This is a genomic window from Nonomuraea aurantiaca, from assembly GCF_020215705.1.
In the GTDB taxonomy this organism is placed as follows: domain Bacteria; phylum Actinomycetota; class Actinomycetes; order Streptosporangiales; family Streptosporangiaceae; genus Nonomuraea; species Nonomuraea aurantiaca.
The window spans coordinates 967,884-1,083,226 of record NZ_JAIWNB010000001.1 but is presented as its reverse complement, the minus strand read 5'-3'; the positions used below and the strand labels follow the sequence as shown (position 1 = coordinate 1,083,226).

Here is a 115,343-nt window from a genome sequence, read left to right as displayed (position 1 = left end):
CCCGACTCCGTGCCGTCCGCGAGGACCTGAGTGAGGGCGCCCAGCCACGCCGATTCGAGCTCCAGCATGATCTCGCTGACCGCCGGCTCGCGGAGCGCGGTGTTCCAGGCGTCGATCCACAGCAGCCAGCTCTGGTCGGAACGGGACTCCGGGATGTAGTAGCGCAGGACCCGGTCCAGGCGCTCGATCGCGGTGCCGGGACCGGCCACCAGCTCCCCCAGGCGGGCGCCCTCGATGTCGAGGGTGGCCCGCAGCATGGCGGTGATCAGCTCGTCCTTGGTGGCGAAGTGGTAGTGGATGAGGCCGCCGCTGACGTTGACCGACTTGGCGATGTCGGCGATCCGGGTGTGGGCCAGGCCGCGCTCCAGGACCACCTTGCGGGTGGCCTCCAGGAGCTCGGCCCTGCGCTGGTCTGCCTGCTCGGCCCGGTTCGTACTCCGCACCGGGTCAGCCTATCGGCCCTCAGCAGCCCGCCTTGTAGAGGATCTTCTGGATCTCGGGGCTGTTCAGGTTCTGCTTGGTGACGATCGTGGCGTCGGTCGGGATCGAGGCGGTGACCGGCTGGCCCTTCACCGCGGCGACGGCCTGCTCGACGCCCTTGGCGCCGATCTCGCCGGGCAACTGGGCGATCAGGGCGGACACGACGCCGTCCTGGAGCTGCTTGACCTGTGCGGGACCGGCGTCGAAACCGACCATCTTCACCTTGTCCAGCTTGCCCGCCTGCTGGAGCGCGGAGCCCGCGCCGGTGGCCGAGTTGAGGTTCGTGGCGAAGATCCCGGCCAGGTCCGGGTCCTTGGCCAGCGCGGCGTTGACGATCTTGGAGGCTTCGCTGACGTCATTGTGCGAGTACTGGACGCCGAGATAGGAGATCCCCGGGTGGCTCGCCTTGATCTCCTGCTCGAACCCCTTGATCCGGGCGTCCACCGAGCTGACGCCCGGGTCGGTGGAGATGACCAGCGCCTTGCCCTTGTCGCCGATCTGCTCGGCCAGCGCCTTCGCGGCGGCGGCGCCGCCCTTGACGTTGTCGGTACTGATCCGGGACAGGCCGATGCTCGGGTCCTCGACCACCGTGTCCACCAGGATGATCTTGATGTCCTGCTGCTTGGCCTGGGTGAGCGGCGCGATCAGCGCCTTCACGTCGGTCGGCGCGATCAGCATGGCGTTGGGCTTGCTCGCGATGACCGAGTTGACGATCGGCGTCTGCAGCGTCGGATCGAACTTCTGCGGCCCTTGTACGTCGAGCTGCACGCCCAACTCCTTGGCCTTGGCCTTCGCGCCACAGGCCATGGTCTCGTAGAACTCCTCGCCGGCCAGCCCTTGGATGAGCGTTATCTTGGTGGGCCCGCTCTGGGCTGTCGTCCCCCCACCACCACAGGCCGCGACGGTGAGCAACAGCGTCGCGAGTGCCAGAGCCTCACGCATGGTCGTCTCCTTACTGGTCGCGCCTGCCGCGCTGCCACTGGTCGACATAGACGGCGGCGACGAGCACGGCGCCCACCACCACCTGCTGCCAGAACGGCCGCACCCCGAGAATCTGGAACCCGTTCTGCAGCACCACCGGGATGAACACCCCGATGACCGTCCCGACCACGGTCCCCACGCCGCCGAACAGCGAGGTGCCGCCGATCACCACGGCCGCGATGGCCTGCAGGTTGTCGGTGGAGTGGGCGGAGACGCCGGTGATCCCGTACTTGGCGAGCGACAGGTACCCGGCCAGGCCCGCCAGCAGCCCCGCCAGGCCGTACACCTTGATCAAGTGCCTGTTCACGGCCACGCCGCCACGGCGGGCCGCCTTGGCGTTGGAGCCGATCGCGTACGTGTGACGGCCGAAGCGAGTGCGTGCCAGCGTGACGCCGAGTACGGCGGTGATCGCGGCGCAGATCCACGCGATCACCGGCACGCCGAGCCAGCGCGCCAGCCCCAGGCCGAGGTTGAGGTCGCCGGGCGCGCGCAGATCCACGCCGCCGGTCAGCAGCAGCGCGCCGCCGAGCGACATGCCCAGCGTGCCGAGCGTCACGATAAGCGCCGGGATGCGGCCCTTGGCGATCAGAAAGCCGTTCAGCAACCCCCAGGCCAGACCGGTCAGTACGGCGGTCGCGGCGCCGAGCAGGAGTGAGCCGGTGGCGTCCATGAGCTTGGTGGCCGCGACCGCGCTGAACACCAGCACGCCGCCGACGGAGAGGTCGATGCCCGCGGTGATGATCACGTAGGTCATGCCGGTGGCGAGCAGGAGCAGGATGGCCGCGTCGCTGACGAGGTTGAGGAGATTGAAGGAGGTGGCGAAGCTGGTGGGGCGCAGGATCGAGAAGACGGCCAGGAGAGCGGCCAGGACGGCGGCGATCCAGACGACTTGGCGGTCGCGCAGGCGGGTCTTCTCGGGGGCGCTCGTTTCGGGCGGCGTTTCAATTACGCTCACTTCAGCCTCCGCACGACGACGCTCACCTGGGTATCTCCGGCTGGCCGGTGGCTTGCTCAGCGGCTTGGCCTTCGGCTTGCTCAATTGCTTGACCGGAGGCTTGCTCAGCGCCTTGACCGGAGACTGCTTCCTCAGTGGCCTGTTCGATGGCGCCCGTCATGGCGCCGACCAGATCCTCCATCGAGACCCTCGCCGTCTCGAACCTCGCCACCCGCCGCCCCAATCGCAGCACCTCGACCCGGTCGGACACCGCCTTGACGTCCTGCATGTTGTGACTGACCAGCACCACCGCCACCCCGGAGTCCCGTACCCTGCGGATGAGCTCCAGCACCTGCTGCGTCTGCACGACCCCGAGCGCGGCGGTCGGCTCGTCCATGAACACCACCCTGCGCGCCCACGTCACCGCCCGCGCGACCGCAACGCCCTGCCGCTGCCCGCCCGACAACGTGGAAACAGGCGCGCTCTGCGACTTGAGCCGGACCCCGAGCGTTTCGCAGGCTTCTCTGGTACGGGCCCGCATGGCCGCGTTGTCGAGCAGCCCGAGCCGACCGCGCAGACCCTTGTGAAGCAGTTCCCTGCCGAGAAAGAAATTGGCCGCCGGGCTCAGATCAGCACACAGCGCGAGATCCTGATAGACCGTCTCGATCCCGGTATCCCTGGCCTCCTCGACCGACCCGAACTCCACCGGCTCGCCGTCCACGACGATCTCGCCGGCGTCCGGCCTTTCGGCGCCCGAAAGTATGTTGACCAGCGTCGACTTCCCGGCGCCGTTGTCGCCGATCAACGCGACGACCTCGCCGGGGAGCAGCGCGAAGTCCGCGCCGCGCAGCGCCTCCACGTGGCCGTAACTCTTGACGATCCCGCGGGCTTCCAGCAGCGGTGCGGACATAGGACTATCAAGTGCTGCTAATGACATCGTTGTCAACCCAGATCTTCACACGGCTTGGTATGGCCGCCTGAAGCCTCGCACGAAGCGCGAAACCGGGCAGGGCGCTGACGAGCGACCTTCGAGAAGATCATCACCCGGGCGCTCATCTCCCAGCTCCGTCTGCCAGGATTCGAGCTATCCGATCTATTCGATCTAGAAGGAGGAAGTCTTGACATGGCAGTGACCGACACCGGGATACGGCGATTACTCGCGGACTCGGGAGAACAGCGCGGCTGGGTGTCACCCAGAACGGACCTGGTCACCGCGCTGCTGGGCGTCTGGTTCGGCATCGGACTGATGATCGACGCGTGGGCGCACTCGAACCTGACGCAGTTGGAGACGTTCTTCACGCCTTGGCACGCGGCGTTCTATTCGGGGTTCGCCGTGGTCTCCGGCTGGATCATCTGGCAGGTGTGGCGCAACGTCCGGACCGGCCGCCAGGGGGTCGCGGCGGTGCCCACGGGCTACCTGGCCGGGCTGCTCGCGGTGCCCGCGTTCGCCGTCTTCGGGCTCCTGGACATGATGTGGCACACCTTCCTCGGCATCGAGACCACGATCAACATCCTGTTCAGCCCCTCGCACCTCGGGCTGATCGTGACGATGCTCCTCATCATCACCACACCGCTCCGCTCCATTTGGAACGCCCCGGACGTGGGCCCTCGACCCTCGCTCGGCCGGCTGCTCCCGGCGCTGATCGGGCTCGCGTTCGCCACCACGCTGGTGTCGCTGTTCCTGGGGTACGCCGACGCCCTGCAGTGGAGCCCGCAGGGCATCGTCAGGGCCTTCTCCGAGATGCACGACCAGGGCGCCGACCGGCTGGCCAGCGGCATGGTCATCAGCAACATCGTCACGCTCGCCCCCGTACTGCTGCTGGCGCGTCGCTGGCGCCTTCCCTTCGGCAGCGTGACCATCCTGCACGCGGTGGGCATCCTGATGTCGGGTGCGCAGACGGCGTTCGGGAACCTGCCGGTCCTGCTGACGTTCGTCGTCGCCGGCCTCGTGAGCGACCTGCTGATCCTCTGGCTGAAGCCCTCGGGCGAGCGACGGGGCGCTTATTGGGCGTTCGCCGGGTTGTCGGGCTTCCTCACCTGGTCGCTGTACATGGGGGCCGCGTCGGTGGCGGCCGGCGGGCTGCCCACCGTCCCTGAGCTGTGGACCGGCGCGCCGGTCGTGGCCGGACTGGTCGGGCTCGCGCTCGGGGCGCTGTTCCTGCCCAACGCGGTCACTGCCGAGCCGGTTCGGCCCAGCGCGGCCGACTCCGAGCCGGTTCCGCCCAGCGCGGCCGACACCGAGCCGGTTCCGTCCACTGCGATCGACGCCGAGCCGGCTCCGCCCAGCGCGGTCACTGCCATGCCGGTTCGGCCCAGCGCGGCCGACACCGAGCCCGTTCCGCCCAGCGCGGCCGACGCCGACCGGGCATGATCCGAGTCCTCCGGGTCCTCTGTCTGGCCGCCGTTCTGATGCTGGCGGGCGCCGCTCCGGCCGCCGCGCACAATGTCACGGTCGGAGCGGATCTGCGAATCGCCCAGACGATCGCGGGCACGGAGCTCACCATCGTAATCAAGGGGACGAAGCGGGTGCCCGGGCCCTTGCAGATCGGTGTCATCGCCTTCCAGCCGGTGACCGACCTGCCGGTCGCCCTGGAGCTGCGCTCGGTCGCGGACGGCCGTACGGTGACGGGCGTGGCGCGAGCCGCGTACGAACCTCAGTACACGCAGCTCACGGTGGACCGGACGGGCCCGCACGAGCTCACGCTGCGGGCGGGGAACGAGACCGCCGTGGTGCCGTTCCGTGTCCTGGTGGATCGCGGGTCGCCGATAGAGCTGCTGATCTACGGTGGCCTGCTCGTGGCGGCCTTGCTGATGATCGGCGGCCTGCTCACCGGAGCACTGGCCCGTCGCAATCAGGCGATGCTGCTGACCGGCGGCGCCGCGATCGGTTTGACGGTCGCCGCCATGGTCGTCATCTTCGAGCCCCTACTCCCCGCCGCCCCACCCGACGGCGCCCCACCCACGGTGGCGCCGACGGTGGGAGCGGGGGCGGGAGCTGGGGCGGCGTCGGGGGCGCAGACCGGCGGACGCCCGTTCGCGCAGGGCCGGATGGCCACGCTCCCGGCCCGCCCGGCCGCCGGAGAGGAGTTCACGTTGCGGCTCGACCTGGTCGACGGCTCCACCGGCCGGCCCGTGGACGACCTCGTCCTGCACCACGAGGCCCTCGCTCACGTGATCCTGACCAGCGAGGACGGGCGCTACTTCCGCCACATACATCCGCTGCGCACGGCACCGGGCCGGTTGGAGGTCAAGATGCGAGCCGACCGGCCGGGCCGGTATCTGGCGTACGCAGAACTGGAGCGCGGGGACTCCGGCGGGCAACTGATCACCGGCGAGTTCAGCGTAAACGGTGACGCGTCTGACGTTTCGGTTGGAGCAGAGACACCCATTGAGGCCGTCACGCCGCTCCTGAACCCCGCCGCTCCCGTCGCGGGCCGCCCGACGACGATCGAACTCAGCACATCCAGCACCCCACGCCCCTGGCTGGGCATGACCGGCCACCTGATCGTCCGCAGCCAGGACGGCACCTTCCTCGGCCACGTACACGAGATGGGAACGCCGGGCCCCCGGCTCCGCTTCACCTTCAGCTTCCCGTCGCCGGGCCGCTACCTCGCGTGGACCCAGTACGCGACCGGCGACCACATCGTGACCGCGCCTTTCACCATCAACGTCACGGCATCGGGGGCCTCGCAGTGAAGCGGGCTGCGGTGGCCGTCGCCGTCCTCGCGGTGGCAGTGGTGACGTTCCTCATCGTAGGAAGAAACTCGGCCCCTGATCCGCTCCGGGTGACCGCCAGAAGAACGCACTACGCCGCCACTGTCTCGATCGACCGACCGACCACGGGACGCGTCGTCGTGGACGTGCGGCTGACCTCGGGTGACGCGGACAGCGCGGCCCTGTCCACCGTGATGCCTGCCATGGGTCACGCCATGCCGGAGATCACCGCCCGGGAGCCGGAACCCGGCCACTTCGTCGCAGAGGGCGAGTTCTTCCCGATGACCGGCGTCTGGGAGCTCTCGATCCGGCTGAACGGGCCTGCGGGCGAGGAGGTGCTGACCGTGAACGCGCCGATCACCGGCTGACTGGTGCGTGATCGGTCAGGGTAACGCGAGGCTGGAAGACGGTCTCGATCCCGGCGCTTTTCTTTCCGGCTCTCCCTCGGCAGACTGGCAGGGGTTGTTGGGTTGTACTCCACGTAGCGCCAGGCCACAGCGTTGCTGATCGCGAATCGTGGAGATATGCGGAGGGAAGGTCCGAGTCGATGACCCACACTGGCACGATCGGTTCGCGTCTCCGGGCGGTTCGACGCGATCGGGGATTCACGCAGGAGGAGCTTGCCGAGCGTTCGGGCCTGTCTCGTGACCTGATCGCCAAGCTGGAGCAGGGACAGCGCAGCTCGGCCCGCCTCACTTCCCTCATGAAACTGGCCAACGCTCTGGACGTCGAACTGAGCCAGTTGGTCGGCAAGCGCGACCAACTCGGGACCGGCCGCGACGGAGCGAGCGTCCTGGATCTTCGCAATGCTCTGCTGTCGCCATCGCTCCTGCCCGGCCTGGACGACGGCCACGATGGTGAACCGACCCCGCTACGCGATATCGCCGAAGCGGTTGACCACGCGTGCCGCTCCTACTGGACGGGCGACTTCGCCACCTTGATCAGCCGTCTGCCCGATCTGATCCTGGAAGCCAGGCTAACCCACTCGGTTATGGGTGAAGCAGCCGTCTACCCATTGGCGATGGCCTACGACCTGGCCGCCAGCGTCATGGTCCATCTCGGCCGCGAAGATCTGGCCGCGATCGGCGCCGAACGTGCCATCAGGGTCGCGCGCAAAGGGACCGACGAACTGCTTTGGGCCACCCTGCATGCCACCTACGCCTGGGTGCTGCTGCATCAGGCACGCTTGGAGGAGGCCGAACGGCTCGCCGTCACCATGGCACAACGCATCGAGCCCGCCTTCTCAGCACCACCTCACCACGTGGCGGCCTGGGGCAACCTGGTGATGACCGCTCTGGCACCCACGGCGGCGGCCGGTCGAGACGTGGCTGACTACATCCACCTGGCGACGGCCGGTGCCCAACGGCTTGGCCACCGAGTCGCCCTCTACAACACCTCTTTCGGACCTGCCGCCGTGGCGACACAGGAGACCCACGCCTACACGGTGCTGCGGGAGCCAGCCAAGGCGCTACGAGCCGCCCGGCGCATCAGACCCGGAGATCTGACCGGCATTGCCTACGGTCGGCACCTGCTGGACGTCGGACAGGCGCACCTTGACAACAGGCACCTGGCCACAGCTACCGAACGGCTGATGGAGGCCCGCTCTCAATCGGTGGGGTGGTTCCGCCACCAGACAGTTGCCCGCCAGCTAGTGGAGAGCATCCGAGAAAGGGAGATGCGCCCTTCGGCGGCCATTCGGTCACTGGCCAGCACCCTCGACATCTGAAGTAGGACACGACGTCCTGGTCATATGAGGCTGTCAGCACAGGTAGGACACACCGTCCATGGAGAATGGTCACTCAGAGTCATAGCTTCACTACATGGCTTTCCGGGACCTGCTCTCGCTGCTGGCCGCGATCCGCTGGCGCGTCGAGCCCTCGCCACGCTCCCTCTGTACACCGCAGGGATACCTCCTTGGGGACGGTGACGGCTTCTATGCCTGGGGCATCACGAATGGGAGTAGACGCGGAGCGTGTGGCGTCACCAGGGAGTACCAGCGCGCTACCGCCAGGCTGCTTGAGGCACTGCTGGCATCTGCGCCGGGGGCAAGGGGCACGATCTGGTGTGTCCGCCTTGACCTCGCAGCGCGACACCCGAGCTATCAGTACGGGCCTGCCTTGATGCACGTACGCCGAGACAACGTGAGCGGCGAGCTTGTGTTCGAGCGCGACGGATGAAATTTACGCCACCGTGACGCGCCATGAGAAACCGTACGTCCGAGAGGTCATATCCGCGTGACAGAAATGTCCTGGCGCGGGACATATGAGCGGACGTGACAGTCACACACGGTCACGGCATTTCGTTCACGCAGAGCGATCAAACGACAGCACCACCCAGTCAAACGAGAAAACCCATTCAACCGAAAAACGAAAATCGCACAGGGCTAGAATAACATGGCGACCGGTATCGTATCGCGAACCTCGAAATCAATCTCTCTACACTCAGCCGCACATTATACGCACCAGCTTGTCTCCAAGCTCTTGCGGAAGGGATCTGGTAATGAATTTTTTCTGGATAAACAAATCTTTTTGCTTACGTCGAGCACTTTTCAGTAGAACTTCAAGGCAACTTTCAGCTTCAACGCGAAAGGTGCCAAACGGCCAGCTCTGCACTTCGTCCCACGCTCCACCAAGTGAAGCCAATGCGTTTCGAATCAGCAGAAAATCCGGTCCACCAGGCAGTCGCTGATCATCAAGTTCGATACCCCCTCGAAAAGCGACATCATCAAAGGAGGCAGCTGAAAAATCGTTGCCTCGGTACTCGTAGGCGATCTTGCCGCCTTCGACAGGCTCGCCCCAAGGGTCCGCATCAAACACCACGCCTTGAAGCTTGCCCGTGAAAACACAGTCAACAAGCTCCGCCCGAAGAAACCTAACGTCGCGCATTTTGGTGTTGCGAAAAGTGCATGAAACGAATCTTGCCCGACCCGGAGAGACTCTATGAATTATAGAGTCGTCGAAGGTGCAATCGTTGTATACCGTTACCGCTCGACCACCCCCCATGCTTCCAGAAGTTAGCTTGATTCCCTGGAAGTTGCATCGAGTAAAACTGCTGGCCGTTATGGCGAGGTAAGATATTTTGCGGTGTGAAAAATCGGCGTTTTCCATTTCGACACTACGAAGCTCCAGTTCGTCGACCTGCGGACTGAAGCGCCCGCGTGCGCGACTAGCCTTTATCTCGATGGAATCCCCATCCTCGTGATTCACGCCCAGCCCCTTTCCCTCGAAAAGACTATTTTAGCATAGCGTAATTAGAACAGGAGCAATGCCACCTATTCTTCGTGACCGGCCCCCCGACCCGTCAACTCGTCCGCAATGCGGCGGGACGGAAGTGTGCCGATCCTGTAGAGAACATAAGCAGCGAATCGATAATTCGTATTCGTCCTATTTAGATGACTATCGAAAGCCCTGAACGTAGTGATTTCTATCCTGATATTCTTTGCCCTATCCAGTAAGTCCACTTCACCCGAAGCGAAGTACTGGAAACGACCTGGTTTCATCAGATCCAATTCTGCCGCTATTGCCTCATGCAGCGCCGTTCCAAAAAACCTGCGAGCGCCGTTAAATTTCTTCAGGCCTATGAGTCTCGCGTATTCGTTGTACTCCGCGTCGCTTAGCGTGCGCAACACATAGTCGGGCCCTTTATCCATAACCCGTCGAGCGGCCCAAATAACCATCCGGGCCGAGTCTCTTGCCTTTCTATCCTTTGGGTCAACATTACCTATGACAACGGCGATGTTGGTCGTTAGTAAGGCTACATAAGAGAATGGTTTAACACAGTCTCCCCCGACTATCTGACAAAACCTCTCATCGATCCTCTCGAGGAAAATATCCCGCAAAAGCCCATCTTTGCTTGCGAGAGCATTATGAATTTTATCATAACCGTACTTCTTGCTCATGTCTTGAATGGCTTGAAGGTAGGCTTTCCTCCATTTCTTCTCGTCGTCGACACGCTTGATGCAGTAGCTCGTTGAGTGCATCTTTTCACATGCCGCGATTTCTTCGGTCGGGTCATCATCGTCGGGTAGATTTGATCCGGCAGCAGCCTTTGTGCTCAATTTCGCTATTTTTGCAAGAGCCTTGATGCTTCCTGCTGGATCGCGCAAGATTTGATGGACGAGCCGTATAATCCCAAGCGGGTCACCCACACTCTCGAGCAACCATAAAACTGCAACGTGCCTTTTATCTTCGTCTGATGACTCAGACGAAACGATGGCACCAGCGCACCCCCAGATGTCGCAGGCGATGGGGCCGCTGCCTCCGCCGATTCCGCAGCTCCCGATACATTGACCACCGCTTCCTGCGAGAGGTGGGCCGTCGTAGCTGGGGTTGTCGCTGCCCCAGCTGTCCATCTGGGTGGTGTAGTGGCCGGTGGGGTCGGTGCCGGTGAGAGGAGAGGCGTTGGCGTAGGTGTAGCGGTTGGCCTGCACCGACGGGTTCGGATTCAGCGTCGCGGTATCGCGGCTGGTGAAGTTGCCGGTGCCGGGCTGGTACCAGCGGGCGTGCATGTTGACCTTGCCGGTGTCCGGGTCGGTGTATTCGCCCTGGTAGCCGAGGGTGGTCTTGACGCCTGTTTGGGCAGTGACGGTGCCGAACGGGTCATATGCGGTGGTGGTGGCCAGCGCGGTGGTGCTGTAGGTGGCGACCAGGTCGCCGTGCAGGTCGGGCAGTGTGGCCAGGGCGGGGTTGGTGCCCTCTTGCTGGCCGAGGAGCGTGCCTCCTGCATCGCGGCCGTACTTGGCCTGGACGGCGCCGCTGCTGTCGGTGATGGCGGCCAGGTCGTTGCTCAGTCCGGCGTAGGCGAAATTCTGCTTGGCCGCCCCCTTGATGCGCGAGTTGACCCGGTCGAGGGCGTCGTAGCTGTACAGCGAGTCGCCGTCGGCGATGAGGCGGTCGAAGGCGTCGAAGGTGTAGTTGGTGGTGGCGCCGGCTTTGGTTTCCGTGGCCAGGGTGCCGCGCGGGGTGTAGGTGTAGCCGGTGCCGTCGCCTGAGGTTAGGCGGTTGCGTTCGTCGTAGGTGTAGGCCTTGGTGCGGTTGCCGGACTTGTCCCACTCGTAGGCGGTGGTGGCGCCGCCGGGGGCGGTCCAGGAGGTGAGGCGGCCGGCGTGGTCGTAGCCGTAGGTGTTGGTGCCCGCTCCGGCCAGGCCTGCGGTGGTTTTGGTGGTGAGGTTGTCGTCCTTGTCCCAGCCGTAGGTGATCTTGGCGAGTTGGATGCCGGTGCTGCTGCCCTTGCGCAGCGTCTGGGTTTCCAGCCGGTCGGCGTAGTCGTAGGTGAAGATCTGGGTGTCGACGGGGGTGGTGCCGGTGGTGGCGGTCAGCGAGGACAGGTTGTCGGCCGCGTCGTAGCCGTAGGTGAGTTTGCGGCCGGTAACCGGGTCGGTGGCGGTGGCCGGGCGGTTGTTGGCGTCCCAGGTGAAGGTGGCGGTACCAGCGGCGTCCACGCGTTGGGTGGGTTGGCCGAGGCCGTCGTAGGCGTAGCCGGTCAGCTGGGTTGTGCCGCGCTTGATCGACAGGGGCAGCGTGCGGTCGTTGTAGTCGACGGTCAAATCGCCGATGGTGGTGGGACGGTCGGCCAGGTCGTAGCCGAAGGTGCGCTCCGCAGTGGCGGCGCCGCCGCCCGCGCCACTTTCCTTGGTGAGCCGTCCGAGGTGGTCGAAGGTGCGGTCGATGCGCACCCCGCCGGGCTGGATGACGGAGGTCGGATTGCCGGCCGCGTCATAGCCGGTGGTCCAGGTACGGTCGGCGGCGTCCGGGTGGGCGGTGGTGGCCGGTTCGGTGACCGTTTCGGCCAGTGCGAGGCTGTTGTAGGTGGTCCAGGTGGCGTTGCCGCGGCCGTCGGTGAGCCGGGTGCGGGCGCCGGTGGCGTCGTAGCCGAAGCTGGTGGTGATCGAGTCGGTGGCCGAGGTCGGCTCGATCAGCGAGGTGGCGCGGTTGAGGGCGTCGAAGGTCTGCTTGGTGGTGTGGCCCTCGCCGGAAGTAACGCTGGTCTGGTTGCCGGCCGGGTCGTAGCCGGCGCTGGTGGTGCGCCGGATCGTCGTGCCTTCCAGGTCCTTGGCGGCGATCTTGCGGCCGGCCAGGTCGTACTCTGTGGTGGTGGAGTTGCCTCGCCCGTCGGCGGTCTTGATCAGGCGGCCGGCCAGGTCGTACTGCATCGTGGTGGTGATCGCCGTGGCCGTGCCCTTGGCGACGATCTGCGTCTCGACTTCACCGGCCGCGTTCGGCGAGTAGTCGATGGTCTTGGTGCCGGGCGCCTCTGTTTTGTAGAGGAAGCCAGCCTGGTTATAGAACAGCTTGGTGGTGTAAACGGCCGCGGCCGGCTTGCGTTCGATCTGCGTCTGGGTGACCTGACGGCCCAGACCGTCGTAGGTGGCCTCGCTGCGCGCGCCAGTGAGATCGACGGTCGCCTTCTTCGAGCCGTCCATGTAGTACTCGATGATCGACCGGCCGGGGGTCTGGCCGTCCGGGGCGGGGTCGGTGATGCGGACCTGGCGGCCGAGCTTGTCGTACTCGAACGTCGTGACGTAGCCGCGCGGGTCGGTGGTGGTGATCAGCTGACCGGCCAGGTCGTAGGTGTGCGCGGTGGTGGGGGTGATGGCGGTGCCGCCGGGCGGAGTGTAGCTGGGGGCGCTCTGGCTGGTCAGTCGTCCGGCCTTGTCGAAGACCGAGGTGACCGTGCGGCCTTCGGCGTCGGTCTCGTGTGTCTTGGCGCCGAACGCGTCGTAGCCGAAGTGAGCGGTGGGGTGCGCGTCGCTGGATGTGCCGGCCTTTTCTACCTTCACCTTCGGACCGCTCGCCTCGATCAGCCGGCCCAGCGCGTCATAGCGCATGGTGGTGGTGAAGTCGGCTGCATTCGCGTCGGTGGCGTTACCGCGCGGGTCGATGCTGGCGACGGCCAGACCGCGCTCGTCGTACGTGGTGGTGGAGACCAGGTCTTGGTCGCCGTTCTCCACGGTGGTCTTGTTGGGCTGGTTGACCTTGTTGTAGGCGTACTCGGTAACCTCGGCACGAGTGGAGCCGGCGCCGGTGCGGGTGGACTTGAGCACATTGCCGTTGGCGTCATAAACGAAGGCCGTCTTGCGGGCCAGGCTTGAGGGATCGAAAGTCTGTGAGGTCAGTCGGCTGGCGGCGTCATAGACATACTCAGTGGTGATCGACTTATCCCCGCCGGTGACCAGTTTGATCTGGTTGCCTGCCGCGTCATAGGTGTGATTCTCCAGCACCACATCGCTGGTGGTGGTCGTGGAGTCATTCAGCAGGGCGCCTACGGCAGTCTTCTTCTCCAGCAGGTCGTCCTTGAAGTAGCTGAAGGAGGTCGTGCGGCGCATCGCGTCCGTCTGAGTTTCAAGGCGGCCGCCTGGGTCGTAGGTGAACGACTCCAGAACCTCGTCCTTGGCCGGTTGCGGATTGACCGGGCTGCCGGTCCAGCCCTTCAACGTGCGCGAGGTGAGTAAACCGCGCGGGTCGTAGCCGTACTCCACCACCGCGCCGCGGGCGTCGGTGATCGTGGCCAGCTGACCGATGGCGTTCCAAGTCTGCCGGACGACACCGCCCTCGGGGTCGGTGGTCGTTTCCAGCTTGCCGTGGGTGTCGTAGGTGTAGACGATGGCACGCTCGGCATCTCCGCCGGTCAGGTCGGTGATGGTGTCCCTGAGCTTGTTGCTGTCCGGGTCGTAGCCGAACGTGGTGCGCTTGGTGTGCGTGACCTGGGAGACCTCGTTCTTCACGCCGGGCTCGGTCTGTGTCGCGGGGCGACCCAGTCCGTCATAGGTGAAGGCGGTCTTCACTCCGTCCGGATGAGCTGGTGATACCTCTGACTTCTCGCGTAGCCGCCCCAGGGCGTCGTAGCTCAGCTTGACCAGCAGACCGGCGGGATTGCTCTGCTCGGCGAGATCTCCGGCGGCGGTGTAACGATAGGTCCAGGTGTTGCCCCGGGCGTCGGTTTGCGAGGCGATCAGACCGGCCGGGGTGGAGCCGCCCCCGATCGCCGCCTCGCTGCCGTCTGTGTAGATGACGCTGGCCGAACGGCCGTTGGGGAAGTCCGGAGTGGCCGGGGACGTCTCCTTGAGCTGCTCACCGTACTGGTTGAACTCCCACTTGGTGACGTAGGTGTCGTCGGTTGCTCCCCACGAGCGTGCGTCGCGATAGGTGAGCTGCCGGCCGTTGCGCGGGTCGAATTCGTCGTTCTTGTTCAAGTAGTACGTCGCATGGGTCCGCTGACAGTCATCCGCCTTGCGGCAGGATTCGCCACTGATCGGTTGCCGCGTTCGTCGTTGTACAGCCTGAAGACGTTCCCGTTGCGGTCAGTGATCTTGGCCAGGAAGCCGCTGCTGTCGTACTCGTGCTTTATCACCTTGCCGAGCTGGTCAGTCACCGAAATGGGACGGTAGTCACGGTCGCCCTCGTTGACATAGGTCAACGTGCCATTTCGGGGGTCGGTGACTGCGGTTGTCACCGCGATACCGTCTTCTGCGACGACGTCCCCGTTGTACTGCAGGCTGCCCAGCTTCCAGGTGCCGCCGTTGTTGTCGGTATGTGTCAGCAGGCGGCCGCCGTCGGCATCGTAGGTGTTGATCGACCAGACTCGCCCGGACGGCAGGGTGACCTTGGTCAGTTGCGGCTGCGCCAGCCGGGCCGCGAAGTGAGTTCGGACCTCGGCCAGACCGAGTGGCTTTCCGTAGACCGCGACCTCGTCGATGTCACCCGCGAACGGGAAAGCACTGCTGGTGGTGACGGTCGACGGCCAGGAGGCGGAGGCATATCCGTAGCCGATCTGCGCATCGCTTCGGTCGAGATTGGTGATGGTGCCGTCGAGGGTGCCAACGGTTTGCCCGTCGAGGTAAAGGGTTTGGGTGTTCTCCGCTCCAGACAGCACGACGTGATGCCACTTGTCGTCGTTGACGATGGTGGCCGAGGTGATCGGGCTGGCTGTGCCGGTGTTGAACTGGCCGCGAAGTTTGCCATCCTTGCCCACATAGATGGCCGGGATTGCAGCGCCACCCGAGAGGGTGTCGTAGCCGATCACCGTGCCGGAGGCAGTCGTCTTGAACCAAGCCTCGAGTGAGAGAAAACCGCCGTTGCGGCTGATCGCAGCATGCGGTAGCTGCACGTAGGTGGAGTTCGAGGTGCCCTTGAAGCGCATCGCCTTGTCGCTGGTCCCGGCAAGAGCTCCGGCGATCCCAACGGTGGCGTCGAAAGTACCGCCGTCGAGAACGGCCTCGTTCGGGTCGACGTCCCATTCAGCAGAGTCTGCGATTTTAGAACCCAAGGCGACTTGCGTGTCGCCCAGGCGCCAGTAGCCGGTCGGCCTGGTGTCCACCGCTACGGTGCGGTAGCGCGAGTTTCCGGTGTAGGCGTAGGTGGTGCACTCCGTCCCGGCGGTCGGCGGGCACACCGCGGTGAGCGTGTCCCCGTCGTAGCTGTACGTCCAGGTCAGCGCCTTCCCGTCGACCGGGTCGGTGGACACACCGGTGACATGGTTGCCCGTCCAGACCAACGTCAGCGACCGGCCTCCCGCCGTCGTGGTGATCTTCGCGAGTTTTCCATCGGTGCCGTAGGTCAACTGCTGCGCCCGGTTGCGAGCGTCACTGATCTTGGTCAGACGACCCTGGGCGTCGAACCAGAAAGAGGTGGACGTCTGATCCATCAGCCGCCAGCCACCGCCTGCGACTGTGGCCAGCTTGGCCAGCACGCCCAGCGGAGCCGCGTAGCTGCCGTCTGCCTTGGCGGCGAACCGATACTGGCGTCCGTTGGGATAGGTGACCAGGACCGTCTTGGTTTGCGGTTCGTCCTGGATCCGCGTGTCCCACTGCGTCGTCCATCCCGCGCCGAACGGGGCGTCGGACCGCGGGTCGAGGCTGTTGTAGGTCCGGGTGATCGACAGCGGCGCCCCCACGGTGGCCACTGAAGCGTCGGTGGCCGTCTGGGTGTAGTTGCCGGTCACATGGTTGAACTCGCGTCCGTCGGTGCCGGAAGCCAGTAGCGCGTTGATCGTCCCCTGCCCCGGGGTGACTGTGAAGGTCCGCCACGGCGAGATCTCTTTCACGCCGCTGGCGGCGGCTTGCACCTGCCACCAGTAGGTACGGCCCCATTTCAGCTTCCCGGCGGGTACATCCCAGCCATTGGACAGCCCCCAGTTGTTCGAGCTCTCGCACCACGTCCAGTTGCCCGGCGTCCCCTCACAGACCTGGAACCAGTACGTGACGTCCGCCGACTCATCGCCGGGCGTGGCAGAGGCGGACAACGTCGGCGTCAGCGAGTTGACCTGTGAGTTGTCAACCGGCGAGACCCAGTCCACTGTCACCGGCGCGACCTTCAAGGATTGCCACTCCGACCACGGTCCGGCAACCGAATCCGTCGACGCTGCCCATCCCTGCACGCGCCACTGCACCGACCAGCCATTGGACAACTTGCCGTCAGGCATGAGGATGGAGATACGCGAGCCAGACGGTGACGTCGCAGCGGTGCTCTCGGAGTAGATCAGGCCCGTCCCTTGAGACGGGACGCCCGGATCATGCCGCACCTCTAGATTGACGCCAACATTGCGGTTATCTGGATCCTTCACCACCGCCGTCAGCAGCGGCCTCAACGACGAGGTGACCCACGTCTTCGCGTCCAGCCTCGCAGGGGACGGCAACAATGACGACACCGACGGCTTCGACCGGTCAACCCGCAGTGACTGCCACGCTGACCAGACACCGTACGTGCCCGACGCACTGGGGCGAATGCGCCACTGCACTGACCAGCCGTCGAACAGTTTCCTCGTGGGAACATCCACCGATATGAGGGATCCTGAAGCGGAAGAGGAGCCGGTATCGGTCGACCAGATCAGCCCTGATCCCTGCGCTGGCACAGCTGGATCGTGCTGAATCTCCACCTGCGCACCGACCTTGCGATTATCCGGATCCGTCACAACCGCCGACAGCAACGGCGTCAGCGACGGCGTCACCCAACCGTTCGCCGACGACGTCCCCGGAGACACCAACAACGACGACGCCACCGGCGTGGACGCATTGGGAGCGAACGTCACTTCCGCATGCGGTTCCTGGCCGGGCTGGATCCCGTCCAATGACCGCTTGTCCGCCTTGCTTTTGCGGTCAGCAAGCGGCGGAGGAGTCCTCAACCCCTTCTCAGCCTGGCGGAGAGCACATGACGCTTCTCCAACGGAAGTGCACCCTTGGGGGGCTTCGGATCCTGCTTCGGCCTCTTGGCCGAAGTTTCGCCCACCCTGGAGGGCACCTGCGCCGCTGTGCTGAAGCCCGTGCCGTACTGCTGCTGGGGAGTGAGCAACGACCCCTGAGCCACAGTCTCCGCAATCGATGCCGCAGCCGCGCCAGCAGGCCCAACAGGAAGCAACAAGAGCCCCGGCAGCAGGGTCACAGCCAGAACCGCTACCAACCACTTATGAACAAGCGAAAGCACACTAAACAGGCTGCGGCGCATACGCCGTCACACTCCGAAGCACGCGGGCCGCCTTGCGGCGCCGGACGAAGCTCCACCCACCCGGTACGAACCCGAAGATTCTTGACCCATGCGGCTCGGAGCAAGATTGCCAAACGGGCAAAGCGTAAGCTGCGCATAAAAGGGACACAAGATCGATTTTTGCGATCAAGGGTCACGGAATGCGACTTACCACAGGATCAGTCCCGCATGACGACATGTATGCGCATGACATGCTAAGGAGTGGTATATCGCTCAGGTTCGCTGGACAGAGAGGGCGTTCACTAGAGGCCGGATCAAGTGCAGGCCATCATCGGCCTGCTGAATGAAGCGCGTGTACTCCAGGCCTTGGACGTCCTGTCCATTCTGAGCCCGGCCGTACTGGCCGTTCTGAACCTGGCCGTCCTGCGCATACTGGCCGTTCTTGCCCTGGCCGTTCGGTGGGGTCATGGGGGGCTGGCCGTTCTGGCCGGGGCGCATCATGCTGCGGAAGCCGCAGCCCGGGGCCGAAGCCTGCGCTGCCCGACGGTCCCGCCGTCGGGTTCAAGCCGTTGACCTGGGGCTGGAGCGGCGTCACCGCGTACGCGGCCGGGCCGGCGAGCCCGGCGATCACCGCCGACGCCAGCCTGATCGCGGCCAGCCGGACCGCGACCTCACGACGGAACATGGCCAGGACCAGCCCCACCACTGCGACAACCGTCGCGGTGAGCATCACCCAGGCCAGCCACGGTACGAAGTGGGGCGTACGGCGCAGGACCATGAACGACCACGCGCTCGCGGGGGCTAGTCGGTGCCGAGGATGCGCAGATCGTGGTGGGTCTTGAAGTCCTCGTAGTCCTTGAGGTTGAGCGTGGCCAGCGGTAGGTCGTAGGTGAGACAGCAGGCGGCGATCCACATGTCGTTGATCGGGCGGGGGCGTCCACGCTGGATGCCGGCGGCCGACAGCCGGCCCCACATCGCCGCGACCGGCTCGTCACCGGGCAGGATCGGGAGAGCGCCAGTCGGCCAGCTCCTGGCGGCTGTGGGTGCCCCAGCGGCGGATCTCGGCCCACTTGGTCAGCTCGCCGAAGGTCACGAAAGTGATCAGCGGCTTACGGCCGATCAGACGGGTGGCCAACGGGCCGGTGAGTTTGCGCTTGTGGATCAGCGAGGCGACCTCGGTGTCGTAGATGACAGGTTGCGCAGCGTTGGTTCAGGCTACGTCGTGATGGCGCTCGGCGTAGGTGGAGGCCAGGAACTCCTCCAGTTCCTCGTCCGACTCGAAGGTGTCGGCGGCGAGGTCGTCCACGGAGCGGATCGGCTGGGTGTTCTTGGCCGCGAGCAACTCCTCGACCGACAAGCGGGGCCTGATCGGCGGGTAGGCGGGGTGGTCCGCTTCGGGTGTGCTCATGAGGACCTCCTCCGGAGCGCTGCTAGCTGGCAGAACTCAGCATTCGATGCCCAGCCGTCGTGGATACTGGGCTTTCACTCTTCGTTTCTTCTATCGCCGCCATGTTCGCATCCGGTCCGTTTGACGTGCGACGCCGTATTGCTGTTCGAGGTGGGTGGCGCTGGTGAGCCTTTGCCGGGGCCTCCATTCGCCCTGTTCGATGCGAGCTCGCAGCAGCAACGCAATCTGCTCATACACCGGGGAGCCGGCTTCGTAGGCAACCACGTACCGACAATAGAGAGGCTCCGCTGTTTGAAGGTCCGCTCTGGGGCGCCCCGTCGCCATTGATCGCGGCGCCCCTTGCCTCGGATCATGCGGTGCAGTCGTACAGGCCGTCCTGACCGGTTACGGCCTTGCAGTTGGCCTGGACCCAGGTGGTGACCTCGTTGTTGCCCCTGCCGGGGCCGCCTCGGTCGTCGCCGCCAGCCAGCACGTAGCGGAGCTCGCCGGACGCCACCAACTCCTTGAGGCGGGTGACGGTCATGGCGGGGTCACTGCCGGTAAAGCCGCCCATGGCCATGACCGGCTTGCCGGTGGACAGGATGGTCGATGACGCCTGCATGGCGCTGCTCACGGCCACAAGCCACTCCGCCTTGCCCTGGTTGGCCTCTAGGTAGGAGATCATCGAGCTGCTGATGCCGCCGCCGAAACTGCCCATTCGTCCGAACCGGCTGTCCGCGCCCTGCCCGTCCTGCCCGTCCTGAGCCCGGTCGTACTGGCTGTCCTGCACATCCTGGCCGTTCTGGCTCTGGCCGTCCTGGCCGTTGGATGGGGTCATGGGGGGCTGGCCGTTCTGACCGGGGCGCATCATGCCGCGGAAGCCGCCGCCAGGGCCGAAGCCCGCGCTGCCCGACGGTCCTGCCGTCGGGTTCGAGCCGTTGACCTGCGACTGGAGAGGCGTGACTGCGTACGCGGCCGGCCCGGCGAGTCCGGCGATCACTGCCGCTGCCAGCCCGATCGCGGCCAGCCGGACCGCGACCTTGCGACGGAACGTGGCCAGGACCAGCCCCACCACCGCTACAACGGTCGCGGTGAGCACCACCCAAGCCAGCCACGGTACGAAGTCGGGCGTACGGCGCAGGACCGTGAACGACCAGGCGCCCGTGACGGCGATGCCCAGGGGCAGGACCCACGCCCACGCCCGCGAGTGCCGGTAGGCGTCCCACATGGCCAGTCCGCCGAAAGCGGTGACGGCGGCGACGGCAGGTGCCATGGCGGTCGTGTAGTACGGGTGGAAGGTGCCGCTGGCGAAGCTGAACACCATGAAGTGCACGACGAGCCAGCCACCCCAGACCAGCCACGCGGCGAGGCTCGCTCCAGGCTGAGCAGCAACCCCTGAAGCGCCGGCGAGTATGGGCGAGGCAGTGACTTCGGACGCGGCACCACCCTTAGGCGCGGTGCCAACCACGGACGCGGTGCCGACTTCGGATGCGGCGCCAATCTCGGGCGTGACCAGGCTGACCCAAGGCGTGGTCGCCTCAGGCTTGGCGACGCCGCTCGCGTCCGCAGCGCCCCCATGCCTAGCGGCGGCGCTGGTGTCCGTGTCGGCCCCAGGCAAGGCAGTGAGCTTGGCGCGCCGCCACCGAGCGGTCAACGCGAAGATCAGGGCCAGCCCGCAGAACGGCAGCAGCCACGAGATCTGGCCCGCCATCGTGTCGTTGAACAGCCGGTCCGCCCCCGCCGCCCCGCCGAACGAGGCGCCACCGCCACCGCCGCCACCCGGACCGCCACCGCTCTGGCCGAAGACACGGCCCAAACCGTTGTAGCCGATGACCAGGTTCCAGACGGTGTTGTCGGTCGAGCCGCCGATGTACGGACGGGAGTCGGCGGGCCAGAGGTCCACGATCACCATCCACCAAGCGCTCGACACCACCATCACAGCGCCCGCCGCCAGCAGATGCCCGACACGCTTCACCCACGAGACCCGTGCACACAGCAGGTACGCCAGGGCGAGAGCGGGCACGACCACGTACGCCTGGAGCATCTTGACGTTGAACGCCAGTCCCACGAACAGCGAGCACACCAGCAGCGAGCCCAGCCGCCCGGTGCGCAGTGACTCCAGGCAGAACCAGGCGGCCAGGACGAGCAGCAGCACCAGGATCGTGTCGGGGTTGTTGTCGCGGTTGATCGCCACGGTGATCGGGGTGAGGGTCATGACCACGGCCGCGATCAGGCCCGCCACGTGTGCCTGCCGTACCTCCGAGTGGGCAGACACGACGACGGGGTAAGCCCGTCGGACGGCGGAGAAGACCAGGCCGACGGAGGCCACGCCGGCCAGCGCCTGTGGGATCAGCATGCTCCAGGTCGAGAAGCCGAAGATGCGCGCTGACAGGCCCATCACCCACAGGGCCAGCGGGGGCTTGTCGACGGTGATGTACGAGCTGGAGTCGATCGCGCCGAAGAAGAACGCCTTCCAGCTCTTGGTGCCCGAGAGGATGGCGGCGGAGTAGTACTCGTTGGCATTGCCGCTCAGCGCCCAGGTGTAGAGGACGAGGGCGACAGCCAGGACCGCCCAGAGCGCGGGACGGGACCAGCGGGGGTCCTCCGGGGCGCCACGCCAGATCTGGGCTGGACGGGACATACGGCGGTGACTCGGACGGGCGAGGGTCGTGGTCACGAGGTCCTCCGGCGAAGGTTGGCGAACGCGATGCGCATCGGTCATGACGTTCTCCGGCGCAGATGGAAGATCCGGACGCGCATCCGTCATGACGTCCTCCGGCGAGGGTTGAAGACCCAGACGCGCAGCAGCAAAAAGCGGACCAGCGTGGCCAGCGCGTTCGCCACCACGACCGCCACCAGCTCCACCCCATGAGAGGCCCCGTCCGGCAGCAGCGCCAACACGCCGCTGGTCAGCGCCAGCCCCACGAGGAACGCGATCAGCCCCTCGAACTGGTGCCGCATGGCCCCCGCCGACCCCGTCACCCCGAAGGTGAAGCGTCGGTTGGCGGCCGTGTTGGCCACGGCCGTCACCAGCAGCGCGATCGCGTTGGCCGCGAGCACCGGGATCGCCTGCCGCAGCCCCGAGAACAGCAGCAGGTACGCCAGCGTGCTCACCATGCCCACGACCGCGAACCTGGGCAACTGCGCCGCCATCCCGCGCGGCAACCGCGCCTGCGACACGCGGGCGGGCACCGGGATCCGGGCTGCCCCGGACAGCGTCTTGCGGGCCACCCTGACCAGGCCGCGCAGGTCGTCCATGGCGGTCTGGAAGACGTCCACCCGGCTGTCGGGGTCGTCCACCCAGTCGACGGGCACCTCGTGGATGCGCAGCCCGTGCCGCTCGGCCAGCAGCAGCAGCTCGGTGTCGAAGAACCACTGTTCGTCCTCGACGGCGGGCAGCAGCGCCTGCGCGATCTCGGTGCGCACGGCCTTGAAGCCGCACTGGGCGTCAGAGAATTTGGCGCCCATGACGGAGTGGAGCAGCAGGTTGTACGAGCGGGAGATGAACTCGCGCTTCGGCCCGCGCACCACCCGCGACGTCCTGGCCAGCCGGGTGCCGATGGCCAGGTCGCTGTGGCCCGACAGCAGCGGGGCCACCAGCGGCAGGAACGCGTCCAGGTCGGTGGACAGGTCGACGTCCATGTAGCTGACGACGTCCGCGTCGCTGTCCGACCACACCTGGCGCAGCGCCCGCCCGCGTCCCTTGCCGTCCAGGTGTACGGCCCGTACGTGCGGCAGTTCGGCGGCCAGCTCTATGGCCAGCTGCCAGGTGTTGTCCGTGCTGGCGTTGTCGGCGATCGTGATGCGGTAGTCGTAGGGGAAGGTGCCCGAGAGGTAGGCGTGCAGCCGGCCGATGCTGTCGCGCAGGGCCCGCTGCTCGTTGTAGACCGGGACGACCACCTCGACCAGCCGGGTCTTGACTGTTGTGTGCATGCCCCAGATCCCATCGCGGGGGTCTTTAACGGGACTTAGCCGATTATGAGTGAGGGGTGAGATTCCCGGGCAGTTCGACGATCGCGATCGCGCCGCCGCCGGGCGCGTTCTCCAGGCGTACCTTTCCGCCCGCCTCGGCCACGGCCTGCGCGACGATCGCCAGGCCGAGCCCGGAGCCGGGCAGGCCGCGCGCGGCCGGGGAACGCCAGAAGCGTTCGAAGACGTGCGGCAGGTCCTCTTCGGGGATGCCGGGCCCGTGATCGCGTACGGTCACCTCGCCCTGCCGCAGGCTGACCTGGACCTCGCCGTCCGGGCTGAACTTGGCGGCGTTGTCGATGAGGTTGAGTACGGCACGTTCCAAGGAGGCGGCGTTGCCGACGACGTACCAGGGCTGGAGGTCGAGCGTGACGTCGGCGCCGCGCAGCCTGGCCCGTTCGACGGCGGCGGTGACGACCTGGTGCAGGCCCAGCTCGACATGCGGCTCGTGGTCGGTGTCGCCGCGGGCGAGCTGGAGCAGGTCGCCGACGAGCGCGGTGAGCTCGGCGAACTGGGCCTTCACGTTGACCAGCAGGCGTTCCTTGGCACCGGGGTCCAGGCTGCGGCCCGTCTGCTCGCTGCGCAGCAGCAGGTCGATGTTGGTACGCAGGGTGGTCAGCGGGGTGCGCAGCTCGTGCCCGGCGTCGGCGACGAGTTGCTGCTGGCGCTCGCGCGACGCGGCCAGAGCGGTGATCACGGCGTTGAACGCCAGGCTCAGCCGGGCGATCTCGTCGCTGCCCTTGACGGGAATGGGGGTGTCGAGGTCCTCTGTCCGGGCGATGTGCTCAACGGCCTTGGTGAGGCGGCCGACGGGCGCCAGCGCCGTACGGGAGATGGCCAGGCCCGCCCATCCGGCGCCGAGCACGCCCAGAGCGGCGACGGCCGCCAGTGCGAACGCGGTGTTGCGCAACGTGTCCTGGAGGTGGAACAGCGGCCTGGCCTCCAGGACGGCCGCACCTGGCGCGAAGTTCACCGTCACGACGCGCACCGGCATGCCGTCCTTGGTGACGCCGTAGCGGTAGATCGGCCGGCCGGGGTGGGGGATGGCCGGCTTGTCCTCCTCGGTCACCACGATCGGCGAGCCCAGCGAGCAGGTCGTACCGTCCGCGTACAGCAACGTCACCAGGCCGGCGGCATATTCGGCGGGGGTTCCCTCCACCGAGCAATGGTCCCTCAGCCACCTCTGGTCCCCTTTGCCCTCGGGGTCCATGATGGTCTGGTCGAGCTGGCGGACCATCTGCTCGCGCACGATGAACCACGACAGTCCCGCGCAGGCCGCGATGGCCAGGGCCACGGCGACCGTGACGAGGAGGGTGAGCCGGGAGCGCAGGCTGTATCGCCTCACGGCGCGGCCCGCAGCGTGTAGCCCACCCCGCGGACGGTGTGGATCACCCGCGGTTCGCCGCCGGCCTCGGTCTTGCGGCGCAGGTACATCACGTACACGTCGAGCGAGTTGGACGTCGGCTCGAAGTCGAACCCCCACACCTCGCCCAGGATCTGCTCGCGGGTCAGCACCTGGCGCGGGTGCGTCAGGAACAGTTCCATCAGCAGGTATTCGGTCCTGGTCAGGTCCAGCCGCCGCTCGCCCCTGGTGACCTCGCGGGTGTCGGGGTCCATGCGCAGGTCGCCGTAGGTCAGCGTGACCTCCGGGACGGCGGAGTTGAGCGCGCCCCGCCGCAGCAGGGCGCGGACCCTGGCCAGCAGCTCGTCCAGCTCGAACGGCTTGACCAGGTAGTCGTCGGCGCCCGCGTCGAGTCCGGAGACCCGGTCGCCGACCGCGTCGCGCGCGGTCAGCATGAGCACGGGGATGTGGTTGCCCGTGGCCCTGAGCCGGCGGCAGGCGGTCAGCCCGTCGAGGCGCGGCATCATGACGTCGAGCAGCACCGCGTCGTACGTCTCGCGCGCCACCTGGTCGAGCGCGGCCTGCCCGTCGTTGGCGGTGACGACCTTGTAGCCCTCGAATTCCAGGCTCGACTGCAGCGCCTCGCGCAACGCGGGCTCGTCGTCCACCACCAGCAATCGTGCGGGCTCACTCATAATCTTTACGCTAAGGCCCCATCATGAGAACGCCATGAACGGTTCCGGGCTGTTTCATGAGTGCTATTGCAGCTACCACGTGACGGGCATGGCGTTCGCCCCAAAGATGACCTGACTGTACTTGAACGACACCTCCTCCTCGTCCACCGCGAGACGCAGCGACGGGATCCGCTCGAACAGCGTCCGGTAGGCGATCTCCAGCTCGGCCCTGGCCAGGTTCTGGCCGAGGCATTGGTGGACGCCGTAGCCGAAGGCGACGTGGTGGCGGGCGCCGCGGTCGATGTCGAAGTCGTCCGGCCGCTCGAAGGCCCGCTCGTCCCTGTTCGCCGAGGCGCCGAGCACGAAGATGCCCTCGCCCTTTTTGACGAGTTGCCCGCCGATCTCCTGGTCCTCGATGGCCACCCGGTCGAAGGCCGCCCAGTCGACGATCGACAGGTAGCGCAGCAGCTCCTCGATCGCCATCGGCCACAGTCCCGGGTCCTCGCGCAGCCTGGCCAGCTGGTCAGGGTGGCGCAGCAGGGTGAGGACGCCGAGCGGGATCATGTTGGCGGTGGTCTCGTGGCCCGCGACGAGCAGCAGCGAGATCATGCCGACGATCTCGTCGTGGCTCACCTCTCCCGCCGCGATCAGCCGCCCGAGCAGGTCGTCCTTGGGCTGCTTCTCGGCCTCGGTGACGAGGTCGTCGAGGTAGCTCTTGATCTCCAGGATCGCGGCGAAGCCCGTCTGCGGGTCCTCGGCCGACACCATCTTGCGGGTACGCGATTGGAAGAACTCGTGGTCGGCGTACGGCACACCGAGCAGCTGGCAGATGACCAGCGACGGCAGCGCCAGCCCGAAGTCGGCGACCAGCTCGGCCTCCGGGCCCTTGGCGAGCATGTCGTCGATGAGCAGGTCGGCGGTCCGCTGGATGCCGGGCCGCATCTCCTTGACGCGCCTGACGGTGAACTCGGGGATGAGCAGCCGCCTGAATCGGCCGTGCTCGGGCGGGTCCATGTCGATGAACTGGCCGACCCTGAACTGTTCTATGACCGCGCGCTGCTCCTCGGTGGGCTCCTCGGTGGATAAGGCGTTGTTCGGATGGCCAGGGGTGGCCGGGCTGGTGCTGATGCCTGGGCCGTTCAGCACCTGCCTGGCTTCGGCGTACCTGGTGACCAGCCAGACGTCGCCGTTGGGCAGCGACCTCCGTACGAGCGGCGCCTCCTCGCGCATCCGCTCGTACTCGGGCGGCGGCGCGTACGGACACGTGCGCGGGACAGGGAAGGAGGGGGTCATAGTCTTGCTCCCTACGAAGCCGGAATCGCATTGCTTACTTACGCGAAAGTAAGCAATGGAGGGGCCGGCCGTCAAGCGAACGGAGTGAAATGGCAGGGCGGCGGACCGATACACGTGAGCGGATCCAGCGGGTCGCGATGGAGCTGTTCGCCGAGCGGGGCTACGACAAGACCACGTTGCAGGAGGTCGCGGAGCGGCTGGAGATCACCCGGCCGGCGCTGTACTACCACTTCCGGACGAAAGAGGAGATCCTCTCCAGCATCGCCGACGGGTTCATCGCCTCGCTCGACGAGCTCGCGGAGTGGGCCCGTGCGCAGCCGGACACGTTCGAGGCCCGGCGGGAGATCCTGCGGCGGATCTCCGAGTTGCTGGAGGACAAGTGGCGTCCCCTGATGCGCTTCGCGCAGATGAACCAGGGGGCGTTCGCCCAGTCGTCGGTGGGCGACCGGATGCAGGACCGCATTGTCACACTGGTGTCGGTGCTGAGCAGGCCGGGGGCCGACGCGATCATGCAGTTCGAGGCGCGGCTGGCGGTGTTCGCGCTGATCCTGGGCGGGGTGCCGGAGGTGTTCGGCATGGACCTGCCGCCGTCCGAGCTGGCCTCCACCGCCATGACCGTGGCGGTCCGGCTGGTCTCGGACCACGAGCCCTCAGGTCAGTAGGGCCATCGCCGCGTTGTGGCCGGCGATGCCGCTGACGCCGCCGCCCCGCCGGGCGCCGGCGCCACACAGCAGGATCCGCTCGTGCCCGGTCTCCACCCCCCAGCCGCCTTCCTCCGCGTACGGCCAGCTCAGGTCGCGGTGGAAGATGTGGCCGCCGGGCAGGCCCGCCTCGTTCTCCAGGTCCACCGGCGACTTGGCCTCGACGCAGAGTGTGCCGTCGGGGGCCCGCAGGATGCAGTCCTCGATGGGCTCGGCCAGCACGCTGTCGATGGAGGCCAGGGTGGCCCTGAGCGCCTCGTCCCGCGCCTTGTCCGGATCTTCGCGGAACAGCCGGGCGGGCATGTGCAGCCCGAACAGCGTCAGCGTCTCCGCCCGGCCCCGCAGCTCGGGGCCGAGGATCGACGGGTCGGTCAGGGAGTGGCAGTAGACCTCGGCGGGCGGCAGGTCGGGGATCCGGCCCGCCGCCGCCTGCGCGTGGGCCCGGGCCAGCTGGTCGCGGCCCTCGTTGATGTGGAACGTACCGCTGAAGGCCGCGCGCGGGTCCACCGAGTCGTCCTTGAGCCGCGGCAGCCTGCTCAGCACCATGTTGACCTTCAGCTGGGCGCCCTCGGGCAGCTCCGGCGTCGCGCCGAGCAGCCGGTCGAGCACGGCCGGCGGCAGGTTGGCCAGTACGTGCCGTCCCGTGACCGTGTGCTCGCCGTCGTCCGCGCGGAAGGCCACCTCGCCCGATGGGGAGATCCCGATGATCTCCGCACCGGTTCTGATCTCGGCGCCCGCCTGTCTGGCGGCCGCTTCGAGCGCCCCCGACACCGCGCCCATCCCGCCGACCGGCACGTTCCAGTCGCCCGTCCCGTCGCCGATCACGTGGTAGAGGAAGCACCGGTTGGCCAGCAGGTCCGCGGCGGGGTCGGCGAACGTCCCGATCAGCGCGTCGGTCAGCACCACGCCGCGCACGGTGTCGTCACCGAACCGCTCGTCCACCGCCTGCCCGATCGGCCGCTGGAACAGCTCCCGCCACGCCTCCGCGCCCACCAGGCGCTCGATCTCGGCGGGGGTACGCAGGGGTTCGAGCAGCGTGGGCGCCAGGAGCCGGGCCACCTCGGCGGTCAGGCCGTAGAACTCCCGCCACGCCCGGTGGTCGGCGTCGCCTCCGGTGACGGTTCTGAACGAGGCGGCGGTCGCGCCTTCGTCGCCGTCGTCCACGAGCAGGCCGGTGTCGCCGTGGGGCGTGTAGGAGGAGTAGCGGCGCCGGCGCAGGTCGAGGCGGAGCCCCAGGTCGCGGACGATCTCGGTGGGGAGGAGGCTGACCAGGTAGGAGTAGCGCGACAGCCGTACGTCCACGCCGGGGAAGGGCCGCGCGGAGATCGCCAGGCCGCCGACGTACCCGAGCCGCTCCAGCACCAGCACCCGCCGCCCGGCCCGCGCCAGGTACGCGGCCGCCACCAGCCCGTTGTGCCCGCCACCCGCGACAACGACGTCATAGGACCCCATACCGGCACCATACCTAGTGATCGCTCTCGTAGAGTCCGGGGCATGACGAGTGAGCACCCGGCCTGCGTCACCAGAGGCGGACGCCCGGCCTACGTGGTGAATGTCGAGATCTTCCTCCAACGAGAACGAGACGGCCGCTGGCTGCTCATCAAGCGCGGGGAGGGGGAGGCTCACGCGCCGGGCGTCCTCAGCGGCATCGGCGGCAAGGTCGAGGGCGACGGCATCGGCGCGGCCGTCCTGGAGGAGACCGCCCGCCGGGAGGTCGCCGAGGAGGTCGGCGTCGACATCACCGGAGTCGGGCTCTCCTACGTGGAGAGCGCGTTCTTCGTGACCGACGACGGCGACCCGGTGATCAACGTGGTGTTCTCGGGATCGCTGCCCGCCGACGCCCGCCCCTTCGCCGCCGCGGCCGATGAGGTGGCCGGGCTGGTCTGGCTCACGCTCGCGGAGGCGGAGGAGGACCCGAACTGCCCGCCGTGGATCCTCCGTACCATGCGCAAGCTCTAGGTCCGTGAGACGACGTCGGCCAGTGGGGTCGCGTGGTGGCCGGTCAGGCGAGGGATGGCGTCACTGACCGCGTCGAGCTCGCCGTTGGCGATGGCGGTGTAGGTGGAGACCCAGGCGTCGAGCTGCCAGTCCGGGGCTCCGTAGGAGGCGCGGGACCGGTAGGCCTCTTCCACGCTCTCGGGGTGGTACGTGATGGCGCGCCCTGTGGCCCGCGACAGGATCGCGGCGACGTCGGCGAGGGTGAGCGGTTGCGGGCCGGTCAGGTCGTAGGTGGCTCCGGCGTGCTCAGGGGCATGGAGCAGCACAGTGGTGGCGGCGTCGGCGATGTCATCCTGCGCGACGACCGCGGCTCGCCCCTGTCCGCCCGGACCGCGGATGACGTCGTCGTCGCCGACCAGGGCCGGCGTGAAGTCGGCGTAGAGGTTGTCGCGCAGGAAGGTGAAGGCCAGGCCACTGGCGCGGATGTGCTGTTCGGTGGCCCAGTGGTCGCGGGCCAGGGTGAACGTGGCATCGGGGGCGGCGCCGTAGAACGAGATGTAGACGAGGTGGGTGACCCCGGCCTCGGCAGCGGCGTCGACGAAGGTGCGGTGCTGCTGGAGGCGTTCGGGGGTTTCCGAGGCCGACACCATCAGGACCCGGTCGACGCCGTGCAGTGCCCGCAGGACGGCGTCGCGGTCACCGAAACCGCCGCGGACTGCGGTGGCGCCCGCCAGCTGCGGGGCGCGGTCCAGGTCGCGTACCACCATGGTCTGCGGGATACCGGCGGCGGCGAGCCGCCGGACGACGCGCCCGCCGAGGCGGCCGGTGGCGCCGGTCACGGCGATCCTCGCGCTGGACTGGCTGATCATGGATGGGCCCTTTCTGGTGAAGCGCGTTGATTATGGACGGCTGGCGATCGCCAGGAGGGTGGCGGCCGGGGCGGCGAGTGAGCGGCCGCGGCGCCACACCGCGCGCAGGCTCCTGACCAGGTTGATCCCGGCCAGCGGCACCTCCACCAGCCGGCCCGTGGCCACCTCCGCCTCCACGGCGTACCCGCTGAGCACCGCGGGCGCCGCCCCGGCCTGGGCGGCGCCCTTGACGGCCGAGTTCGAGCCCAGCTCCAGTCGCGGGCTGGCCCGGTGCAGGCTCCTGAACGCCACGTCCAGCGTCTCCCGCGTGCCCGAGCCGGGTTCGCGGACGACGAGCGGGGTGGCGGCCAGCTCCGCCCCCATCAGCGCGGTACGGCGCCGCGCCCAGGCGTGCCCCGGCGCCACCACGACCACCAGCCGGTCGGTGCCCACCACCCGGCTGGCCAGCCCCTCGGGCACGCTCGGCCCCTCGACGAAGCCCAGCTCCACCTCCTCGGCCAGGACCCGGGCGGCGACGTCGGCGGAGTTCACCACGTCGAGGCCGACCTGGACGTCAGGCTCCCGGTTCTGCAGCTCGCCCAGCCAGCGCGGCACCAGGTACTCGGCCACCGTCATGCTCGCCGCCACCCGCAGATGAGCCGCCTCGCTGTGCCGTACCGCCTGGGCGGCGCGCATCAGCTCGTGGGCGGCGGCCAGCACCTGCGCGGCCCAGCCCGCCACCATCTTGCCCTCGGCGGTCAGCGTGGACCCGCGCGGCGTACGCTCCAGCAGCGGCAGGCCCAGCCGGCGCTCCAGGTGCGCGATCCGCTTGCTGGCCGACGGCTGGGCGATGCCCGCGACCTTGGCCGCCTGCCCGAGGCTGCCCAGCTCGCCCACGTCGACCAGGAGCTTGAGCGAGTCGAGATCCGGCAGCGTACTCATAGCCCAAGGCTATGACCTACCAGGCAACGCGTGGCTACCGAGCCCTCTCGGCGCTCAGAAGACTGGGATCATGTACTCCACCGCGCGTGTGCCGCAAGATCGTCCGCCTGTTGATCGTCTGCGCGACGATCGTCTGCCTGGGGTCGGCGCGGCGGCGCTGGCGGTGGTGTTCGCGCTGGTCGTGAACCGGTTCGTGCCCGTGCTCAGCCCCGCGGCCGTCGCCGTGGTGTCGGGCGCGGCCCTGGCGAACCTGGTGGGCGTCGGCGAGCGGCTCAAGCCCGGTCTGCGGTTCGTGGCCAAGCGGGTGCTGCGCATCGCGATCGTGCTGCTCGGCCTGCAGATCGCGGTGCCGCAGGTGCTGGCGCTGGGCTGGCGGACGGTGGCCGTCGTGGTGGTGGCGACCGGCGTCACGTTCACCGTCACTCCGCTGATCGGCCGCCGCCTCGGCCTCACGCCGGGCACGTCGCTGCTGGTCGCCACCGGCGTGTCGATCTGCGGAGCCGCCGCGATCGCGGCCATGCGGGAAAGTACCGACGGCTCCTCCGACGAGGACGCGGCCGGTGCGCTCAGCGTGGTGGTCCTGTACGGCACCGCCGCCATCGCCGTGGTGCCGCTGGCGGCGTCCTGGCTCGGGCTGTCGGCGACGCAGCTGGGGGTGTGGGCCGGGGCGGCGGTGCACGAGGTGGCCCAGGTGGCCGCGATCGGGGCCGCCTCGGGCGTGCTGGCCACCGCCGTCACGGTCAAGCTGGGCCGCGTCATCCTGCTCGCCCCGATCGTCGCCCTGACCTCGTACCGCCACCGCGTTGACTCCCCCGGCCGGTCCAAGCGCCCGCCGGTCATCCCGCTGTTCGTGGCCGGTTTCCTGGCGATGGTCGCGCTCCGCAGCAGCGGCCTGGTCCCCGCGGCCGTGACCACCGCGATCCCCCAGGTCACGAACGTCCTCATGGCCGCGGCCCTGTTCGGCCTCGGTACGGGGATCGACGCCCGCGCGCTGATCAAGGGCGGGCGCGTGCTGCTGCTCGGCGCCATCGCCACCGGCATGATCGGGGCCATCTCGCTCGCGGGTGTCATGCTGCTCGTGTGATCACCGGCGGACGCCCTCCTTCGTAACGTGCTTATCCGGAACAAACTTCGTAAAATAGACCGTTCCACCAAGCCGTTCTACGAAGGAGTACGAAACCCACATGCGCCGCGCCGCCGACCCCATCCTCCGGCCCTCCGACGAGGTCGCCGAAGCCCTTGCCACCGGCGCTCCGGTCGTGGCCCTGGAGTCCACGATCATCTCGCACGGCCTGCCGCAGCCGCGCAATCTGGCGGTCGCCCGGGAGCTGGAGGACATCGTCAGGGCGGCGGGTGCCGTACCGGCCACGATCGCGGTGCTCGACGGCGTCGCCCGCGTCGGCCTGGACGAGGTGGAGCTCGAACGCGTCGCGACCGAGTCGGGCCTGCGCAAGCTGGGCCAGCGCGACCTGCCGGTGGCGGCGGCGCTGAAGGCGAGCGGCGCGACGACCGTGTCGGCCACGTCGTTCCTGGCCGCCCGCGCGGGCATCCGGATCTTCGCCACCGGCGGGCTCGGCGGCGTGCACCGGGGCTGGACCCAGGCGCAGGACGAGTCGGCCGACCTCGACACGCTCGCGCGTACCCGCATCACCGTCGTGTGCGCCGGGGTCAAGTCGATCCTGGACGTGCCCTCGACCCTCCAGCGCCTCGAGACGCGCGGCGTGACCGTGGCGGGATACCGTACGGACACCTTCCCCGGCTTCTACCTGCACTCCTCCGGCGAGCCGATCGACTGGCGGATCGAGTCGGCCGACGAGGCCGCGGCCATCATGCGCGGACAGGACGCCTTCGGCGGGCAGGAGACCGCGCTGATCGTCGCCAGCCCCATCCCGGTGGACCAGCAACTCGATCCGGCGCTGCACGACCGCGTGCTGAGCGAGGCGCTGGCCGCCGCCGACCACGAGGGCGTGAGCGGGCAGAAGATCACCCCGTTCCTGCTCGGCTACCTGGTACGCGGCACCGGCGGCGCCTCCCTTGAGGCGAACCTGGCCGCGGTCCGCGGCAACGTCGCCCTCGCGGCCCAGATCGCGCTCGCCTGGTCACGGGCGTGAGCGGCGGCGGCCTCCTCGTCATCGGCGACGTCGTCACCGATGTGGTGGCCCTGCACGACACTCCGGTCATGTCGGGCACCGACACGGCCGCCGACATCGTGCTCCGTCCCGGCGGCTCTGGCGCGAACACCGCCTCCTGGGCCGCCCACCTGGGCGCCGACGTACGGCTGCTGGCCCGGCTCGGCTACGACAGCAGCGAGTGGCACACCGCCGAACTGCGCAAGACCGGGGTACGCCCGCACGTACGCGTCGACCCGGACCATCCCACGGCGATCGTGATCGCCATGGTGGACCGGACCGGCGAACGCTCGTTCCTCACCAACCGGGGCGCGGGCGGCCGGATCTCCGCCGAGGACTGGGACGGCTCGCTGCTCGACGGCGTGGGCCGCCTGCACCTGTCCGGCTACACGCTCTTCGCGGAGGCGGGGCTGGCGCTGGCCAGGCTCGCCATGGCCGAGGCCCGCGCCGCCGGGGTGACCGTCAGCATGGATCCCGCATCGACCGGCTTCCTGCGTGAGTTCGGCGTCGATCGCTTCCTGCGCGAATCCGCCCCCGCCCATCTCATCATCCCCAACCGGGACGAGGCCCTCCTGCTCGCCGGAGCACGGACGCCCGAGCGAGCCGCCGAACTTCTCAGCGAGAGGTACGGCACCGCGATCGTCAAGCTGGGACCCCAGGGCGCTCTGGCGGCCACGGAGGGCACCGTGACGGCAGTGACAGCGGGGGTTCCAGCCGAGGTCGTGGACTCGACGGGGGCGGGCGATGCGTTCGCTGCGGGATATCTCACAGCGAGGTTGAACGGCGCCGGTGAAGGGCAGTCTTTGGACGCCGGATGCCGGGCCGGAGCCGAGTGCGTGGCCCTGGTGGGCGGTCGGCCACGGTACGGTTTGGAGCTGAACCTTCTTTACCCTATTCACACCGATTGATAGCTTGCCGCGTAGGCTGCACCAAGAACCACATGCGTATTGAGTGGCATCACGCGGCTCACTGGGGAGGATAAGGTCCGCCGATGGAAGTCGAGTCATCGATCTGCCTGAGCGACCTGGTCCCTGCCTTGCGCTGGAGCCGTCCCCAGCAAGTCGCGGAGGCGCTGGGCGATCCGCGCCTGCCCGCCGGGTGGTGGTCGTCCGTCGCCCTGTCGAGGGCGCTCGGCACGACCGGACTCGACTGGATCTGCGACCGGCTCGCCCTGCTGGCCTCGGCCCGCTGGGACCACCTGGCGCTCTCGGACGTGCTGCCCGCGCTGACCGTGCACCCCATCGACCCGGCGCTGCCCGGCTGGCCGGAGGCCACCAGGACGGCGATCACCGGTCTGGGAGGCTGGCAGCGGTTGCGCCGCCTGTCGCCCGGCGACCTGGGCACGCCGTCGGCCACGCCTGAAGTGGTGATCGGCTCGGTGTTCCGCGAGGTGCTCAGCCGCATCCCGGTCCAACGCGAACCCGGCCAGTCCGCGACCCAGCCCGCACCGCAGGGTCATCCGGCACAGACCCGGCCGGGTCAGCCCGTCCATCCCGGCCAGGGCCAGCCCGCCGCCCAGCCGGCACAGGGCCAGCAGCCGGGACAACCGGGGCAGGGCCATCCAGAGGTGACCCGCCCGCTTCAGCGCGGCACGGTCCCCGGGCAGCGCGACGGAGGACCGAGCCAGAGCCCGACGCACACCGGCCCGCTGCCCGTCGCCCAGGACAACGGCGGCTCTCCCCGCCAGACCGGCTCCTTTCCCGTCCAGGGAAGCCCGCAGTCGGGTTCCTTCCCCGGTCAAGGTGGGCCGCAGACCGGCTCCTTCGCCGCTCTGGGCGGGGGCGCCCGCCAGCCCGGCTCGTCTCCAGCACCGGGCGGACCCTCTCAGACCGGCTCGTTCCCGGCGCAGAACGAGGGCGCCCAGTCGCCGACGGCCGGCCGGCAGCCCTTGTCCGCTCCGCAACCTCAGTCCGGCCCCCAGGGCGCCCGCCAGGACACGAACTCCCCCGGCGCCAATCCGCCGCCCGGCACCGACCGGCAGGGCGGCCTCTTCCCCGGCACCAATGCCCCGGGTTCCGGCCAGCAGGGCGGCAACCAGCAGGGCGGCGGTCAGCAGGGCACCGGTCAGCAGGGCACCGGTCAGCAGGGCAGCGGTCAGCAGGGCAGCGGGCAGCAGGGCGGCGGCTTCCCGAACACCGGCCTCCCGGCCGCCAACGCTCCAGGCACCGGCCTTCCGGGCGTTTCGGGAACCGGGCATACAGGCGTCAACGTCCACGGCAACGCCGACCCCGAGCGCACCGGCCCGCACACCGGTCCCCAGTCCACCGTCAGCCCGCACACGGGCCCGCACCCCACTGCCGCCGGTCCGCACACAGGCCCACACCCGACCGCCGCTGGTCCGCACACCGGTCCGCACTCCACCGTCGGCCCTCAGGCCGGTACGCCGCCCACCGGCGGCCAGTTGCCGCCCAGCCCCCAGTCCGCTACCGACCGTTCTGGTGGAACAGCCCAACCAGGCTCCCAGCCCGGCTCCCTCCCGGGCGCCGACCGCCTCCCCGGCAGAACGCCCCACACCGGACCACGCCCCGCCACCGGACCGCTCACGGGCAACGGAACGCCCGCGGGCAACGGCTCCGTCACAGGCACCGGCTCCTTCCCTGCGGTCGGCTCCGTCACAGGCACCGGCTCGTTCCCCGCGGTCGGGCCGCTCGCGGGCACCGGAACACCCGCAGGCAACGGATCATCCGCCGGAACCGGCGCGGGATCGCATCCCGGAGGCGCCTTCCCAGGCGACCTGGGCGCCCCGCCCCGCACCCCGATCGCGGACACGCACACCGGCGACGTCTCTCTCCCGGTGACAGGCGTTCCGGGCCTCGGCGGCGCGTACGACACACCGCCGCCGGTCGGTAGCGCCACCCCGGCGACGCCCGCGCCCTCCGAGACCGACCACGCCATGGTCCGGGTCGTCGACAGCCTGTTCCGCAGCCTGGACAAGCTGGCGCTCGCGGTGGCCGTACACCGCCTGTTCGCCGAAGACCCCGTCAGCCTGCGTACGCTCGCCCACAAGATGCTCGTCGACCGGGACGCGCTCTCCCAGGCGCAGCGGACGGCGGAGGAGCGCGTGCTGCACTGGCTGCGTTCGTCGGAGTCGGCGCCGGTCACCGGGCACATGTTCCGGCTGACGGAGTGGCTCGGCGCGGCCGCCACGCAGGACCAGCTCATCGGCGCCGACCCCGCGCACCCGGTGATGGTGCCGTCGCTGCGCACACCGCTCTGGCGGGTGCTCGTGACGCTCATGCCCGACCGCCGCCTCCAGGACGGCTGGCTGGTGGTGGGCGACCTCCACGGCCTGCAGGCCCGTACCAGGCAACTGCTGGCCAGTCAGCCCGCAGACACCGACGTGGTGGAGCTGCTCAGCGAGCTGGGCATCCGCGCGCACTCGGCCAAGGCGTGGCTCGACGCGCTGCCGGACACGTCGGACCCGGTGGCGTCCGCCCCCTCACCGGCCCAGCCGCTCCCCCGCCGTACCCCCGGAGCCAACGGCCACCACCACAGGGGCGGTCAGCCCATCCCCTCGGCCGAGAACAACGCCATCGACCCTTCGGCGGCCCTCGCCACGCTCTCCGCCCTTTCGGGCGGCCGGTCCGGCATGCTGCCCCCCACGCTCGCGGGCACTCCCGCCACCCCACCGCCGCCGCTGCCGAGCCCGTCGTCGGACCCGCGCCGCTGGCAGCGCATCGAGGTCACCAACGAGCACCTCCGGGGCGGCCCGGTCCCGGTGCCGGAGGGGTACGCCACGCAGCTCGGCATGCGCCCCGGCACCCTCCTGTCGGTGACCGGGCCGGGCGACAACGCGATCGTCCTGGTCTGGCAGGGTCACCAGCCGGTCTTCGACTCGCTCCAACCGGTCCTCATGCGCCTCAACGCCCGCCCCGGCGACCAGGTCTATGTCACGGTCGACGGCTACCGCCTGGAAGCCCAGCTCACCGGCTGACCACAACCGCACGGACACCGCTCGACCCCAGAGGCCAAGCGGCAACCCGCGCCTTGGTGACGGGGTCGAGCATTCCTCGGGGGCAGGCGCAGGCGCCGGACCGTGCAGCCGGTCAGTCGTCGGCGAAGAGGCGGATCCGATGGGCCACCGCGGATGCCTCGCCGCGGGAGGCGACGCCCAGTTTGGCCAGGATGTTGGAGACGTGCACGCTCACGGTCTTGACCGAGATGAACAGCTCCCCCGCGATCTCCCGGTTGCTGTGCCCCTCGGCCACGTGCCGCAGCACCTCCAGCTCGCGCGCCGTCAGCCCCAACGGCAGCCCGTCGGGCACCGGGTCGTCGGCCACGGCGACCCGGCCCCGCCGCGCGAACGCGTCCAGCCGCTCGACCAACGGCGCCGCACCGAGGTGCTCGGCCAGCTCACGGGCTCTCGCCAGTCTGACCCCCGCCCCCTGCCGATCACCGGCCTCCAGCGCCGCACGGGCGGCACCCTCCAGGGTCCAGGCTTCGGAGTAGGGCTCCCGCAACCCCGCCCAAGCCGCCACCGCCGCGTCCCACGCCTTGAGCCGCCAGGCCGCGTCATCGAGACCGGCCACGGAATCAGCCGCGGATCCGACACCAGACCCGGAGCCCAGCTCCGATCCGGCACCCGACTCAGGACCAGACCCCAAACCCAGCTCGGACTCGGACAGCCCCGTCAAGGCCATGAACGTGAGCCGGTACGCCTCCTGGCTGTCGCCCTCAGCCTCGAGCCGCCCCGCGACCGACCGCAGCTCCCCCACAAGATCCCCGCCCAGCTGCGCGATCACCACCAGCAGCGGCCAGGCGTAACGCGGGCTGGCCAGCAGATCCTGCTCACGCAGCGTCCGGGCCGCCGCCTCCCGCGCCTCGTCCAGGCGCCCCCGCGCCATCAGGAGCTCGACCTCCCTGCAGGCGTGCGGCAGCACGCTCTGGTCGCGGAACCGCCCGCGCGCCAGCACGCTGCGTGAGGCCGCGAACAGCTCCTCGGCCCGATCGACCCGCCCGCGCGCGAGCGCGATGTCGGAGGCCAACCCCTGCAGGCTGGCCCGGTAGGGCGGCGGCGGCATGAGCTCCAGGGCGTGCTCGATCACCTTCAGCGCCTCGTCCCAGCGCCCGAGCGACCACAGCGGCTCCGCCAGGTTGATCGACAGGAACGTGCCCGACGTGCGCGCCACGCCGTAGCGTTCGGCCTCGGCGATGCCGTCGCGGGCGACCTGCGCGGCGCGTTCGTGCCGGCCGGCGCCCTCCAGCAGGTCGGACTCGGAGATGGCGCAGCGCAGCATCGCGTTGTAGGCGTCGGCCGCGGCCGCGATGCGGCGCGCTTCGGCGAACCCGTCCAGGTAGGCGTCGATGTCGGAGAACTTGCACCGTGCCCAGGTCAGGCTGATCAGCGCGTGCGCCTCGGTGTTGGCGTCGCCCACCTCGTGGCCGATCTCCATGGCCAGCCGGGCCGTCGAGATCTTCTCCTGCCAGTCGTCGTAGAGCATGCGCGCCAAGCTCTCCAGCACCTGCGCCCGCAGCTTGCTGGGCTTGTCGGCGGGCACCAGCGACGCCGCCCTACGCAGGTCGTCGACATGGCCGGGCCGGCTGAGGTCGTAGCCAGTGAGACCGCGCTGGCGCAGCAGCCTGGCGGCCCTGGCCGGCTCGGCCGTCTCGTCGATCTCGGCGAGCCCGGCGGTGGCCAGGGCGATCGCGCGTTCGTACTCGCCCGCCAGGTGGGCGACCGTGGCCGTCTGCCTGAGCACGTCGACGTGGTCGGTGCCGATGCGCTCCGCGGCGTCGGGCACCTGATCCCACAGCTCCAGCACCCGCGACAGCATCCTGAGCTGCTCGTCGTAGGCGGCGGAGCGGCGGGCGGCGGCCGCGGCGTGCCAGGCGCTGATCAACGCCCACGTGGTGTCGTGGGCGGCGTGCCAGTGGTGGGCCAGCTCGATCGCGCCGCGCGGGACGGGCAGGATCGACAGGTCGCGCTCCAGCGCCTCGGCGAAGCGCGTGTGCAGGCGGGTGTGCTCGCCCGGCAGCAGGTCGTCGTGGAGCGCCTCGCGGATCAGCGCGTGCCTGAAGGAGTAGCCCTCGCCGTCGACGACCAGCACGTTGCCGGCCACGGCGGGCCGCAACGCGTTGGACAGCGCCACGTCGTCGCGCCCGGCGACGGCGGACAGCAGGTCGTGCTCGATGCGCTGGCCGCCCGCGCTGGCCACGCGGAGCAGCTCCTGGGTCTCGTCGGGCAGCCGCTCGACGCCGGCGAGCAGCAGGTCGCGCAGCGACTCAGGCAGCGCCTCACCGCCGCCGGACTCGCTGAGCAGCGCCTCGACGAACAGCGGGTTGCCCTCGCTGCGCGCGTAGATCAGGTCCATGTCGGGGCCGGACGGCTCGCGCTCCAGGATGCTCGCCGCCTGCTCGACGACCTCCCTGCGGGTGAGCCTGCGCAGCTCCAGCCTGGCCACCCAGTCGACCCGGCCCAGCTCGGCCAGCAGCGGGCGCAGCGGGTGGGTGCGGTGCAGCTCGTCGGCACGGTAGGTGACGACGATTAGCAGCCGTACGCCGGAGCGCTGGTAGCGGACCAGGAACGAGAGCAGGTCGCGGGTGGAGCGGTCGGCCCAGTGGGCGTCCTCGATGACCAGAACGACCGGCTGGTCTTCCGCCAGCCGCTCCAGCAGGCCGAGCAGCTGCTCGAAGAGCCGGGCGCGGGCCTCGGAGCCGTCACCGTCGGGCTCGCCGAACTCGGGCAGCAGCCGGGCCAGCCCGCGCGTGGTGCCGCCGGGCACGAGCGCCGCGACGCCGTCGCGGCCGAGCTCGCGCACCAGGCCGCGCAGCACCGCGGTGAAGGGGGCGAACGGCAGGCCCTCGGTGCCGAGCTCCAGGCAGCCGCCGACGAGCACCATCGCCTCGCCCGCCCGGTCGGCGAACTCCCTGACCAGCCGTGTCTTGCCGACGCCCGCCTCGCCGCCGACCAGCACGGTGGACGTCGCGCCGGTCCGGGCGCCGGCCAGCGCCCGCTCGAGCGCGCTCAGCTCGCCGGCGCGGCCGACGAAAAGCGGGCTCACCGCGTGGATGCTCACGCCCCAAGAATGCCATCCGGCGGCGACAGAAACGGCCCCGGGCTGATCACCAGTACAGGTGCCGCGTTCGCTGACGCGCCTCAGGCGCGATTCTCCCAGAACAACCTTTCGTCCTTGTCCGGATCGTTGACGATCCCGCACTCGGCGTCGAGCTCGGCACCCTGGTACGTGCGACTCAGCTCCCTGCGCAGGCCGGCCTCGTCGATGCGGATGTCGGGCGGCCCGAAGAGAGTCAGCTTCTCGGCCGTAAACCGTAAACGACCGAGCTTGCAGCTCCTCGCCGTCGATGGCTTCGACGGTCTGGTCCGCGTCAGGCAGCGTGACTCACTGCCCAGCCCGTCTCACCGCGTGCGGCGATGTTGCGGGCTGCGTTGACGTCAGCGTGCTCAGCGAAGCCGCACGACGTACACGAGAAACAGGCTTGATCGAGCCGGTTCTTGCGGTCCACATGCCCACATGAGGAGCACTGCTGGGAGGTGAAAGCCGGATCGACGTAGATCACGGCGACCCCGGCCCGGGCCGCCTTGTAGCCGAGGAAGGTCGTAGTTGCGAAACGTGCGCAGGGCGTGGGCTTGGCGGGAGACCTGGCAGGCGGCCGCGTTGACCGCGCGCAGGGTCGCCTTCAGCGCCGTCGCCTGCTCGCGGGTCGGCAGGAGCTTCACCTGCACCACCAGCCTCACAATCGAACACATTACCCTTCGGTCCACCTCACCGCGCTGGGAACCCGATCCCGATATCCGCAGGGGACGCACCCTCGTCTACAGCCTCCACGCCCATGTGGTCTACACCCCCAAATACCGGCACAAAGTGTTCACCGACGAGATGCTGCGCCGCCGTGAAACCATCGCCGCCTCTGCGACGGCACCCCACCGTCGATCATCAACGAGTACATCGACAACCAGAAACAGCCGGACTGATCCGCCCACACGAACCCGGCCGACACGGCACCGCCCGGGCCTGGAGGCCCTCCCGCGCTGTCGTTTTCCCCCGGCCGCAAACGCCTCGGGGTTCCACGCCAGATTCCGCTGAAGAACACCGTTTCATCCCGGCATGTGCCGCACATCAGCGGCTTGCCGGCCGAGAAGGACGCGACGCCGTCGGCGCTAGCGGAGGATCTTCCTGAACATCGTCGCCGACGCCTCGTAGCCCAGCGCGTGGTAGAACTCGGGCGCCCGCCGGGTGGCCATGGCCACGTAACCGGCCTGCCGCGAGCGGGCCCACGCCTCGAACTCCACCAGCAGCGCCCGGCCGATGCCCTGCCGGCGTGACCCGCTCTGCACCATCGCCTCCTCGACCCAGGCGACGGGCCCGTTGGCGAACAGCGTCAGGTGGACGAACCCCAGCAGATAACCGTGCACCCGGCCGCCCACCACGGCCGCGATCAGCATGACGTCGTCATCGCGCAGCAACTGCGGCAGCGCCGCGTCGAAGGCCTCCCGCTCGGGCCTGAAGGTCAGCCCGAACTCCATCGCCAAGGCGAACAGCTCGTCCGCGTCGGCCTTCTCCGCTCTCCTGATGTGGAGATCGTCTGACGTCATGTCGTACGACCCTAAGTCGTGGCGTGGCCGCCGTCCAATCAGGTCGGCTCGCCGGCTCGGTCAGGCCGGCCCGTCAGCCTGTCGGGCCCGCCCAGCAGCCCGGTCAGGTCAGCTCGTCAGCGCCTTGACGGCCTGCTCGGCGACCTCCTGGGCGCCCTTCATGAGCACGTCCTCGGCGACCGGCTCGGTGTCCTTGCCCTCGGCCAGGATCTGGCCGTTCTTGTTGTCGGTGCCGAAGTAGCGGACGTTGATCGTCGTGTTGCCCATCACGATGTAGGCCCAGACGTTCGAGGTGCCTTTGAGGTTCTGGGTGTACATGGCGTGGGTCTCGTCGCCGACGCCGTCGAAGTCCTTCATCTGACCGTACGTACTCAGGAACCGCAGGCCGGGGTTGTCCTCCTTGGTACCCGCCATGTCCTTCATCGAGTCGAAGTTGAAGTCGGCGTCGTCCCGCGCGGCCTCGACACTGGGCCAGACGTTGACGGCCAGGTGAATGGCCCGCGATTCCAGGGTGCCGTTCTTGATGTTCTTGGACGCCTGGGTCCACTCGCAGCCCTTGCGCAGCGCTCCGTACCCATCCTTCTGGACGCCCGGCGCGGACTGCGACTTGGGCGCGAGCCGCCTGGTCAGGCTCGCGGGCAGCAGGTCGCACACCTCCGGTACCGCCTTCAGCGGCGCGAAGGTGGAGGTGGCCGCGGGCGTCTCGGCCGGATCCGACGAAGGCGCCTCCGAGGGCGCCCCGGACGACGAGGGGAGCCCCGACGATGAGGGCAGCGACGACGGCAGCGTGGACGGCAGGTCCGAGGGCAGGGTGGACGGCAGGTCGAACGAGGGCGACGGCAGCGCCACCGGAGGCGTCTCCTGGCCGACGTTGCGTACCGCGATGAGCGCCCCGCCCAGCACCGCCACCGCGGCGGCCCCCGCCAGCACGCCCTTGGCCCAGCCGGGCGCCTTCGACGAGACGGGCCGCTCGCCACCGCCGTCCGGCCAGTACGAGGCCGGCGGAACGGGCGGCGCCTGCGGTGCCTGCGGGCCCTGGATCATGGCCACCCCTCATCGCGGATCATTACGAATGGGATGCTGTTGACGCGTCCGGGATGGAAATATAGCGAACCGAAAGTCTTGCACACTATGGTCTCCAACGTGCCTGGTCTGGGGGATTCCAAAATCGCAGGCCGCTATCGGGTGCTACGGGCGCTCGGTCAGGGTGGCATGGGCACCATCTGGCTGGCCCACGACGAGCTGCTCGACCGCCAGGTCGCCATCAAGGAAGTGCTGCTCCCGCAGTCCCTCGCCCCGGCCGAACGGGCGGAGGCGCTGCAGCGGGCCATGCGCGAGGCGATGGCGGCCGCCCAGCTGCGGCATCCGGGCATCATCACCATTCACGACGTGCTGTCCGAGGACGGGCGGCCATGGATCGTCATGGAGCTGCTCAGGGGCCGTGACCTCAAGGACGCGGTGGCCGCCGAGGGCCCGTGGTCGCCGGAGCGGACGGCGGCGATCGGGTCACGGGTGCTGGAGGCGCTGTCCGTCGCCCACGCGCACGGCATTCAACATCGCGACGTCAAGCCCGCCAACGTGTTCCTGACCGACGACGGCCGGGTGGTGCTGACCGACTTCGGCATCGCCAGGCTGGAGGACCAGGTCACGATCACCGAGTCCGGGCTGCTGATCGGGTCGCCCGGGTTCATCGCCCCCGAGCGGCTGCGCGGCGAGCGCGGCGGGCCCGAGTCGGACCTGTGGTCGCTGGCCGCCACGCTCTACGCGGCCGTGGAGGGCCAGGCCCCGTACGTCGGCACCTCTCCCATGTCGGTGCTGCGTGACGCGCTGACCCTGCCGCCCCGGCCGCCCCAGCGCGCCGGGCACCTCGGGCCGGTGCTGATGCTGATGCTGGCCCGCGATCCGTACCAGAGACCCGCTCCGCAGGCGGCCGAGCAGCTGCTGCGGCGGGTCGCGGAGGGCGGCCCGGCGCCGGCGGTCACGCAGCCGATGGCCGGGCGCGCGAACCGGCTGCCGCTCATCGTCGGCGCCGCGGTGGTCGCGGCGGCGGTGGTGGCGGGTACGGTGGCGTTCGTGGCCCTGCGGCCCGCGGACACCCCCGCGACTCCCGCGGCTCCCGTGGCGGAGACCGTGAAGCAGCAGCCGCACACCACGTCCCCCACTCCCACCCCCAGCAAGGAACCCGAGCCGGCGAAGACCCCCAAGTTCACCGCCGCCGTTGACCTGTGCACGCTGCTCACCCCCGCGCAGGTCGCCAAGCTCGTGCCCGGCGTGGGCAAGGGCAAGCGCGACGGCGACATGTGCGAGTGGACCACCCGCGGCAAGGGGCTGTCCGCCGAGGTGCTGGCCAACACCGGCGGGGCCGACAGGTGGAGCACGGTCCCGGAGGACGCCGAGGAGGAGTACATCAACCGGCGCAACGGCGCCGGCGAGGGAGCGGAGATCACGTGGACCTGGCCGGAGGTCGGCCTCACCAAGGGGATCAAGCAGCAGCGCCGCCACGTCGAGGACATCGACGGCATCGGCGATGAGGCGTACGGCTACGAGTTCGTCAGCCCCAAGGGCAACGCCGAGAACGTCACCGTGGTCTTCCGGCTCAGCAACGTGAACGTCCAGATCGGCTACGTCAACGTCAACAAGATCGGCGACAACGCCGCCCTGCGCAAGGGAGCGCGCGACGCCGCGCGATGGCTGGCCGAGGCATTGAACCGCCAGGAGTGAGGCAATGAACCAACCGCGACTCGTGGGCGGCCGCTACCAGCTGCTCGAACAGCTCGGCCGCGGCGGCATGGGCATCGTCTGGCGCGCGCACGACACCATGATCGGCCGTGAGGTGGCGGTGAAGCAGGTGCTGATCCCGCCGAACCTCTCCCCCGCCGACCAGGCCGCGCTGCGCCACCGTACGCTGCACGAGGCCCGCGCGGCGGCCGGGATCCGGCACCCGGCGGTGGTCGGCATCCACGACGTGATCGACGACGGCGACCAGCCGTGGATCGTCATGGAGCTGGTCCGCGGGCGCTCGCTCGACCAGGTCGTCAAGACCGGCGGGCCGATGGGGGCGCCGTGGGCGGCCTCGATCGGGCTGTTCGTGCTGTCGGCGCTGGCCTCGGCGCACGCGCGCGGCCTGCTCCACCGCGACGTCAAGCCGGGCAACGTGCTGCTCGCCGACGACGGGCGCGTCCTGCTGTCCGACTTCGGCATCGCCGCCCCGACGGGCGCTGCCCCTCAAGCGGGCCGGCAGGGCGGCGGGCCGGTGGGCACGGCGGGGTTCACCGCGCCCGAATGCCTCACCGAGAGCGTCGCGCCGGGGCCGCCGTCCGATCTGTTCTCGCTCGGCGCGACGATCTACACGGCGGTGGAGGGCGTGCCGCCGTTCCAGCGCAACACCGCGATCGCCACGCTCGGCGCGGTGATGACCGAGCCGCCCAGGCCGGCGCAGCGGGCCGGCGCGCTCACCCCGCTCCTGCTCGGCCTGCTGGCCAAGGACCCCGCCCACCGGCCCGACGTACGCACGCTGCGGCGGGGACTGGAGCAGGTGGCGGGCCACGCCGTGCCCACCGTCAGGACGCCCGCGCCCGCGTGGGTGGTCTCCCGCACGGCCGCGTACGGCTCGGCGGCGGCCGTGGTCGTGGCGTTCGTCGTCGCGGTCACGCTCATCCTGACCATGGGGTCGTCCGCCGCGCCGCCGCAGGCCACGCCGGCGGCGGCGCGTACCACGAAACCGGCGCCGAGCAAGGCCGCCCCGACGAGTGCGGCGCCCACGGCTTCGGCCTCCGCCAGTCCCTCGCCCGCCGTCACGCTGCCGGCCGGCAAGTTCTCCAAGGTCCCCCGGCCCTGCCAGCTGCTCACCAGGGCGCAGGCCACCCAGCTCGTCGGCGCGTTCATCACGTCCTCGACCGACCCGACGTTCAGATGCGCGTGGTCCACCGCGGGCCTCCCTCCGGCGGGCAAGGAGCTGAGCGTCTTCCTGACCCTCTGGCTCTACGCGCCGCAGGGCGACGGCTACGAGACCACGCTCGCGCAGGAGCACGTCGCCGGGGCGCGGAAGGAAGCCGAGGACAAGGCGGGTAGGGGCGGCTCGGGCGAGAAGCAGGGCGAGGTCTTCGAGATCCCCGGCGCGGGCGAGGAGGCCATCGCGTACGAGATCTCCCGCGTGAAGTTCAACAACAAGCGGGAGGCCGAGGTACACGTGCTCTTCCGCACCGGCAACATGGTGGGCGAGTTCCGCTTCGTGCACGACGTGGCCAAGGACGCCGCGCTGCGGGACAAGGCCGCGCGGGCGGCCAAGTTCCTGGCCGCGAACCTCGACGCCAAGGCCTCCTGACCATGCGCGTGATCGCCGGACGCTACCAGCTGCTCGCCCCGCTCGCCGCGGGCGGCGCGGGCACGGTGTGGCGGGCGCGTGACGAGCTGCTGCACCGCGAGGTCGCGGTCAAGGAGGTACGGCTGCCGCCCGGCCAGGACCAGCAGCGGGCCCTGGTCGACACGCTGCGCGAGGCCAGGGCGGCGGCGGCGCTGAACCACCCGTCGATCATCACCGTGCACGACGTGATCTCCGAGGGCGGCCAGCCCTGGATCATCATGGACCTGCTCGCGGGCACGTCGCTGGGCGATCTGGTCAAGGCGCGCGGCCCGCTGCCGCCCGGCCACGTCGCCACGATCGGCCTGCGCGTGCTCGACGCGCTGGAGGCCGCCCACCATCGCGGCATCCTGCACAGGGACGTGAAGCCCGGCAACGTGATGATCACCGAGGTCGGCGAGGTCGTGCTGACCGACTTCGGCATCGCCGCGCACACAGGCGACGCCCCCGGCGCGGGTACGGCTGCCGCCGCGGCGCAGGCCGGCGACGTCGCGGGCTCCCCCGGCTATATCGCGCCCGAACACCTGCGCGGCGAGCCCGCGGGCCCGATGGCCGACCTGTGGTCGCTCGGCGCCACCCTGTACCTGGCCGCGGAGGGCCGGGCGCCGTTCGAGCGCGACTCGGCGATGGCGATCGTCGCGGCCGTGCTCACGCTGCCACCACCGCCGCCCGTCAACGCGGGCCCGCTCGGCGGCCTGCTCCTGGCGATGCTCGACCGGAACCCCGCCGCCCGGCCGCACCCCCGGGCCATCAGGGCGCACCTGGAGTCGCTGGCGGTCCCGCTGCCCGTCCGGCCGCGCGAGACCGCGCCCGCCACGATCCCGGTCCGGGCCCGCACGGGCCGCCGCACACCGCTCGTGCTGGGCGGCCTGGCGGCGGGTACGGCCGTCGCGGTCACGGCGGTCGTCCTCGTCAACAGCTCCGGAGGCTCCCCCTCCGTCACGGCGTCGGCCACCCAGGTCGCCCAGCCCGCCTCGACCACGGCCCCACCCCCATCGCCGACCACGGCGCCCCCGACCACGCCGGCCAGGGGCGACGGCCAGTTCGGCCGGCCGCCGAAGGCGTGCTCCCTGCTCACCGACGACCAGGCGCAGACCGTCCTGCCCGGCTCCCACTCCAAGCAGCCCGGCCTCTACGACGAGAGCGAATGCTACTGGTCGGTCGGCATGACCGGGCTCCTCGACCACACCTCCATCAACCTCAAGGTCAAGTACTCCGGCACGGTCAAGGCCGCCGAACGTGTCTTCACCCAGACCGTACGGGCCCGCGACACCAAGGCGGGCACCCAGCAGACGGTGACGACCTCACGCACCAGGACGGTGCGCGCGGGAGACGCGGCGGCCGCCCAGGACAACGAGGCCGGCTTCACCCACACCTCGACGACCACCATATGGATGCGGGTCAGCAATGTGATCATCCAGGTGGAGGCCAGCCATCCGAAGCGCACGAAAGTGACCCCCCAACTCCGGGACACCGCTCTCAAGACCGCCCGCGCGGTGGCCGACACCCTCCAGAAGGCACGATGAACGACTACCAGCAGCAAGACTTCCCGACCGCGGCCGTGCCGCGCACCGCTCCCACCCAGCAGTCCCGCCCCGGCCTGCGGGTGACGCCGGCGATCCTGAGCGGGGCGGCGGCCGTGGTCGTGCTCATGCTGTTCACCGTCCTGTTCCTGCTCACCCGGCAGCCCGACAAGACGGAGGCCGTGGCCGTACCCGTCAAGACCACGCGGGCGGCCGAGCCCTCACCCAGCGAGGCTTCGCCCACCGAGCAGGCCACCACGAGCGAGCCCGCGCCGACCGGGGCCGCCACCTTCACCAAGACCGTCGACCCCTGTACGGTCACGGACGAGGACCTGGTCAAGAAGCTGACGTTGTTCCCGGACAAGACGCAGATCAAGGCCGAGGAGTGCGAGTGGTCGACGCTCGCGCCCGGTTCGGGGATGCCGGGCAACATGCAGTTCCGGCTCCAGGTGTACGTGAAGGTGTTCCCAGGCGACGTGGCGGCGGCGCACGAGCAGTTCAGGGCGCAGCGGCAGGAGGCCGTACTTCTGGCCAAGATCTCCGCACCCGCCGAGCCGCCCATCGGCGACGCCTCCTGGACCACCCTGTACACGCTGCCCGGCGACACGGGCAGGGGGCCGACCATCGCGACCGCCGGCGTCCGGGTCAGCAACGCGGTGATCCAGGTGACCTACCAGCGGCGCGTCACCGAGGACCCGGCGGGCAGGCTGACCAAGGGCGCCCTGGACATGGCCAGATCGGTCGCCGAGAAGCTCGGCACGTCGAACTGATCGGTTTACAGGTCGCCCAGCCCCAGCTGACGGGCGATCAGCATGCGCTGCACCTCGCTGGTGCCCTCGCCGATCTCCAGGATCTTGGCGTCGCGGTAGAAGCGGCCCACCGGGAACTCGTTCATGAACCCGTAGCCGCCGAAGACCTGCGTCGCCTCTCGGGAGTTGTCCATGGCGGCGTTGGAGGAGACGAGCTTGGCGATCGCCGCCTCCTTCTTGAACGGCACGCCGGCCAGCATCTTCTCGGCCGCGTGGTAGTAGGCCAGGCGGGCGGTGTGGGCGCGGGCCTCCATGTCGGCGATCTTGAACTGGATGGCCTGGTAGTGGCCGATCGGGTGACCGAACGCGCGTCTGTCCCTGACGTAGCGCAGGCATTCGTCCACGCAGCCCTGGGCCAGGCCGACGCCGACGGCGGCGATGGCGATGCGGCCCTCGTCGAGCGTCTGCAGGAACTGGGCGTAGCCGCGGCCGCGCTCACCGAGCAGGTTCGCGGCGGGGACGCGGCAGTCGGAGAAGGACAGCTCCCTGGTGTCGGAGGCGTTCCAGCCGACCTTGGAGTACTTCTTCGAGACCGTGAATCCGGGCGTCCCGGACGGCACGAGGATGGTGGAGATCTCCCGCTCGCCGGTCAGCGCGGCGACGCCGACCACGCCGGTGATGTCGGTGCCCGAGTTGGTGATGAACGCCTTGGTGCCGTTGATCACCCATTCGGCGCCGTCGAGCGTGGCCGTGGTGCGCATGCCGCCGGGCACGTCGGAGCCGCCGCCGGGCTCCGTCAGGCCGAACGCGCCGAGGGTCTCGCCCGCCGCCATTCCGGGCAGCCAGGTCGTCCGCTGCTCGGGCGTACCGAATCGGTAGATCGGCATGGCGCCCAGCGACACCGCGGCCTCCAGCGTGATCGCCACGCTGGAGTCGGCGCGCGCCAGCTCCTCCAGGGCCAGGCAGAGCGCGAAGTAGTCGCCGCCCATGCCGCCGTACTCCTCGGGGAAGGGCAGGCCGAACAGGCCCATCGCGCCCATCCGGCGCACGATGTCGTACGGGAACTCCTCCCGCTCGTAGTAGTCGCCGATCACCGGCGCCACCACGTCGCGGGCGAACGCCTCGACGGTCTTGCGCAGCTCTTCGTACTCGTCGGTCAGCATGGCGGGTCAGCCTTTCGCGAGGGCCTGGACGACGCGGGACGGGCTGGGGCGGCCGAGCCGCTCGGCCAGCCAGGTGCTCGTGGAGACGAGCTTGTCGAGATCGAGGCCGGTGTCGATGCCGAGCCCGTGCAGCATCCACACGAGGTCCTCGGTGGCGAGGTTGCCGGTGGCCGACTCGGCGTAGGGGCAGCCGCCGATGCCGCCGGTCGAGGCGTCGACGACGGTCACGCCCGACCGGAGCGCGGCCAGCGTGTTGGCCAGGGCCTGGCCGTAGGTGTCGTGGAAGTGCACGGCCAGCCGGTCGGGATCGCGGAACGCCTCGATCAGCGCGGTCACATGGCCCGGGGTGCCGACGCCGATGGTGTCGCCGAGCGACAGTTCGTGGCAGCCGAGGCCGAGCAGCCGCTCACCGACCGCGACGACCTGCGCGATCGGCGTCGGGCCCTCCCACGGGTCGCCGAAGCACATCGAGACGTACGCGCGCACCTTGACGCCGTTGTCGATCGCCCTGGCCACGACCGGCTCGAACATGTCGAACTGGCTCTCCAGACTCCGGTTCAGGTTCTTGGCGGCGAAGGTCTCGGTGGCGCTGGCGAAGACGGCGATCTCCTCGACGTCGTGCGCCAGCGCCCGGTCCAGGCCGCGCGCGTTCGGGACGAGCACCGGGTAGCGCACGCCCGGCCGCCGGTCGAGCCTGGTGAGCAGCTCTTCCGCGTCGGCCAGCTGCGGCACCCAGGTGGGGTGGACGAAGCTGGTGGCCTCGATCACCCGGTGGCCCGCGTCGGCGAGCCGGTCGATGAACTCGGCCTTGACCTCGACCGGGACGATCGCGGACTCGTTCTGCAGGCCGTCGCGCGGGCCCACCTCATAGACGGTGACCTGGTGCGGAAGGCCCTCCATCGGGTACGGCCTGCGCATCAGGACTCCCCCGCGGTGACGACGGCCAGGACGGCGTCCATGTCGACCGGCTGGCCCGCCTGCACGGGCAGCTCGGTGACCCGTCCGTCGCAGGGGGCGGTGACGGTGTGTTCCATCTTCATGGCCTCCACGATGAGGAGCGGCTGGCCCGCGCTCACCCGGTCGCCCGGCTGGGCCTTGACGACCAGGACGGTGCCCGGCATGGGGCTTCTGACCACGCCGTCGCCCGCGTGCGCGGCGCCGGGGCGGTCGCCGGGGTCGCCGATGCGGTGGCGGGTCAGAGCCCAGGACTGTCCGTCCCTGCCCAGCCAGAGGGTGTCGTCGTGGCGGGCGAGGGTGTAGTGGTGGGTACGGTCGGCCAGGGTGATCGTCAGCTTGGCGCCGTCGACCACAAGCCTGGCCGGGACGGCCTCCCCGGTCTCCTGGGGTGCGCGCCCGATGCGGATTTCTGCTGATTTGTCGGGCAGGCCGCGTACCTGGATCGTGTGGACGCCGTCCCGCGACTCCAGCCGCCAGGCCGTCCACGCGCGCTCGCCGACCCGCCAGCCGTCCGCGACCTCCCACGGATCCGTACCCTGAGGCACGGCGTGGAAGGCCAGCGCGGCGGCGGCCAGCACTTCGTCGGGCGGGCCGGCGGCCGGGACCAGCGCGGGCAGGACCCGCTCGACCAGCCCGGTGTCGAGCTCGCCCGCCCGCACCTCCGGGTGCGCCGCGAGCGCCCGCAGGAACGGCACGTTCGTGATCACCCCGAGCACGACCGTCTCGGCGAGGGCCTGGTCGAGCCGCCGGAAGGCCGCCTCCCGCGTGGGCGCCCACGCGATGACCTTGGCCAGCATCGGGTCGAACTCGCTGCCCACGACACCGCCCTCGACCAGCCCCGAGTCGACCCGGACACCGCCCTCGACCGGCCCCGAGCCCACCCGGAGGCCGCCGGGCTCCGCCAGGCGCAGCACCCGGCCGCCCGTGGGCAGGAAGCCGCGCGCCGGGTCCTCGGCGTAGACGCGGGCCTCGACGGCGTGGCCGCGGAGGCGTACCTCGTCCTGGGTGAAGGGCAGCGGCTCGCCCGCCGCGACCCGGAGCTGGAGCTCCACCAGGTCGAGGTCCGTGACCAGCTCGGTGACCGGGTGCTCCACCTGGAGACGGGTGTTCATCTCCATGAAGTGGTGCTCGCCGGTCGTGCCGTCGACGATGAACTCGACCGTGCCCGCGCTCATGTAGCCCACCGCGCGGGCGGCCTCCACCGCCGCGGCGCCCATCCGCTCCCGCATCGCGGCGTCGACGAAGGGGGACGGGGCCTCCTCGATGATCTTCTGGTGGCGGCGTTGCAGGCTGCACTCGCGTTCGCCCAGGTGGACGACGTTGCCGTGGGCGTCGGCCAGGACCTGGATCTCGATGTGGCGGGGGTTCTCGACGTAGCGCTCGATCAGCAGGGTCTCATCACCGAACGCGGAGCGGGCCGTACGGCGGGCGGACTCCAGCGCGTCGGGCAGCTCGGCGGCCGAACGGACCAGCACCATGCCCTTGCCGCCCCCGCCCGCCGACGGCTTGATCAGGGCGGGGAAGTCCGTCCAGGACAGCAGCGAGTCGCCGGGCTCGGCGCCGCCCGGCACCACGGGGACCCCGGCCGCCGAGACGGTGGCCTTGGCGCGGATCTTGTCGCCCATGGCGTCGATGGCCTCGGGCGGCGGGCCGACGAAGACCAGCCCCGCCTCGGCGCAGCGGCGGGCGAACTCGGCGTTCTCCGCGAGGAACCCGTATCCCGGGTGTACGGCCTGCGCCCCGGACGCCTCGGCCGCCGCCACCATCGCCCCCATGTCCAGATATTTCGGGATCTGGAGGGCTGTGTCTGCCTCGCGGACGTGGCGGGCGTCCGCGTCCGAGGCCGTGTGGACGGCCACCGACGTGATGCCGAGCGCGCGCAGCGTGCGGATGACCCGGACGGCGATCTCGCCCCGGTTGGCGACGAGAACACAGGTGAACATGGGCAGCGTGGTCAACGTGGTCACATCCGGAAGACGCCGTAGCCGACGGGGTCGAGCGGGGCGTTGGCCGCCGCGGAGAGTGCCAGGCCGAGGACCGTCCGGGTGTCGAGCGGGTCGATCACGCCGTCGTCCCACAGCCGGGCCGTGGAGTAGTAGGGATTGCCCTGGTGCTCGTACTGGGCCCTGATGGCCTCCGCGTCGGCGTTGCCGACGGTGGTGAGCACGTTCGCGGCCTGCTCGCCGCCCATGACCGAGATGCGGGCGTTCGGCCACATCCACAGGAACCTGGGCGAGTACGCCCGCCCGGCCATCGCGTAGTTGCCCGCGCCGAACGACCCGCCGATCACCACGGTGAACTTCGGCACTCTGGCGCAGGAGACCGCGGTGACCATCTTGGCGCCGTGCTTGGCGATGCCGCCCGCCTCGTACGCCTTGCCGACCATGAACCCGCTGATGTTCTGCAGGAACACCAGCGGGATGCGCCTGCGGTCGCACAGCTCGATGAAGTGCGCCCCCTTCAGCGCGGACTCGCCGAACAGGATGCCGTTGTTCGCGACGATCCCGACCGGGTGCCCGTGCAGGTGGGCGAAGCCGGTGACCAGCGTCGCGCCGTACTCGGCCTTGAACTCCAGGAACCGCGAGCCGTCGACGAGTCGTGCGATGATCTCCCGCACCTCGTACGGCCGGCGGGTGTCGGCGGGCACGATCCCGTAGAGGTCGCGCGGGTCGTGGCGGGGCTCCTCGGGCTCGGCCCGGTCCCAGGGCCGTTCGGCTTTCGGGGCCAGCGTGGAGACGATGTCGCGGACGATGGCCAGCGCGTGCGCGTCGTCGTCGGCCAGGTGGTCGGTGACGCCGCTGACGCGGGCGTGCAGGTCGCCGCCGCCCAGCTCCTCGGCCGTGACCTCCTCGCCGGTGGCCGCCTTCACCAGCGGCGGGCCGCCGAGGAAGATGGTGCCCTGGTCGCGGACGATGACGGCTTCGTCGCTCATGGCCGGGACGTACGCGCCGCCCGCCGTACACGATCCGAGCACGGCGGCGATCTGCGGGATGCCGCGCGCGGACATCGTGGCCTGGTTGTAGAAGATGCGCCCGAAGTGCTCCCGGTCGGGGAAGACCTCGTCCTGCTTGGGGAGGAACGCGCCGCCCGAGTCGACCAGGTACACGCACGGCAGGTGGTTGTGCAGCGCCACCTCCTGCGCGCGCAGGTGCTTCTTGACGGTGATCGGGTAGTACGTGCCGCCCTTCACGGTGGCGTCGTTGGCCACGACCACGCACTCGCGCCCGGCGATCCGGCCGACGCCGGTGATGATCCCGGCGGCCGGCGCCTGGTCGTCGTAGAGGCCGTTGGCGGCCAGCGGCGACAGCTCCAGGAAGCGGGAGCCGGGGTCGAGCAGGCCGTCGACGCGGTCGCGAGGCAGCAGCTTGCCGCGTTCGACGTGGCGCTGCCGCGACCGCTCGGGGCCGCCCGCGGCGGCCACGGCGAGGCGCTCCAGCAGGTCGGCGGCGAGCCGCTCGTTGAGCTCGGCGTTGTGCTTGAACGCCTCGCTTCCGGGGTCCGCGGCCGAGTTCAGCACCGGCCAGTCGCTCATGTGTCCCCTTCCGTTATGAGGCCGATGTTAGTCATCATTAACGTAACCGTCTACCATGTGAGACGTGACGACGACGCGGAGCCGGGGCAGCCGGCGCCTGGAGATCCTCGGCGCGGCCGCGAACCTGTTCGCCGCGCGCGGCTTCCACGGCGTCTCGATCGAGGACATCGGCGGCGCCGTCGGCGTCTCAGGGCCGGCGCTCTATCGCCACTTCAGCGGCAAGGAGGCGCTGCTCGCCGAGATGCTGCTGGGCATCAGCTCGCGGCTGCGCGAGTCGGCCGCCGCGGCGGTCACCTCGCCCGGCGGGCCCGAGGAGACGCTCGACGCGCTCCTTAACGTGCAGATCACCTTCGCGCTCGAACAGCCCGCGCTGATCACCGTGCACGACAGGGAGCTGGGCAACGTGCCCGAGCCGGAGCGGCGGCAGATCAGGCGGCTGCAGCGGCTGTACGTCGAGGAATGGGTCACCGTGCTGGCCGAGCTGCACCCGTCGTGCCCGCCCCCGCGACTGCGGGCCGCCACGCACGCCGTGTTCGGCCTGCTGAACTCCACGCCCCACAGCGCCGGCGAGCTGCCCGCGCGGGCCATGCGCCTCCTGCTGCACGCGATGGCCCGGGCCGCCATCGCGGCTTCAGTTAACGCTCACTAACAAGGCGTTACAACGCCGCGAAATAGGGCTTTTCTCGCCAACTATCTAGATATATCGTCACGCTATCTCGATAGTTGGAGGCGTGATGCGTGATCCACACCTTTGGGAAGGGCCGCCCGGCGCCCCACCGCCGCCGCTCCCCCCGGGCCCGCCCGGTCCGCCCGGCCCGCCGGGCTTTTCGAGCGGCGGGCCGGGAATGGGAGGTGTGCCGGGCATGGGCGGCCTGCCCGACGCACCCCCGATGGGCTGGGAAGGCGGCGCTCCGCGCGTACGGCGGGGAGACGTCAGGGCCGCGCTGCTGAGCCTGCTCGCCGAGGGGCCGAAGAACGGCTACCAGATGATCCAGGACATCGAGGAGCGCAGCCGCGGAGTGTGGCGGCCCAGCCCCGGCTCGGTCTATCCGGCGCTCCAGCAACTGGAGGACGAGGGCCTGGCCACCGGCGACGACACCGGCGGCTCCCGGCTCTACAGCCTGACCGAGCGGGGCCGCGAGCAGGCCGTACGGCACCTCGAAGGCGAGCCGCCCTGGGACGAGGTGGCGCGCTCCGTGCCCGAGGACCGGCACGAGCTGCGGCTGCTGTGGGCGCAGCTCAACGAGGCGTTCAGCCACCTGGCGCGGACGGCCAACGACCAGCAGGTCGCCCGGGCCAAGAAGCTGCTCAAGCAGACACGCAAGTCCGTTTTCCAGATCCTCGCGGAGGACTGAGCGATGACAGACGCGGCGGTGGCCGTACACGGCTTGAAGAAGGACTACGGCAAGGTCGAGGCCGTCAAGGGCGTCGACTTCGACGTGGCCCCCGGCGAGGTCTTCGGCTTCCTCGGCCCGAACGGCGCGGGGAAGACCACCACGATCAGCATGCTCTGCACGCTCGTCAACCCGACCGGCGGCAGCGCCACGGTCGCCGGGTACGACGTGGTGCGCCAGCGTGACGAGGTACGCCGGAACATCGGCCTGGTCTTCCAGGACCCGACGCTCGACGGCTACCTGAGCGCCGAGCAGAACCTGCGCTTCCACGCCGAGCTGTACGGCGTGCCGAAGAGCGTCGTCGGCGACCGGATCCGGCAGGTCATGGAGATGGTCGCGCTCTGGGACCGCAAGGACGCCAAGGTCATGACGTTCTCCGGCGGGATGAAGCGGCGGCTGGAGATCGCCCGCGGACTCCTGCACTCACCCCGGGTGCTGTTCCTGGACGAGCCCACGGTCGGCCTCGACCCGCAGACCCGCTCGGCCATCTGGGGCTACATCAACCAGCTCCGGCTCCTGGAGGACATCACCATCTTCATGACCACCCACTACATGGACGAGGCCGAGTACTGCGACCGGATCGCGATCATCGACCACGGCGAGGTCGTCGTCATCGACTCGCCGGAGGCGCTGAAGGCCAGCATCGGCAAGGACCGGGTACAGATCCACACCGCCGACGACGCCGCCGCGATCCGGGCGCTGCACGACGAGTTCGGCCTGGAGGCGGCCGTGCACGAGGGGGCGGTGACGTTCGCCGTGGCGTCGGGCGAGGAGTTCGTGCCCCGGCTGTTCGCCGAGCTGGGCATGCCGATCAGGTCGGTGAGCGTCTCGCGGCCCTCGCTCGACGACGTGTTCATGAACTACACGGGGTCCACGATCCGCGACGCCGAGGAAGGCGCCGAGTCGGGCGGCAGGGCGTGGATGAGAGCGATGGCGAGGCGGTAGTCATGGCCGGGATCAATGCGATGGCGCGGATGTATTCGACGGCGAGGTGGTAGGGATGGCGACAGAGGCGATCGGCGTCCGAGTGCCGGTGCACAGCACCGGGCACGACCTGCGGGCGGTCAAGGTGGTGCTGCACCGGGAGCTGCTGCGGTTCGTCAACGACCGCACCCGCATGCTGTCGATGCTGCTGCAGCCGGTGCTGTGGCTGTTCGTGATGGGCACCGGGCTCGGTTCACTCGTGCGCGGCGCCATCCCGGGCATCGACTACCGCACCTTCATGTATCCCGGCATGATCTCGATGACCGTGATCATGACCGGCATGTTCTCGGCCGGGTCCATCGTGTGGGACCGCGAGTTCGGCTTCCTGCGCGAGATGCTCGTCGCCCCGGTCTCACGCGGGGCGATCGTGGTCGGCAAGTGCCTGGGCGGGGCTCTGGTGGCCACCGGGCAGGGCGTCATCATCCTGGCGATGGCCGGGCTGGTCGGCGTACCGTACTCGCCGGCCCTGATCGTGACGCTGCTGGCGGAGATGTTCCTCGCGGCGTTCACGATCACGGCGTTCGGGGTGATGCTGGCGGCCCGGATGCGGAACATGCAGACCTTCTTCGGGCTCATGCAGATGGCGATCATGCCGATGCTGTTCCTGTCGGGGGCCATGTTCCCGCTGGCCAACCTGCCGTCGTGGCTGCACCTGCTGACGGTGATCAACCCGATGACGTACGCGGTGGACCCGATGCGGCACGCGGTGTTCTCCCACCTCGACGTGCCCGCGCAGGTGAACGCGGTGCTCAACCCGGGGGTTCGGTGGTTCGACTTCCAGGTGCCGGTGGGGGTGGAGCTGGGGGTCGTGGCCTTGCTGGGGGCCGTGCTGCTGGGGGTGGGGATCGCGCAGTTCAGGCGGGCGGAGTAGGTCGCACAGGTTTTCGCATCTGGCTGCGACGATCTCCTCACGGAGGGTAACTTTCCTGATGGGTCCGCGCCCCATCCCCCTTCGTCAAAGGAGAACCAGCGTTGGATTTGCACTTGGCAGTCAACGATCTGCGGCATAGGGTCTCGACGCTCGAAGCCAATACGATGAGTGGCATGCCCAAGACGACGGTCGCCGAACGGTTCGACAGCCTGCACGACCGCATGGACATCGTCGGGACGAACGTCCTCGACGCGGTCAGCAAGCTCAGAAGCGACACGATCAAAAACCTCGTCGATGTCCATCAGCAGATAGGACATGTCGCGCTGAGACTCGACAAGGTCTACCTGCGGCTCGATCAGCACGATGGCCGGTTCAACGATCTCGAGTCGGCCATGGACGAGAAGTTCGGAAAGGTCGACAAGGACATAGCCGAGCTCAAGACCGATGTCGGCGAGCTCAAGACCGATGTCGGCGAGCTCAAGACCGATGTCGGCGAGCTCAAGACCGGGGTCGGTGAGCTCAAGACCGGATTCGGTGAGCTCAAGTCGATGCTCATCAGCCTCGGCGCGAAGGCCCCCGAGTCGTAGCACCGACAGCTGAGGCCCGGGGCAACCGCGCCCCCGGGCCTCAACCTTGCCGTTCCGAACCGGTTACCGCTTCACGCGGACATAGTCGCTACGGCTGCTGTCCCCGTAGAAATCGTCGTCCCCGCCGAACACGAACTTCCACGAGCCCGACTTCCACGCCTTGACCCTGACGTACAGCTTGCCGCTGTCACCGGACCGCGTGGTCTTCACGTACTGCCACTTGTGCGAGCCGACCGGCTTGAAGTACAGGGCGACCTTGCCCGCGTACCCCTCCCACGATCCGCTGTCGTCGATCTGCAGCACGCCCCTGGCCTTCAGGTACCTGCCGCGCTTGACCGGCTCCGGGTAGGCGTTGAACTTGATCACGCGGCTGGCCGACTTGTCCACCGTCGGCGGCGGGGTGGGCTCGACGACCTTGACCCAGGCGGCGTCGGAGACCGACCCCTTGACGCCTCTGGTCCCCGCGAACGCGGCCCGCCACCAGCCCGAGGACTGCGCGGTCGCGGTGGCCCAGAAGCGGCCGTCGCGGTTCGTCACGTCGCTGGTGACGTACTCCCAGCGGCGCGAACCGTCCTGCCTGAAGTAGATCGAGACCCGCTGGCCGGGCAGGGCCTGCCAGCGCTCGACCTGCAGGGAGCCGGTGAAGTTCAGCTGGGCGCCCTTGTCGGCGGGCGCGGGGGTGACGTCGAAGCCGACGATCCTGCTGTCACGGTCGTGCCTGATCCGGACGTCGACCCGGTCGCTGTCGCTGACCGATGCCCTGGCTTCCTTGTTCCCGCCGAACTCGGCCCGCCACCAGCCGGTGGCATCGGCGCGCACCCTGGTGCTGAACCAGCCGTCGCGGCCGGTCGTGACCGTGGTGACCCGGCGGTAGGCGTCGGCACTCCGCTCACGGAAAGTAATCGCCACGACCCCGGCGTATCCCTTGCCGTCGGCCAGGAGCCGGCCGGAGACCTTGATCATGTCGCCGCGGTGCACCTGGCCGGGGCTGGCGCCGAAGTCCACGATCTTGGTGACGAGGGCCTTCTGGACACCGAAGGTGCCGCTGGCGGACTTGTCGCCGTCACCGTGGGCGATGGCGAGGAAGCTCCACTTGCCGGCGTCCTTCGCCTCGAAGCTCTTCGTGCCGGTCCACTTCGTCCACTGGCCGAACGGCGCCGACTTGAGGTCGATGGGCGTGCCGACGCTCAGGCCGGGCGGCTTGAGCTGGAGTTCTGCTTTGCCGGCGTCCTTGGTGGTGAACGCGAACGTCACCGTGACCGGGTTGTCGAAGACCACGACCGGGGAGCCCGGACTGAGGTCCACGTCGGAGATGGAGGGGGCCTTGGCCGCGGCCGACGCCGATGGTGCCAGGGCGAGAAGCCCTGCGGCCGTCGCGAGCGCGACGGCGGCGACACGGATGCGTTGTAACATGCGGGTTCCTTTCTGGATCCCCTGGTGCTCAACGCGGCATTGAGGGTGCCACGCTTATCTTTCCCAGTAGACATTCAGGTTGGCCAGAAAGTTGCACAATCTGACAATTTGTTATGGATCAGGGTCAAACGGACCGGTCCACAACATGTCACTCCCGACGGGCAGACGAACCCCGGATCGGGGCGACATAATCGCCTTGTGGCGCGCGACACTGTTGAGACTCATTTCACCCAGGCCATTGCGACCCTGAAGGGGGGCGCGGCCCGTGATCCCGGCCGGCCCGTCCGCGAGGGCACATCACTGACCGGTGAGCAGTGCCGCACCCTCTTCCAGCGCCAGCTCGACAGCCGCCTGCTCGACATCGCGGCCCGCTGGCTGCGCGAGCAGGACGAGGGCTTCTACACGATCGGCTCGGCCGGGCACGAGGGCAACGCGGCGGTCGCCGCCGCGTTGCGGCCCGGCGACCCCGCCCTGCTGCACTACCGCTCCGGCGCCTTCTACCTGACCAGGTCCGAGCAGGCCGGACGGCTGCCCGAGCAGGGCATCCGCGACGTGCTCATGGGGCTGGCCGCCGCGGCCGACGAGCCGATCGCGGGCGGCCGGCACAAGGTGTTCGGCCATCCCGACCTGGCGATCATCCCGCAGACCTCGACGATCGCCAGCCACCTGCCGCGCGCGGTGGGCGTCGCCTTCGCCATCGAGCGGGGGCGCGCGCTGGGCGTTCCCACGCCGTGGGCGGACGACGCGATCACCGTGTGCAGCTTCGGCGACGCCTCGGTCAACCACGCCACGGCGCTGACCGGGTTCAACACCGCCGCCTACGCCACGCATCAGGGGCAGGCGCTGCCCATCCTGTTCGTGTGCGAGGACAACGGCATCGGCATCAGCGTCCGCACGCCCAAGGGCTGGGTGGCGGCGAGCGCGCGGCGTCCGGGCATCGAATACTTCGCCGCCGACGGCTGCGACCTCGCCGACGCCTACGACACGGCCATCCGGGCGGTCCAGCACGTACGCGCCAACCGCTCCCCCGCGTTCCTGCACCTGAGCACGGTCCGGCTCATGGGCCACGCCGGGTCCGACGTCGAGTCCGCCTACCGCACCGCGCGGGAGATCCGCGCCGACGTGGAGCGCGACCCGCTGCTGGCCACCGCCCGGCTGCTGGTCGAGGCGGGGCTGGTCACGCCCGACGAGCTGCTCATGCAGTACGAGTCGTCACGCGAGCACGTGCTGCGGATCGCCCTGGAGACCACCCGCAGCCCGCGCCTCGGCTCGGCCAAGGAGATCATGGAGCCGCTCGCGCCCCGCCGGCCCGAGATGATCGCCAGGATCAGCCCGGTGGCGGCCGAGGCGTCGGTCAGAGAACGCGCCTTCGCCGGCTCCCTGCCCGAGGCCGAGAAGCCGCTGACACTCTCCCAGGCCATCAACCGCACGCTGACCGACGCGCTCGCCGTCTACCCGGAGATGATGGTCTTCGGCGAGGACGTCGCCAAGAAGGGCGGCGTCTACGGCGTCACCCGGGGGCTGCAGAAGCGGTTCGGCGGCGGGCGGGTGTTCGACACGCACCTCGACGAGCAGTCCATCCTGGGGCTCGCGCTCGGGTCGGGGGTGTCGAAGCTGCTGCCCGTGCCGGAGATCCAGTATCTGGCGTACCTGCACAACGCGCTCGACCAGCTCAGGGGCGAGGCGTCGACGCTGTCGTTCTTCTCGCAGGGCGCCTATCGCAATCCGCTGGTGGTGCGGGTGGCGGGTTACGCCTACCAGAAGGGGTTCGGCGGCCACTTCCACAACGACAACGCGATCGGGGCCCTGCGCGACATCCCCGGCCTGGTCATCGCCTCGCCGTCGCGGCCCGACGACGCGGCGGCCATGCTGCGCACCTGCCTGGCGGCGGCCCGCACGGAGGGCTCCGTGTGCGTCTACCTGGAGCCGATCGCGCTCTATCACACGAAAGACCTGTTCGAGGAGGGTGACGGGGGCTGGCTGGCGCCCTACGCGCCGCCGTCGCGCTGGCCGGAGACGCACGTCCCGATCGGGCGGGCGCGGTCCTACGGCGACGGGCGCGACCTCACGATCGTCACGTTCGGCAACGGGCTGCGGATGAGCCTGCGCGCCGCCGTACGCCTCACGCAGGAGGGCTACGGCTGCCGGGTGCTGGACCTGCGCTGGCTGGCGCCGCTGCCGGTGGAGGACCTGGTACGTGCGGCGGAGCTGACGGGCAAGGTGCTGATCGCTGACGAGACCCGCCACACGGGCGGGGTGTCGGAGGGGATCGTGGCCGAGCTGATGGACGCGGGGTTCTCCGGGCAGGTGGGGCGGGTGACCTCGGCGGACAGCTTCATCCCGCTGGGCGAGGCGGCCTCTCACGTGCTGATGTCCGAGGAGGAGATCGAGCAGGCGGCACGGAAGCTGCTGGGCTGAGGTCTCCTTTCAGTCGGCTCACTACGGCTTTCAGGACGACTCAGTACGGCGAAGCGCCGCCGAACATCTCCGCTACCCGAGAGGCCAGCGTCACGTCGCCCGTTATCTGGAGGCGGCCCGACATCAGCAGGGCGGCCGGGTTCGCCGTGCCCGCGAGGACGCGGAGGAGGTCCGCGGCCGGGAGGGTGAGCGTGATGGACGGGGTGCGGGCCGGGCCGGGGAAGGCGCGGGCCCGGCGGCCCCGGATGGCGATGGTCCAGGTGGCGCGGGGTTGGAGACGGAATTCGAGGGCGCCCTGGAAGCCGAAGGCCTTGTCCGGTCTGAAGGAGCGGGCCATGAGGGTGAACAGGAACCGCTGACGGCCGGGACTCAGCCAGCGGGTCAGATCCTCGTCGGAGCGGCCCGCGACGAAGCGGGACAGGAGGTACCGGCCCGTGAGGCGGGCTCGCTTGCGGGCCGCGGCGAGGACGTCCGCCGGGGTGGGCGGCGGGCGGTGGGTGACGCGGGACAGTTCCGCGTCCTCGTCGATCACGTACGGCTGGGAGAGCGTCCTGGCCGGCGAACGCCTGGACAGGGCGGCTTCGATGGCCGGCGCGAGCCGGGCGGACTTGGCACGCTCGCGCTCTTCACGGCCTTCGGTGAATGCGGGCAGAACCTTTTTCCCGAACAATTCAAGGCTTTCGCAAATGTGCTCATGGCGATTGGGACCGGCCTGGAGTACGAAGATCATTTGATCCACGCCCGCCGCCTCGTAGCGGGTAATGAGGTCGATGAGTTGCTGCGGACTCCCCAATGCCCCCGCGAGCGGATCTCTCCCCTGCGCGCCCACCTTCGGCTGATCTTTCGTGAAATTTCCCCAAATGCTGCTGTGGCCGGGAGTGTGTTTCGACGGCCCGTAATAATGCGCCAGAGCGTAAGCGAAGAACGCCGCCCCCTGGGCGCCCCGGTGCCGAGCCTCGGCGGGATCCTCGTGGCACATCATCGGCAGCACGACCGCCAGATTGGCGTTGACCGCGAACCCCGCCGGCACACACTCCGCCGACTCCAGCAGCCGGTAGTAGTCCCGCGACCACTTCTCCGCCTCCTCCGGATGCACGAACGCGAACGACAGCGCCCCGATCCCGTTCCGCGCCGCCAGATGGATCGTCTCGCGCCGCGAGCAGGCCACCCACAGGGGCGGGTGCGGCTTCTGCACGGTCTTCGGGATCACGTTGCGCGGCGGCATCCGCAGGTACGGCGAGTGCCACCCGGCGAACGGCTCCTCGACGAACATCCGGGTGATCGCGTCCAGCGAGTCCTGCCACATGGCCCGCTTCCGCTCCCGGTCCACGCCGAACCCGCCCAGCTCGGCCGCCGAACTGGCCTCCCCGGTGCCGAAGTCGACCCGGCCGCCCGAGACGAGGTCGAGGGTGGCGACGCGTTCGGCGACCCTGGCAGGGTGGTTGACCGGCGGCGGCACCTGCACGATGCCGTGGCCGAGCCGGATGTTCCTGGTGCGCTGGGAGGCGGCGGCGAGGAACACCTCGGGTGCCGCCGAGTGTGAATACTCCTCCAGGAAGTGGTGCTCGACCTCCCAGACGTAGTCGAACCCCACCCGGTCGGCGATCTCGACCTGCTCCAGCGCGTCGGCGTACAGGCGCTGCTCACTGTCCGGCTCCCAGGGACGGGGCAGCTGATGCTCGTAGAAGATTCCGAACCGCACCTCAAGCCTCCGGTTGGAGAAGGGGCTTTCTACCTGGTCTTTTAGACGACCGTCTCCCGAACTGGACGCGCCGTCAATAGCGTGGACCGCGCCTGGCCGACATCAGACCCGGCACAGTGAATACTTGCCCGGAGCGTGCGTGAAAGCGATCGGGCGGATCGGGGGATAAGAGATATCCGCTGATCGTTCGAAGGGTGGCACATGACGGGGCAAGCATCGTGAAGGGGCGACCGTGGTGACGGCACTGTCCTGGATCTCCGGCCACGCCGCCCAGGGCTCGGGCGACCGGAGTGAGGTCATGCAAGGGTCGCTCGTGAACGCCGAGGTGTTCGGGGCGGTGTTCGACGCCTGCTTTGGCGACATCCACGGCTATGTCGCCCAGCGTCTCGGCGCGGACCATGCCGAGGACGTCGTCTCCGACACGTTCCTCATCGCGTTCAGAAAGCGGGCGCAGTACGACCCGGCGCGGGCGACCGTACGGGCCTGGCTGTTCGGCATCGCGACGAAGCTCATCGGCAAGCATCGCCGCCTGGAGGCGCGGACGCTGCGCGCGCTGGGACGCTACGGTCCCGACCGCGACGCGCCGGGGCACGAGGACCGGGTGACCGCGCGGGTCAGCGCCCAGAGCCTGCAGCCGAGTCTGGCCTCCGCCCTGGCGGCGCTGGACCAGCGGGATCGCGACGTCATCCTGCTCGTCGCGCTGGCCGGGCTGAGCCATGAGGAGATCGCCACGGCGCTCGGCATCCCGTACGGCACGGTCGGCTCACGGCTGAGCCGGGCCAGGAAGAAGCTGCGGGGCTCCCTGGGCGACACCAATCCGATGCTCGTCCCCGAGGAGGCCGACCATGGATGAGCTGTCGTCGATCCGCGAACTGTACGGCGAGCCGCCCACCGACCCGGCCCTCAAGGCCAAGGTCCGCGAGCGGCTGGACGCCGAGCGCTCCTCCCGTATGTCGTGGCTCTCCTGGAGGGGGATCGTGGGCGGCCTCGCCGCGGCGGCGGTCGCCGTGACGGCCGTGGTGGTCCTCGCGTCGCCCCGTACGCCCGCCTCGCTGGTCTCCGGGCGGTCGATCCTGCTGGCCGCGGCGACCACGGCGGCGTCGGGTCCCGCCGGCAAGGGGACGTACTGGCACATCGAGAAGCTTCACGACGGCACGAAGGTCACCGACCTCTGGGCGACCCACGACGGGAAGGCGTGGACGGGCGAGCGGGTGCCGGGCCGGCCCGCGAAGATCGTCGCGGTCTCGGGCCGGGCGCCGTTCAGCATGGCGGGAAAGGATCTGACGGTCGAGCAGATCCAGCGGCTGCCGTCCGACCCGGCCGCGCTGAAGGAGTGGGTGATCGGCATGCTGCCCGCCGGGTCCGGCGACGATGTCCTGGCGGACGCGCTCAGCGGGCTGCTGTGGAGCAAGCCGTCGCCACCGGCCGTCCGGGCGGCGGCCTACCGGCTGCTCGGTGACCTGCCGAACGTCCGGTACCTGGGTCGAAAGACGGACCCGCGGGGGCGTACCGGTGACGCGTTCACCTTCAGCTTGGCAGGCGATCCGCCGGTCCAACGCACGCTGATCATCGATGTGACCAGTTCGCAGGTGCTGGCCAGCTCCAACACCACGGGGGCGAGCGGGCCGCAGACGTCCGAGGTGGTCCTGGGCGCCGGTTGGACCGACAAGGGCCCGGCGGAATCCACGAGCACCCGCCCATAACCCCATAAGTCGGGGCACATCCGTGCCCTGACCACACCGCCGCAGCGGTCCCCCGCCCAGCTCGGCCGCACGCGGATCTGCCGCTCGGCGCCGCGCCGCGCGGGCGTCCACGCCGCACCATCGCCGCCGCGCTCGGTTCTCGCGCGCCGCGCCCTCCCTCGCCCGTGAAGCTCGCGCGTCGCCGTTCGCGCCGCGCGTGGGTTTCGCGCGCCCGAAATCAGGAGTCCCCACGTGTTCTGGCGTGCCCGTACGACGCCCGGCCGGGCCATCTGCCTGGCCGACCAGTTCCCCAAGATCAAGGCGCCGGAGGTGATGGCCGGCCGGGTGACCTTCGTCGGCCTGCCCCCGGTGGACCTCGGGCAGGACATCGACTGGCGGCTGAACCCGCACGGCAACCGCTCCTGGGCGCTGAACCTGCACACCCTGCGCTGGATGGGCCGCCTGGTCGCCGAGTACGAGCGTTCGGGCGAGCGAACCTACCTCGACCGGGCCGAAACCCTGGCCGACGACTGGATCCGCAAGAACCCGCGTGGCCACGCCGATCTCAGCCCCTGGGCCTGGGCCGAACACGCCGTCGCGCTGCGCGCCCCCGTGCTCGTGTGCCTCAGCGCCCACGTGGACAGCCCCCGCCTGCTGGACAGCCTCGCCGAGCACGGCGAGATCCTGTCCGACCCGGCGCTCTACCGGCAGGGTCACAACCACGGCCTGGACCAGGACATCGCGCTGCTGGTGGTGGCTTGCCGCCTGGGCAGGGACAGGTGGCGTGACCTGGCGATCCGCCGGATGCTCGCCTCGGCCGAGCTCGCCATCGACGAGCAGGGCGTGCTGCACGAACAGGCCCCGAGATACGGGCTGTACGTGCACCGGCGGCTCGGGGTGGCCTTGCGGGCGATCGAGGAGAGCGGGGCCGAGGTCCCGAACCGGCTGGCGGCGCGCCGGACCGCCCTCGAAGCGTACATAGCCCATGCCACGCAGCCCGACGGCTTCCTGGCGCCTCTTGGGGACAGCCCGGCCGACACGCGGGCGGCCGGGTTCGCGCACGACGGGGCGACGGTGCGGGTCTTCGACGGCGGGTACGTCTTCGGCCGGACCGCCTGGGACGACCCGAAGTCGGCGTTCTACTCGATCAGGTTCGGGCCGGGGCGGCGGCTGCACGGGCACGAGGACCATCTGGGCGTCACCTATCACGCGCAGGGCCGCCCGGTGCTGGTCGAGGCCGGTTTCCATTCCTACGAGAAGACGGACTACGTGGAGTGGACCAAGTCACCCGACGCGCACAACGTGCCCTCCGTGGTGGGCGCGGGCTTCCGGGCGGGTACGGCCACGCGCCTGGAGGCGTCGGACATCGGCCCGTCGCGGCAGTCGTACCGGCTCAGCGACAAGGCGTATGGCGTGCGCCGTACCCGCGAGGTCCTGGTCAGCCACGGACCGGACCTGATGGCCGTACTGGACTCGGTGCCGGAAGGGCACGCGGTGCGCGACCTGTGGCACTTCGACCCGTCGCTGCGCCTGGTCGGCCGGCGCGATGGCGTCGTGGTGCTGGGCGACGATGCCCGCCGCGTGACGCTCCTGCAGCTCACGACCGACGGCAGGCCGGTGGGCGGTCAGACGGTACGGCGGGGCACGGTCTCACCGGCCTACCTCCGGACGGCCGAGACCGTGACGGTGTCGTCTCCTGAGGCTGCCCGGCTGCTCACCGTGATCGTGCCGGGCAGCGACGACCCGGCGGTCTCGGCTGAGGGCGACCTGATCACGGTGCGTACGCCCGGCGGCCCGGTCACGTTCCGCGGGTCGACGCTGTGCCCGCTGCGGTGATCGGTCGCCGGTCGCCTGGGTGAGCGGGTGCGGACCCGAGGAGTCGTCCAAGCGCGACGTCAGACACAACTATACCGGCCGGTTCAACTAGCTGAACCGTGTAGTTGCACATGAACGGTCTGGATAACTATGTTGAACCCATGAGTTCAACAGATGATCGTTTGGATCCGCGGCTTCTGGCGGTGATCGCGGTGATCCTGCTCGGCGGGCTGCTGGGCATTCTCAACAGCACGATGGCGGCTGTGGCCACCGGCACCCTGGCCACCGTGTTCGGCACTTCGCTCAGCACCGTCGGCTGGGCCTCGACCGGCTTCCTGCTGGCCGTCACCGCCACCATCCCGTTCACCACCTGGGCGGTCGACCGGTTCGGCGGCAAGAGGCTCTGGCTGGCGGGCCTGGTGGTGTTCGTGGCGGGTTCGCTGGCCGCCGGGCTGGCCTGGAACGTCGGCAGCCTGATCGTCTTCCGCGCCGCCCAGGGGGTCGGCGCCGGGATCCTCGACCCCCTGGTGCTGATCCTGCTGGCCCGCGCCGCGGGACCGCACCGCGCGGGACGGGTGATGGGGCTGATGGGAGTGGTGCTGTCGCTAGGGCCCGTCCTCGGGCCGGTCGCGGGCGGCGCGGTGCTCAACGCCCTGAGCTGGCGCTGGATGTTCCTGCTCAGCGTGCCCGTCGGTGTGCTCGCCTACCTGCTCGCGCGGCGCGTGGTGCCCGCCGACCAGCCGGTGGAGCAGGCACGGACCCGGCTGGACGTCCTGGGCCTGGCCCTGCTCGCGCCCGGTTTCGCGGCTCTGGTGCTTGCGTTGTCGCAGTCGGCCGAGCAGGGCGGGCGCATGGTCCTGCCGCTGGTCGCGGGCGCGGCGCTGCTCGCCGGCTATGCCGTGCACGCGCTGCGGGCCCGCGAGACGCCGCCCCTGATCGAACCCAGGCTGTTCGCCGGCCGCGGCTTCATCGCCGGCGTCACCATCATGGGGCTCGGCGGCCTGGCCAACTTCGCGACGCTGTTCGCGCTGCCGCTGTACTACCAGCAGGCGCACGGGCACGGCGTGCTCGCCGCCGGACTGCTGATGGCTCCCGCGGGCCTGGGCGGGGCGATCGCCATGCCGCTGGCCGGACGGCTGTCGGACCGGCTCGGCGCCCGCGGCCTGGCGGCGGCGGGCGCGATCCTGGCCGGGCTCAGCGCGCTGGCCTTCACCCGGATCGGCGCCGGCACCGCCGAGGTCTGGCCGGCGCTGGCCGCGTTGGCGATCGGGCTCGGCATGGGCTGCTTCAGCGCCCCGACCATGGGGTCGCTCTATCGCAGCCTGCCCGGCCCGCTGGTGGCGCAGGGCAGTTCCGTGCTCTACATGCTCAACCAGCTCGGCGCCGCGCTGGGCGTCGCCCTGGTCACGCTCGTCCTGCAGACCGCCGGTGACCCGATCACCGGCTTCCACGGCGTCTTCTGGCTCGCCCTCGCCATGATCGCGATCGTCCTGGCCGTCATCCCGCTTCTGCCCGGCCGTCCTTCGACCGCTCCTGAACCCGCTCTGACCGGAAAGAAGGCATCCCTTTGAAGACCTTGGTGATCACAGGCGGCACCGACGGGATGGGCAAAGAGGTCGCCCGCACCTACCTGCGCCGCGGCGACACCGTCGTCATCGTCGGCCGCGACAAGGACAAAGCCCTCCCCGGCGCCTGTCTCATCGCCGCGGACCTGAGCCTGGTCAGCGAGAACAGGCGGGTCATCGACGAGATCAACGCCCTCTACCCGGCTGTTGACGCACTCGTGCTGTGCGCCAGGTACTTCCGCTCCACCCGGTTCGTCACCGCCGAGGGAATCGAGGCCACTTTCGCGCTGGAGTACCTGAGCCGCTACCTCCTCAGCCACGGCCTGACCGATCCCGGAGTCATCATCAACGTGTCCGGCCCGGGCGTCCCCATGGGCCGCGTCCACTGGGACGACCTGATGCTGGAGCGCGGCTATGACGGGGTGGCGGCCCAGATGCAGGCCGGGCGTGCCAACGACCTGCTCGGCACCGCCTTCGCCGCCGAGCGGCCGAGCGGCCGTACCCGATATGTCCTGATCAACCCCGGGCCCGTGTCCACCGCCTTCCGCGGCGAGTACGACGCCGCGACCGCCGCCCACGTCGAGCAGCTCAAAAGGCATGGCGCGCCGGTCGCCGAAGGCGTCAAACCCGTCATCGCCCGCGTCGACGCCCCGCCCGCCGCCCCGCTCAGCGCCTTCATGCGGAGCGAGCCGATCAGCCTGGACCACCCGTCATTCTCGTTCGATGCCGCCGCGAGGCTCAGCGGCGTCACCCGCCACCTGCTGCGCTCCCTGGAGGGCTGAGCACATGACCACCACATGGACGGCGGCCTTCAGGTCGGCCCCGGTCAGCCCGTACGAGTCGATGACGCTCATCCACCCCTCGCGTGCCTTTCGTGACCAGACCCTGCGTCAGGTCGTGCGCGTCCGCGGGGCCGGTGATCGTCTACGGATACGTCTCAGCAACCAGTACGGCAAGCAACCCCTCACCATCGCCCGGACCAGCGTGGCCACGCACGACACGCAATCCTCGATCACCGCGGGCACCGACACCGCGGTCACCTTCGGGGGGACAGCGCATGTGACGATCGACGCCGGGGCCGAAGCCGTGAGCGATCCCGTCGGCTTCGTCACAGCGGGCGAGAGCGACCTGGCGGTCAGCACGTATCACGCCTCAGACGCCGGGCCTGCCACCTACCATCCCTTCGCCCTGCAGACCGGTTACGTGGTGGCGGGCGATGCCGTCTCCCGGACACGCCTGACGGCTGCCGAAGAGGTGGAATCCCGGTTTCACCTGGGCGGCATCGACATCGAGGCGCCCGAGGGACGCCAGGTGGTCGCGGCCTTCGGGGACTCACTCACCGACGGAGTGGGCACCGCCCACGGCACCCACCATCGTTTTCCCGACCTGCTGGCCGGCGAACTCGCCGACACCTCCGTGCTCAACCTCGGCATCGCCGGCAACAGGCTGCTCAGTGACGTCTTCGGCGAACGCGGCATCGCCCGATTCGAGCGCGACGTGCTCGCCGCGCCGGGGGTGACGCACGTCGTCGTGGAGCTGGGCCTCAACGACATCGGCATCCCGGGCATGCTGGGCCTGCCCGCCGTACCGGCGGACGAGCTCATCGACGGGCTCGGCTCGATCACCCGGCAAGCCGCGCGAGCGGGGCTGACGACGGTCGTCGCGACCTTGACGCCCTTCGGCGGAGCGAACGGGGTCAGCCCCGGATTCGACAGCCCCGAGGGGGAACGGACACGGCAGCACGTCAACAAGTGGATCCGCGCCCACTTCGACGTCGTCGCAGACTTGGATCACGCGCTGCGCGACCCAGCCGCGCCGGCTGTCCTGCGGTCCGACTACGACAGCGGCGATCACATCCATCCCAACGACGCGGGAGCCGAGGCCATGGCCGACGTCGTCGCCAGAGCCATACTCTCCGACCGGCCGGTACGCGGCCTCCTCTAGGGATCCGCCTATCTCGGAGGTAATCGACAGGCCGCGCCAGGATCGGACAGGCTTGCGGCATGACTCCTAACGCCGATGCCACCCGTGACATCGTGGAAGCGCTGATGCGGCGTATCGCCGAGGGCGATCATGACCGTGTCGCCGAGTTGTTCGCCGAGCCGATCGACTGGCAGCTCGACTGGCCCGCCGAGGGGCACCCGGCGGTGCCGTGGATCCGGCCGCGGTCGAGCCGAGCCGACGTGGCGGACCATTTCCGGACGCTGGAGGCCCATCACGTGCCCGAGCTGAACGGCACGTCGGTGGCGCGAATCCTGGTGGACGGGGCGGACGCCGTCGTCCTGGGGGAGATCGTGCAGACGGTACGGAGCAGCGGCACCGCTTACGCCTCGCCGTTCGCGCTGCACCTCACCGTCGAGGACGGACTCATCACCCGCTACCACATTTACGAGGACAGCCTCACGGTCGCGCACGCCCTCAGCGCTCAGGCAACGGAGAGTGCGGTGCGCGCTCCGGCATCAGCGAGCCGCTGACGACCCGTCACGCCGCCGAATCGCTCAGAGCCAGTCGCGGCGCTTGAAGACCGTGTAGAGGATCAGGCAGACCAGGCCCATCAGCAGCATCGCGAACGGGTAGCCGAACACCCAGTGCGTCTCGGGCATGAAGTCGAAGTTCATCCCGTAAATGGTGCCGACCAAGGTCGGGGCGAACAGGATGGCCGCCCAGGCGGAGATCTTCTTGACCTCCTCGCCCTGCCGGATGCTGGCCTCGGTCATCCGGGCGATCTCCTCGTTCTGCGCCTGGGTCACCAGCGTCGAGTTGACCAGCAGGATGTCCTGGAGCATCTGCCGGAAGGAGGCCACCCGCTCGTTGACCGTGATGGCGTGGTCGGCGACGTCACGCAGGTAGCTCTGCAGTTCCTCGTTGACGCCGTACTTGGTCGCCCCGGCGATGAACCCGTCGATCATCCGTACCAGCGGCGTGGTGGCCCGCTGGAACTCGATGACCTCGCCCGACAGCTCGTAGACGCGCCGGGAGACGGACGGGTCGCCGCCGAACACCTGGGCCTCGATCTCCTCGATGTCCTTCTGCAGCCCGGCGACCACCGGGGCGTAGCCGTCGACCACGGCGTCGAGGATGGCGTACAGCACCGCCTGCGGACCCTGCCGGAGCAGGTCTGGGTCCGACTCCATGCGCTTGCGTACGGCCTGCAGGTCCGGCGCCTCCGCGTGCCGTACGGTGATGACGAAGTTGGGCCCGACGAAGACGTGCAGCTCGCCGAACGCGACCTCCTCGACGTCGTCGAGGTAGCGGGCGGCACGCAGGACGACGAACAGCATGTCGCCGTAGCGGTCGGCCTTGGGCCGCTGGGAGCCCACGATGGCGTCCTCGATGGCCAGCGGGTGCAGCTGGAACTCCTCGGCCAGCCTGGCCAGCTCCCAGTCCTTCGGCCGGTAGAGGCCGATCCAGGCGAGGGTGTCGGGCAGTTCCTTGAGGCGTTCGAAGGCGTCGGCCAGCGAGGCGGGGTTGTCGATCCGCTTGCCGTCCTGGTAGATCGCGTTGTCGATGACGGTGGGCTGGTAGGGGGCCTCTTCGCCGGGGCGCGGGTCCATCGAGTGCTCAGGCGCCGGCTCGCGGGCGCTGCCGCCGCGTCCGAAACCCTTTATCCGTGCCATTTCCGCCCCTTAGCCGAAGTCTCTACTCGAGGTCGTCGAGTGCGCGCGTCGCCCGGTCCCTGATCGACTTGCGCCACATGGGCGTCCAGCCGAACAGCAGGCCGTGCGGCCTGCCCAGCGCCATCCGGGACCAACGCTTGAAGTCGAAGTCGTCGTGGTGCCTGACGATCAGGCCGTCCTCGAACCTGAACAGCGCGTCGATCTCGTTGACCACTTCGCGACCCGTACCGGAGAAGGTGTAGCGGGAGGTCCAGCGCGCCGTGCCGGTGAAGTCGTCGGCCGTCACGTCGCTGAACTCCGACGTCAGCCCGTCGCTCACGCCCAGCTGCAGCCGCCACATCGCCATCACCCTGCGCCGCCCCTCCACTTCCTGGAAGACGGGGTCGCCGAAGCTCACCTCCGGGTGGTAGCAACTCTCCATCGCCGCGTAGTCGGTGCGGCCGAGTGCCTCGTAGAAAGCGCGGATCAGCGCCACGTGCTGGTCGTTCACCTTGCCCATCAGATCATGGTTGTACCGTTATGCCAGCATACGGCCCTCGGCCAGTCGTCTCCCAGATCGAACGGGTGAAGAGCGGCCAGCCGGTGCGCGTACGTGTGGGGAATTGTCGGGAAATCTGTGCCGAGCACCACCTTCCCCCCAAGAACCAGATCAAGCAGAGCGGGTCGCAACTTGTCCGGAAAAGGCAGACGATGCCGCCGGCCTCGTTCAGAATCTTGTTCTGTGAGCACGGGCGAGACTTTACGTGGATAGGGTCATACCTCGATGGACAAGCTCTGGGCTCACCTGATCGAGGTTCAACCTGCCCCCGACCCGTGGGTCGTGGTGGTCTCGGCACTCGTCGCGCTCGCGATCGTCAGTTTCGGCATGTCCTGGCAACTGTCCAGGGGTCTGATCACGATCGCCCACGAAGGCGGCCACGCGCTGATGGCGCTGGTCACCCGGCGGAAGCTCGAAGGCATTCGCCTGCATTCCGACACCTCCGGCGTAACGCTGACCAGAGGCCGGCCCACCGGTCCCGGCATGGTGCTGACCGCGCTGGCGGGCTACCTGGCGCCGTCGCTGCTCGGGCTGGCCGCCGCGTGGTTGACCGAGCAGGGGCGCATCACGCTGCTGATGTGGACCGTGCTGCTGTTCCTGGTCTGCATGCTGCTGCTGATCCGCAACCTGTACGGCGCGCTGATCCTGCTCGCGACGGGTGGCGCGGTGTTCGCCCTGTCGATGTACGCGCCGGACAAGGCGCAGCAGGTCGTGGCCCTGGTGGCGGTCTGGTTCCTGCTGTTCGGCGGGGTGCGGCCGATCATCGAGTTACAGCGCAAGCGGCGCAGGCGGCAGGCGCGTGACTCCGACGCCGACCAGCTCGCCAGGCTGACCATCCTGCCCGGCGGCTTCTACGTGTTCTTCTTCCTGCTCGTGGCGGGCGCCTCCGTGGTGGCCGGTGCCTATCTCATGAATCCGCTCTAGTCAGGAAAAATCACATTAAACTCGCCCGTGACAGGGGGGAGTACTGTGCTGCCAGTCGAGGACGCGCCCGGCTACCGGGTACTCGATCAGGCCGGCCAGGGCGGGTTCGCCATCGTCTACCGCGCCTACCAGGAGCGCCTCGATCGGATCGTGGCGCTGAAAGTCCTGTCCGTAGACCGGGTCGACCAGCGGACCATGCGCAGGTTCCAGCGCGAACTCCAGCTCACCGGCCGGCTCACCGGTCATCCGAACGTGGTCACCGTGTTCGACACCGGCGTGACGCGCTCCGGCAAGCCGTACATCGCCATGGACTTCTTCGAGAACGGCTCGCTGCGCGACAAGGTACGCAAGGAGGGCCCGCTGCAGGTGCCAGATGTGCTGCGCGCGGGCGTGAAGCTGGCCGGGGCGCTGGCCGCCGTCCACGAGGCGGGGGTCCTGCACGGCGACATCAAGCCGCAGAACATCCTCATCTCCCGGTACGGCGAGCCGGCCGTGGCCGACTTCGGCGTGGCCAGGGTCGTCGACTCGGCGGAGATCTCGGCTACTGCGCAGGCGTTCACGCCATTGCACGCGGCGCCGGAGGTGCTGACCGGGCAGCCGCACTCCGCCTCCTCCGACATCTACTCGCTCGGCTCGACGCTCTATCACCTGCTCGCCGGGCAGCCCGCCTTCCACAGCCCGACGGACCCGTCGATCGCGCCGCTGATGTACCGGGTGCTGAGCGCGGATCCGCCGCCGATCAACCGCCCCGACGTGCCACCGGTGGTGTTCGAGACGGTGCTGCGGGCGATGGCGAAGCAGCCGGAGGTGCGGTACGGCTCGGCTCGCGAGTTCGCGCACCGGCTGCGGCAGGTGCAGGCGGAGCTGGGACTGCCGGTGACGGACCTGGTCGGGCAGGATCCCGGGCCCCCTGTGCCTTCGACGGCTCCCCGGCGGGCGGACAGTGCCGAGCCTCCGGCGCCCGGCCCCTCGACGGGCGCGCACTTGGCCGGGCCCGCGACCGGTGCCGGCGCGCACTTGCCCGGGACGGGTGCCGGCGCGCACCTCGCCGGGCCGGTGACCGGTGCTTACGCGCCCAACCCGGCGGGCCAGGCGGGCGGCCCGCAGCCGACCGGCTACAGCCCTTTCGCGCCGCAGCCATCGGGACCTCAGCAGCCTGACCAGAACCCATTCGCGCCCCCGCCCTCAGGGCCTCAGCAGCCTGACCAGAGCCCTTTCGCGCCGCAGCCGTCCAGCGCGCAGCAGTCCGGCTACCACCCCGCTGGGCTCCAGCCGTCGGGCCCGCAGTTCGGCGGGCCGCAGGCGACCGGTTCCCAGCTCAGCACGGACGGGTCGAGCGCTCCCGCCACAGTCCCACCGGCGCACCCAGCGCAGACCGGCTCCTCCTTCGGCGCCGCATTCCCATCGCAACCGACCTATCCACCCAGCGCCTATCCCACCCCGCAGAGCCAGCCGGCCGAGGGCTATCCGGCACCGCAGGGTCCCCAGCCGGGCGGACCTTCACCAGCCGCTGCCACGCACGCGTCGAGCGGGCTGCCGTCCGGCAGTACGAAAACGCGGGTGATGGCGATCGGAGCCGCCGCCACGATCGTGGCACTCGCGGGCGCCGGGTTCGCCGTCTACCTGTCGAGGCAGAACGAAGCCTCCTTTGCCGACCCGCAGCGGTCCCAGCCTCCGTCGACCGCCGCCAAGCCGTCCGAGAACGTCGGCAAGGACGCCCTGGCCGCACTGGCCCCGCGCCGGGTACGCGTGGTGGCCGACCGCAGCACGCTGGTGGAGCTGCGGTGGGCGCTGCCCAAGGAGTCCGCCCGCTACCCGGTCGTGGTCCAGCGCTCCCCGGCCAGGCAGGGCGAGCAGGCGATCACCGCCCTCCAACCCGGCACCACCTCGACCCGCGTGTCCGGCCTGGACCCGGACACCGGCTACTGCTTCCTGGTGGGCGTCCCGCTGCAGATCTCGAAGACGAGCAAGGTCGCCTGGTCCAAGCCGATCTGCGTCAGGGGCGCGGTCGCCAAGAACGGCTAGATCGGCTGCCGGTCGACACGCAGCACTACGACCTCGAGCTGCCCACCCTGATGATGAAGCTTTCATGGTGTCCGTGATGTTCGCGCTGGTCGTCGGCGCCGGGCGGGGGCGGATCTTGCGGCGGTGCGGTCCTTGCCGTCCAATTCACGGTGATCGCTCTTCGCGATTTCCGGCCCTTCATGAGGGGAGAACTGGTGCGTCGCCGAATCACCGCCTTGTCGCTTCTCGCGGTCACCGCTCTGACGCCGATCCTGGCCACGAGCACGCCAGCGCACGCCTCGTCCACGCTCCAAGTCGTCTACAGCAACCTGCCCTATGACGTCTGCATCAGCTTCGGCCGGTCGGGCCAGGAGACCGGGCGCTGGCAGACCTGGTGGTGCAGCACCCACCAGCCCGAGAACCCGATGTTCTACACCTACGACATGTGGGCGTACGTGAACTGAGGCGTTCGAGGTCTTCTACCGAAAACACGCCGAAGGCGTGAGCCGCTTCGTGGCCCGGCGGGTGACCGATCCGCACACGGTGGACGACCTCACCACCGAGATCTTCCTGGCCGCCATCGACACCGGGGGCACGTACAAGGCCGAGCGGGGCAGCGAGGTGGCGTGGTTGTTCGGCATCGCGCGCAACGTGGTGGCGTCCGAGCTGCGCAGAGCGGCCAGCGAGTTGTACAAGAGCGGCAGGGCGGCGGGACGGCGCACGCTCGTGCCCGCCATCGTGAACTTCGTCCCGGCGGGCCAGAAATGCAAGGGGCCGCGCGCCGAACCCGTCACGGACATTCCCCGCGGTCTGTATTACGCGCCCAGGAACATCCCCGGCGACGACGGCAGCTCGGGCTGGCAGATGCAGATCAACACCAAGCTGTTCAAGCCCGGCCAGACCTTCGTCTGGACCCTTGCGGTCGATCCCGTCTACGGGGGGAGCGACACCAGCACGATCCTCATGCGGGACCCGGTGGCGCCCTGCGAACTGGTTCCCGATGACGAACAGCACGTCGTGCCGAAGATGCCCGTCCCGGAGGACACGTCGCTGGGCGGGTACCGGGTGGAGGGCAAGACCGTGGGCGAGGTCCGGCCGGAGATCGAAAAGCGTGGCCTCAAGGTCACCTATCTGATCACCGAACCCCCTCCCGAGCGCTATCCGGGCGACCCGTACCTGATGTATCCCACCAAGCAGAGCACTCCGGTGGGCGAGGACTGGTTCGTCTGGCAGGCGGACGAGCCGGAGAAGGGAGTGATCCGCCTGATGGTCACGCAGAAACTCCAACAGCCTTAACCTCTGGCTTTGGGGTTTCCGGAGGGTCAGCGGAGGAGCAGTCGCTTGCGGAGGCGGGTCTTGAGCGGTGTTCTGGCGCGTACGGCCTGGCGGACGGCGTCGCTGTGGCGCCAGGCCGCGTCGGCGGCCTCGTGGGCGACGTCGTCGGGGGCGTAGCGGACGAAGTTTGAAATATCGGCGAGTGGTCGGAGGTGGGCGGATATGTCGGCGGGATGCCGGGCCACCACGTCCTCGGCCGTCAGTGCCCGCTCCCCCTTCAGCCCGAGGTCGTCGCAGGTCTGCGACCAGGCGCCGAGCACCCGCCGCTCCGCGCCCGTCACGCTCCTGCGGGCCCGCCTGCGCCACCACGGCAGCACCATCGCCGCACCCGCGTACACCACCAGGACCCCCGCCCCCACCGCCGGGACGATCACCCACAGCGGCGGCCCGGCCGAGGGCTTGCGGCCGCCACCCCCGGTGGGCTTCTGACCGGCCTTCGGCTTGTTCACCGTGCCCTGGGTGAACTCGCCTTCCAGCTCCTCGCTCTCCTTGAGAGCGGAGGACACCACGTCGTGGTCGTCCTTCGCGCCGCCACGGCCGGGCGTGGGGTAGAACGGCCGCCAGCCGAGCTTGTCGAACTTGATCTCCGCCCACGCCATGACATGGCCCGATTTAACGTGGTAAATCCCGTCGGATGCCTGCCCCGGCCGGAACCCCACCACGACCCTCGACGGCAGCCCCAGCGTCCTGGCCATGAGCGCGAACGTGGACGCGAACTGCTCCGACGTCCCCCTGTGCGTGGTCTCCAGGAAGAACTCCAGGCCCTTGAGCGAGTGCCCCGGCGGCGCGGTGACGTCGTAGGTGGCGCTGGTGCGCAGGTAGCTCTGCAGCCGGTACGCCTGCTTGATCGGCACGTCCGCGCCCTTGGTGGCCTGCTGGGCGAGCTTGCGGAACATCGCCTCCTGCGGCCCGGCCGGGAACGCGGTCAGCGCGGGATCGTCGACCGGCGTGGCCGCGAGCAGGTCGGCCTTCGACGGCTCGGCCACCCGCGACGTCACCTCGTACGTGAACCCCTTGACCGGCCGGCTCGCGGCCAGCAGCGCCCCGCTCCCGGGATCGACGGCCAGGCCGCGCACGCCGTCGACCTCGACGGGACGTTCCGCGCCGGGCAGCCAGGTGCCGGGCAGGCCGCTGAACGTGATCGTCTGGCGTACGGTCTGCGCCTTGCCCGTCCAGTCCCCCGCCGGCACCCGCCCGCCCGTCGGCTGGAAGCGGGCGCCGGACGTCCAGCGGACGCCGTCATAGCGGTCGAGTACGGCCAGCCGCCAGTTGAGAGGCTTGGCCGCCTTGACGGTGAACAGGTCCCGGTCGGGGATCTGCAGCCAGGCGGACACGCGGTCGAGCGGGCTGACGCTGTCGACGCGTACCGGGGGCGGCAGTTCGGCGTCGTCCCGCGGGTTGTACGGCTCGGCGGCGATGGGCAGCAGCGGCCCGGCGACCAGGGCGACGGCGGCCAGCGCGGCGGCGGCCGGGACGCCGGCGAGCAGCCACAGCGCCGGCCGGTCGTCCCGCAGCAGGGCCAGGGCCGCGATGAGCACCACGAGGGCCGCGGCGAGGGGCAGGTTCGAGCCCTCCCCGTCCACCCCGAACAGCAGCGCCACCCCATACACCACGAGTCCGGGCACCGCGGCGGCCACGCGGGTCCTGGTGCGGGTCAGCGTCTCGGCGCCGACCACGGCGGCGGCCCAGACGAGAGTGTGCGCGAGGACCAGCAGCCGCGGCTCCGGCTGGGCGGGCAGGAGCGTGGTGAGCAGCGCCCGCCACGAGTCGGCCAGGTCGCCGAGCAGGCCGGGAGCGATCCCCTTGTACAGCGGTACGGTCCCGGCGAACCACAGCACCAGGTCGAGCACCAGCGCCAGCCAGAGGGGCCGCCGCCAGGTGAGCGCGGCCACCAGGGCGGGGACGGTCGCCGCGGGCACGACGGCCAGGAGCAGCTCGGTGCCGGGGAAGACGCGATGGAACCCCCACCCACCGACCCCGGTGACGGCCGCCACCAGCGCCAATCCCCCCAGCCGCCGCCACACGGGCCCGCCCGCACGCCCGGTCTCGTCGACCGGTGGGCCGCCGTTCGGTTCAGCCCGGCGGCGGCTCATCGCCTGCCCCAGGCCGGCGGCAGCGCGGCCAGGTCCGCGATGGGGACGACCGTCACGCCGGGCGCACTGAGCGGATCCGTCCCGATATATACGCAGATGATGCGGTCGAACCGCCGACGCGCCCCCGCCGCTCGGGCAGCCTCGGCCGGGTCTCCGGTGATGACGACCAGCGAGCCGCCGCGAGCCAGCCGCACCGCCTCGCCGACGCCGGACGTACCGGATCCGACCAGGGCGAGGCGGTCCAGCAGCAGCTCGGGGTCGGTCTTGGTCTCGGCGAGCGGCCCGTCGCCCGTGAGCACCCGCACGGGGAAGCCCGACCGGGCGGCGGCGACGGCGGCCGAGGCGGCGGCGTCCACGGCCAGTTCGGTGAGGTCGCGGGTGTCGAGGACGACCGTCGTGGTGGGCAGGCTGGCGTCGATGAGCTGGCGCACCATGAGCGTGCCGGTGCGCGCGCTGGACTTCCAGTGGACGTGGCGCAGGTCGTCGCCGACGACGTACTCGCGCAGGGTGTGGAAGGTGGCCGTGCCGCTGGGGGCGTTGTCGCTGGTGGGACCCTCCAGGTGGTGGGCCTTCCCCGACGGGGGCACCGGCAGCGCGACCGTGCGGGGGCGGACCAGGAGCGTGGCCGTCTGGCCGTACCTCCTGATCCTGCGTGTCAGGCCGAGCGGGTCGGCGCGGACGAGCAGGAGCGGGCCGACGGGGATCTCGCCGCGCACGCCGGTGGGCAGTGGGTACGACACCGTCCTGGCGGCGCCTCTGGGCAGGCGGGGCAGGTCCACCGTGTGCTCGGCCGTGCCGATCCGGTCCTGCGCGCGCAGCCCTGACAGGCCCCGGCGGCCGAGATTGCTCACGTGAAGGACCGCGACCGCCGCGTCCCCGCGCGGCACCTTGAGCGGAGTGACCTCGCGGTGCACCTCCAGCCTCGGCCTGGGGGCGGTCCAGGCGAGCGCGGCGGCGAGCGCGAGCACCCCGCCGGTGGCCAGGACGACGGGCTCCGGGTAGCCGAGCGCGAACCCGGTCGCGTAGAGGATCACGGAACCGGCGAGCGTCCCCCAGCCCAGCGGTGTCAGCACCTTAGGCCGCCTGCGGCACCGGCATCCCGGCGAGGAGCTCGCCGAGCACGTGCGCCGCGGTGACCTCGCGTAGTTCGGCCTCCGGGGTGAGGATCAGCCGGTGCGCGATGACCGGGACGGCCAGGGCCTTGACGTCCTCCGGCACGACGTAGTGGCGTCCGGCGGCGGCGGCCTTGACGCGGGCGGCCCGCAGCAGCGCGAGGCTGCCGCGGGGGGAGGCGCCGAGCCGCAGGTGCGGGTTGGTGCGCGTGGCGCCGCAGAGGGCGACGATGTAGTCGTAGACGGGGTCGGCGACGTGGATACGGGTCGCGAACTCGATCATCCCGGCCACGTCCGACGCGCGGGCCACCACGGGCAGCCGCTCGACCTGCGGCCCGGTGGGCATGCCCTTGAGCACCTCGACCTCCGACACATGGTCGGGGTAGCCGACGGAGATCCGCATGAGGAAGCGGTCGAGCTGGGCCTCCGGCAGCGGGTACGTGCCGTCCATGTCGACGGGGTTCTGCGTGGCGACCACCAGGAACGGCCTGGGTACGGGGTGCGGTTCGGCGTCGACCGTGACCCGGCGCTCCTCCATGACCTCCAGCAGCGCGGACTGGGTCTTCGGGGAGGCGCGGTTGATCTCGTCGGCGAGCACGATGTTGGCGAACACCGGCCCCTGGTGGAACTCGAACTTCTGGTGCGCCTGGTTGAAGATCGACACGCCGGTGATGTCGCTGGGCAGCAGGTCGGGCGTGAACTGGATGCGCCGCCACTCGGCGTCGACGCTGGCGGCGATGGACCTGGCGAGCGTGGTCTTGCCGGTGCCGGGCACGTCCTCGATCAGCAGGTGTCCCTCGGAGAACAGGCAGATCAGGGCCAGCTCGATGGCTTCGTGCTTGCCGCGGATGATGCGCTCGATGTTCTGGGCCAGCATCTGGAAGCGCTGGGCGAACTGTGCCGCAAGCTGCTGCGGTTGCTGCGTCTGCTCGTTGTACAACTGAGGTCCCCTATCTCAGTCGGTGCATTCGAAGAGCGGAGCCTCCGGGAAGCCGCCCCCGTCCGGTGTGGCCACCAGCGTGTCGTTGAGGTAGCCGTTGCCTGCCGACGACTCGATCCGGTTCCAGATGTCGCTGGACTTGCCGGTGGACTTGTCGGTGTAGGACGAGCCCTTGACCTGGCAGATCACTGTCAGCGTGATGTACTGGCCCTGGGGGATCCTTCCGGCCTCGCCATTGGCGGACGGGCCCGGCCGGATGAGCGTGTTGGTGTCGTCGTTGCTGGCGTTCTGGTACTGCTGCCGCGGGTAGGCCAGGTCCACGTCCGCCGTGGCGGCGTCCTGGCTCTCCCCCGCGTCGTTCTTGGCCTTGAGCTTGAACTCGTGCTTCTGATTGTTCTTGAGCCCTTCGGCGGTGAACGACGTGCCCTTGAGGCCGTCATTGGTCGCCGCGCCGGAGAGCACATACGTGATGCCTTCGCCGCCGTTCTCCGGGGCGTCCCAGGTCAGCTCGGCGCCGCGGTTCTTGGGCTTGGCCGCGAAGTTGGCCGGTTTGCCCGGCGCCACGCAGGGCTTGACCCCGGCGCTGGGCTCCGACTCCACCTCGCCGCCCGACCAGTGGGCGACGACCGTGAAGGTGTACTCGTCGCCGCAGTTCCCCCCGGAGAACTCGAACTGGAACGGCCCGTCGGCGTCCACCGACTGCGGCGTGGTCCTGCCGTCGCCGCCGGACACCTTGAGCGTGTAGCGGTCGACCTTGCCGCCGGTGGACGGGCTGAAGTTCACGCTGACGTGGCCGGGCCCCGACTTGGCGCTGACGGCGCCCGGTTTGGTGGGCGCGCTGGGCGTGGGGGTGGGAGTGGGAGTGGGGCTGCGGGTGGCGGAGGAGGGAGTCGGGGTCGACGTCGGGGTCCTGGTGGGCTTGCGCGACGGCTCTGGGGCGTCCGTCCGCGTCGGCCGCGGTTCGTCCGTCCTGGTCGGGTCGGGCCTGGGGTCGGTGTTCGTCGGCTCGGACCGTGGCGTCTGCTTGGGCTTGGGGGTGTTGGTGGGTCCCGGTACGTCCGAGTCGTCCTTGTCGACGTCGTGCTTGCGGCCTTCGGTGTCGACGACGACGGCCTTGTCGCCGTTCTCGTCGTTCGCCCAGAGCAGGCCGTCCTTGACGAACACGTCGACCGGGCCGGGGCCCTGGGCCACCTGGAGCTTGGTGGGCTGACCGCCCGCCGCGCTTTCCCACACGATCAGGCCGCCCGTACTGCGGTCCGGGACGTACACCTTCGAGCCGAGCACCTGCGGCACGCCGAGCGCGGCCGGATCCTTCACCGCGAACTTGGTGTTGAGCACCGAGTTCGACTCCGTGTCGACCACCACGAGGAGCCCGGAGTCGCCGGGCGTGAGCAGCGGCACCAGCGAGCCCTCGGTCGAGGCCGGCGCCAGCACGCCGCCCTTGGCGGCCTGGGCGACCTCCTTGGGCAGCGTGATCTCGCCCACGCCGCCGTCCGCGCCGACGATGGTGGCGGTCGCGGCGCGGGTGTTGACGATCACCGGCAGGCCGCCCGCGATCGTGACGGCCAGTTCCTCACCAGGCTCGCCGACCTTGACGGCGCTCGCGGCGACGCCCTTGGTCACCGGCACGACCTCGCCCTTGGCCGTCACCGGCACCCAGAGCCGCCCGCCGCCGTCGATGCGGGCCGAGCCGAGCGGGCCCGGCAGCGACAGCGGCGCGCCGACCGAGTTGAGCGTGGCCGGGTCGATCTGCTGGACCTTGCCCTCCGGGTCCACCGCGTAGCCGACGGCGCCCGAGACGACGAGTTGCAGGCCGGCCGTGCCGAAGTTACGGATCTGCGCGACGCTGAGCTGACCGGGCTCGATCCGGCTGACGTAGCCGCTGCCGTCGTCGACGAGCAGGACGTTCGAGCCGTCCTGGACGACGCGCAGCCGCTTGGCCGACTTCTTGTCGAGATAGCCGTCGACCTCACCGGACAGGCCGTTGACGTGCACGATCTTGCCTCGGGCCTGGGTCCATAACCAGGCGCCGACGTCGGCCAGTTTCGGCGTGGCGCTGGAGACGCCCACGCCGAAGACGGCCGCCAAGGCGACCAGGATCACGGCCACCGCACCGGCGATCACGGCCGTGGCACGGTCTCCGCGGAGTACGCGGATACGCAAGGCGTCACTCACCCCGTACGTACGATTACTGAACGTTTGCCCCCGTATTACCGTGGATCACCCTAGCGTGCGGCGTGACTACTCGCAGGTAAGCACGTCAGGTTGGGCACTACTCGCAGGTGAGCCGGTCAGGTCGGGCCGAGATTGTCGGTGCGAAGCCGTACCTTAGAGCCCGTGTCCGAACAGCCCTTGACCCTCGACGCCGCCCTCTCGGAGGAGGCGGTGCTGTCGACCTATCGCCGGATGTTCGCGGCGCTGGCCCGCGACAGCGGCGCGGTGGTCGACGACCCGGCCCTGGTCGACATCGCCGAGACGCTGTTCGCGGCGTTCGCGGAGGCGGGCGAGGAGTGGCTGACGCACGAGCAGATGCGCTTCGCCTGCCGCGCCTATCCCGGCGACCAGTTCGACAACCGGCTGCGCGTGCTCAAGGGGCTGGGCGCGATCCGCGAGGTGTTCCCCAAGCCCAACCAGCTGCGTTATCGGGCGTCGTTCACCAGCGTGGTCGGGCTGATGTTCATCAGGCGGATGATGGACGACGGCGGCCAGTCGGAGATGCACCGGCTGCTCGCGCTCGAAGACCTCAACGTCGCCGACCCGCGCACCACGATGGAGGAGGCCAGGCAGAGCGCCGCCAACCTGGCCAGGGCGTTCCGGCTGTGGGCGCTGGAGCTGATCACGCTCACCATGGGCACGATCGAGGAGCTGCGCGAGCAGGCGCCCAAGCTGTGGGGCACCGAGGAGATCGCGCGCCGGGCGCAGGGTCTGCACGGCACGATCCTGACCCGCTGGCCCGCGCTCGACCGGGTCTGCACCGATCTGCGGGCGGCCATCTACGCCTACAGCGACGCCTCCCGGCGGGCGGCGGGGCGCCTGGCCGACTCGGCGGGCACGACCCGCAACCTGACGCTGCTGCCCACCGAGACGTGGCGCACGTTCTCGCAGACCGCTTCGCGCGAGCGGCTCGCGGCGGTGCTCGACGGCTTCGTCTTCGACGCTCCGGCGCCCTGGCACGACCCGGCGGCGATCGCCCGCGCGGTCGACGAAGCGCCCCGCCCGGCTCCGGCCCAGCCCACTCCCCCGCGCTCCACCCTCGCCGACGCGGGCCCCGAAGGCTCGCTCGACTCCGCGCCCAACGCGGCGATGGAGCGGCTGACGGAGGTGGCGGAGTCGCTGCTGGGGGCGTCGTCGCGGGTGGCACTGGCCGACGTACTCCGGTCCGACTGGCCCTCGGCCCGCCGGCTGCTGGCCGACCTGACGACGGTCGATCTGCGGCCTGAGCTGCCTTATCGGCTCGTTTGGGCCGACGACCTCACGATCTCGCCAGGAGGCGAACCGGCCTGGCTGTCCCACGGCTACCTGGAGCGCACATCATGACCGGCACCCGACTCTCTCCAGAGGCCGCTGACCCGGACCTTCCCTCCTCGGAGCCCGCCGGCGCGCGCGGCTCTTCAGGGAGCACCGGTGCGGGTCGCACTTCGGGAGGCGCCGGTGCGCGGCGCGTGCTGGGGGAAGATGCGGTCGCTCACGTGCGGGCGCGGTCGGGCGGGCCGCTGCGGCTGGGGGCCGGTGTCGCCGCGCCTGCCGGGATGCTACGGCTCACACGCCCCGACTCCACCGGCCAGGCCCTGCCGGTGTGGCCCGACGCGGCCACCCCGTCGCTGCTCGACGAATACCAGGTGTCCCCGGTCCCGGTCGAACGCTCGGGCGAGACCCGGCGGGTGCTGGCGGCAACGCTCAAGTGCTGCTGGAGCGACCTGTCCGTCGACCCGTGGCCGGGCACTCCGGCGCCGGCCGAGCTGATCCTCGACACCTACCGTGCGCTGATCGGCCGGGCCGACGACCTGATGCGCAACTGGGCCATCGGGGCGCTGCGCCGGCTGCACGACTCGGCGTGGATCGTCATGTCCGACGGCGTGGTCTCGCTGGGCCCCCGCTGCGCCCTGTGGCCGGTCGAGTCGCACGCCCAGCTGAAGGAACTGGTCCGGCGCATTCCCACACCGGAGCAACGGGACCTCACAGTGGTCGCGGACGCCGACATCGTGGCGGCCGCCACGCAAGTACCCCACGGGCTGCAGGAACCGCCCACCGCGGAACAACCTTCCGCCGCGCAGGGGCCCCTGGTCGTACAGCAGCCCTCCGCCGTGGAAGGACCGCCCACCGCACAGCAACCGCCCGAGGTGCAAGCAACGCCCGCCGCACAAGGACCGCTGGTCGTGCAGCCACCATCACCTGAGGCGCAAGAGCCGCCCAGCGCGCAGCAGCCGTCCGAGGCGCGGGTGCGGGCGCAGAATCCCACGACGGCAACAGCGGTGGCGGGACGGGTCGAGGGCGGTGCGGCGGAGTTCGACGAGTTGCTGAGCGGCTATGACGAGCGGCGGCGCGCCGAGTTGGTGGCGGCGTTCATGGCGGTGGAGCATGGCGCCGAGCCGGTGCTGGAGGCTCGGTTCGGGGGGCTCCGCGATCCCGCGCTCCGCCACACGCTGGCCGAGATGCTCGCCCGACGAGGCCGGACGTTGATCCAGCACCGCGAGCGATGGACCTCGGGCTACGACGACGCCTACCGCACCGACCCAGCGCCCCCGACCACGCCTGGGGCCGGGGCCCCGGCAGCGACGGGGCTTGGTGAGAGTGAGCGGGCGGTGTTGACGCTGGTGCTGGTGCATTCGGTGGCGATCCCGCGGGCGGAGGGGTTGCTGCCCGACGACACCTGGCTGTCGCCGCACCCCACTCCCGTCGACGAGCTGCGCCGCCACACCCAGCTGCCGATCGGCGAACTGGAGGCGGCGCTGCGGGTGCTGCGACACGCCGGGCTGCTGACTCAGGTCAAGGCGGGCGAGGAGGCCGGCGGCTACGCGCCGGGACCGCAGTTCCACCGGCTGACCCCGGCGGCGCGGCGACGACTGCAGGAGGAGCTGATCCTGGCGGCCGGACCGCACAGCCCGCTGGCCACAGCCGTACGCGCGCGGAGATCGGCAGGGTAGCCACCCGGACCTGTCGGCCGGATAACCACCCGAGCCTGGCAGGCACCAAGCGTCGGCCCCGGTGGGAGTAACGCGGTGAACAGGCGCCAAGCGTCAGTCCTCGCCCGGCCGACCCGACGAACAGACGGCAACAGCCCCGCCCAGGGCGGCGCGGCGAACAGACAGCGTCAGTCCCGGCCGGGGCGGCGCGGTGAAACGGAAGGACTACGGGGGTCACAGGTGTCGCAGGTGGAGAACGTCGTCGGGGACCGGGTGCTGATCGCCATGCAGGCGGTCAACATCTCACGGCTCTCGACCCATCCGGTGCCGACCGTCCCCGGCACGCTCATCGTCGTCGCGGGGGCCGGGCCCAAGGACTCCAACGGCGCGGGCAAGTCGTCGTTCATCGCGTCGATCACGGCGCTGCTGGGTGACGAGCAGTGGCGCTTCGCCTCGGGCGCGAAGGCGGTGTCGGAGCTGCTGTTCAACGCCGAGCTGGCCAGTGGCGCGGGCGCCCGCCAGTGGGCCAGCGCCGACCACGGCTACATCGTCGGCGTGTTCGGGCGGCCCGGCGCGTCCTTCGACCTGCCCCTCCGAGCCACCGGACCAGTTCCCGACGCCCTCACCTCAGATCAGACCACCGAACCGGGGCACGGCACCCCCGCCTCGGGCCAAGCCACCAGAGCGGAGCATGGCGCCTCTGCCGCGGAACAAGCCACCAGACCGGGTCGCGGTGCCGCTGCCTCGGACGCTGTGGCTGCCGGGGAAGCGGCTGCCGTGTCCGTACGCTCAGCGTCTCGCGGGGCGGCGACGCTGGAGACCTCGGAGGCGCGTACCCGCACCGGAGCCGGGTCTCAGCAGATCACCGTGGGCGCGGAGCCGGCCGGGCCGGATGACGGCGAGTTGTTCCCCGTGCCCGACACTTCCGGCGGGGCCGTCACCGTATGGCTCAAGGTCAACCAGGAGGCGCCCCACCTGGAGATCCGCTGGCGCGACGGCGTCCACCTGGCATCTGCCGCATCCGAAGCCGAGCGCGTGGCGCGTGCCGACGAGATGTGGGCGACGCTGCCCAAGTCCGCCGGGCGTCGCGACGTGGTGGCCCGCGACCTGACCAAGGTGCTCTACGGCGACCGCATCCGCTGCGTGTCGTTCCTGTCGACCTCGGTCCGGAGCAAGGTCGCCACCAACCTGCTCTCCCAGCCGCTCAACGAGATCTCGCCGGAGCGCGTGTTCGAGGCCATCGCGGCCCTGACCGGCCTCGACGCCGAGCTCGAGCAGGAGCGGGAGGCCCGCCGGGACGAGCATGCCAAGCGCGTACGGGCGGCGCAGGCGGCCGATCGGCTGGCCGAGTTCGAGACGGAGTCGCGGGCGTTGCTGACCACGTTCGACCGGCGCGATCAGGCCCGGATCCGGCTGGCCGACGCGCTGCGGTGCTGGCGGGGGCGCCAGGCCCGCAAGCTGGACGACGCGGCGGCAAAGGACGAGCTGCTGGTGGCCGAGCTCGAACGGCACCGGGCCGCAGGCGAGACGGCGGCCGAGGCGCTCTCCATGGTGAAGGCCGAGATCACCACCCTGAAGGACGACACGCTCGATCGGCGGGTGGCGGAGGCGCGCAAGGAGCTGGCCGCGATGCAGGCGCGGGCCGCCAAGCTCGACGCCGACCGGGCCGTGGCGGAGAACTCCGCCGACGAGTTGCGCGGCCTGATCCCGGCGCTGGAGGAGACGCGCCGGTTCTCGGACGGCCGCGATGTGCCCACGGCCGAGCGGGAGCTGCGGGAGGCGCGGCTTCGGCTGAACGAGGCCCTGAAGGCGTTGGGCGTGGCCGACCGTGAGGTGGCCTCGGCCCAGGCCGCGCTGGACGACGCCGAGGGCGGCCCGGCCGCCGCCCAGCTCAACGCACTGGCCGCGGCGGGCGTCGTGGCAACGGGTCTCCTGGACGCACTGGATGTGGCCGAACAAGCCCGGGACTACGCCCACGCCGGCGGTGACCAGACCGGTTCCGCCGGTCGCCCATCCCCCAAAGCAGCCGCGAGGGCCACCGGTCAAGCGGCCGATGGCGCAGCCAGCGGGGCAACCAGTGGAGCGGTTACGAACGCTGGCGGTGGAGTGCCTGGTGGGGCCGGGCTCGGGCTGGAGGAGCTGCGGGGGTGGCCGCACGAGCATGCCGTGATCGTCGACGCCGGCCAGCTCGAAGCGGCCGCCGCGGCCTTGGTTGAGCTGCCCGGCTCTGTCCTGGTGAGTGCCGCAGGGGTGAGCGTGGTAGGGGCGTTCGACGGGGAGGCGACCGGTCGGGAGGCGCGGATCAAGGCCGCCGAGCACCGGCTCAACCGGGCCAAGGATGCCCAGGAGACGGCGGCGCAGACCGTACGCGATGGGGAGGAAGGTGTCGCGGAGGGACAGCGGCGGCTGGAGGGGGCGCAAGCGGGAGTACGGCTCGCCGAGCTCGAGACGAAGCTGGCCGAGCGGCGGGCGCGGCTGGGCGAGCTGACGGCGGCGCTGGAGGAGCTGGCGCCCGCGGTGGCGGAGGCCGAGCGGCAGGCGGCCGCACTCGACTTCCGGGCCCGCACCAAGGACATGGAGATCGAACGCCTGGAGGGGCGGCGGCAGCGGCACGAGAGCGAGCGGGCCCGCTCGCGCCAGGACGAGACGAGGGTGAGCGGCGAACGGGAGGTGCTCAAGGTCGAGGCGCTGGCCGCCGACTGGGGCGGCACCGCCGAGGGAGCGCGGGAGTGGCTCAAGGCGCTGCCCGAGGGCGAACGATCGCGCACCGCCGAGGAATGGTGGCGCGTCGCCGAACGCCACTTCGACCAGGCGTTGCGCGACACGTTCCCGGAGGAGGACGCGGAGATCCCGGAGGAGCTGCGGTTCCTGCTGTCCGAGCGTGGGGGGAGCACGGCGCGGGAGCAGGCGACGTTCGCGGCGGTGTGCGGCTCGCTGGCCTCCTACCTGCGCGGGCAGGAAGAATACGAGAAGCACCAGCGGCGTCAGATCGAGGCGCAGGTCGTGTCGAGGCAGCGTGACCTGGCCGCGGCCGACAAGGGGGCGGAGGAGGCGGCCAGATCGACGGCCGTACACCGGGCGGCGCTGACGGCGGCCATCAAGTCCCGGCTCACGCGGGTCGCCGAGGAGTTCGAGCAGCTCGACACGTCCTACGGAGGCTACGGGGCGACGCTGGAGTTCCCGGTGCCACCGGCGCCCGCGGATCCGGAGCAGCGCTGGCAATGGCGGGTCACGCCCAAGTGGCGGCGCGGCGAGGGCCAGGGCTTCGTCCCGTACAACCGGCGGGCCAACACCGCGCTCATGGACGAGAAGGCGGTCAAGCTGGTGTGCGCGGCGGCGATCGCGTCGTCCGGGGGCGGGCATCTGTGCCTGGTGCTCGACGAGCTGGGCCGCAACCTGGGCAAGGAGCACCGGCGGGAGGCGGTGGCGCTGTTCCGGCGGATCGGCGAGACGTACGGGATCACGGTGATCGGGGCGCTCCAGGACGACATGGAGCCGTACGCGATCGACGCCTGCGGACAATACATCAAGCTCCGGCGCTCGTCGGACGCGATGCCGTACAACGAGCCACCGGTGATCGTCGGGCACGACGAGCACGCGGAGCGCGTGCGGGCATTGGCCGCCTACGTGGACAGGAGCGGGCACACGCCAGTGGCCGTCACCTGATCAGCGGGTCCGCTCTACGGGTGCGGGACCCGGCTTGATCACGAGCGGGCACTCCCCCGTGGCTGTCACGTGATCAGCGGGTCCGCTCCATGGGTGCGGGCTGTCACCTGATCAGCGGGCCGACGTACGCGGCGCGGAGGCGGAGGAGGGAGCCCTTGGCGTATTCCTCCATCGCGTGGGCCAGCCACCCGGCGGTTCTGGCCACCGCGAAGATCGCCTCGCCGGACCCGGGCAGCATTCCGGCGACTCCGACGAGGGTGGCGAGTGCGTAGTCGACGTTCTGTTCGGGCAGGCGTCGCCGGCGGACTTCAGCCAGTACGGCCTGGACCACGGCGATGCGTTCGTGGTCCGGCGCGGCCTCCTTCACCAGATCGAGCAGGAGGCCGCCGCGGGCATCGCCGTTCTTGTAGACGCTGTGGCCGAAGCCGGGGATGCGCTCGCCCCGGCGTACCCGTTCGGCGATCGCGCGCGGGGCCTGGCCGGGTTCGCGCACCTCGGCCAGCAGTCGTTCGGCCGCGTGGGACGCGCCGCCGTGCAGAGGGCCGCCGAGCACGCCGAGGCCGGTCAGCACCACGGCGTACGGGTCCGCGCGAGCGGAGGCGGCGACCCGGGCGGCCAGCGTGGAGGGGGCCAGCTCGTGGTCGGCGAGCAGTACGAGCGCGGCCCGCAGCGCGGCCAGGAGGGCGGGGGTCGCGGGCCGCGGGCACAGACGGGACCAGAGCCGCTCTGCGATCGACTCGCCGCCGGGGTTGTGGAGGGCCGGCAGGGCGTCGACCAGCCCGGAGATGAGGCGACGGCCGGTGGCGGCGACGGAGGCGGGATCGAGCTGGTAGCGGAGGGAGTCGGCGGCGCCGAGGACCGTGGTGATCACCTGGAGGCGGTCCAGGAGCGGCAGACCGTCGGGGAGGCCGCGCTGAGCCACGATCGCGGCCTGCGCCATCTCCGGATCGCTCGCCCAACCCCGCAGCGCGCCGCCCGACGTCTCGGAATCACGCGCCCAATCCCCCGCCGTGTCGTCTGACGTCTCGGAATCGCGCACCCGACCCCCCGCTGCGCCGCCCGACGTCTCGGAATCGCGCACCCCACTGTCGGATGTCTCCGGAGCACGCACCCGACCCCGCGCCCCGCTGGCGGACGCCTCTGAACCACGCCCCCGCGCCGCACGGTCCGAGGCGAAGGTGTCGGGGTCGCCTGTCCACAACCACTCGGCCACCATTTCGAAGTCGGCGGTTCGGGCCAGGACGAGGGCGTCGCGGCCGCGGTAGTACGGGCGGTCGAGGCCGAGCGCGGTGATGCCGGACTCGATGACCAACTCCGGTGGCTGGCTGCGCGGCCGCCCGCGACGGGCCAGCTGTTCGATCTCCGCCGCGTCGAACAGGCTGCGCCGGTCCTCACTGTGACGTCGCTTGAGCACGCCCCGGCTCACGTACGCGTAGAGGGTGGCGGGCTTCACGCCGAGCCGCTCGGCCGCCGTCGCCGCGTCGATCCACTCCACGCCAAGCCTCCCATATTGATGAAAATCAATATTGATACACATTGAGCAGGCGTGTCAACGTGTGGACATGCCTAAAGTTCACTTCCTTGACGTGACCAACCGAGACGGCGTGCAGACCGCGCGCACCGGCCTGTCGAAGTTCGGCAAGACCATGGTCAACTTCTATCTGGCCAAGCTCGGCGTGGCTCAGTCCGAGATCGGTTTCCCCTTCCTGTTCCATGAGGTGCCCTACGTACGGGCGCAGACGGCGCTGGCCGAGGCAGGTGCGTTCGGCGAGCTGCGGCTGTCGGGCTGGTGCCGCGGCGTGCCGCAGGACGTGGAGAAGGCGGCGCCGCTCGGCCTGAAGCACTACAACCTGTCCATCTCCACATCGGACTACATGATCCAGAACAAGTTCCGCGGCCGCCTCGACCGCGGCGCGATCATGCGGGAGATGACGGCGGCCGTGCGGGCGGCCAAGGCGGCGGGCGCGCTGACCGTGGGCGTCAATGCTGAGGACGGGTCGCGGACGGATGACGGATTCTTGCTGGAGTTCGCGCTGGCGGCCAAGGAGGCGGGCGCCGACCGGGTCCGCTACTGCGACACGATCGGCGGCGACACCCCCGACCGGATCCGCGAACGCTTCGCCAAGCTGGCCTCGGCCGTCGGGATGCCCGTCGAGACGCACTGCCACAACGACCTCGGCCTGGCCGTGGCCAACTCCATCTCGGGCGCGCTCGGCGACCTGGAGGCCGGGCAGGACGCGTGGATCAACACCTGCGTGAACGGCATCGGCGAGCGTTCCGGCAACGCCGACCTGCTGTCCACGATCCTCGCCTTCGAGCACGGCTTCGGGCTTGAGGCGGAGATCGGTGACGCCATCGACCTGTCGTGGGCGCGCCGGTTCGGGCTGTGGGCGAGTTACGCGTTCGGGCAGCCGCTGCCGTACAACCAGGTGGGGGTGGGACGCAACGCGTTCGCGCACGAGTCGGGCATCCACGCCGACGGGGCGCTGAAGGATCACGGCAACTATGAGCTGTACGACGAGGCGACGCTCGGGCCGTTCCCCGAGGACTGGCACGCGCGCAGCGGGCGGGTCGTGCTGACCGGCGAGTACGGCGGGAAGGCCGGATTCCGGCACGTCATGGACGGGCTCGGCGTGGACGTCCGGGAGGAGGACCTGGCGTTCCGGCTGGTGCAGCTCTGCAACGCGATGACCGGCCGACCGCTCACGGACGACGAGCTGCGGCTGATCGCCGAGTATCCGCGGGAGCTGGCACTGCTGTTCCCGGAGTACGGGTGAGGGCCGGCCAACGATCCTCGTCCGGATCCGGCAGATGTGGCGGCTCATAGCATGAGCGCATGCAGATCGAGGAGCGGACCGTTGCCGACGCCGACCTGACCGCCCTGCTCGCCGCGGCCTTCGACGAGCTGGTGAAGCGCTACGGACCCGAGGGGCGTTCCGTCGTCAAGGCGCAGGCCCGCTACCTCGTCGCCTACGCCGGCGAGCATGCCGCCGGGTGTGGCGCCATCCAGCCGGCGGGTCCGGACATGGGGGAGCTCAAGCGGATGTACGTGGATCCCGCCTTCCGTGGGCAGGGGATCGCCAGGCGGCTCTTGGCGGCCTTGGAGGATCTGGCCCGGGGCATGGGCTACGAGACGGTGCGTTTGGCGACCGGGGTCAGGCAGCCTGAGGCCATAGCTTTGTACGAGAGCAGCGGGTATGTGCTTGGCGAGTCGTACGGGACGTACGTGCACCAGCCGCTGACCCGCTGCTATCAGAAGAAGCTGGGTTCGGCCTGATCACGGCTACGCATGGTCGGCCGGTCCTCCCCCAATCGCCGACGCGTGGACCCGCGCCCCGGGCGGGTAGGCCGTAAAGGCAGGCGGCACGATCACCGGGAGAGACCACGATGCGGACCAACCCGACACCGGTAGGCGGCCCCACGGCATGGACCCCCTCCACCCTGCGCGAACAGGACTGGCTGCTCCCCATCGACCAACCGCTCACCGCGATGGCCACCGGGCCCCAGCCCGAGTTCCACATCCCGGCACTGACGCTCCTGGCCGAGAGAGCCAAGGCCGCGCTCGAAGCGGGTCCCGGCCTGGTGGTGATCCGGGGATGGCCGATCATGGACTGGCCCGAGGAGCAGATCGATCTTCTGTGCTACACGTTCGGCTCGCTCCTCGGCACCCCGCGCGCCCAGAAGGCCGGGCTGGTGACCACCGGCGAGAACTCGCGCAGAGGCATGGACGACCAGGGCCTGGCCTTCCACACCGACCGGGGCGGGCCGCCCGGGCCGCCGCACCTGCTGGGCCTGCTGTGCCTCCGCGCGGCCGTCCACGGCGGGGAGTCCCTGCTGGTGAGCGGCCACGCCGTACACGACCGGCTGCTGAAAGAGCGGCCCGACCTGCTGGCCGAGCTCTATGAGGACTTCCATTTCGGCGCGGGCACGGTCTCGGACTTCGACCGCGTCTACCCCGTCTTCGAGTGGCGCGCGGGGCGGCTCCGCGTCCAGTACAACCGCCACTGGATCGAACGCGCCCAGGAAGCCGCTGGGAAGCCGCTGACCTCCTGCGCCGTGGCCGCCCTGGATGCTTTCGACGAGATCCTCGCCGACGGGGACATGGTCCTGCGCTTCCCGCTGCGCCCGTGCGATCTCCTGCTCGTCAACAATGACGTGGTGCTGCACGGCCGTACGGCGTTCACCGAAGACCCGCGCGCCCGTCGCCGCCTGGCCCGGATCTGGCTGGACTGAGCACCCTGAAGACAGGTTGACCATATTTCGTTTAACGGAGTATGGTCTCCCGCATGTTCACTAGATCAACTCTTGCCGTGACCGTGCTGTGCGCTGTCACGCTCGCCGGCTGTGCCTCCAGCCCTGAGGCGCAGCCTGCCAAGACGACGGCCGCAAGCGGCAAGTCGGACAAGCCGCAGCGGATTCAGTCGGCCATCGCCGACTGCATGAAGCAGAAGGGCTTCCGTTACGTCGCCTGGGTCCCGAAGCCCAAGCCGGAGACGGACAACGACAAGGCCGCCAATGGCGACTACGAGGCCATGAAGCGGGTGCGCTCGAAGCAGGGCTTCAATGTCTTCTACCAAGTCGCTGACCCCGGCTCCTTCAGAAAACAGGCCGCGTACACCCGCGACGACGACCCCAACTCTTCGATCAGGGACTCGCTGTCGAAGGCGCAGTTGCGCAGCTACGACAAGGTCCTCGACAGCTGTAACGTCAAGGCCCTCAAGGATGTGACCGGCAAGGTCGTCAAGAGTATGGACGACGAGTACGAGCAGTACGAGAAGGCCTACAAGGCCGCCTTCGAACGTGAGCTGAACGGCGACCCCAAGCTGCTCGAGCTGGCCGCGACCATGGGTGACTGCGTCAAGGGCAAGGGCTACCGCGTGGACTCCGTCAGCCCGACGAGCATGGCAGATCGCGGCTACCGGGAGTTCTCGGCGCAGATGAACGCCATCGCCAAGAAGCAGGGCCTGGTCGACGAAGACGCCGGCGAGAACACCGTCTACCAGCCACGGCTGTCACCGGCGACCGCGAACCAGTACCTCGCCAAGGAGATCAAGGCAGCGCTCGACGACCTCGAGTGCGGCAAGGACTTCTACGCCGACTTCTACCCCAAGTCCGGACGCATCGGCGACCGCCTCGACTCCGAGTTCGGCCGCTGGCAGCTCTGATCGCCGAACAGAAAGGCCCACTAATGGCCCTCTAGAGGGTCTGCTCCCCCGTTTCGGGCAGGCCGAGCAGGCAGAGCAGGCTCAGTACGGCCATCGCCGACACGTACCCCCCGACGCCCAGCACGCCGGCACCGCTCGCCTGCAGGCCGGTCGCCACCAGCGGCGGCACCGCGCCGCCCAGCACCCCGCCGAGGCTGTAGGCGATCGACGCGCCACTGTAGCGGTATTCGGTCCTGAACAGTTCCGGCAGGAAGGCCCCCATCGGCCCGAACACCAGCCCCATCAGGCCGAGCGCGCCGGCCAGCGCGAGCCCCACGAGCACCACCGACCGGGTCTCCATCAGCGGGAACATCACCAGCCCCCACGCCACCGCCACGGCGGTCCCGGTGAGCAGCGTGCGGCGGCGGCCGAAGCGGTCGGACACCATCGCCGACGCCACCGTCCCCGCCGCCATGAACACGACACCGATCATGGTCAGCGCGAGCATGGTGGTCTTCGGGATCTTCAGCGCCTGCGTGCCGTACGCCAGGCAGTAGGTGGTCGCGGTGTAGAAGAGCGTGTACGCGATCGTCATGGCGCCCGCGCCGAGCAGCACGCGGCGCCACTGCTGCCGCATCAGGCCGGCGAACGGCACCTCGGCGATGCGGTGCTGGTCCATGGCGGCCTGGAAGACCGGGGTTTCGGCGATCTTCAGCCGTACGTACAGGCCGGTGAGGACGAGCAGCAGGCTCGCCACGAACGGCAGGCGCCAGCCCCAGCTGCCGAACCGCTCGTCGCCGAGCACCTCCCCCAGCAGCAGGAACAGCCCGTTGGCCACGATGAACCCGACCGACGGCCCGAGCTGCGGGAACATCGCGTACAGCCCGCGCTTGCCCGGCGGCGCGTGCTCGGTCGCGAGCAGCGCGGCGCCGCCCCACTCGCCGCCGAGTCCGATGCCCTGCGTGAAACGGAGCAGCACGAGCAGCACCGGGGCGGCGACGCCGATGGCCGCGTAGCCGGGCAGCAGGCCGATCGCGACCGTGGACAGGCCCATGACCAGGAGCGAGGCGACGAGCATCGACTTGCGCCCGATCCGGTCGCCCCAGTGGCCGAACACCGCCGAGCCGAGCGGCCGGGAGATGAACGCCACCGCGAACGTCGAGAACGCGGCCAGGCGGCCCGCCACCGGGTCCATCCCGGGGAAGAACGCGGTGTTGAGCACCAGCGCGGCGGCGGTGCCGTAGATGTAGAAATCGTAGAACTCGATGGCCGTGCCGACGAGGCTGGCGGCCGCGACCCTCGATCGGCTGGGCGTCGTCCTGGTTGTGGGGGAAAGCGGCATTACGTCTCACTATGCGAATTCGCGTCTTGCCAGGTGATACGAAGACGCTATCAGCTGGGCTGCCGTGCGACCTCTTGACTCATTCTCGTTCCGAGTGAGAACGTTATCAACGTCAAACTGAGAACGTTCTCAAAAGGAGTCTCCTGTGACCGACCTGCTGCCGCTCAAACCGATCGAGTCCGACCTGGCCGACAAGATCCGCGCGACGCTCGACCAGCGCCCCCAGCTGGCGCAGCTCGTCTCGGACGCCATCGACAAGGGTCTGCGCAATGTGTTCTTCGTGGGCGCCGGCGGCTCGCTCATCGCCGCCTACCCGGCCCACTACCTGCTCGAACGCGAAGGCACCTGGCCCGTCTACAAGCTGCAGAGCGACGAGCTCAACACCGCGCGCCCCCGGCGCATGGGCGAGGGCTCGCTGGTCTTCCTGGCCTCGTACACCGGCAAGACCAAGGAGACCGTCGCCGCCGCGCAGTACGCCAGGAGCACCGGCGCGACCGTGGTCGTGGTGACCCAGGAGGGCGGCCCGCTGGCCGAGGCGGCCGACGTGGCCTTCACCGGCAAGAGTGATCTGTTCATGCAGCTGGCGGCCTATGCCCTGCTGCGCAGGTCCGGCGTGGAGCGCGACTGGGCGCTGCTCGACCAGGCCCTCGACGCGCTCCCGGACGCCCTGGTGTCCGCCGCGCACGAGGGTGAGGAGCGGGCGCGGGTCATCGCCGAGACGCTGAAGGACGAGCCGATCACGTACGTGCTCGGCTCCGGCCCCAGCTACGCCTGGGCGTACGGGCTGGCCATGTGCTTCCTGCAGGAGATGCAGTGGAAGCACGCGGCGGGCTTCAACTCGGGCGAGTTCTTCCAGGGCGCGTTCGAGGTGGTCAACGACGACGTGGCGGTGATCAACCTGCTGGGCGAGGACCCGTCGCGGGCCATGGCCGAACGGGCCAAGCGCTTCCTCGACACGTACGCGGCCAAGAAGACCTTCCACATCGACACGGCGGACCTCACGCTGCCCGGCATCCCGAAGGCGCTGCGCGGCGAGGTGTCCCCGCTGGCGATCGCCGTGCTCATGGACCGGCTGGCCCGCCACTACGAGGCCGTACGCGGACACGACCTCGACAAGCGTAACTACATGTTCCAGGTGGACTACTGATCTACCACTGATCGCGGCGCCGGGCGGCGCACCGCCGCCCGGCGGCACGGCGGGGAAAGGAGCTTGGTTTGCCGGTCGAACTCGTCATCTTCGACTGTGACGGGGTGCTGGTGGACAGCGAGCGCATCTCGGTACGCGTCGGCACGGCGGCGCTGCGCGAGCTGGGGTGGTCGATCGACGAGGAGGAGTACGCCGCCCGGTTCGTGGGCTGCAGCGACGAGGAGTGGGACCGGGCCGTCGGCGAGGTTCCTGCGGGGTGGCGCGAGCGGCTGGCGGCGGCGCACGAGGCGGCGCTGACGGCGGAGCTCGTTCCCGTGCCGGGGATCGTGGCGGCGCTGGATGGGCTGAGCGTGCCGGTGTGCGTGGCGTCCAACGGGAGCCACGCGAAGATCCGCCGCAGCCTGGAGCTCACGGGACTGGCGGAGCGGTTCGCCGGGAACGTCTTCAGCGCCGAGGACGTCGCGCGGGGGAAGCCCGCACCCGATCTGTTCCTGTTCGCGGCGAGTGCGCTCGGGGTGCCGGCGGAGCGGTGCGTGGTGGTGGAGGACAGCGCGTACGGGGTGATGGCGGCGGAGGCGGCGGGCATGCGCTGCCTGGCGCTGGTCAACGGCCTGGTCCCACCCGCCCGCCTCTCCCCCGCCACCCACGTCGCCGACCCGGCCCTCCTGCCGTCCCTGATCGGGCGAGTCTTCAGCGCGTAAGTCCGTTCGAGCATGAGGACGCGTGGGGAAGGCAGCTCTTACCCGCCGGATAGATCGAAAATGAGTTCGAGCATGGAAGTCTAGCCTCTCCGCACCGGGCGCACGGGGGCCCACGACGCGAGGAGACTTCGCCATGCCCGTTCTGACGTCCTTACGCGCGGCAGTGCTCACCTTGGTGACCGCCACCGCGCTCGTCTTACCGATCACACCCGCCCACCCGGCGGCGGCGGCGCAGCCCAACGTGGTGGTCAGGTGGAACACCGCGATGCTGGCGGCGGTGCGCGGCGGCGCGCTGGGGCCGCCGATGGTGGCCAGGGCGCTGGCCACCGTGCACACCTGTGCCTATGACGCGTGGGCCGCCTACGATCCGGTCGCCGTCGGCACCCGGCTGGGTGGCACGCTGCGCCGGCCCGCGGCCGAACGCACGGACGCGAACCGGGCCCAGGCGATCAGCTACGCGGCCCACCAGGCGGCCGTGGATCTCTATCCGGCGCAGCGGGCGGTGTTCGACGCGTTGATGACCGAGCTGGGCTACGACCCGGCCGACCAGTCCAGCCAGCCGGCCCAGACCGGCCTGGCCGCCTGCACGGCCGTGCTCGAATACCGGCACGCCGACGGCTCCAACCAGCTCGGCGGCTACGCCGACACCACCGGCTACGCGCCGGTCAACGCTCCGATGGTGGTCGCCGATCCGCTGACCACGGTCAACGACCCGAGCCGCTGGCAGCCGCTGACCTTCCGCAACAAGGCGGGCGTGGTGGTCACGCCGCCGTTCCTCGCGCCGCACTGGGGCGGGGTCGCCTCCTTCAGCGGTCACGCGCGCGACCTGGCCGACCAGGTGCCCGCACCCGCGACGTACGGCTCGGCCGCCTACCGTGCCCAGGCCGCCGAGATCGTGTCGGGCACCGCCGCGCTGACCGACCGCCAGAAGGCGATCGCGGAGTACTGGGCCGACGGCCCCAGCAGTGAGACGCCGCCCGGCCACTGGTGCCTGTTCGCCCAGCAGGTGTCGGCGCGTGACCATCATGGCCTGGACCAGGACGTGAAGATGTTCTTCGCGCTGGCCAACTCGGTGCAGGACGCCGGGATCGCCTCGTGGGAGGTCAAGCGCGTCTTCGACTCCGTACGCCCGATCACCGCGGTCCGCTTCCTGTACCAGGGGCAGCAGATCGCGACCTGGGGCGGCCGGGTGATCGACGGCGCGACGTGGGTGCCCTATCAGGTGCCGACGTTCCCGACGCCGCCGTTCGCCGAGTACGTCTCCGGCCACAGCACGTTCAGCGCGGCGGCGGCCGAGGTGCTGCGGCGCTTCACCGGCGGCGACGCGTTCGGCGGCTCGGCCCTGATCGCCAAGGGCTCCTCGCAGGTGGAGCCGGGGGTGAGCCCCGCCAACGACCTGACGCTGAGCTGGCGTACCTTCAGCGCCGCCGCCGACGAGGCCGGGATGTCGCGGAGATACGGCGGCATCCACTTCCGGGCCGGCGACCTGCAGGGCCGCGCCCTCGGCCGGGCGGTGGGCGGCGCGGCGTGGCAGCGCGCGGCGGCCTACTGGTCGGGACGCGGCTGAGAGAGCACCACACGTTGGACTACGGCAGATAGATGAACCCCGGCCGGGCAACTGGGTGATTCCAGCGGCCCGGCCCCTGGGACATCGCGCTCCCGCCCGAACGGTCTTCTCGCGTTTAGCCCCAGGCGCTGGGTGAAGAGGGCATGTCCGCGTATACGGAAATGTTCATCGGGGAGGCGTTCGGGTGGCCGATCAGGACAGCAGGCCCAAGCTGTGTCAGGTGGTGCTCGACTGCACTGACGCCAGAGCTCTGGCGGAGTTCTACCGGTCCCTGCTGGGCCTGGTCTACCGACCCGGTGATGAGCCGCCCGAAGCGGGCGAAGTTGACGAGCGGGGCCGCGACTGGCTGGTGTTGCGCACTGCGGGCGGCGCTCCACAACTGGCCTTCCAGCAGGTCGACAAGCTGCCGGAGGCGACGTGGCCGCAGGGTCAGGTCCCCCAGCAATCGCACTTGGACCTGACCGTGACGTCGGTCGAGGAGCTGCGGGCACAGCACGAACGCGTCTTGCGCCTCGGCGGCCGGCTGCTGCTGGACCGCATAGACGACGCTGAAGAGCCCCTGCGTGTGTACGCGGACCTGGCCGGACATCCGTTCTGCATTTTCGTCTCCAGCCGCAGCCTCTTTTGACGATCTCCGACTCGCCCGGGTGCGACGGCCCGGCGAGCTTCGGCTACAGGGACGTCCCGGTGGGAGTCCGCACAGATCTGGCCGACTCGCGCTCGACGAAGCGGGTGGGCAGGCGGCGGTGTACGGGGCGGCGGTCGGTGCCGTGGACGCGGTCAAGGAGCAGGCGGCCCGCCTCCGCCCCCAGCTCGTACACCGGCTGGGCCACCACGCTGAGCGGCGGGGAGATCGCCTCCGCCCAGTCGGCGTCGTCGAAGCCCACCAGCGACACGTCGGCGGGACAGCGCAGCCCCAGCCGCCGCAGCGCCTGGAGCACCCCGAGCGCGAGCAGGCTGTCGAGGGCGAGTATCGCGGTCGGCGGGTCGGGCAGCCCGAGCAGGCGGGTCGTGGCCGCGGCGGCGTCCTCCCTGCGGAAGCCCTCGGCGCTGACCAGCTCGGGCCGCGGCTCGATGCCCTGTTCGAGCAGGGCGTCACGGTATCCGGCCGCGCGGGCGCCGACCGTGGTGGCGCCCAGGCGTTCGACGCCGCGCAGTCCCGTGCGGGCGAGCCGGGGCCGCAGCTTCTCATCGCCGCCGGTCAGTAAGGCGATGCTGCGGTGGCCCAGCGCGAGCAGACGTTCGGTGGCGTCCTTGGCGGCGGCGCGGTTGTCGATGCCGACCGTGTCGGCCTCGAGCCCCGGGACCCGCCGGTCGAGCAGGACGACCGGGATCCCGGCGTCGACGACGTCCTGCAAGGCGTCGCGGTCGGCGGTGTCGGTGGGCGCGACGACCAGGCCGTCTACGCGCCGCTCGGTGAGCACGCCGAGCGCCTTGCGTTCAAGCGAGAGGTCCTCGTCGGTGTTGACCAGCAGCACCTCCCAGCCGCGCTCGTGCGCCACGTCCGCGATGCCGCGCAGGGCGCGGGAGAAGAACGGGTTCTCGATGTCGGGTACGAGCACGCCCAGCGTGTGGGTCAGCCCGGTGATCATGCTGCGGGCCAGGCTGTTGGCCCGGTAGCCGAGGCGTTCGGCCGCGGCCAGCACCGCCTCGCGGCTCTTGCCGCTCACCGAGCCGTAACCGCCGAGTGCCCGCCCGGCCGTCGCGGTGGAGACCCCTGCCTCCTTGGCGACGACCTCGATCGACGGCATGCTCCGCCGAGCGCTGCCGCTCATCCGCACCCCCGGTGCTGCTAGATCGTGTCCACACCATCATGCTCCCACTGACGAGAGGCGATCACCGTAGCGGATTTCGCGAGGGCTATTGACATGCGTCTCAGCGATTGAGAACGTTCTCACTCAAGCGAGTGAGAACCTTCCCAGTCACAGGAGACCGTGTGGAGCCACGCTTGATTCGCCTGGTGGCCGTCGGGGACAACGTCGTCGACCGCTACCCCGATCTCGGCGTCATGTATCCGGGCGGCAACGCCGTGAACGTCGCCGTGCACGCCCGCCGTACGGGCGCCGAGTCGGGCTACCTGGGCGCGGTCGGCACCGATGAGGCCGGGCGCGTGGTGCGCGACGCGCTGGCCGCCGAAGGCGTGGACCTGTCGCTGCTGCGGACGGTGGACGGGCCGAACGCCTTCGCCACCGTCCGTCTCGTCGTGGGCGAGCGCAAGTTCACCGGCGGGCGCGAGGGCGTCTCGCGGTTCCGCCTCTCCCCCGAGGATCTGGTACGGCTGGCGGCCGCCGACATCGTGCACACCGGCGAGTGCTCGTTCCTGGAGGGCCAGCTCGACCAGCTGGCCGCGCACACCAGGCGGCTGTCGTTCGACTTCTCCGAACGCCCGTGGGACTACGTCGAGGAGCATGCCCGGCACGCCGGGATCGCGATCCTGTCCAGCCCGTCCGGCTCGCGCGACGAGGCGCTCGCGCTGGCGCGGCGGGTCAGGGCGCTGGGCCCGGCCACGGTGGCGGTCACCCTCGGCGCCCACGGTGCCGTCCTGGTCTCCTTAGAGGGCTCCAGAGACGTGGTCGCCTGGGGTGCCGCCGAGCCCGTCGCCGTGGTGGACACGCTCGGCGCCGGTGACGCGTTCATCGCCCGCCTGCTGGTCGGCCTGGCCCGCGGCGAGGACCTGCCCGCGCTGGCCGTCGCGGCCACCGCCTACGCCTCCCACGCCTGTACCTCCTACGGCGCCTTCGGACACGAAGCCCCCCTGTCAAGCACCAAGGAGACCTCATGAACACGCATCGCTGGACCGCCCTACTGCTGGGCACGGCGCTGGTCACCGCCGGTTGCGGTGGCGGATCCGCCGGCGCGCCCGCCAAGGCCGACCTGTCCGCGCCCAAGGACAAGTCGGGCACTCTGACGATGGTCACCAAGTTCGCCGATCCGAAGTACGCGCCTTACTTCGAGAAGGTCGTGGCGGCGTACAAGACGGCCAATCCGAAGGTCGACATCAAGCTCGAGCAGGTCGGCGACCAGCCGTACAAGGACAAGATCCGGGTGCTCACGGCGTCGAAGGACCTACCGGACATCTACTTCTCCTGGGCCGGCGACTTCGCCAACAAGTTCGTCCGGGCCGGGCTGGCCGCGGACCTGACCGGCGTCATCGGGCCGGACACCCCGTGGGGCTCGACGTTCGCGCCGGCCGCGCTGAAGGCGTTCCAGTACAACGGCAAGTACTACGGCATGCCGGTCGACCTCGACGGCAAGTACCTCGCCTACAACAAGGCGGTCTTCACCAAGGCGGGCGTGCAGGTGCCCAAGACGTTCGAGGAGCTGCTGACCGCCTGCGACACGCTCAAGTCCGGGGGCGTGCAGCCGATCGCCTTCGGAAACCAGTACGGCTGGGCGGCCATCCACTTCATCACCCAGCTGAACGCCTACGACGTGGCCCCCAAGACGCTGGAGACCGACTACGCCCCGGCGACGGGCGCCTTCACCGATCCCGGGTACGTCACGGCGCTCAAGCAGTTCGGCGATCTGGTGGCCCGCTGCGGCACCAAGGACGCCAATGGGCTGTCGCACGAGACCGCGCAGGCGCAGTTCCTGTCCGGGAAGGCGGCCATGCACTATCTGGAGTCGGTCGAGTTCGACGTGCTCAACAAGTCGAAGCTCGACTGGAGCTTCCTGCGCCTGCCCGCCCCGGCGAGCGCCCCCGGCGACACGAACGCGCTGACCGGCGCCCCCGACGGCTTCCTGGTCAACGGCCAGAGCAAGAACGCGGGCCTGGCCGTGGACTTCCTGAAGTTCCTGTCCAGCAAGGAGAACGCGGCCACGATGACCAAGGACATCGGCTGGCTCAGCCCGGTCAAGGACTCGGCCACCTCCGCGAACTCCTACCCCCAGCTCACGGACGCTCTGCAGGACATCGGCAAGGCCGGCAGCTTCGCCATCTGGCTGGACACGATCACCAACGCCGAGGTCGCCGGCGCGTACCTGTCCGGAGTCGAGGGCATGCTGTCCGGCTCCCGTACTCCCGAGCAGGTCATGGCCGGCGTCCAGAAGGCGGCGGCCAAGGCCAAGAAGGAAGTCGGGTGACCGTGCTGAGGCGGTGGCGTGCCTGGGCCTGGGTGCTGCCCGCCGTCGTCCTCCTGCTGGTGTTCGTCTACTACCCGATCGCCGACAACCTGCGGCTGAGCCTGTTCTCCTGGAACGCTTTCTCGCCCGAGCCCCGGTTCGTGGGCCTGGACAACTACGCCGAGGCGTTCGGCGACCCGGTGTTCTGGCGGGCGCTGGGCAACAACGCCGCCTACGCCGTGGTCTCGCTGGTCTTCCAGGGCGGGCTGTCGCTGGTGCTGGCCGCACTGCTGGAGGAGCTCGTCGGGCGGCGCATGCGCGGCCTGCTGCGCACGCTCTACTTCATCCCGGCCGCGATGTCGATCACGGTCGTGGGCGTGCTGTTCTCCTTCCTCTACAACCCCCGGTACGGCCTGCTGAACGAGGCGCTCAACGGCCTCGGCCTCGGCCACCTGGCCAGGGCCTGGCTGGGCGAGGAGGGCTCGGCCATCTGGAGCGTCATCGCGATGAGCCAGTGGCAGTCGGTCGGCTACACCGCCGTGCTGTTCGTGGTGGCCATCCAGCGCATCCCCCGCGAGTACTACGAGGCCGCCAAGGTCGACGGCGGCGGCCCGGTGCGTACGTTCTTCTCCATCACGCTGCCGATGGTCAGGGAGATGACGACGCTGGTGGTCATCCTCACGATCTCGGGCGCCTTCCTGGTGTTCAACGAGGTCATGGTGATGACGGCCGGCGGTCCCGACAACTCCAGCCAGGTGCTCGGCACATGGCTGTACCGCAAGGCGTTCATGGAGGACGACATGGGCTACGCGGCCACCGTCGCCACGGTGATCTTCGTCATCACGTTCGCCATCGCGGCCGTACAACTGGCCGTGTCCCGCCGCCGGAGGTACGACTCGTGATCTCGACCAGCCTGACCCGCCCGGCCGTGGTACGCGCGGAGACCCCCATACGGCTGCGGTCGGTCGTGGGCCGGCTGCTCGGGTGGAGCCTGCTGGCCGGGTTCGGGATCGCGGTGCTTTATCCGGTGCTGTGGATGGTGCTCAGCGGGTTCAAGGACAACCAGGAGATCTTCAACCAGCCGTGGGGGCTGCCCGGCGAGCTGCGCTGGGACAACTGGGCGCGGGCCTGGGACCTGGGTGTCGTCCGCTACTTCACCAACAGCGTGATCGTCACCTCGGCGTCGATCGTGGCCACGACGCTGATCAGCGCGTGGGCGGCTTACGGGATGTGCCGGTTGCGGCTGCCGTTCGGGAACGGGGTGGCGTTGCTGGTGCTGGGCGGGCTGCTGCTGTCGCCGACGGTGGCGCTGATCCCGCTCTTCCGCCTGCTGACGTCGATCGGGCTCTTCGACACGTACTGGGCATTGATCGTGCTTTACACCGCTTTTCGGGTGCCTTTCACGATTTTCCTGATCCGGGCGTACATGATCGAGCTGCCGCGCTCCGTGGACGAGGCGGCCACCATCGACGGCGCGTCCACCACGCAAATCTTCTGGCGGATCATCCTGCCGATGTCGCGGCCCATCCTGGTGTCGGCGGCGCTGCTGCAGGCGCTGTTCGCGTGGAACGAGTTCGCGTTCGCGCTGGTGTTCGTCAGTGACGACTCGCTGAAGACGCTGCCGGTCGGGCTGATGGCCATGCAGAGCCGCCTGCTCACGGACTGGCCGGTGATGATGGCGGGGCTGACCATGGCAGCGCTGCCGACGATCGTGCTGTTCCTGATCGGCCAGCGCCAGTTCCTGCGCGGCCTCACGGAAGGGGTGGGCAAGTGACCCAGGGCCGCCTGGCGCGGCCCTGATCTCTCTCAGGTGGTTCGTCGAGGGCGGCCGATGCGGAGAACACCTTCTTCGTGGGGGAGGAGATGCGGTTCTCTCGCGTCTGCTATTGACGAGGGGCTCAAGGCCAATGGACGATCGGCGCGAATGGAGAAACTCCAAGAAATCCGATCAAGGAGCGGCCATGCGCCTGCGATTCCTCGGAAGCAACAGCGAGCAAGGCACCTGTCCCGCCGTCTACGAGACGGACCGCGACACGATCGCAGTCCAGGGAAAGCTGATCACCGATCCCGAGGCCCTCGGCGATGCCGTCAACCTGGCCCCCGACGAGATCATCATCGAGATCCCCAAGGACCTCCTGCCACACTTCCCCCAGGGGTGACCGTGCTTCTGTCCGAGGCAGAGCTGGGCGACCTGCTCGCCACCTTCACCACCAGCGCATTCCGGTTCGAGCTCCGGGAGCGCTACAACAGCGCTGTGGGCGCCGAGCCGTTCCGCAAGTGGCAGGCCGGCGAGTCGGACGACTACGCGTGGCATCGGTCTTGGATGGAGAAGATCAGCCGCGACGTCGCATCCGGGAAGACCTGGCAGCGAGTCCGCATCGTGTCCGTACCGCCGTCCGACTACACGAGGTACGGCATGAAGGTGGCTCAGCTCAGCGTGCGGGCCGGGGAGGACATCCGCTATCTGCGCCGCGATGTTGCCGCGCGGCTTGGCCTCGACCCGTACGACGCCTGGCTGCTCGACGGCTCCCGCCTGATCTGGTTGCACTTCGACGACGCCGACGACACGTTCGCCGGCGCCGAACTCGTCACCGATCGCGAGGTTGTCTCGCGTCACCTGGCGTGGCGGGATCTGGCCCTGAAGCATGCCCAGTCGCTGGACGAGTTCGCCGCGCACCTCCGGTGAATCAACCCCTTCTCGGGCAGCAAGCCGTTCAAGCGCTCGGCATCCGCCTGCGAGACCTGAGGCGCGATGCCGGGCTGACCGGCCGCGAGCTCGCCACCTCGTGCGGATGGGTGCCGTCCAAGGTGTCGAAGATCGAGCTCGGCAAGCAGGTTCCCTCTGAAGATGACATCCGGGACTGGTGCGTTGCCTGCCAATTCCCCAGCGAGATCAGCGATCTGGTCGCGGCTGTCCGCTCGATCGACGCTCAGTACATGGACTGGAGGCGGTCCCTCAAGACCGGTACGCGGCGTCGCCAGCGCGCCAACATCGACGCCTACGAGAAGACGCGGCTCATCCGGGCCTGGGAACCCACGGTCATCCCTGGGCTGCTCCAGACGGCCCCGTACGCGCGCGGCATCCTGACGACGGTCATCGATTTCCACGGCATTCCTGACGACATTGAGGAGGGCGTACAGGCCCGACTGGAGGCCCAGCGGGTACTCGGCCGCGCCCATCGCCGGTTCCTGTTCCTCCTTGGCGAGGCAGCGCTGTACACCGCAGTAGGCGACCGCGAGGCGATGACGGAGCAGCTGCGCCGACTGCTGGATGCCACTCATGCGCCGCGTCTCAGCCTCGGCATCGTGCCGCTGGCGGCGCCGTACACGGTGCCCAGGAATAACGCGTTCACCATCTACGACAGCCGCATGGTGACCGTGGCCACGTACACCGCCGAGCTGACGCTGCGACAGCGCCACGAGGTCACGATCTACGAGAAGGCGTTCGACCGTCTTATGGCCTTGGCAGTACGCGGCGAGGAGGCACGCCGACTGGTCGGCCAGGTACTGAACGATCAAGGAGAAATCTAAAGCAACTTCGTTGAGCTCCGCGCTCCTCGATCCGTAGCGTTCCGTACATGGACAGTCACGGGTCCGAACCCCCTCGCAAACGCCCGCCCCGATGCCGGACACAGGCGCCACAAGCGTGACCGCCCTTATCGACGCCGTGCACCGCACTCGGGGCGGCTGGCGGATCCCAGACCAGAACCTCTGGACCGGCGAGGTCGAGGAGCACGCACTCACGTTCGCCTTCGATCCCGCAGCCGGCGCGCTGTTCCTGACGTACGAGGACCCACGCCCGCACGACTGGGAACGCGGCCTTCTCTGGTTGCGGCACGGTCAGGACCGGTCCGGGGCGTACAAGTGGCGGGCGATCAACACACCGCGCACCCGCCGCATGATGAACGAGCACCTGTGCATGGTGTGCAGCGGCTCGTGCCGCCAGAAGAAGGACGGCCGGACCACGTGGCTGTTCGTGGACGACCCGGCGACCACACCGACGGCACGCCGATCACGAACCTGCCGCCCACCTGCCCGGACTGCGTTCCCGAGTCGCTGGCGACGTGCCCGCGCCTGAGCGAGCGGGCCCGGCTCGTCACCGTGGCGAAAGCCAGGCCGTTCGCGGTCACCGCCGACCTGTACGAGCCGGCCGAGGGTTTCCCGGCCCCGGCCGTGAAGGTACGACACGAGATCCACATCCCGTGCGGGCCGGAGACGGCGTACTGGCTGCGCTTCGCCCTCGGCAAGCAACCATGGCTGGCCTTGGACGACATGAGAGACGAGCCCAAAGGCCGCTTGCGCCGTCAGACCCCCGCACCACGAGAGGAGACAGCAGTGGGCCGACACGAGGACCCGAACAGCCCCAAGGAGAAAGAGGTCACCGGCAAGGAGGGCGGCACCGGCAGTACCAACGACCAGCAACAGAAACCCCAGGGCGACCACGCCGATGGGAAGGGCAAGGGGAAGTGAGCGTCACGCCCGAGCGCCTCGCACGACTGAGCGCCGCCCTGGATCCCGAGGGATCCGGAGACATCAGCCCATCCATCACGGACGCCGTGCACGCCGTGCCTCGCCACCTGTTCATTCCCGCCGTGGGCCTGGTTGTCGAAGAGGAGGGGGCGCCGTACCTGATCGACCGCGACGCCGACCCCGCCACCTGGTGATCGGGGAGAGGTGACCTCCATCGAGGTGGACCCACAGGTCGCTGAGCAGGCGGCGAAGAACCTCGCCGAGTCCGGGACCCATCCGCGGCTGCTCGTCGGCGACGGCGCGCTCGGCTGCGCGGACGGGGAGCCGTACGACCGGGTGCACGTCACCTGCGGCATCCGCACGATTCCGTACGCCTGGGTGAAGCAGACCCGTCCCGGCGGCGTGATCGTGCTGCCGTGGCATCCCGGCTATGGCACCAGTCACGCGCTACGCCTGGAGGTGCGGGACGACGGCACCGCCATCGGGCGGGCGGTCGGGTACGCCGGCTACATGATGATGCGGTCGCAGCGGCTGAAACCGGGCGAGGACCCGCCGCCGGGCAAAGGGCGTCGGCATTACCGGACGGCGCTCGACCCGCGAGCGCTCGACCGGCTGGGCGCGGGCGCGGATCTGGCCATCGGTGCGCTGACGGGTCTGCGGTCGCACACCACCGAGGGTGCCGATGAGGACGGCGAATACGTGCGCACGTGGATCTACGATCCCGACGACGGCCGGTCGTGGGCGGTGGCCACCTGGCGGCCCGGAAGTGTGGGTCACGGGGTTCAGCAGGTGGGCGACCGGCCTGTGTGGGATGAGGTCGTCCAGGCGTACGCGCAGTGGGTGAGCTGGGGCGAGCCGCACTGGCGCCGCTACGGCCTCACCGTCGCGCCGGACGGCCAGTCGATCTGGCTGGATACACCGGAACGGGTACTGAGTACCACCTGAGTCCTGAGCAGGCGCGCGGAAGCGTCTGCGCCACAGCTGGGACTCCTCCGTGCCATCCGGCCTCAGGAGTGCCAACCTTTCGCCGCGCCCACAGCGTCTGGAGGTTACCGACTTGAGGAGAGACGTTGGATCGCGATGCCAGTTTCCAGGCGGTCGTGGATGCTCACCAACGCTCGTTGATGCGCCTGGCCTATCTGCTCACCGGAGAGGTCCACCTCGCGGAGGACCTCGTACAGAGTGTGCTGGTCCGCATGATCGGGCGGCAGGCGTTACGTTCGGCTCCTATCCCGCCCGGCTGGACCTGACAGAACTCCAGCGGGTCGCCGATCTGGCCCGCGCCTACACAAGTTGATCAAACGCCCGGTAGAGGTCAGGAACACCGTTGCGAAGGGCGGGTGAGCCCGGCCGGGTGCCGGGCGCAGGCGGCGTCGGCTCTCGGCCCTCGGCGCTCGGCTCCCGCCGGGCTCCCGGCTCTCGGCTGCTACGGTGCGGGGAACAGCTCCGGCAGGGCCGTCCTGGCGATCGGGCGGAGCCGCTCGGCGTGCTCCTGCTCCACCGACCGGTACGGCCAGCGGACGCGGGTGCCGATGTCCGCCCAGCCACCGACATGGGCGAGGAACTTGTCGAGCGCCGGATTGGCGTACCCACCGGACGCCAGCGGCTGGACGTGCTCGGCGAAGAACAGCCCGATCCGGCGCTCCACATCGCGCGCCGCCGCCTGGTCGGCGCGCATGAGATGCTGCCAGGCCATGGCACCGGCCGGGCTGAACGCCGCGATGTTGGAGTAAGACCCCGCCGCGCCCAGTTCCGTACCGGTGGCAAGGGTGTGCCCCGCCACGAAAACCGGCAGATCGGCCGCCTCGGTTCGCATCTCGCGATACCAGCCCGCATCGCCCCCCGCGACCTTCACCCCGACCAGCGCGGGAACCCGTGCGGCCAGCATGCCGAAGGCGGCGGGCGTGAGGCGGGTCTTGGCGTGCGGCGGGTTGTACAGGACCAGCGGCACGGGGTCGGCGACCTCGGCGACCCGCTCGAGGAAGCCCACCACCTCGGCCAACGACGGCGGCGCCCAGTCCGGCAGGATCACCTGGATGGCGCCGGGGTGGAGCTCACGGGCGAGCTCTACCCGCCGCAGGCAGGTGGTGGCGCTCATGTGACTGGCGCCTATTTGGTACGGCAGGCCGGCGCAACGCTCCGCGAGCAGCTCGTTGACCTGCTGGTATTCCTCATCGGTTATGGCGTGGAACTCCCCCGCCGTACCGTGGGCGTACACGCCGTCCAGACCCGCCACGGCCAGCCGGTCCAGCTCGTCGGCCAGCCGGGCGAAGTCGATCGAGTCGTCGGGGCGGAGCGGCAGCAGGACGGTGCCCCACGTACCACCGAGGGTCTTTCGCCTGAGAAATGTCGTCATACGCCGAAATATCATCAGACACCGGTGCGGCATGGGTAGACGCGGCGGCTCTGGGCCGGTCGTCAGCCCACCCCGACCGCCGACAGCGTGGATCCGGTGCGCGTCTTGGAGACCCTGAGCTGGGCCGGGATCCTCGATCGCAGCTCGGCGACGTGGCTGATGATGCCGACCGCCCGTCCTCCGTCGCGCAGCCCGTCGAGGATGTCGAGCACGCCGTCGAGCGTGTCCTCGTCGAGCGTGCCGAAGCCCTCGTCCACGAACAGCGTGCCGATCTCGGCGCCGCCCGCTTCGGCGGTCACCACGTCGGCCAGGCCGAGCGCGAGGGCCAGCGAGGTGATGAAGCTCTCCCCACCCGACAGCGTGGCCGGGTCGCGGTCGACGCCCGTCCATCCGTCGGCCACGCGCAGCCCCAGCCCGCCCCCCGAACGCCCCCTGGCCCCGGCCGTCTTCCGCAGGTCGTGCCGCAGCAGGTAGCGTCCGGCCGACATGTGGTCGAGGCGCTCGTTGGCGGCGTCGACCACCTGCCGGAGCCGTTCGCCGAGCACGAACGACGACAGGCTCATGTTCCACTGGTTGTCACTCGACGTACCGCTGGCCAGCGCCGCCAGCCGCTCGGCCAGCCGGTGCCGGTCGGCGGCGGGCTGCCACCGCTCGATGCACGCGGCCAGCTCCGCGCCCAGCTCGGCCACCCGCTCCTCCCGCTGCGCGGCCCGGTCCCTGGCCGACGCCAGGGCCGTGTGCGCCTGTTCGGCCTCGTCGCGCGCCGCCTCGGCGGCGACCAGATCGGGTACGTCCTGCCGCGCGGCGGCCACCAGCTCGGGATCGGCCAGCGTACTGGTCACGGCCGCGTGCTGCGCGTCGAGCCGCCGCAGCAGCTCCGCTTTGCCGTCCCGCTCGTACTCGCTCCTGGCGGCGGCCTCCACGTCGGCCACATCGCCGAACCCCGCCTCCAGAGCCGCCCGTCCGGCCGCCTCCACCGCGCTGACCCGCTCAGCCTCGGTGGCGACGGCCGCCTGCGTGGCTTCCAGGGCCTCCCGGAGCAGTTCGGCCTCGTCGTTCAGCCTGGACAGGCGGGCGGTGAGCGTGGGGTCGTCGCCGCGCGCGCTGTCGAGCCGCGCGGTGAGCCGCCCCGCGTCACCGCTGAGCTCCTCCTGCCTGGTACGGCAGGCGGCCAGGCGGGCGGTGACCCGGCGCGCGCGCTCTTCCAGCGCCACCCGCTCCTGGCTGAGCCCGGCGGCCTCCCGCGCCAGCCCGGCCTCCCGACCGGCCGACTCCCGAAGCCGCGCCACTTCCTCCTCGGCCACGGCCAGCACGGAGGGCGCCAGCTCGGGACCGATCTCCGCTCCACCGCCGTCGGCCGGAACCACTCCGTCAGAGGCCGCGTCTCGGGTGTCGGCATCGGGGCGGCGGCTGTCGGGGGCAGATACCCGGGCGTCGGCGTTGGGGCGGTGGGTGTCGAGGAGGCCGCTCTGGAGGAGGCGGGTGACGAGGCGGGCGCGTTCGGCCTGGAAGTGGGTGCGGTGGGTGCGGTGGGCCGTGAGTAGTTCGCCGAGCTCGCGGGCCTGCTCCCGGACGCGGTCGCGCTCCGTCTCGATGCGGTCCAGCTCGGCGGCCAGTGCGGGCTCGCGTTCGGCGATCGCCTCCAGGCGGGCCAGCTCCTCCTGGGCCTGGAGCGCCGCGGTCTCGGCGGTGCCGGTGTCGAGGCCGCCCGCCGCCGACACGGCGTCGGCGTGGCGGGACTCCAGGGAGGCGAGTGCGCGTTCGGCCGCCTCGCGTTCGGAGAGGGCCCTCTCGTGGGCGCGCTCCGCCGCCAGCTCGTCGTCGGGGGACGGGGCGCTGGGGGCGGGCGAGGCCGGGTGGGGGTGGTCGGCGGAGCCGCACACGGCGCACGGGCTGCCGTCGGACAGCTCGCGCGCCAGCTCGGCGGCCATGCCGTCGATGCGTGCCTGCCGTACGTCCAGCCAGTGCTCGCGCAGGCCCTGGGCGCGGTCCACCAGCGACTGGTGGTCGGCGGTGGCGGACTCCAGCTCGGCGGCCAGCGTCTCGGCCCGGTGGGCGGCATCTCGTACGGCCCGGGCCGCGTCGAGTGTCGCGACGGCGGCGGGGATGGCGGCCGTCTCGGCCCGTACCTCGGCGAGGCGGGCGTTGACGTCGGCCAGCCGTCCGGGCAGCTCCGCGTCGGCAGCGGCCACCTCGGCCTCGCGTTGGGTGAGCCCGTCCAGCTCCGCGGTCAGGTCGGCCAGCTGCCGGCCGACGGTGATCAGCTCGGCCGCCGCGGTCCGTACGGCCTCGGCCGCCGGGATTCTGGCGGCGTCCAGCCTGGCCCGCGCCAGCTTGCGTTCGGCCTCCTCGACGAGGGCGGGCAGGGCGGCGAGCCGGGTGGCGGCGGTCTCGTCCTCGGCGGCCAGCCCGGTCAGCTCATCCTCGACGCGCTGCAGGTCCCGGCGGACGACCAGCAGTCTGGCTTCCTCGGTGAGCAGCTCGGACAGGCGGGCGATCTCTGCCTGCCGGGCTCGCTCCATGGCATGAAGTCGCTCGGGCTCGACCCAGCCGACCAGACTCGGTCCGGTGGGCGGGGTGGCTTTCAGGAGGGGATGGGCGCGGGCGACGGCGTCCGTGGCCAGGGAGTGGGCCTTGGCGGCGGCTTCGGCGCGCTGGCGGGCGGCCCGGATGAGCGGAAGCACGCGGTCCGCGCGGGCGGCGTCGTCGAGGATGGCCTGGAGCTCGGCGCGTTCCTCGGATCGCTCGTCCAGGGTGCGGCGCAACGTCAGAGCCTCGGCGTGGCGGCGCTGGCGGTCGGCCAGTGCCGTCGCCTGCTCGAAGCGGGAACGCGCCGAACGCAGTGCGTGCCCGGCCGCCGCGTGTTGCTCGGCCGTCCGGACGACGACGGCGCGGGCGGCGGCGAGCAGCGCGCCGGCCCACCCCAGCGGGTCGGTGTCCGGATCAGGCGGATCGGCGTCGGCACCGGGCGCGGCAACGCCAGCACCGGAAGCCACAGCGCCAGCACCGGACGCCACGCCATCGGCACCGGGCACGGCGGCGTCGGCACCGGGCGCGGGGGCAGCGGGCGTGGGGGCAGCGTCCGAAGCCGAGAGGTCGCCTGCCGCCTCCTCCAGGCGTTGGATCGCGAAGTCCACCTGCTGCCGCAGCTCCTGCTGATCCCGCCAAGCCGCCTTGCGGTGCTCGGCCAGCCAGGACTCCGTCTGGGTGAACACCTTCACGGTGAAAAGACGCTCCAGCAGCCGCCGCCGGTCATCCCCATCGGCGCGCAGGAACCTGGCGAAATCCCCCTGGGGCAGCATCGCGACCTGGCAGAACTGGTCGGCGTTCATGCCGAGCAGCCCGCCCACCAGGTCGCCGGCCTCGTCGGAGCGGGTCGTCAGGCCGTGCCAGGCGGACCCGACCCGTTCCTCGACGATGACCTTGGCCTTCTCCTCGGTGAACCCGGACCCGCGCAACTTGGGCCGCTGCCACACCGGAGAACGCTGGATGCGCAGTAACCGGCCCCGCAGCGACACCTCAAGCGAGACCGAGGGCCCGACGGACGGCGCGGCGTGGTCGCAGCGCAGCGCGCGGGCGCTGTTGCGCTGGCCCGGGACCTGGCCGTAGAGGGCGAAGCAGAGAGCGTCGAGGATCGTGGTCTTGCCCGCGCCCGTCGGCCCGTGGACGAGGAAGAGGCCGGCCTCGGCCAGAGCGTCGAAATCGACCGTCTCCGAACCGGGGAAGGACCCGAAGGCCGTGAGCGTGAGCCGGTGCGGCCGCATCTACGCCATCGTCTCCTTCACCCTGGCTGCCTCGATCGCCTGTCTTAGCAGGTCTTCCTCGTCAGGTCCGGCAGGCTCGCCGCGTACTTCCCGAATGAAGTCGAGCGCCACCTCCGCCTCCGGCCGGCCGCTCAGGCGGGCGGGCTGGGAGACGGGAGCGCCGCCTGACGGCTCGAAGGACAGTGCCAGCGTGTGGGGAAAGCGGGCGCGCAGCCGGTCCATGGCTGATTTGGGGCGGATCGGGTCGGTCAGTATGACCTGCAGCCAGTGGTCTTCCACATCGTCATATGCCGAGGAGGTCAGCAGATCCTCCAGCAGACCGCGCAGGCGGCCGATCGGCCGGGGCACCGGCGCGGGGACGAAGTCGACCTCCATGGAACCGAGGGTGACCAGCCACGACCCCTTCTTCTGGTTGACCTCCGAGAAGGAGTAGGCCAGGGGGGAGCCGGAGTAGCGGACCGTCTCCGACATCCGCTGGCGGCCGTGCAGGTGGCCGAGCGCGACGTAGTCGACCCCCTCGAAGGCCGACAGCGGCACGTGCGCCACTCCGCCCACGCTGATGTCGCGCTCGCTGTCGCTGGCCTCTCCCCCGGTGACGAAGGCGTGGGCCAGGACCACCGAGTGGCGGTGTCGGGGAGCGTCGGCGCGGATGTGCGCCATGGCGTGGGACAGCGCGGCGGTGTGGCTGCGGTCGGGCAGCTCCCAGGGGCCGCGTACCAGCTCGGGCTCCAGGTAGGGGATCCCGTAGAAGGCGACGTCGTCCACCAGCACGGGCTCCCAGGCGCGGGACGGGTCGGTGCGCAGGTGGACCCCGGCGGCGTCGATCAGGTCGGCGCCGAACCCGAGCCGCCGGGCCGAGTCGTGGTTGCCGCTGATCAGCACGGTGCGGGCGCCGGTGCCCATCAGGCGGCGCAGCGCGTCGCCGCAGAGCGCGACCGCGTCGACCGGCGGCAGGGCGCGGTCGTAGACGTCGCCGGACACCACCACCACGTCGACCCGCTCGGCGCGCACCGTCTCGATCAGGTGGTCGATGAACGCGGCCTGGCCTTCGAGCAGGCTCTCGCGATGGAACGAACGTCCCAGATGCCAGTCGGAGGTGTGCAGGATCCGCATTCGCAGGAAGCTAACAGGTCTCACCGACAAATGCGGTCCCCTGCGTCACACGTCTCGGGAGTAGGCTGAAAGATCAGCGGGCAATTCAACCCACATGGGGAGGCCGATGCGCACTGGCCGTGGCACCGTGAGCGTCGCCGCAGGTTTGGTGCTGGTGGCCCTGGCCGCCGTCGGCTACGTTCTGCCACCCGCGTTCAACCCTCCGCCACTTCAGGCCGATCGCACGATGCAGGCGCTCCCGCCCCAGCCCGCGAACGAGCTGCGGCCCGTGGTCGCGGCGGGTCCCGTGCGCCAGGAGGAGATCTCG

94 protein-coding genes and 2 pseudogenes (2 of these 96 cut by a window edge) are annotated in these 115,343 nt (G+C 70.1%); 55 read left to right on the top strand and 41 right to left on the bottom strand.

Going from position 1 to position 115,343, the window contains the following annotated elements:
• The 4 genes in view from LDL49_RS04915 to LDL49_RS04900 are tightly spaced (at most 22 nt apart) and all read right to left on the bottom strand, a layout consistent with a single transcriptional unit that may run on beyond the window.
• A protein-coding gene (locus LDL49_RS04915; protein WP_225289672.1) for a TetR/AcrR family transcriptional regulator crosses the window boundary here: on the bottom strand, positions 1-443 show its 5' portion. 175 nt of this gene lie to the left of the window's left edge; 443 of the gene's 618 nt are visible here — the first part of the coding sequence; the start codon lies at positions 441-443; its stop codon lies off the left edge, out of view.
• A gap of 19 nt (positions 444-462) precedes the next feature.
• Positions 463-1,422 carry an ABC transporter substrate-binding protein gene (locus LDL49_RS04910; protein ID WP_225289671.1) on the bottom strand — a complete coding sequence of 320 codons (960 nt, stop codon included), beginning with the start codon at positions 1,420-1,422 and terminating at the stop codon, positions 463-465.
• Between the two features lie 10 nt (positions 1,423-1,432).
• The gene (locus LDL49_RS04905; RefSeq protein WP_225289670.1) at positions 1,433-2,416 is read right to left on the bottom strand and encodes an ABC transporter permease; all 984 of its coding nucleotides are present in this window, start codon (positions 2,414-2,416) and stop codon (positions 1,433-1,435) included.
• A gap of 22 nt (positions 2,417-2,438) precedes the next feature.
• Positions 2,439-3,254 (bottom strand): ATP-binding cassette domain-containing protein, encoded by an 816-nt coding sequence (locus LDL49_RS04900; RefSeq protein ID WP_225289669.1) that lies wholly within the window; start codon positions 3,252-3,254, stop codon positions 2,439-2,441.
• Positions 3,255-3,518: 264 nt separating this feature from the next.
• Between LDL49_RS04900 and LDL49_RS04895 the strand changes: the two genes are divergently transcribed.
• From LDL49_RS04895 to LDL49_RS04880, 4 genes are all read left to right on the top strand, one after another.
• On the top strand, positions 3,519-4,766 hold the full coding sequence (locus LDL49_RS04895; RefSeq protein WP_225289668.1) for a hypothetical protein: 1,248 nt from the start codon (positions 3,519-3,521) through the stop codon (positions 4,764-4,766).
• Positions 4,763-6,091 carry a DUF8832 domain-containing protein gene (locus LDL49_RS04890; RefSeq protein ID WP_225289667.1) on the top strand — a complete coding sequence of 443 codons (1,329 nt, stop codon included), beginning with the start codon at positions 4,763-4,765 and terminating at the stop codon, positions 6,089-6,091. The genes LDL49_RS04895 and LDL49_RS04890 overlap by 4 nt, the downstream gene beginning before the upstream one ends.
• Positions 6,092-6,180: 89 nt before the next feature.
• Positions 6,181-6,477: a hypothetical protein gene (locus LDL49_RS04885; RefSeq protein WP_225289666.1), complete on the top strand. Its 297-nt coding sequence runs from the start codon at positions 6,181-6,183 to the stop codon at positions 6,475-6,477.
• Positions 6,478-6,656: 179 nt separating this feature from the next.
• A complete protein-coding gene (locus LDL49_RS04880) occupies positions 6,657-7,835 on the top strand; it encodes a helix-turn-helix domain-containing protein (RefSeq protein WP_225289665.1) in 1,179 nt (392 codons plus the stop codon).
• A gap of 715 nt (positions 7,836-8,550) precedes the next feature.
• Here LDL49_RS04880 and LDL49_RS04875 read toward each other — a convergent pair.
• The 12 genes from LDL49_RS04875 to LDL49_RS04815 all read right to left on the bottom strand — a co-directional run bounded on the left by LDL49_RS04875 (position 8,551) and on the right by LDL49_RS04815 (position 26,191).
• Positions 8,551-9,315 (bottom strand): pentapeptide repeat-containing protein, encoded by a 765-nt coding sequence (locus LDL49_RS04875; protein ID WP_225289664.1) that lies wholly within the window; start codon positions 9,313-9,315, stop codon positions 8,551-8,553.
• Between the two features lie 65 nt (positions 9,316-9,380).
• Positions 9,381-14,300, bottom strand: a complete 4,920-nt coding sequence (locus LDL49_RS04870; protein ID WP_225289663.1) for an RHS repeat domain-containing protein — start codon at positions 14,298-14,300, stop codon at positions 9,381-9,383.
• Positions 14,297-17,173, bottom strand: a complete 2,877-nt coding sequence (locus LDL49_RS04865; protein WP_225289662.1) for a LamG-like jellyroll fold domain-containing protein — start codon at positions 17,171-17,173, stop codon at positions 14,297-14,299. The genes LDL49_RS04870 and LDL49_RS04865 overlap by 4 nt, the downstream gene beginning before the upstream one ends.
• A 626-nt stretch (positions 17,174-17,799) precedes the next feature.
• Positions 17,800-18,027 carry a hypothetical protein gene (locus LDL49_RS04860; protein WP_225289661.1) on the bottom strand — a complete coding sequence of 76 codons (228 nt, stop codon included), beginning with the start codon at positions 18,025-18,027 and terminating at the stop codon, positions 17,800-17,802.
• 300 nt (positions 18,028-18,327) lie between these two features.
• On the bottom strand, positions 18,328-18,501 hold the full coding sequence (locus tag LDL49_RS04855; protein WP_225289660.1) for a PIN domain-containing protein: 174 nt from the start codon (positions 18,499-18,501) through the stop codon (positions 18,328-18,330).
• A gap of 16 nt (positions 18,502-18,517) precedes the next feature.
• Positions 18,518-18,661, bottom strand: coding sequence for a PIN domain-containing protein (locus LDL49_RS04850; protein ID WP_225289659.1), 144 nt, complete (start codon positions 18,659-18,661; stop codon positions 18,518-18,520).
• Between the two features lie 75 nt (positions 18,662-18,736).
• Positions 18,737-18,934 (bottom strand): hypothetical protein, encoded by a 198-nt coding sequence (locus tag LDL49_RS04845; protein ID WP_225289658.1) that lies wholly within the window; start codon positions 18,932-18,934, stop codon positions 18,737-18,739.
• A 349-nt stretch (positions 18,935-19,283) separates the two neighbouring features.
• Positions 19,284-21,590 (bottom strand): glycosyltransferase family 39 protein, encoded by a 2,307-nt coding sequence (locus tag LDL49_RS04835; RefSeq protein WP_308016070.1) that lies wholly within the window; start codon positions 21,588-21,590, stop codon positions 19,284-19,286.
• A gap of 86 nt (positions 21,591-21,676) precedes the next feature.
• Positions 21,677-22,846 (bottom strand): bifunctional glycosyltransferase family 2/GtrA family protein, encoded by a 1,170-nt coding sequence (locus LDL49_RS04830; RefSeq protein WP_225289656.1) that lies wholly within the window; start codon positions 22,844-22,846, stop codon positions 21,677-21,679.
• A gap of 43 nt (positions 22,847-22,889) precedes the next feature.
• Entirely contained in the window at positions 22,890-24,227 is a 1,338-nt protein-coding gene (locus LDL49_RS04825; RefSeq protein WP_225289655.1) for a sensor histidine kinase, read from the bottom strand.
• Positions 24,224-24,919, bottom strand: a complete 696-nt coding sequence (locus tag LDL49_RS04820) for a response regulator transcription factor (RefSeq protein WP_225289654.1) — start codon at positions 24,917-24,919, stop codon at positions 24,224-24,226. The genes LDL49_RS04825 and LDL49_RS04820 overlap by 4 nt, the downstream gene beginning before the upstream one ends.
• Before the next feature lie 72 nt (positions 24,920-24,991).
• The gene (locus tag LDL49_RS04815) at positions 24,992-26,191 is read right to left on the bottom strand and encodes a cytochrome P450 (RefSeq protein WP_225289653.1); all 1,200 of its coding nucleotides are present in this window, start codon (positions 26,189-26,191) and stop codon (positions 24,992-24,994) included.
• An 89-nt stretch (positions 26,192-26,280) separates the two neighbouring features.
• Between LDL49_RS04815 and LDL49_RS04810 the strand changes: the two genes are divergently transcribed.
• Complete coding sequence (locus LDL49_RS04810; RefSeq protein WP_225289652.1) at positions 26,281-26,853, top strand: TetR/AcrR family transcriptional regulator; 573 nt, start codon at positions 26,281-26,283, stop codon at positions 26,851-26,853.
• Here LDL49_RS04810 and LDL49_RS04805 read toward each other — a convergent pair.
• Positions 26,842-28,344 (bottom strand): phytoene desaturase family protein, encoded by a 1,503-nt coding sequence (locus LDL49_RS04805; protein ID WP_225289651.1) that lies wholly within the window; start codon positions 28,342-28,344, stop codon positions 26,842-26,844. The two genes, LDL49_RS04810 and LDL49_RS04805, sit on opposite strands and share 12 nt — an antisense overlap.
• Before the next feature lie 42 nt (positions 28,345-28,386).
• Here LDL49_RS04805 and LDL49_RS04800 point away from each other — a divergent pair, with 42 nt between their 5' ends.
• A complete protein-coding gene (locus tag LDL49_RS04800; protein ID WP_225289650.1) occupies positions 28,387-28,851 on the top strand; it encodes an NUDIX hydrolase in 465 nt (154 codons plus the stop codon).
• On the opposite strand, the gene LDL49_RS04795 is transcribed toward LDL49_RS04800, so the two are convergent.
• Positions 28,848-29,699 carry an SDR family oxidoreductase gene (locus LDL49_RS04795; RefSeq protein ID WP_225289649.1) on the bottom strand — a complete coding sequence of 284 codons (852 nt, stop codon included), beginning with the start codon at positions 29,697-29,699 and terminating at the stop codon, positions 28,848-28,850. The genes LDL49_RS04800 and LDL49_RS04795 overlap by 4 nt on opposite strands.
• 30 nt (positions 29,700-29,729) lie before the next feature.
• On the bottom strand, positions 29,730-30,620 hold the full coding sequence (locus LDL49_RS04790) for a LysR substrate-binding domain-containing protein (protein ID WP_225289648.1): 891 nt from the start codon (positions 30,618-30,620) through the stop codon (positions 29,730-29,732).
• Between the two features lie 70 nt (positions 30,621-30,690).
• Here LDL49_RS04790 and LDL49_RS04785 point away from each other — a divergent pair, with 70 nt between their 5' ends.
• The 4 genes from LDL49_RS04785 (at position 30,691) to LDL49_RS04770 (ending at position 36,683) form a co-directional block, all read left to right on the top strand.
• A complete protein-coding gene (locus LDL49_RS04785) occupies positions 30,691-31,704 on the top strand; it encodes a YeiH family protein (RefSeq protein WP_225289647.1) in 1,014 nt (337 codons plus the stop codon).
• A 100-nt stretch (positions 31,705-31,804) separates the two neighbouring features.
• Positions 31,805-32,731, top strand: coding sequence for a pseudouridine-5'-phosphate glycosidase (locus LDL49_RS04780; protein ID WP_225289646.1), 927 nt, complete (start codon positions 31,805-31,807; stop codon positions 32,729-32,731).
• Positions 32,728-33,657, top strand: coding sequence for a carbohydrate kinase family protein (locus LDL49_RS04775; protein ID WP_225289645.1), 930 nt, complete (start codon positions 32,728-32,730; stop codon positions 33,655-33,657). The genes LDL49_RS04780 and LDL49_RS04775 overlap by 4 nt, the downstream gene beginning before the upstream one ends.
• Positions 33,658-33,740: 83 nt before the next feature.
• Positions 33,741-36,683 (top strand): hypothetical protein, encoded by a 2,943-nt coding sequence (locus LDL49_RS04770; RefSeq protein WP_225289644.1) that lies wholly within the window; start codon positions 33,741-33,743, stop codon positions 36,681-36,683.
• Between the two features lie 112 nt (positions 36,684-36,795).
• On the opposite strand, the gene LDL49_RS04760 is transcribed toward LDL49_RS04770, so the two are convergent.
• The 4 genes and pseudogenes from LDL49_RS04760 to LDL49_RS04745 all read right to left on the bottom strand — a co-directional run bounded on the left by LDL49_RS04760 (position 36,796) and on the right by LDL49_RS04745 (position 42,347).
• Positions 36,796-39,765: a helix-turn-helix transcriptional regulator gene (locus LDL49_RS04760; protein WP_308016068.1), complete on the bottom strand. Its 2,970-nt coding sequence runs from the start codon at positions 39,763-39,765 to the stop codon at positions 36,796-36,798.
• Between the two features lie 310 nt (positions 39,766-40,075).
• Positions 40,076-40,297, bottom strand: a pseudogene (locus tag LDL49_RS04755) (zinc ribbon domain-containing protein); the annotation flags it as partial.
• Positions 40,298-40,868: 571 nt separating this feature from the next.
• Positions 40,869-41,303 (bottom strand): GNAT family N-acetyltransferase, encoded by a 435-nt coding sequence (locus LDL49_RS04750; protein WP_225289643.1) that lies wholly within the window; start codon positions 41,301-41,303, stop codon positions 40,869-40,871.
• A gap of 108 nt (positions 41,304-41,411) precedes the next feature.
• Entirely contained in the window at positions 41,412-42,347 is a 936-nt protein-coding gene (locus LDL49_RS04745) for a hypothetical protein (protein ID WP_225289642.1), read from the bottom strand.
• A 33-nt stretch (positions 42,348-42,380) separates the two neighbouring features.
• On the opposite strand from LDL49_RS04745, the gene LDL49_RS04740 reads away from it, so the two are divergent.
• The 4 genes from LDL49_RS04740 to LDL49_RS04725 are packed head-to-tail and all read left to right on the top strand — an operon-like array spanning position 42,381 to position 47,956.
• Positions 42,381-44,024: a serine/threonine-protein kinase gene (locus LDL49_RS04740; protein WP_308016065.1), complete on the top strand. Its 1,644-nt coding sequence runs from the start codon at positions 42,381-42,383 to the stop codon at positions 44,022-44,024.
• A gap of 4 nt (positions 44,025-44,028) precedes the next feature.
• Positions 44,029-45,627 carry a serine/threonine-protein kinase gene (locus LDL49_RS04735; RefSeq protein ID WP_225289640.1) on the top strand — a complete coding sequence of 533 codons (1,599 nt, stop codon included), beginning with the start codon at positions 44,029-44,031 and terminating at the stop codon, positions 45,625-45,627.
• A gap of 2 nt (positions 45,628-45,629) precedes the next feature.
• The gene (locus tag LDL49_RS04730; RefSeq protein ID WP_225289639.1) at positions 45,630-47,189 is read left to right on the top strand and encodes a serine/threonine-protein kinase; all 1,560 of its coding nucleotides are present in this window, start codon (positions 45,630-45,632) and stop codon (positions 47,187-47,189) included.
• On the top strand, positions 47,186-47,956 hold the full coding sequence (locus LDL49_RS04725; protein WP_225289638.1) for a hypothetical protein: 771 nt from the start codon (positions 47,186-47,188) through the stop codon (positions 47,954-47,956). Before LDL49_RS04730 ends, LDL49_RS04725 begins: the two co-directional genes overlap by 4 nt.
• A gap of 5 nt (positions 47,957-47,961) precedes the next feature.
• Here the strand turns inward: LDL49_RS04725 and LDL49_RS04720 are convergent, their stop codons facing one another.
• The 4 genes from LDL49_RS04720 to LDL49_RS04705 are packed head-to-tail and all read right to left on the bottom strand — an operon-like array spanning position 47,962 to position 53,587.
• On the bottom strand, positions 47,962-49,098 hold the full coding sequence (locus LDL49_RS04720; protein ID WP_225289637.1) for an acyl-CoA dehydrogenase family protein: 1,137 nt from the start codon (positions 49,096-49,098) through the stop codon (positions 47,962-47,964).
• A gap of 6 nt (positions 49,099-49,104) precedes the next feature.
• The gene (locus LDL49_RS04715; RefSeq protein WP_225289636.1) at positions 49,105-50,016 is read right to left on the bottom strand and encodes a hydroxymethylglutaryl-CoA lyase; all 912 of its coding nucleotides are present in this window, start codon (positions 50,014-50,016) and stop codon (positions 49,105-49,107) included.
• Entirely contained in the window at positions 50,016-51,998 is a 1,983-nt protein-coding gene (locus LDL49_RS04710) for an acetyl/propionyl/methylcrotonyl-CoA carboxylase subunit alpha (protein WP_225289856.1), read from the bottom strand. The genes LDL49_RS04715 and LDL49_RS04710 overlap by 1 nt, the downstream gene beginning before the upstream one ends.
• 20 nt (positions 51,999-52,018) lie before the next feature.
• Positions 52,019-53,587, bottom strand: a complete 1,569-nt coding sequence (locus LDL49_RS04705) for a carboxyl transferase domain-containing protein (protein WP_225289635.1) — start codon at positions 53,585-53,587, stop codon at positions 52,019-52,021.
• A gap of 64 nt (positions 53,588-53,651) precedes the next feature.
• Between LDL49_RS04705 and LDL49_RS04700 the strand changes: the two genes are divergently transcribed.
• The 5 genes from LDL49_RS04700 (at position 53,652) to LDL49_RS04680 (ending at position 57,423) form a co-directional block, all read left to right on the top strand.
• Positions 53,652-54,236, top strand: coding sequence for a TetR/AcrR family transcriptional regulator (locus LDL49_RS04700; protein ID WP_225289634.1), 585 nt, complete (start codon positions 53,652-53,654; stop codon positions 54,234-54,236).
• Between the two features lie 214 nt (positions 54,237-54,450).
• Entirely contained in the window at positions 54,451-54,942 is a 492-nt protein-coding gene (locus LDL49_RS04695; protein ID WP_225289633.1) for a PadR family transcriptional regulator, read from the top strand.
• 3 nt (positions 54,943-54,945) lie between these two features.
• Positions 54,946-55,926 (top strand): ATP-binding cassette domain-containing protein, encoded by a 981-nt coding sequence (locus LDL49_RS04690; protein ID WP_225289632.1) that lies wholly within the window; start codon positions 54,946-54,948, stop codon positions 55,924-55,926.
• Between the two features lie 55 nt (positions 55,927-55,981).
• Positions 55,982-56,836: an ABC transporter permease gene (locus tag LDL49_RS04685; protein ID WP_225289631.1), complete on the top strand. Its 855-nt coding sequence runs from the start codon at positions 55,982-55,984 to the stop codon at positions 56,834-56,836.
• Between the two features lie 173 nt (positions 56,837-57,009).
• Complete coding sequence (locus LDL49_RS04680) at positions 57,010-57,423, top strand: hypothetical protein (protein ID WP_225289630.1); 414 nt, start codon at positions 57,010-57,012, stop codon at positions 57,421-57,423.
• Positions 57,424-57,486: 63 nt separating this feature from the next.
• Here LDL49_RS04680 and LDL49_RS04675 read toward each other — a convergent pair whose 3' ends face one another.
• Positions 57,487-58,836, bottom strand: a complete 1,350-nt coding sequence (locus LDL49_RS04675; RefSeq protein WP_225289629.1) for a hypothetical protein — start codon at positions 58,834-58,836, stop codon at positions 57,487-57,489.
• A 198-nt stretch (positions 58,837-59,034) separates the two neighbouring features.
• Between LDL49_RS04675 and LDL49_RS04670 the strand changes: the two genes are divergently transcribed.
• Positions 59,035-61,254 (top strand): thiamine pyrophosphate-dependent enzyme, encoded by a 2,220-nt coding sequence (locus tag LDL49_RS04670; protein WP_225289628.1) that lies wholly within the window; start codon positions 59,035-59,037, stop codon positions 61,252-61,254.
• Positions 61,255-61,294: 40 nt separating this feature from the next.
• Here LDL49_RS04670 and LDL49_RS04665 read toward each other — a convergent pair whose 3' ends face one another.
• A complete protein-coding gene (locus LDL49_RS04665; protein ID WP_225289627.1) occupies positions 61,295-62,956 on the bottom strand; it encodes an LLM class flavin-dependent oxidoreductase in 1,662 nt (553 codons plus the stop codon).
• Positions 62,957-63,188: 232 nt separating this feature from the next.
• On the opposite strand from LDL49_RS04665, the gene LDL49_RS04660 reads away from it, so the two are divergent.
• The 7 genes from LDL49_RS04660 to LDL49_RS04630 all read left to right on the top strand — a co-directional run bounded on the left by LDL49_RS04660 (position 63,189) and on the right by LDL49_RS04630 (position 70,492).
• The gene (locus tag LDL49_RS04660) at positions 63,189-63,809 is read left to right on the top strand and encodes an RNA polymerase sigma factor (protein WP_225289626.1); all 621 of its coding nucleotides are present in this window, start codon (positions 63,189-63,191) and stop codon (positions 63,807-63,809) included.
• Positions 63,802-64,659 (top strand): CU044_5270 family protein, encoded by an 858-nt coding sequence (locus tag LDL49_RS04655; RefSeq protein ID WP_225289625.1) that lies wholly within the window; start codon positions 63,802-63,804, stop codon positions 64,657-64,659. The genes LDL49_RS04660 and LDL49_RS04655 overlap by 8 nt, the downstream gene beginning before the upstream one ends.
• 231 nt (positions 64,660-64,890) lie before the next feature.
• Positions 64,891-66,474 carry a heparinase II/III domain-containing protein gene (locus LDL49_RS04650; RefSeq protein ID WP_225289624.1) on the top strand — a complete coding sequence of 528 codons (1,584 nt, stop codon included), beginning with the start codon at positions 64,891-64,893 and terminating at the stop codon, positions 66,472-66,474.
• Positions 66,475-66,635: 161 nt separating this feature from the next.
• Positions 66,636-68,024, top strand: a complete 1,389-nt coding sequence (locus LDL49_RS04645) for a DHA2 family efflux MFS transporter permease subunit (protein WP_225289623.1) — start codon at positions 66,636-66,638, stop codon at positions 68,022-68,024.
• On the top strand, positions 68,021-68,800 hold the full coding sequence (locus LDL49_RS04640) for an SDR family NAD(P)-dependent oxidoreductase (protein WP_225289622.1): 780 nt from the start codon (positions 68,021-68,023) through the stop codon (positions 68,798-68,800). Before LDL49_RS04645 ends, LDL49_RS04640 begins: the two co-directional genes overlap by 4 nt.
• 4 nt (positions 68,801-68,804) lie before the next feature.
• Positions 68,805-69,962, top strand: coding sequence for a GDSL-type esterase/lipase family protein (locus LDL49_RS04635; protein ID WP_225289621.1), 1,158 nt, complete (start codon positions 68,805-68,807; stop codon positions 69,960-69,962).
• A 59-nt stretch (positions 69,963-70,021) separates the two neighbouring features.
• The gene (locus LDL49_RS04630) at positions 70,022-70,492 is read left to right on the top strand and encodes a nuclear transport factor 2 family protein (protein ID WP_225289620.1); all 471 of its coding nucleotides are present in this window, start codon (positions 70,022-70,024) and stop codon (positions 70,490-70,492) included.
• Positions 70,493-70,516: 24 nt separating this feature from the next.
• Here the strand turns inward: LDL49_RS04630 and corA are convergent, their stop codons facing one another.
• On the bottom strand, positions 70,517-71,635 hold the full coding sequence (gene corA / locus LDL49_RS04625) for a magnesium/cobalt transporter CorA (protein WP_225289619.1): 1,119 nt from the start codon (positions 71,633-71,635) through the stop codon (positions 70,517-70,519).
• A 22-nt stretch (positions 71,636-71,657) separates the two neighbouring features.
• Positions 71,658-72,134: a nuclear transport factor 2 family protein gene (locus tag LDL49_RS04620; protein WP_225289618.1), complete on the bottom strand. Its 477-nt coding sequence runs from the start codon at positions 72,132-72,134 to the stop codon at positions 71,658-71,660.
• A gap of 264 nt (positions 72,135-72,398) precedes the next feature.
• Between LDL49_RS04620 and LDL49_RS04615 the strand changes: the two genes are divergently transcribed.
• The 4 genes and pseudogenes from LDL49_RS04615 to LDL49_RS04600 form a co-directional block, all read left to right on the top strand.
• The gene (locus LDL49_RS04615) at positions 72,399-73,097 is read left to right on the top strand and encodes a M50 family metallopeptidase (protein WP_225289617.1); all 699 of its coding nucleotides are present in this window, start codon (positions 72,399-72,401) and stop codon (positions 73,095-73,097) included.
• Positions 73,098-73,142: 45 nt separating this feature from the next.
• Positions 73,143-75,122 (top strand): serine/threonine-protein kinase, encoded by a 1,980-nt coding sequence (locus LDL49_RS04610; RefSeq protein WP_225289616.1) that lies wholly within the window; start codon positions 73,143-73,145, stop codon positions 75,120-75,122.
• 194 nt (positions 75,123-75,316) lie between these two features.
• The gene (locus LDL49_RS04605; RefSeq protein WP_225289615.1) at positions 75,317-75,565 is read left to right on the top strand and encodes a hypothetical protein; all 249 of its coding nucleotides are present in this window, start codon (positions 75,317-75,319) and stop codon (positions 75,563-75,565) included.
• 25 nt (positions 75,566-75,590) lie between these two features.
• A pseudogene (locus LDL49_RS04600) lies at positions 75,591-76,397 on the top strand (RNA polymerase sigma factor); the annotation flags it as partial.
• A 26-nt stretch (positions 76,398-76,423) separates the two neighbouring features.
• Here LDL49_RS04600 and LDL49_RS04595 read toward each other — a convergent pair.
• Genes LDL49_RS04595 through LDL49_RS04580 form a run of 4 tightly spaced genes read right to left on the bottom strand, consistent with a single transcriptional unit; the run spans position 76,424 to position 82,756 of the window.
• Positions 76,424-78,529: a transglutaminase TgpA family protein gene (locus LDL49_RS04595; protein WP_225289613.1), complete on the bottom strand. Its 2,106-nt coding sequence runs from the start codon at positions 78,527-78,529 to the stop codon at positions 76,424-76,426.
• A complete protein-coding gene (locus LDL49_RS04590) occupies positions 78,526-79,602 on the bottom strand; it encodes a DUF58 domain-containing protein (RefSeq protein ID WP_225289612.1) in 1,077 nt (358 codons plus the stop codon). The genes LDL49_RS04595 and LDL49_RS04590 overlap by 4 nt, the downstream gene beginning before the upstream one ends.
• 1 nt (position 79,603) lies before the next feature.
• Positions 79,604-80,581, bottom strand: a complete 978-nt coding sequence (locus LDL49_RS04585; RefSeq protein WP_225289611.1) for an AAA family ATPase — start codon at positions 80,579-80,581, stop codon at positions 79,604-79,606.
• Between the two features lie 15 nt (positions 80,582-80,596).
• Positions 80,597-82,756, bottom strand: a complete 2,160-nt coding sequence (locus LDL49_RS04580; protein WP_225289610.1) for a fibronectin type III domain-containing protein — start codon at positions 82,754-82,756, stop codon at positions 80,597-80,599.
• Positions 82,757-82,918: 162 nt separating this feature from the next.
• Here LDL49_RS04580 and LDL49_RS04575 point away from each other — a divergent pair, with 162 nt between their 5' ends.
• From LDL49_RS04575 to LDL49_RS04565, 3 genes are all read left to right on the top strand, one after another.
• A complete protein-coding gene (locus tag LDL49_RS04575) occupies positions 82,919-84,118 on the top strand; it encodes a hypothetical protein (RefSeq protein WP_225289609.1) in 1,200 nt (399 codons plus the stop codon).
• A 125-nt stretch (positions 84,119-84,243) separates the two neighbouring features.
• The gene (locus LDL49_RS04570) at positions 84,244-85,725 is read left to right on the top strand and encodes a hypothetical protein (RefSeq protein ID WP_225289608.1); all 1,482 of its coding nucleotides are present in this window, start codon (positions 84,244-84,246) and stop codon (positions 85,723-85,725) included.
• Positions 85,726-85,944: 219 nt separating this feature from the next.
• On the top strand, positions 85,945-89,370 hold the full coding sequence (locus LDL49_RS04565; RefSeq protein ID WP_372470334.1) for a chromosome partitioning protein ParA: 3,426 nt from the start codon (positions 85,945-85,947) through the stop codon (positions 89,368-89,370).
• Between the two features lie 103 nt (positions 89,371-89,473).
• On the opposite strand, the gene LDL49_RS04560 is transcribed toward LDL49_RS04565, so the two are convergent.
• Positions 89,474-90,865: a citrate synthase gene (locus tag LDL49_RS04560; RefSeq protein ID WP_225289606.1), complete on the bottom strand. Its 1,392-nt coding sequence runs from the start codon at positions 90,863-90,865 to the stop codon at positions 89,474-89,476.
• Positions 90,866-90,932: 67 nt separating this feature from the next.
• Between LDL49_RS04560 and LDL49_RS04555 the strand changes: the two genes are divergently transcribed.
• The 4 genes from LDL49_RS04555 to LDL49_RS04540 all read left to right on the top strand — a co-directional run bounded on the left by LDL49_RS04555 (position 90,933) and on the right by LDL49_RS04540 (position 94,535).
• Entirely contained in the window at positions 90,933-92,147 is a 1,215-nt protein-coding gene (locus LDL49_RS04555) for a LeuA family protein (protein WP_225289605.1), read from the top strand.
• A gap of 59 nt (positions 92,148-92,206) precedes the next feature.
• Positions 92,207-92,647 carry a GNAT family N-acetyltransferase gene (locus LDL49_RS04550; RefSeq protein WP_225289604.1) on the top strand — a complete coding sequence of 147 codons (441 nt, stop codon included), beginning with the start codon at positions 92,207-92,209 and terminating at the stop codon, positions 92,645-92,647.
• A 110-nt stretch (positions 92,648-92,757) separates the two neighbouring features.
• Positions 92,758-93,603 (top strand): TauD/TfdA family dioxygenase, encoded by an 846-nt coding sequence (locus LDL49_RS04545; protein ID WP_225289603.1) that lies wholly within the window; start codon positions 92,758-92,760, stop codon positions 93,601-93,603.
• Positions 93,604-93,656: 53 nt separating this feature from the next.
• The gene (locus tag LDL49_RS04540; RefSeq protein ID WP_225289602.1) at positions 93,657-94,535 is read left to right on the top strand and encodes a hypothetical protein; all 879 of its coding nucleotides are present in this window, start codon (positions 93,657-93,659) and stop codon (positions 94,533-94,535) included.
• 31 nt (positions 94,536-94,566) lie between these two features.
• Here the strand turns inward: LDL49_RS04540 and LDL49_RS04535 are convergent, their stop codons facing one another.
• Entirely contained in the window at positions 94,567-95,856 is a 1,290-nt protein-coding gene (locus LDL49_RS04535) for an MFS transporter (RefSeq protein ID WP_225289601.1), read from the bottom strand.
• A 145-nt stretch (positions 95,857-96,001) separates the two neighbouring features.
• Here LDL49_RS04535 and LDL49_RS04530 point away from each other — a divergent pair, with 145 nt between their 5' ends.
• From LDL49_RS04530 to LDL49_RS04515, 4 genes are all read left to right on the top strand, one after another.
• Entirely contained in the window at positions 96,002-97,003 is a 1,002-nt protein-coding gene (locus LDL49_RS04530; protein WP_225289600.1) for an SIS domain-containing protein, read from the top strand.
• 68 nt (positions 97,004-97,071) lie between these two features.
• The gene (locus LDL49_RS04525) at positions 97,072-97,704 is read left to right on the top strand and encodes an HAD family hydrolase (protein ID WP_225289599.1); all 633 of its coding nucleotides are present in this window, start codon (positions 97,072-97,074) and stop codon (positions 97,702-97,704) included.
• Between the two features lie 133 nt (positions 97,705-97,837).
• Positions 97,838-99,271, top strand: a complete 1,434-nt coding sequence (locus LDL49_RS04520) for a vanadium-dependent haloperoxidase (protein WP_225289598.1) — start codon at positions 97,838-97,840, stop codon at positions 99,269-99,271.
• Between the two features lie 184 nt (positions 99,272-99,455).
• Entirely contained in the window at positions 99,456-99,899 is a 444-nt protein-coding gene (locus tag LDL49_RS04515) for a VOC family protein (protein WP_225289597.1), read from the top strand.
• 43 nt (positions 99,900-99,942) lie between these two features.
• Here the strand turns inward: LDL49_RS04515 and LDL49_RS04510 are convergent, their stop codons facing one another.
• Complete coding sequence (locus LDL49_RS04510; protein WP_225289596.1) at positions 99,943-101,046, bottom strand: LacI family DNA-binding transcriptional regulator; 1,104 nt, start codon at positions 101,044-101,046, stop codon at positions 99,943-99,945.
• Between the two features lie 173 nt (positions 101,047-101,219).
• On the opposite strand from LDL49_RS04510, the gene LDL49_RS04505 reads away from it, so the two are divergent.
• The 12 genes from LDL49_RS04505 (at position 101,220) to LDL49_RS04450 (ending at position 109,053) form a co-directional block, all read left to right on the top strand.
• A complete protein-coding gene (locus tag LDL49_RS04505; RefSeq protein ID WP_225289595.1) occupies positions 101,220-102,053 on the top strand; it encodes a PfkB family carbohydrate kinase in 834 nt (277 codons plus the stop codon).
• Entirely contained in the window at positions 102,050-103,354 is a 1,305-nt protein-coding gene (locus tag LDL49_RS04500) for an ABC transporter substrate-binding protein (protein WP_225289594.1), read from the top strand. The genes LDL49_RS04505 and LDL49_RS04500 overlap by 4 nt, the downstream gene beginning before the upstream one ends.
• Positions 103,351-104,235 carry a carbohydrate ABC transporter permease gene (locus LDL49_RS04495; protein ID WP_225289593.1) on the top strand — a complete coding sequence of 295 codons (885 nt, stop codon included), beginning with the start codon at positions 103,351-103,353 and terminating at the stop codon, positions 104,233-104,235. Before LDL49_RS04500 ends, LDL49_RS04495 begins: the two co-directional genes overlap by 4 nt.
• The gene (locus LDL49_RS58205) at positions 104,232-105,107 is read left to right on the top strand and encodes a carbohydrate ABC transporter permease (RefSeq protein ID WP_225289592.1); all 876 of its coding nucleotides are present in this window, start codon (positions 104,232-104,234) and stop codon (positions 105,105-105,107) included. The genes LDL49_RS04495 and LDL49_RS58205 overlap by 4 nt, the downstream gene beginning before the upstream one ends.
• A gap of 187 nt (positions 105,108-105,294) precedes the next feature.
• Complete coding sequence (locus tag LDL49_RS04485) at positions 105,295-105,492, top strand: hypothetical protein (RefSeq protein ID WP_225289591.1); 198 nt, start codon at positions 105,295-105,297, stop codon at positions 105,490-105,492.
• A complete protein-coding gene (locus tag LDL49_RS58200) occupies positions 105,489-106,019 on the top strand; it encodes a DUF6879 family protein (RefSeq protein ID WP_225289590.1) in 531 nt (176 codons plus the stop codon). The genes LDL49_RS04485 and LDL49_RS58200 overlap by 4 nt, the downstream gene beginning before the upstream one ends.
• A complete protein-coding gene (locus tag LDL49_RS58195) occupies positions 105,956-106,864 on the top strand; it encodes a helix-turn-helix domain-containing protein (protein ID WP_225289589.1) in 909 nt (302 codons plus the stop codon). The genes LDL49_RS58200 and LDL49_RS58195 overlap by 64 nt, the downstream gene beginning before the upstream one ends.
• 115 nt (positions 106,865-106,979) lie before the next feature.
• Positions 106,980-107,411 carry a hypothetical protein gene (locus tag LDL49_RS04470; protein ID WP_225289588.1) on the top strand — a complete coding sequence of 144 codons (432 nt, stop codon included), beginning with the start codon at positions 106,980-106,982 and terminating at the stop codon, positions 107,409-107,411.
• On the top strand, positions 107,300-107,803 hold the full coding sequence (locus tag LDL49_RS04465) for a hypothetical protein (protein ID WP_225289587.1): 504 nt from the start codon (positions 107,300-107,302) through the stop codon (positions 107,801-107,803). Before LDL49_RS04470 ends, LDL49_RS04465 begins: the two co-directional genes overlap by 112 nt.
• The gene (locus tag LDL49_RS04460; protein WP_225289586.1) at positions 107,800-107,997 is read left to right on the top strand and encodes a hypothetical protein; all 198 of its coding nucleotides are present in this window, start codon (positions 107,800-107,802) and stop codon (positions 107,995-107,997) included. Before LDL49_RS04465 ends, LDL49_RS04460 begins: the two co-directional genes overlap by 4 nt.
• Positions 107,998-108,007: 10 nt before the next feature.
• On the top strand, positions 108,008-108,748 hold the full coding sequence (locus LDL49_RS04455; RefSeq protein WP_225289585.1) for a methyltransferase domain-containing protein: 741 nt from the start codon (positions 108,008-108,010) through the stop codon (positions 108,746-108,748).
• A gap of 125 nt (positions 108,749-108,873) precedes the next feature.
• The gene (locus LDL49_RS04450) at positions 108,874-109,053 is read left to right on the top strand and encodes a sigma factor (RefSeq protein ID WP_225289584.1); all 180 of its coding nucleotides are present in this window, start codon (positions 108,874-108,876) and stop codon (positions 109,051-109,053) included.
• 176 nt (positions 109,054-109,229) lie between these two features.
• Here LDL49_RS04450 and LDL49_RS04445 read toward each other — a convergent pair whose 3' ends face one another.
• The 3 genes from LDL49_RS04445 to LDL49_RS04435 all read right to left on the bottom strand — a co-directional run bounded on the left by LDL49_RS04445 (position 109,230) and on the right by LDL49_RS04435 (position 115,036).
• Positions 109,230-110,159: a dihydrodipicolinate synthase family protein gene (locus LDL49_RS04445; RefSeq protein WP_225289583.1), complete on the bottom strand. Its 930-nt coding sequence runs from the start codon at positions 110,157-110,159 to the stop codon at positions 109,230-109,232.
• A 62-nt stretch (positions 110,160-110,221) separates the two neighbouring features.
• On the bottom strand, positions 110,222-113,923 hold the full coding sequence (locus tag LDL49_RS04440; protein ID WP_225289582.1) for an AAA family ATPase: 3,702 nt from the start codon (positions 113,921-113,923) through the stop codon (positions 110,222-110,224).
• Positions 113,924-115,036, bottom strand: a complete 1,113-nt coding sequence (locus LDL49_RS04435) for an exonuclease SbcCD subunit D (RefSeq protein WP_225289581.1) — start codon at positions 115,034-115,036, stop codon at positions 113,924-113,926. It abuts the gene before it with no gap.
• 106 nt (positions 115,037-115,142) lie between these two features.
• Between LDL49_RS04435 and LDL49_RS04430 the strand changes: the two genes are divergently transcribed.
• Positions 115,143-115,343, top strand: the 5' end (the start) of a protein-coding gene (locus tag LDL49_RS04430) for an alpha/beta hydrolase family protein (RefSeq protein ID WP_225289580.1). 1,293 nt of this gene lie beyond the right edge of the window; the window shows 201 of its 1,494 coding nt (coding positions 1-201); its start codon is at positions 115,143-115,145; its stop codon lies off the right edge, out of view.

Bases quoted from the DNA above. Each gene is read 5' to 3' on its own strand.
- LDL49_RS04910 (WP_225289671.1), bottom strand. From the start codon at position 1,422: ATGCGTGAGGCTCTGGCACTCGCGACGCTGTTGCTCACCGTCGCGGCC.
- LDL49_RS04895 (WP_225289668.1), top strand. From the start codon at position 3,519: ATGGCAGTGACCGACACCGGGATACGGCGATTACTCGCGGACTCGGGA.
- LDL49_RS04890 (WP_225289667.1), top strand. From the start codon at position 4,763: ATGATCCGAGTCCTCCGGGTCCTCTGTCTGGCCGCCGTTCTGATGCTG.
- LDL49_RS04880 (WP_225289665.1), top strand. From the start codon at position 6,657: ATGACCCACACTGGCACGATCGGTTCGCGTCTCCGGGCGGTTCGACGC.
- LDL49_RS04860 (WP_225289661.1), bottom strand. From the start codon at position 18,027: ATGATGCGCCCCGGCCAGAACGGCCAGCCCCCCATGACCCCACCGAAC.
- LDL49_RS04855 (WP_225289660.1), bottom strand. From the start codon at position 18,501: ATGTGGGGCCGGCTGTCGGCCGCCGGCATCCAGCGTGGACGCCCCCGC.
- LDL49_RS04845 (WP_225289658.1), bottom strand. From the start codon at position 18,934: ATGAGCACACCCGAAGCGGACCACCCCGCCTACCCGCCGATCAGGCCC.
- LDL49_RS04830 (WP_225289656.1), bottom strand. From the start codon at position 22,846: ATGCACACAACAGTCAAGACCCGGCTGGTCGAGGTGGTCGTCCCGGTC.
- LDL49_RS04820 (WP_225289654.1), bottom strand. From the start codon at position 24,919: ATGAGTGAGCCCGCACGATTGCTGGTGGTGGACGACGAGCCCGCGTTG.
- LDL49_RS04815 (WP_225289653.1), bottom strand. From the start codon at position 26,191: ATGACCCCCTCCTTCCCTGTCCCGCGCACGTGTCCGTACGCGCCGCCG.
- LDL49_RS04810 (WP_225289652.1), top strand. From the start codon at position 26,281: ATGGCAGGGCGGCGGACCGATACACGTGAGCGGATCCAGCGGGTCGCG.
- LDL49_RS04805 (WP_225289651.1), bottom strand. From the start codon at position 28,344: ATGGGGTCCTATGACGTCGTTGTCGCGGGTGGCGGGCACAACGGGCTG.
- LDL49_RS04800 (WP_225289650.1), top strand. From the start codon at position 28,387: ATGACGAGTGAGCACCCGGCCTGCGTCACCAGAGGCGGACGCCCGGCC.
- LDL49_RS04795 (WP_225289649.1), bottom strand. From the start codon at position 29,699: ATGATCAGCCAGTCCAGCGCGAGGATCGCCGTGACCGGCGCCACCGGC.
- LDL49_RS04790 (WP_225289648.1), bottom strand. From the start codon at position 30,620: ATGAGTACGCTGCCGGATCTCGACTCGCTCAAGCTCCTGGTCGACGTG.
- LDL49_RS04785 (WP_225289647.1), top strand. From the start codon at position 30,691: ATGTACTCCACCGCGCGTGTGCCGCAAGATCGTCCGCCTGTTGATCGT.
- LDL49_RS04780 (WP_225289646.1), top strand. From the start codon at position 31,805: ATGCGCCGCGCCGCCGACCCCATCCTCCGGCCCTCCGACGAGGTCGCC.
- LDL49_RS04770 (WP_225289644.1), top strand. From the start codon at position 33,741: ATGGAAGTCGAGTCATCGATCTGCCTGAGCGACCTGGTCCCTGCCTTG.
- LDL49_RS04750 (WP_225289643.1), bottom strand. From the start codon at position 41,303: ATGACGTCAGACGATCTCCACATCAGGAGAGCGGAGAAGGCCGACGCG.
- LDL49_RS04745 (WP_225289642.1), bottom strand. From the start codon at position 42,347: ATGATCCAGGGCCCGCAGGCACCGCAGGCGCCGCCCGTTCCGCCGGCC.
- LDL49_RS04740 (WP_308016065.1), top strand. From the start codon at position 42,381: ATGCTGTTGACGCGTCCGGGATGGAAATATAGCGAACCGAAAGTCTTG.
- LDL49_RS04735 (WP_225289640.1), top strand. From the start codon at position 44,029: ATGAACCAACCGCGACTCGTGGGCGGCCGCTACCAGCTGCTCGAACAG.
- LDL49_RS04730 (WP_225289639.1), top strand. From the start codon at position 45,630: ATGCGCGTGATCGCCGGACGCTACCAGCTGCTCGCCCCGCTCGCCGCG.
- LDL49_RS04725 (WP_225289638.1), top strand. From the start codon at position 47,186: ATGAACGACTACCAGCAGCAAGACTTCCCGACCGCGGCCGTGCCGCGC.
- LDL49_RS04720 (WP_225289637.1), bottom strand. From the start codon at position 49,098: ATGCTGACCGACGAGTACGAAGAGCTGCGCAAGACCGTCGAGGCGTTC.
- LDL49_RS04715 (WP_225289636.1), bottom strand. From the start codon at position 50,016: ATGCGCAGGCCGTACCCGATGGAGGGCCTTCCGCACCAGGTCACCGTC.
- LDL49_RS04710 (WP_225289856.1), bottom strand. From the start codon at position 51,998: ATGTTCACCTGTGTTCTCGTCGCCAACCGGGGCGAGATCGCCGTCCGG.
- LDL49_RS04705 (WP_225289635.1), bottom strand. From the start codon at position 53,587: ATGAGCGACTGGCCGGTGCTGAACTCGGCCGCGGACCCCGGAAGCGAG.
- LDL49_RS04695 (WP_225289633.1), top strand. From the start codon at position 54,451: ATGGGCGGCCTGCCCGACGCACCCCCGATGGGCTGGGAAGGCGGCGCT.
- LDL49_RS04690 (WP_225289632.1), top strand. From the start codon at position 54,946: ATGACAGACGCGGCGGTGGCCGTACACGGCTTGAAGAAGGACTACGGC.
- LDL49_RS04685 (WP_225289631.1), top strand. From the start codon at position 55,982: ATGGCGACAGAGGCGATCGGCGTCCGAGTGCCGGTGCACAGCACCGGG.
- LDL49_RS04680 (WP_225289630.1), top strand. From the start codon at position 57,010: ATGCCCAAGACGACGGTCGCCGAACGGTTCGACAGCCTGCACGACCGC.
- LDL49_RS04675 (WP_225289629.1), bottom strand. From the start codon at position 58,836: ATGTTACAACGCATCCGTGTCGCCGCCGTCGCGCTCGCGACGGCCGCA.
- LDL49_RS04655 (WP_225289625.1), top strand. From the start codon at position 63,802: ATGGATGAGCTGTCGTCGATCCGCGAACTGTACGGCGAGCCGCCCACC.
- LDL49_RS04635 (WP_225289621.1), top strand. From the start codon at position 68,805: ATGACCACCACATGGACGGCGGCCTTCAGGTCGGCCCCGGTCAGCCCG.
- LDL49_RS04630 (WP_225289620.1), top strand. From the start codon at position 70,022: ATGACTCCTAACGCCGATGCCACCCGTGACATCGTGGAAGCGCTGATG.
- corA (WP_225289619.1), bottom strand. From the start codon at position 71,635: ATGGCACGGATAAAGGGTTTCGGACGCGGCGGCAGCGCCCGCGAGCCG.
- LDL49_RS04620 (WP_225289618.1), bottom strand. From the start codon at position 72,134: ATGGGCAAGGTGAACGACCAGCACGTGGCGCTGATCCGCGCTTTCTAC.
- LDL49_RS04615 (WP_225289617.1), top strand. From the start codon at position 72,399: ATGGACAAGCTCTGGGCTCACCTGATCGAGGTTCAACCTGCCCCCGAC.
- LDL49_RS04595 (WP_225289613.1), bottom strand. From the start codon at position 78,529: ATGAGCCGCCGCCGGGCTGAACCGAACGGCGGCCCACCGGTCGACGAG.
- LDL49_RS04555 (WP_225289605.1), top strand. From the start codon at position 90,933: ATGCCTAAAGTTCACTTCCTTGACGTGACCAACCGAGACGGCGTGCAG.
- LDL49_RS04550 (WP_225289604.1), top strand. From the start codon at position 92,207: ATGCAGATCGAGGAGCGGACCGTTGCCGACGCCGACCTGACCGCCCTG.
- LDL49_RS04545 (WP_225289603.1), top strand. From the start codon at position 92,758: ATGCGGACCAACCCGACACCGGTAGGCGGCCCCACGGCATGGACCCCC.
- LDL49_RS04540 (WP_225289602.1), top strand. From the start codon at position 93,657: ATGTTCACTAGATCAACTCTTGCCGTGACCGTGCTGTGCGCTGTCACG.
- LDL49_RS04535 (WP_225289601.1), bottom strand. From the start codon at position 95,856: ATGCCGCTTTCCCCCACAACCAGGACGACGCCCAGCCGATCGAGGGTC.
- LDL49_RS04520 (WP_225289598.1), top strand. From the start codon at position 97,838: ATGCCCGTTCTGACGTCCTTACGCGCGGCAGTGCTCACCTTGGTGACC.
- LDL49_RS04510 (WP_225289596.1), bottom strand. From the start codon at position 101,046: ATGAGCGGCAGCGCTCGGCGGAGCATGCCGTCGATCGAGGTCGTCGCC.
- LDL49_RS04500 (WP_225289594.1), top strand. From the start codon at position 102,050: ATGAACACGCATCGCTGGACCGCCCTACTGCTGGGCACGGCGCTGGTC.
- LDL49_RS04485 (WP_225289591.1), top strand. From the start codon at position 105,295: ATGCGCCTGCGATTCCTCGGAAGCAACAGCGAGCAAGGCACCTGTCCC.
- LDL49_RS04445 (WP_225289583.1), bottom strand. From the start codon at position 110,159: ATGACGACATTTCTCAGGCGAAAGACCCTCGGTGGTACGTGGGGCACC.
- LDL49_RS04440 (WP_225289582.1), bottom strand. From the start codon at position 113,923: ATGCGGCCGCACCGGCTCACGCTCACGGCCTTCGGGTCCTTCCCCGGT.
- LDL49_RS04435 (WP_225289581.1), bottom strand. From the start codon at position 115,036: ATGCGGATCCTGCACACCTCCGACTGGCATCTGGGACGTTCGTTCCAT.